The organism is Pararhodonellum marinum (genome assembly GCF_015354735.1).
GTDB lineage: Bacteria > Bacteroidota > Bacteroidia > Cytophagales > Cyclobacteriaceae > Pararhodonellum > Pararhodonellum marinum.
The window spans coordinates 403701-519043 of record NZ_JACEFJ010000002.1 but is presented as its reverse complement, the minus strand read 5'-3'; the positions used below and the strand labels follow the sequence as shown (position 1 = coordinate 519043).

96 protein-coding genes and 1 pseudogene (2 of these 97 cut by a window edge) are annotated in these 115343 nt (G+C 40.4%); 26 read left to right on the top strand and 71 right to left on the bottom strand.

The features are described 5' to 3' along the window. The 4 genes from H1A14_RS06080 to H1A14_RS06065 form a co-directional block, all read left to right on the top strand. Window positions 1–580: the end of a hypothetical protein gene (locus H1A14_RS06080; RefSeq protein WP_194775323.1), read on the top strand. 770 nt of this gene lie to the left of the window's left edge; 580 of the gene's 1350 nt are visible here — the last part of the coding sequence; its start codon lies off the left edge, out of view; its stop codon occupies window positions 578–580. 22 nt (window positions 581–602) lie between these two features. Further along, entirely contained in the window at window positions 603–4046 is a 3444-nt protein-coding gene (locus H1A14_RS06075) for a sensor histidine kinase (protein WP_194775322.1), read from the top strand. 230 nt (window positions 4047–4276) lie between these two features. Next, window positions 4277–5152 carry a hypothetical protein gene (locus H1A14_RS06070; RefSeq protein ID WP_194775321.1) on the top strand — a complete coding sequence of 292 codons (876 nt, stop codon included), beginning with the start codon at window positions 4277–4279 and terminating at the stop codon, window positions 5150–5152. A 112-nt stretch (window positions 5153–5264) separates the two neighbouring features. Beyond that, window positions 5265–6362, top strand: coding sequence for a serine hydrolase domain-containing protein (locus H1A14_RS06065; protein WP_194775320.1), 1098 nt, complete (start codon window positions 5265–5267; stop codon window positions 6360–6362). Window positions 6363–6430: 68 nt separating this feature from the next. Here the strand turns inward: H1A14_RS06065 and H1A14_RS06060 are convergent, their stop codons facing one another. Beyond that, window positions 6431–6955, bottom strand: a complete 525-nt coding sequence (locus H1A14_RS06060; RefSeq protein WP_228527605.1) for a nuclear transport factor 2 family protein — start codon at window positions 6953–6955, stop codon at window positions 6431–6433. Between the two features lie 266 nt (window positions 6956–7221). Here H1A14_RS06060 and H1A14_RS06055 point away from each other — a divergent pair, with 266 nt between their 5' ends. After that, a complete protein-coding gene (locus tag H1A14_RS06055) occupies window positions 7222–9222 on the top strand; it encodes a copper amine oxidase (protein WP_194775319.1) in 2001 nt (666 codons plus the stop codon). A 74-nt stretch (window positions 9223–9296) separates the two neighbouring features. Here H1A14_RS06055 and H1A14_RS06050 read toward each other — a convergent pair whose 3' ends face one another. The 31 genes and pseudogenes from H1A14_RS06050 to H1A14_RS05890 form a co-directional block, all read right to left on the bottom strand. After that, window positions 9297–10745, bottom strand: a complete 1449-nt coding sequence (locus H1A14_RS06050; RefSeq protein ID WP_317174854.1) for an amidase — start codon at window positions 10743–10745, stop codon at window positions 9297–9299. Between the two features lie 750 nt (window positions 10746–11495). Further along, window positions 11496–12218 carry a hypothetical protein gene (locus tag H1A14_RS06045; RefSeq protein ID WP_194775317.1) on the bottom strand — a complete coding sequence of 241 codons (723 nt, stop codon included), beginning with the start codon at window positions 12216–12218 and terminating at the stop codon, window positions 11496–11498. A gap of 93 nt (window positions 12219–12311) precedes the next feature. Continuing rightward, on the bottom strand, window positions 12312–13052 hold the full coding sequence (locus H1A14_RS06040; protein ID WP_194775316.1) for a DUF6090 family protein: 741 nt from the start codon (window positions 13050–13052) through the stop codon (window positions 12312–12314). After that, window positions 13049–13828, bottom strand: coding sequence for a DUF6090 family protein (locus tag H1A14_RS06035; RefSeq protein ID WP_194775315.1), 780 nt, complete (start codon window positions 13826–13828; stop codon window positions 13049–13051). The genes H1A14_RS06040 and H1A14_RS06035 overlap by 4 nt, the downstream gene beginning before the upstream one ends. 13 nt (window positions 13829–13841) lie before the next feature. Continuing rightward, window positions 13842–14525, bottom strand: a complete 684-nt coding sequence (locus H1A14_RS06030; RefSeq protein WP_194775314.1) for a DUF6090 family protein — start codon at window positions 14523–14525, stop codon at window positions 13842–13844. Next, window positions 14522–15286: a hypothetical protein gene (locus H1A14_RS06025; RefSeq protein ID WP_194775313.1), complete on the bottom strand. Its 765-nt coding sequence runs from the start codon at window positions 15284–15286 to the stop codon at window positions 14522–14524. The genes H1A14_RS06030 and H1A14_RS06025 overlap by 4 nt, the downstream gene beginning before the upstream one ends. Window positions 15287–15319: 33 nt before the next feature. Beyond that, window positions 15320–16081: a hypothetical protein gene (locus tag H1A14_RS06020; RefSeq protein ID WP_194775312.1), complete on the bottom strand. Its 762-nt coding sequence runs from the start codon at window positions 16079–16081 to the stop codon at window positions 15320–15322. Between the two features lie 2 nt (window positions 16082–16083). Next, the gene (locus tag H1A14_RS06015; protein WP_194775311.1) at window positions 16084–16863 is read right to left on the bottom strand and encodes a hypothetical protein; all 780 of its coding nucleotides are present in this window, start codon (window positions 16861–16863) and stop codon (window positions 16084–16086) included. 4 nt (window positions 16864–16867) lie between these two features. Then, complete coding sequence (locus H1A14_RS06010) at window positions 16868–17311, bottom strand: YybH family protein (protein WP_194775310.1); 444 nt, start codon at window positions 17309–17311, stop codon at window positions 16868–16870. Between the two features lie 39 nt (window positions 17312–17350). Continuing rightward, complete coding sequence (locus H1A14_RS06005) at window positions 17351–18655, bottom strand: APC family permease (protein WP_194775309.1); 1305 nt, start codon at window positions 18653–18655, stop codon at window positions 17351–17353. Window positions 18656–18870: 215 nt separating this feature from the next. Continuing rightward, window positions 18871–19038, bottom strand: coding sequence for a hypothetical protein (locus H1A14_RS06000; protein ID WP_194775308.1), 168 nt, complete (start codon window positions 19036–19038; stop codon window positions 18871–18873). Between the two features lie 242 nt (window positions 19039–19280). Further along, the gene (locus H1A14_RS05995; protein WP_194775307.1) at window positions 19281–20045 is read right to left on the bottom strand and encodes a DUF6090 family protein; all 765 of its coding nucleotides are present in this window, start codon (window positions 20043–20045) and stop codon (window positions 19281–19283) included. 92 nt (window positions 20046–20137) lie between these two features. Continuing rightward, window positions 20138–20365, bottom strand: coding sequence for a hypothetical protein (locus tag H1A14_RS05990; RefSeq protein ID WP_194775306.1), 228 nt, complete (start codon window positions 20363–20365; stop codon window positions 20138–20140). A gap of 44 nt (window positions 20366–20409) precedes the next feature. Beyond that, on the bottom strand, window positions 20410–20850 hold the full coding sequence (locus tag H1A14_RS05985; RefSeq protein WP_194775305.1) for a nuclear transport factor 2 family protein: 441 nt from the start codon (window positions 20848–20850) through the stop codon (window positions 20410–20412). Window positions 20851–20892: 42 nt separating this feature from the next. Continuing rightward, window positions 20893–21429, bottom strand: coding sequence for a nuclear transport factor 2 family protein (locus H1A14_RS05980; RefSeq protein WP_194775304.1), 537 nt, complete (start codon window positions 21427–21429; stop codon window positions 20893–20895). 45 nt (window positions 21430–21474) lie between these two features. Further along, window positions 21475–22797 carry a Zn-dependent hydrolase gene (locus tag H1A14_RS05975; protein WP_194775303.1) on the bottom strand — a complete coding sequence of 441 codons (1323 nt, stop codon included), beginning with the start codon at window positions 22795–22797 and terminating at the stop codon, window positions 21475–21477. Between the two features lie 50 nt (window positions 22798–22847). Continuing rightward, the gene (locus tag H1A14_RS05970) at window positions 22848–23756 is read right to left on the bottom strand and encodes an amidohydrolase family protein (RefSeq protein WP_194775302.1); all 909 of its coding nucleotides are present in this window, start codon (window positions 23754–23756) and stop codon (window positions 22848–22850) included. Window positions 23757–23825: 69 nt separating this feature from the next. Continuing rightward, window positions 23826–24347, bottom strand: a complete 522-nt coding sequence (locus H1A14_RS05965) for a RidA family protein (RefSeq protein ID WP_194775301.1) — start codon at window positions 24345–24347, stop codon at window positions 23826–23828. Window positions 24348–24753: 406 nt separating this feature from the next. After that, window positions 24754–25509, bottom strand: a complete 756-nt coding sequence (locus H1A14_RS05960) for an SDR family NAD(P)-dependent oxidoreductase (RefSeq protein WP_194775300.1) — start codon at window positions 25507–25509, stop codon at window positions 24754–24756. 282 nt (window positions 25510–25791) lie between these two features. Next, window positions 25792–26718: an alpha/beta fold hydrolase gene (locus H1A14_RS05955; RefSeq protein ID WP_194775299.1), complete on the bottom strand. Its 927-nt coding sequence runs from the start codon at window positions 26716–26718 to the stop codon at window positions 25792–25794. A 29-nt stretch (window positions 26719–26747) separates the two neighbouring features. Then, window positions 26748–28082: a YfcC family protein gene (locus tag H1A14_RS05950; RefSeq protein ID WP_194775298.1), complete on the bottom strand. Its 1335-nt coding sequence runs from the start codon at window positions 28080–28082 to the stop codon at window positions 26748–26750. A 308-nt stretch (window positions 28083–28390) separates the two neighbouring features. Further along, window positions 28391–29128, bottom strand: a complete 738-nt coding sequence (locus H1A14_RS05945) for a hypothetical protein (RefSeq protein WP_194775297.1) — start codon at window positions 29126–29128, stop codon at window positions 28391–28393. Between the two features lie 172 nt (window positions 29129–29300). Next, the gene (locus H1A14_RS05940; RefSeq protein WP_194775296.1) at window positions 29301–30362 is read right to left on the bottom strand and encodes an alpha/beta hydrolase; all 1062 of its coding nucleotides are present in this window, start codon (window positions 30360–30362) and stop codon (window positions 29301–29303) included. A gap of 15 nt (window positions 30363–30377) precedes the next feature. Next, window positions 30378–31967 (bottom strand): annotated as a pseudogene (locus tag H1A14_RS05935) (penicillin acylase family protein). Next, window positions 31964–32473: a penicillin acylase family protein gene (locus H1A14_RS05925; RefSeq protein WP_194775294.1), complete on the bottom strand. Its 510-nt coding sequence runs from the start codon at window positions 32471–32473 to the stop codon at window positions 31964–31966. Before H1A14_RS05925 ends, H1A14_RS05935 begins: the two are co-directional and overlap by 4 nt. Beyond that, the gene (locus tag H1A14_RS05920; RefSeq protein ID WP_194775293.1) at window positions 32470–32955 is read right to left on the bottom strand and encodes an ester cyclase; all 486 of its coding nucleotides are present in this window, start codon (window positions 32953–32955) and stop codon (window positions 32470–32472) included. The genes H1A14_RS05925 and H1A14_RS05920 overlap by 4 nt, the downstream gene beginning before the upstream one ends. A gap of 37 nt (window positions 32956–32992) precedes the next feature. Further along, complete coding sequence (locus H1A14_RS05915) at window positions 32993–34282, bottom strand: C45 family autoproteolytic acyltransferase/hydolase (protein ID WP_194775292.1); 1290 nt, start codon at window positions 34280–34282, stop codon at window positions 32993–32995. Between the two features lie 512 nt (window positions 34283–34794). Next, a complete protein-coding gene (locus H1A14_RS05905; protein ID WP_194775290.1) occupies window positions 34795–36717 on the bottom strand; it encodes a tetratricopeptide repeat-containing sensor histidine kinase in 1923 nt (640 codons plus the stop codon). A 175-nt stretch (window positions 36718–36892) separates the two neighbouring features. After that, entirely contained in the window at window positions 36893–38962 is a 2070-nt protein-coding gene (locus H1A14_RS05900) for a S9 family peptidase (protein WP_194775289.1), read from the bottom strand. A 255-nt stretch (window positions 38963–39217) separates the two neighbouring features. Then, entirely contained in the window at window positions 39218–40216 is a 999-nt protein-coding gene (locus H1A14_RS05895) for a type II toxin-antitoxin system antitoxin SocA domain-containing protein (protein WP_194775288.1), read from the bottom strand. 7 nt (window positions 40217–40223) lie between these two features. Then, on the bottom strand, window positions 40224–40586 hold the full coding sequence (locus H1A14_RS05890) for a hypothetical protein (protein WP_228527604.1): 363 nt from the start codon (window positions 40584–40586) through the stop codon (window positions 40224–40226). 105 nt (window positions 40587–40691) lie between these two features. Here H1A14_RS05890 and H1A14_RS05885 point away from each other — a divergent pair, with 105 nt between their 5' ends. After that, window positions 40692–41609 (top strand): hypothetical protein, encoded by a 918-nt coding sequence (locus H1A14_RS05885; RefSeq protein WP_194775287.1) that lies wholly within the window; start codon window positions 40692–40694, stop codon window positions 41607–41609. A gap of 57 nt (window positions 41610–41666) precedes the next feature. Here H1A14_RS05885 and H1A14_RS05880 read toward each other — a convergent pair whose 3' ends face one another. The 7 genes from H1A14_RS05880 to H1A14_RS05850 all read right to left on the bottom strand — a co-directional run bounded on the left by H1A14_RS05880 (window position 41667) and on the right by H1A14_RS05850 (window position 48488). Further along, the gene (locus H1A14_RS05880; protein ID WP_194775286.1) at window positions 41667–41849 is read right to left on the bottom strand and encodes a hypothetical protein; all 183 of its coding nucleotides are present in this window, start codon (window positions 41847–41849) and stop codon (window positions 41667–41669) included. Window positions 41850–42008: 159 nt separating this feature from the next. Continuing rightward, window positions 42009–43427, bottom strand: coding sequence for an ImmA/IrrE family metallo-endopeptidase (locus H1A14_RS05875; protein ID WP_194775285.1), 1419 nt, complete (start codon window positions 43425–43427; stop codon window positions 42009–42011). Between the two features lie 120 nt (window positions 43428–43547). Further along, complete coding sequence (locus H1A14_RS05870) at window positions 43548–44000, bottom strand: N-6 DNA methylase (RefSeq protein ID WP_228527602.1); 453 nt, start codon at window positions 43998–44000, stop codon at window positions 43548–43550. A 360-nt stretch (window positions 44001–44360) separates the two neighbouring features. After that, the gene (locus tag H1A14_RS05865; protein ID WP_194775284.1) at window positions 44361–45299 is read right to left on the bottom strand and encodes an NAD-dependent epimerase/dehydratase family protein; all 939 of its coding nucleotides are present in this window, start codon (window positions 45297–45299) and stop codon (window positions 44361–44363) included. Window positions 45300–45340: 41 nt separating this feature from the next. Continuing rightward, window positions 45341–46102: an SDR family NAD(P)-dependent oxidoreductase gene (locus tag H1A14_RS05860; RefSeq protein WP_194775283.1), complete on the bottom strand. Its 762-nt coding sequence runs from the start codon at window positions 46100–46102 to the stop codon at window positions 45341–45343. A gap of 15 nt (window positions 46103–46117) precedes the next feature. Beyond that, a complete protein-coding gene (locus H1A14_RS05855) occupies window positions 46118–47440 on the bottom strand; it encodes an agmatine deiminase family protein (RefSeq protein WP_228527600.1) in 1323 nt (440 codons plus the stop codon). A gap of 1 nt (window position 47441) precedes the next feature. After that, the gene (locus H1A14_RS05850) at window positions 47442–48488 is read right to left on the bottom strand and encodes a proline iminopeptidase-family hydrolase (RefSeq protein WP_194775282.1); all 1047 of its coding nucleotides are present in this window, start codon (window positions 48486–48488) and stop codon (window positions 47442–47444) included. Between the two features lie 466 nt (window positions 48489–48954). Between H1A14_RS05850 and H1A14_RS05845 the strand changes: the two genes are divergently transcribed. Beyond that, the gene (locus H1A14_RS05845; RefSeq protein WP_228527598.1) at window positions 48955–50949 is read left to right on the top strand and encodes a sensor histidine kinase; all 1995 of its coding nucleotides are present in this window, start codon (window positions 48955–48957) and stop codon (window positions 50947–50949) included. 328 nt (window positions 50950–51277) lie between these two features. On the opposite strand, the gene H1A14_RS05840 is transcribed toward H1A14_RS05845, so the two are convergent. From H1A14_RS05840 to H1A14_RS05820, 5 genes are all read right to left on the bottom strand, one after another. Next, the gene (locus H1A14_RS05840; RefSeq protein ID WP_194775281.1) at window positions 51278–51787 is read right to left on the bottom strand and encodes a hypothetical protein; all 510 of its coding nucleotides are present in this window, start codon (window positions 51785–51787) and stop codon (window positions 51278–51280) included. Window positions 51788–51979: 192 nt separating this feature from the next. Next, on the bottom strand, window positions 51980–54148 hold the full coding sequence (locus tag H1A14_RS05835; protein ID WP_194775280.1) for a molybdopterin-containing oxidoreductase family protein: 2169 nt from the start codon (window positions 54146–54148) through the stop codon (window positions 51980–51982). A gap of 90 nt (window positions 54149–54238) precedes the next feature. After that, entirely contained in the window at window positions 54239–56512 is a 2274-nt protein-coding gene (locus H1A14_RS05830; protein ID WP_194775279.1) for a TolB family protein, read from the bottom strand. 105 nt (window positions 56513–56617) lie between these two features. Next, window positions 56618–56989 (bottom strand): amidohydrolase family protein, encoded by a 372-nt coding sequence (locus tag H1A14_RS05825; RefSeq protein ID WP_194775278.1) that lies wholly within the window; start codon window positions 56987–56989, stop codon window positions 56618–56620. Continuing rightward, window positions 56979–58079, bottom strand: a complete 1101-nt coding sequence (locus tag H1A14_RS05820) for an amidohydrolase family protein (protein WP_194775277.1) — start codon at window positions 58077–58079, stop codon at window positions 56979–56981. Before H1A14_RS05820 ends, H1A14_RS05825 begins: the two co-directional genes overlap by 11 nt. A gap of 355 nt (window positions 58080–58434) precedes the next feature. Here H1A14_RS05820 and H1A14_RS05815 point away from each other — a divergent pair, with 355 nt between their 5' ends. Together H1A14_RS05815 and H1A14_RS05810 are read left to right on the top strand one after the other, a co-directional pair. Further along, a complete protein-coding gene (locus H1A14_RS05815; protein WP_194775276.1) occupies window positions 58435–58734 on the top strand; it encodes a hypothetical protein in 300 nt (99 codons plus the stop codon). 318 nt (window positions 58735–59052) lie between these two features. Next, the gene (locus tag H1A14_RS05810) at window positions 59053–60564 is read left to right on the top strand and encodes an IS1634 family transposase (RefSeq protein WP_194775275.1); all 1512 of its coding nucleotides are present in this window, start codon (window positions 59053–59055) and stop codon (window positions 60562–60564) included. A gap of 473 nt (window positions 60565–61037) precedes the next feature. Here H1A14_RS05810 and H1A14_RS05805 read toward each other — a convergent pair whose 3' ends face one another. Both H1A14_RS05805 and H1A14_RS05800 read right to left on the bottom strand, forming a co-directional pair. Continuing rightward, on the bottom strand, window positions 61038–62420 hold the full coding sequence (locus tag H1A14_RS05805) for a RagB/SusD family nutrient uptake outer membrane protein (protein ID WP_194775274.1): 1383 nt from the start codon (window positions 62418–62420) through the stop codon (window positions 61038–61040). A gap of 18 nt (window positions 62421–62438) precedes the next feature. Next, complete coding sequence (locus H1A14_RS05800) at window positions 62439–65420, bottom strand: SusC/RagA family TonB-linked outer membrane protein (protein WP_194775273.1); 2982 nt, start codon at window positions 65418–65420, stop codon at window positions 62439–62441. Between the two features lie 659 nt (window positions 65421–66079). Between H1A14_RS05800 and H1A14_RS05795 the strand changes: the two genes are divergently transcribed. Then, complete coding sequence (locus tag H1A14_RS05795) at window positions 66080–67024, top strand: alpha/beta hydrolase (RefSeq protein ID WP_194775272.1); 945 nt, start codon at window positions 66080–66082, stop codon at window positions 67022–67024. Between the two features lie 222 nt (window positions 67025–67246). Beyond that, window positions 67247–67984 (top strand): DUF3891 family protein, encoded by a 738-nt coding sequence (locus H1A14_RS05790; RefSeq protein ID WP_194775271.1) that lies wholly within the window; start codon window positions 67247–67249, stop codon window positions 67982–67984. Between the two features lie 166 nt (window positions 67985–68150). Here the strand turns inward: H1A14_RS05790 and ggt are convergent, their stop codons facing one another. After that, complete coding sequence (ggt, locus tag H1A14_RS05785) at window positions 68151–69848, bottom strand: gamma-glutamyltransferase (protein ID WP_194775270.1); 1698 nt, start codon at window positions 69846–69848, stop codon at window positions 68151–68153. A 146-nt stretch (window positions 69849–69994) separates the two neighbouring features. On the opposite strand from ggt, the gene H1A14_RS05780 reads away from it, so the two are divergent. After that, entirely contained in the window at window positions 69995–70744 is a 750-nt protein-coding gene (locus tag H1A14_RS05780; RefSeq protein WP_194775269.1) for a DUF3575 domain-containing protein, read from the top strand. Between the two features lie 58 nt (window positions 70745–70802). Here the strand turns inward: H1A14_RS05780 and H1A14_RS05775 are convergent, their stop codons facing one another. The 12 genes from H1A14_RS05775 to H1A14_RS05720 all read right to left on the bottom strand — a co-directional run bounded on the left by H1A14_RS05775 (window position 70803) and on the right by H1A14_RS05720 (window position 84480). Continuing rightward, the gene (locus H1A14_RS05775; RefSeq protein ID WP_194775268.1) at window positions 70803–71282 is read right to left on the bottom strand and encodes a helix-turn-helix domain-containing protein; all 480 of its coding nucleotides are present in this window, start codon (window positions 71280–71282) and stop codon (window positions 70803–70805) included. Between the two features lie 1079 nt (window positions 71283–72361). Then, a complete protein-coding gene (locus H1A14_RS05770) occupies window positions 72362–73921 on the bottom strand; it encodes an arylsulfatase (protein ID WP_194775267.1) in 1560 nt (519 codons plus the stop codon). Between the two features lie 28 nt (window positions 73922–73949). Next, window positions 73950–74597 carry a hypothetical protein gene (locus H1A14_RS05765; RefSeq protein ID WP_194775266.1) on the bottom strand — a complete coding sequence of 216 codons (648 nt, stop codon included), beginning with the start codon at window positions 74595–74597 and terminating at the stop codon, window positions 73950–73952. Window positions 74598–75117: 520 nt separating this feature from the next. Then, the gene (locus tag H1A14_RS05760) at window positions 75118–76119 is read right to left on the bottom strand and encodes a cytochrome c (RefSeq protein WP_194775265.1); all 1002 of its coding nucleotides are present in this window, start codon (window positions 76117–76119) and stop codon (window positions 75118–75120) included. Between the two features lie 297 nt (window positions 76120–76416). Continuing rightward, complete coding sequence (ahr, locus tag H1A14_RS05755) at window positions 76417–77421, bottom strand: NADPH-dependent aldehyde reductase Ahr (RefSeq protein ID WP_194775264.1); 1005 nt, start codon at window positions 77419–77421, stop codon at window positions 76417–76419. Window positions 77422–77511: 90 nt separating this feature from the next. After that, window positions 77512–78144, bottom strand: a complete 633-nt coding sequence (locus H1A14_RS05750; RefSeq protein WP_194775263.1) for a DUF2306 domain-containing protein — start codon at window positions 78142–78144, stop codon at window positions 77512–77514. A gap of 76 nt (window positions 78145–78220) precedes the next feature. Beyond that, window positions 78221–78646, bottom strand: coding sequence for a nuclear transport factor 2 family protein (locus tag H1A14_RS05745; RefSeq protein ID WP_194775262.1), 426 nt, complete (start codon window positions 78644–78646; stop codon window positions 78221–78223). 26 nt (window positions 78647–78672) lie between these two features. Continuing rightward, window positions 78673–79068: a RidA family protein gene (locus H1A14_RS05740; protein WP_194775261.1), complete on the bottom strand. Its 396-nt coding sequence runs from the start codon at window positions 79066–79068 to the stop codon at window positions 78673–78675. A gap of 186 nt (window positions 79069–79254) precedes the next feature. Next, window positions 79255–81672 (bottom strand): TonB-dependent receptor family protein, encoded by a 2418-nt coding sequence (locus H1A14_RS05735; protein WP_194775260.1) that lies wholly within the window; start codon window positions 81670–81672, stop codon window positions 79255–79257. Between the two features lie 248 nt (window positions 81673–81920). Continuing rightward, window positions 81921–82187 carry a hypothetical protein gene (locus H1A14_RS05730; protein ID WP_194775259.1) on the bottom strand — a complete coding sequence of 89 codons (267 nt, stop codon included), beginning with the start codon at window positions 82185–82187 and terminating at the stop codon, window positions 81921–81923. 106 nt (window positions 82188–82293) lie between these two features. Then, window positions 82294–83628, bottom strand: coding sequence for a DUF418 domain-containing protein (locus H1A14_RS05725; RefSeq protein ID WP_228527596.1), 1335 nt, complete (start codon window positions 83626–83628; stop codon window positions 82294–82296). Window positions 83629–83775: 147 nt separating this feature from the next. Then, complete coding sequence (locus tag H1A14_RS05720; RefSeq protein ID WP_194775258.1) at window positions 83776–84480, bottom strand: hypothetical protein; 705 nt, start codon at window positions 84478–84480, stop codon at window positions 83776–83778. Window positions 84481–84730: 250 nt separating this feature from the next. Here H1A14_RS05720 and H1A14_RS05715 point away from each other — a divergent pair, with 250 nt between their 5' ends. Together H1A14_RS05715 and H1A14_RS05710 are read left to right on the top strand one after the other, a co-directional pair. Then, window positions 84731–86674 carry a tetratricopeptide repeat-containing sensor histidine kinase gene (locus H1A14_RS05715; RefSeq protein WP_194775257.1) on the top strand — a complete coding sequence of 648 codons (1944 nt, stop codon included), beginning with the start codon at window positions 84731–84733 and terminating at the stop codon, window positions 86672–86674. Next, window positions 86671–87405 (top strand): response regulator, encoded by a 735-nt coding sequence (locus H1A14_RS05710; RefSeq protein ID WP_194775256.1) that lies wholly within the window; start codon window positions 86671–86673, stop codon window positions 87403–87405. Before H1A14_RS05715 ends, H1A14_RS05710 begins: the two co-directional genes overlap by 4 nt. Before the next feature lie 24 nt (window positions 87406–87429). Here H1A14_RS05710 and H1A14_RS05705 read toward each other — a convergent pair whose 3' ends face one another. Next, complete coding sequence (locus H1A14_RS05705) at window positions 87430–87690, bottom strand: hypothetical protein (RefSeq protein ID WP_194775255.1); 261 nt, start codon at window positions 87688–87690, stop codon at window positions 87430–87432. Window positions 87691–88004: 314 nt separating this feature from the next. Between H1A14_RS05705 and H1A14_RS05700 the strand changes: the two genes are divergently transcribed. Next, window positions 88005–89561: a glycoside hydrolase family 10 protein gene (locus H1A14_RS05700; protein ID WP_194775254.1), complete on the top strand. Its 1557-nt coding sequence runs from the start codon at window positions 88005–88007 to the stop codon at window positions 89559–89561. Window positions 89562–89636: 75 nt separating this feature from the next. Here the strand turns inward: H1A14_RS05700 and H1A14_RS05695 are convergent, their stop codons facing one another. The 5 genes from H1A14_RS05695 to H1A14_RS05675 form a co-directional block, all read right to left on the bottom strand. Next, window positions 89637–92042, bottom strand: a complete 2406-nt coding sequence (locus H1A14_RS05695) for a TonB-dependent receptor (RefSeq protein ID WP_194775253.1) — start codon at window positions 92040–92042, stop codon at window positions 89637–89639. A gap of 125 nt (window positions 92043–92167) precedes the next feature. Then, complete coding sequence (locus H1A14_RS05690; RefSeq protein ID WP_194775252.1) at window positions 92168–93244, bottom strand: DUF3810 domain-containing protein; 1077 nt, start codon at window positions 93242–93244, stop codon at window positions 92168–92170. Between the two features lie 87 nt (window positions 93245–93331). Then, window positions 93332–93913 (bottom strand): NifU family protein, encoded by a 582-nt coding sequence (locus tag H1A14_RS05685; protein ID WP_194775251.1) that lies wholly within the window; start codon window positions 93911–93913, stop codon window positions 93332–93334. Window positions 93914–94008: 95 nt separating this feature from the next. Then, window positions 94009–94200 carry a hypothetical protein gene (locus H1A14_RS05680; RefSeq protein ID WP_194775250.1) on the bottom strand — a complete coding sequence of 64 codons (192 nt, stop codon included), beginning with the start codon at window positions 94198–94200 and terminating at the stop codon, window positions 94009–94011. Window positions 94201–94212: 12 nt separating this feature from the next. Next, on the bottom strand, window positions 94213–94800 hold the full coding sequence (locus H1A14_RS05675; protein WP_194775249.1) for a methyltransferase family protein: 588 nt from the start codon (window positions 94798–94800) through the stop codon (window positions 94213–94215). A gap of 101 nt (window positions 94801–94901) precedes the next feature. Here H1A14_RS05675 and H1A14_RS05670 point away from each other — a divergent pair, with 101 nt between their 5' ends. Together H1A14_RS05670 and deoC are read left to right on the top strand one after the other, a co-directional pair. Next, a complete protein-coding gene (locus H1A14_RS05670; RefSeq protein WP_194775248.1) occupies window positions 94902–96125 on the top strand; it encodes an NAD(P)-dependent oxidoreductase in 1224 nt (407 codons plus the stop codon). A 13-nt stretch (window positions 96126–96138) separates the two neighbouring features. After that, window positions 96139–96801 (top strand): deoxyribose-phosphate aldolase, encoded by a 663-nt coding sequence (deoC, locus tag H1A14_RS05665; protein ID WP_262893956.1) that lies wholly within the window; start codon window positions 96139–96141, stop codon window positions 96799–96801. Here the strand turns inward: deoC and H1A14_RS05660 are convergent. Then, a complete protein-coding gene (locus H1A14_RS05660) occupies window positions 96773–97969 on the bottom strand; it encodes a Na/Pi symporter (RefSeq protein WP_194775247.1) in 1197 nt (398 codons plus the stop codon). The genes deoC and H1A14_RS05660 overlap by 29 nt on opposite strands. A 328-nt stretch (window positions 97970–98297) precedes the next feature. Here H1A14_RS05660 and H1A14_RS05655 point away from each other — a divergent pair, with 328 nt between their 5' ends. The 9 genes from H1A14_RS05655 (at window position 98298) to H1A14_RS05615 (ending at window position 108913) form a co-directional block, all read left to right on the top strand. Further along, the gene (locus tag H1A14_RS05655; protein WP_194775246.1) at window positions 98298–99437 is read left to right on the top strand and encodes a hypothetical protein; all 1140 of its coding nucleotides are present in this window, start codon (window positions 98298–98300) and stop codon (window positions 99435–99437) included. 174 nt (window positions 99438–99611) lie between these two features. After that, entirely contained in the window at window positions 99612–100055 is a 444-nt protein-coding gene (locus tag H1A14_RS05650; protein WP_194775245.1) for a nucleoside deaminase, read from the top strand. Between the two features lie 105 nt (window positions 100056–100160). Then, window positions 100161–100766, top strand: a complete 606-nt coding sequence (locus tag H1A14_RS05645; protein ID WP_194775244.1) for a superoxide dismutase — start codon at window positions 100161–100163, stop codon at window positions 100764–100766. A gap of 243 nt (window positions 100767–101009) precedes the next feature. Continuing rightward, window positions 101010–103445 carry a TonB-dependent receptor gene (locus tag H1A14_RS05640; RefSeq protein ID WP_194775243.1) on the top strand — a complete coding sequence of 812 codons (2436 nt, stop codon included), beginning with the start codon at window positions 101010–101012 and terminating at the stop codon, window positions 103443–103445. Window positions 103446–103582: 137 nt separating this feature from the next. Then, window positions 103583–104263: a peptidoglycan DD-metalloendopeptidase family protein gene (locus H1A14_RS05635; protein WP_194775242.1), complete on the top strand. Its 681-nt coding sequence runs from the start codon at window positions 103583–103585 to the stop codon at window positions 104261–104263. Window positions 104264–104426: 163 nt separating this feature from the next. Continuing rightward, complete coding sequence (locus H1A14_RS05630) at window positions 104427–105275, top strand: hypothetical protein (protein ID WP_194775241.1); 849 nt, start codon at window positions 104427–104429, stop codon at window positions 105273–105275. A gap of 325 nt (window positions 105276–105600) precedes the next feature. Further along, window positions 105601–107379, top strand: a complete 1779-nt coding sequence (locus tag H1A14_RS05625) for a chloride channel protein (protein WP_194775240.1) — start codon at window positions 105601–105603, stop codon at window positions 107377–107379. A 434-nt stretch (window positions 107380–107813) separates the two neighbouring features. After that, complete coding sequence (locus H1A14_RS05620) at window positions 107814–108296, top strand: TlpA family protein disulfide reductase (RefSeq protein ID WP_194775239.1); 483 nt, start codon at window positions 107814–107816, stop codon at window positions 108294–108296. After that, the gene (locus H1A14_RS05615) at window positions 108293–108913 is read left to right on the top strand and encodes a thioredoxin family protein (protein ID WP_194775238.1); all 621 of its coding nucleotides are present in this window, start codon (window positions 108293–108295) and stop codon (window positions 108911–108913) included. Before H1A14_RS05620 ends, H1A14_RS05615 begins: the two co-directional genes overlap by 4 nt. On the opposite strand, the gene H1A14_RS05610 is transcribed toward H1A14_RS05615, so the two are convergent. From H1A14_RS05610 to fumC, 5 genes are all read right to left on the bottom strand, one after another. Then, window positions 108897–110435 (bottom strand): GH3 auxin-responsive promoter family protein, encoded by a 1539-nt coding sequence (locus H1A14_RS05610; RefSeq protein WP_194775237.1) that lies wholly within the window; start codon window positions 110433–110435, stop codon window positions 108897–108899. The two genes, H1A14_RS05615 and H1A14_RS05610, sit on opposite strands and share 17 nt — an antisense overlap. 1 nt (window position 110436) lies before the next feature. Next, window positions 110437–111168 carry an LPS export ABC transporter ATP-binding protein gene (gene lptB / locus H1A14_RS05605; protein WP_194775236.1) on the bottom strand — a complete coding sequence of 244 codons (732 nt, stop codon included), beginning with the start codon at window positions 111166–111168 and terminating at the stop codon, window positions 110437–110439. Window positions 111169–111170: 2 nt separating this feature from the next. Then, the gene (gene recJ / locus H1A14_RS05600; RefSeq protein WP_194775235.1) at window positions 111171–112895 is read right to left on the bottom strand and encodes a single-stranded-DNA-specific exonuclease RecJ; all 1725 of its coding nucleotides are present in this window, start codon (window positions 112893–112895) and stop codon (window positions 111171–111173) included. A 103-nt stretch (window positions 112896–112998) separates the two neighbouring features. Further along, window positions 112999–113925: a hypothetical protein gene (locus H1A14_RS05595; RefSeq protein ID WP_194775234.1), complete on the bottom strand. Its 927-nt coding sequence runs from the start codon at window positions 113923–113925 to the stop codon at window positions 112999–113001. A 277-nt stretch (window positions 113926–114202) separates the two neighbouring features. Next, window positions 114203–115343 carry the 3' portion of a class II fumarate hydratase gene (gene fumC / locus H1A14_RS05590; protein WP_194775233.1) on the bottom strand. 263 nt of this gene lie beyond the right edge of the window, so 1141 of the gene's 1404 nt are visible here — the last part of the coding sequence; the start codon falls outside the window, past its right edge — the gene reads right to left on this strand; it ends in the stop codon at window positions 114203–114205.

Here is a 115343-nt window from a genome sequence, read left to right as displayed (position 1 = left end):
AAATCAGGTCAATGAAAACAAGAAGGACCTCAATTTTGGTTATCTCCCCAATTCTTCCAAAATCATTAATGATATCCAGCAAAATGTAATTCTGTTGAATACCCAGCCAGCAAGTTTTTGGATAAGTCAATTAAATGAAGCAAATAAACCAAGAGGAAAAAATAAAGAGGCTATGTTGGCCATTCTTTTGGATATTGAAAATTTATTGCTTCCAATACCGTTTGAGTTTGGAGATAATAAAATAGAGAGTGCATTGGCCATCCTTGCTTTGCCAAATGGTAAAAAAGCCCAAGAATCAGAAAGTGATGACAAAAAATTCTTTAGACAACTACTGGCAGCGGAGATGAACGTAGTTTCTAAGCGTGGTGCTATCGTTATTGTCAACGGAAAAGCTGAGTTGGCGGATGATTTTAACATGGCATTACTGATATACGGAGAGGGGATTGGCTGTGTCATTAAAGGTGCTTGTATTTCAGAATCTGGTAGAATTCAGTCTGATGCATTTTCTGCCAATTCAAGAGATTTGATCAGAAGTACTGATTTATTAACCTTCTTCAATGGTACTGGAGGAGTAAGATAAGGTTATGATAATTCAAATCTAAATGATCAGTCGGAATCATTTATTATCGTTACTCTTATCATTTGTATGGATTACCTCTGGGGCACAAGAGCTCCCATTCGTATACTACACCCCAAACAATGAATTGAATGCTCTTCCTTCTGCTATGGTAACTAATGTTTACCAAGACAAGGAAGGTTTTATATGGCTGAGTGCATTTTCTTCAGGATTGATAAGATTCGATGGTTCCAATATGGAAATCTACGGTCAGCAGGATGGTTTGGTTGACCTTGGAACGTGGCAGCTTCTTGAAGATGGTGCAGGTCACCTTTGGGTTTCATCTAATTCTGGTCTTGTGGTATCTGAAGAACCTATTCAAAACTACCAGCAAGGCAAACGGATCAAATTTACCTCCACTTATCAAGGTATCCCTTTAGTAGGGGATGCACTTACCATGAACCAATTCACGGTAGACAGTAAAGGTAGGGTATGGGTTGGTCCGGATGGTAAAGGGCTATTGATCTATGAAATAGATGAGTCAGATTCCCTTTCTGTTCAAAGTAAATCCAGCGATCTTTACGGGTCAGGTGTTTTGCAAATCAAATCTTTGATCCCCTATCAAGAAGGTGCTGTAATTGCAGGTTTGGAAGGGGGCAGAATCGTTAAATTTTCAGATCATGAACCCATAGAACTGTATAGCGGGGATAAAAATTCTGGGGAGGAAAATTTTTTAGCTTTATTTGAGGACCAGGATAAACAAATCTGGGCTTACAAACAAAATGGAGAAGTCGTTTTATTCAAGAATTTTAAAGAAAGTCCAATTTTCTTAGCTCAGATTCAGCCTTCGAATATCGCAAGTATCACCTCTTTTCAAGACAATTCAATTTGGGTAAGCAACGGGGCTTCCGGCATCATCAAATTCAATCAATCCACTGGTGAAAAGACGGGAGCCTATCAGCGATCAAATGGACTTTTAAGTGTCAACGTCTTTCAAGTCCTCAAGGACAGAGAAGGCAATATGTGGGTGGCACAGTCAGGAGGTATTTCCAAACTACGTTTCAACTACAATGCCTTTGAAAATTTTTCGGCAAGATCTATCTCAGGAGAAAAGCCTGTATTGCCATCCGAAAGGGTAAATAGTGTACTCATAACTGAAAGAGGACTTAGTCCATGTCGGTTTTGGGTAGGCACTGAGGGCGGGGCGACCTGTGTGGATAACAGCGGAGATTCGCAATACATCACCCAAAAAGAAGGATTATTAGGGGATTGGGTCAATGGATTAGCCATGGATCCTCGAGGTAGGATCTGGATCGCCACCACTCAGGGATTAAATGCTATCGCCTTTAATAGCAAAGATATCCTAGAGACCGCTCAAAATATCCGCAACATCACCCTTTTCGGCACCCAGGCCTATTTATTTTCGATTCCAAATAGCCCTCCCTTTCTAGCTGCTGAACATTTAAGCATCAAAACACACGCTACTCAAAATAAAGTAGAATCAGTTTGGTTCCCAGGCTTGAAAAGTTTGTATGGGGTGGTGCAAAGTAAAATCTATCACTTTGGCCCCGAACATGGTCTTCCTAGCTCCATTTACAAGTCGGTTGCCTATGATGAAGCCGGACATTTGTGGGTAGGAACATTGGATAAAGGCCTATACAAAAGTATTCAACCCATCAGTTTAGAATATTTGGAAAATATTACCAAGTCTCCAAGTGACATTACGCTTTTCAAACCTTTTTGGAATATTGATAATGGAGCACCAACTAACCACATCGAAAAGCTTCTTTGGCAAGAGGATAAATTATGGGTAGGCACCCAGGAAGGGCTATTCGCTATCAATAACCTATCTGCAGAAATCATACATAGAATAAATAGTTCAAATGGCCTACCTTCAGATAATGCTATTAGTTTTGCTGAATCCATTTTAACCAGGAATTTTTGGGTCGGAACAAACAATGGATTAGCTGAAGTGGATCCAAGGGAAGCTAAGGTACTCAAAACCATCAGCCGGCAAGATGGTCTTATAGATAATGAGGTTTGGTTGTATGGTTCAGTTCAGGTAGGCTTGGATGGAGAAGTTTATTTTGGCACTGCCAACGGACTATCTATCTACATTCCTTCGCTTGATAGGCCCAATGAAGTGCCTCCAACCATTCAGCTGACATTGGTTGATATCGTTTATCAAAGCAGAGGAAGAAATGAGGTGACTTTCGAATATTCGGCACTTAGTTTTGCCAACATAGCTGGGGTACGCTATCAAACTAGGCTCAAAGGGTATGAAGAGAATTGGACGTCTCCTTCTACCGTCAAAAGGTTGCGCTACACCAACTTGCCGGCATTCTTTTTTCCTAAGAAATACTCTTTGGAAATTATGGCCATCAATGAGAGTGGGGTGTCTTCAGAAACACCATTGCAGTTTGACTTTTTTATAAAACCAGTACCTTGGCTTAGGTGGTATGCTATGTTATTTTATGTGGTCTTGATAGGGTCAATTGTTTTTGCTATTGATAAATACCAGAGATATAGGTTGACAAAAAAAGAAAGAGATGCTGCAAGGATTAGAGAAGCAGAACTACATGCTGAGGCAGCTAATGCAAGATCAATGGCAGCCGAAGCTGAAGCCAAGGCCTTAAAGGCGGATGTGGAAAAGAAAGCCTTAGAGATCGAAAAAATCAAAGAACTTGAAAAAGCTTATCATGAATTGAAGTCCACACAAAACCGCCTGATCCAATCAGAAAAAATGGCCTCTCTGGGCAGGCTCGCCACAGGGATTGCACATGAAATCAAAAACCCCCTCAATTTCATCAATAACTTTTCTGAAGTTTCCGTAGAACTTGTAGAAGAGTTGGATCAAGCCCTTAAGTTGGGAGATTTGGGAGAAGTGGAATATGTAATGGGCCAGCTTAAGGAAAATACTTTAAGAATAGAAAAACATGGAAAAAGAGCAGATTCAATCGTTCATTCCATGATGCAACATGCCCGTGGCACCCAATCCACTGCTGAACTTTTTGACATCAATGATCTGGTGAAAAAATATACCGATCTCGCTTACAATGGGAAAAAAGCGCAAAATCAGGAATTCAGCGGCAATATCGAATATGGTTTTGATCCCAATATTCCCAGAATAAAAATTGTAGGTCAGGAAATAGGTCAAGTATTAATGAACCTTATTGGAAATTCAATGGATGCCACCCGAACCAAAAAGCAATTGCTCAATGAAAGTTATGAACCTAAAATAAAAGTAATCACTGGAGTCAAAGATGGAATGGTTTACATCTCCGTGTCAGATAACGGTCCAGGTATTCCTGAAGCCATTCGAGAAAAGATTTTTGAGCCTTTCTTCACTACCAAACCTACCGGAGAAGGCACTGGATTGGGCCTTAGTCTTTGCTATGACATCATCACTCAAGGCCATGAAGGAAAGCTCCGACTCATACAAAAAGAAGGTGAAGGCGCTGAATTTGTGATCTATTTGCCTTCAAATTAACTAAAGCACACCTTCTTACCATGTTTCGAAATCCCCTCTGGTTGACAAACTTTTGCAAATTAGTTAATCGCTCTTCTAGCCTAGATTTGGACCAAAACCTTTTCCTGTTTTATTTTTAAAGAACAAAATGGTTTGGTTTCAAACTGTTCCTTACGGTAACACTTTTCTTTAGGGTTGATCTATTTAAAATTCCAGTCCTATTTTTCTTTCAGATTAACCTTTTTCAAACCATGAAACCGTTGGTTTTTTTTCTAATTGTGACTTGTCTTTTCATGCTACTCTATTCACAGCCTATATGGGCGCAGGAAGAAAGTAGGGTAGAGCAAGTATTTCGGGTTACCACTTTGGATGGCAATGAATTCATTGGGAAAATCATCCATGAAGATGATGAATCCCTTACCTTGAGGATCGGAGATTTCACCAAAGCCATCATCCAAAAGCACAGCATTGAAAGTATTGTCTTACTTACCTACCGAAGTTTGGTTGACGGTGTTCCATGGTTTGACAACTTCCAGGCCACCCGGTATTTTTTTAGCCCCAATGGCTTTGCTTTAGACAAAGGGGAATCCTACTACCAAAATGCCTGGATCTTGTTGAATCAAGCGACATTTGGGGTTTCAGATAACATTTCGGTATCTACTGGCATTATTCCACTGTTTTTATTGGGTGGCTCATCCACACCCGTTTGGCTCAATGTAAAAGCTTCTATACCTGTAGTCGAGGACAAACACCATATCGGAGTTGGGGCCTTAGTAGGGGCTGTGGTGGATAGAAAATCTACTGGCTTCGGGGTGCTCTATGCGGTGAATACTTTTGGCAACAAAGACCAAAACATCAATGTGGGTTTGGGATGGGCATTTTCTGGCAAATCTTCCATAAGTCATCCCATTATCAGTTTAGGTGGCATGTATAGAACCGGCCCCAAGGGATATTTTATCACTGAAAATTATTTTATTCCTTCGCCTGATATCCATACTGCCATCATATCAGTGGGTGGAAGAAGATTTATCAACAGGGTAGGTTTGGATTATGGCTTCATTATTCCCATAGCCAGTTTAGGCGGATTTCTAGCAATTCCCTGGCTTGGAATGACCATACCATTTTGAGGGAGAAAAGGAGGCCAAATGAAATCTCCCTAGTATGTTGGTTTTTGGGTTTGAATTTAACCTGATTTTTTGGCAGATTTAGAAATTGAAATCAAACCTAGAATACTCAATCATGGAATCCATCAAAGCCAACATTTCGATTTTTCCTTTTTTAATCTTTCTGCTTTTTAGTCCCTTCGTTTCAGCTCAAATCTCAAAGGTTGATAAAGCCTATGCCGAAGCCGAATCCAAAGGTTTCTCGGGCATTTTGCTTTTGGCAATAGATGGAGAAGTAGTGTTTGAAAAAGCCACAGGTTACCGATCTTACGAACAAAAAATCCCGCTTAAAGCTACCGATGTATTTGAAATGGCCTCGGTCTCCAAACAGTTTACAGCCATGATGGTGATGAAATGTGCGGAAAAAGGACTTTTGACTTATGAGGATGAGCTTACCGATTATCTCGATGTTCCTTATCCCGGCATCAGCATCAGGCAATTGCTGACCCATACCAATGGGCTACCGGATTATCAGGAGGTGATGGACAAGCATTGGGACAAAAGCAGAGTAGCTGACAATGGGGATATTCTGGAATATTTGAGGAAATACCAACCTCCCATGTTGGCCCAACCCGGAGAAAAATATGAATACAGCAATACCGCTTATGTTTTTCTGGCCAGTATCGTGGAAAAAGTCACCGGCAGGGATTTTATTGAGCTGTCAAGGGAATGGATTTTCCAACCATTGGGCATGGGAAATACCGATATCCGAACTTTGGAGGAAAAAGCCAAGGTTTCCAACTTTGCCGCAGGTCATCTGAAAAATGAAAATGGGAATTACGTCAATGCAAATAAATTCCATTCCTCGGATTATACGGTTTGGTTGGGGAATCGCAAAGGTCCAGGAAGGGTCAGCAGTACGGCTCAGGATTTATTGATCTGGGATCAGGCCTTGTATTCGGGCAATTTGGTAAACAATGAAACTATGGAATTGGCTTTTACACCTCAGCCATTGAATGATGGGAGCTTGAGTAACTACGGCTTTGGCTGGGATTTGGAAGAAGATGAGCATTTCGGTAAGATTGTCTCCCACACCGGAGACAACCCGGGGTACAAAACGCTGATCATGAGGTTTATTGATCAGAACAAAACCTTGATCTTATTGAATAACAATTACCATGAAGTCCACAACCAATTGATGGAAAGTGCTGTGGAGGCTTTGAGGAATAGGTAACCAAGTAAAGAGCATTTGAAATATTTAATCCCAAATGCTCTGAAAGTTCTGTTGTTTTACAATCCATTTTACTTGGAGGGTGGTTTGATTTCAAATCCCTGTCCTCTTACAACATTCAACATGTCATACCAATAACGCAAAAATTCAATTTTACCATCCACTATCCGCCCAGCTGTGTGATAGGGAACTACTATCGTTTTGCCAGTTTTTTTGTCCTGAATAGTATTGGTACCCCAAGACAAAACCCATTCTCCTTCGTTCCAATTGTTGGTGACTTTGACAGGTAGATAAAGCTCCTGGGAAAGGGTGTGTTTGTATTGATTGGTGCTATTGGTGTAATAATCTTTGTGTTGGGCCACTGTGAGCGAGTCCAATCCTCCTCCCAAGCCATAGATCATCGCATTTGAAGAGAATTGCGCATTCATGGTTGCTACATCTCCAGCCTGAAGTGCTTTGGTATATTTCTGCACCACCTCCAAAGCTTTTTCCGCATTCTGGAATTCCAGGGTCACCACTTGATCCTGTGCGTTTGAAATCATTGTCGTCAACATCATCAAAAATGCAAGGGACAACGTAATTTTTAAAATTTTCATGAAGAAAGAGTTTAAAGTTAAAAGATACATTACACTCTTAACTTCCCGAATATTAATCAGAAGACCAACCAAACTGGGACGAACGAACGGATTTACTGTCCCAAAGTACCTAAAAACTTTCCGAATAAAAATTGAGTTTTAAAATATAAAATTAGTTAAATTAATTTTTTGTAAAATTATATTCTTTATTTTTTAAAATATTAAAATAATGTTACTAAATTGTTTTGCATTGCACAAAACCACATACAACCGATAACTTCATTCAAATGAGAAAGAAAGCATACGCCTATTTTACTTGTTTCCTTTTCCTCTTTATCAGTGGGAATTCATTTTCTCAGTCTACCTTTATGCAATATAAGCATCCCTTAGATCCTCTTGACAGCAATGAGATCAAGATTGTCAAACAGGTTTTATTGAAAGAAAATAAGGTCAGAAATGACAGCAGTAGCCTGTATAGCATTATTAACCTACAAGAGCCACCCAAAAGTGAAGTGTTGGCCTATAAACCGGGAGATGATTTCAGACGTGAAGCATTTGCCTATGTGTATGATTATCCTGCGAATGCCTTGGGAAAAGCCGTCATAGATCTAAAGCAACAAAAATTGCTTTCCTTCGAAAAGATAGAAGGAAAACAACCCACAGGTGCTTTTAAAGCAGATTCCATCGCTTCCGAGATTGTCAAAAACAATTCAGAATGGATTGAGGCACTTGCGAAAAGGGGTATAAATCCCGATTCGGTGAAAGCTAGTTTTGGGAATTTTGCCGCTGATCTTGGACTTGCCCCGATAGGTAATCGGGAACTTATAATTTCTCCTGTTTACATAAATAAGCAGTTCAGTAGGATGCAGATTGGAGGAATTTACGCCTTTGTGGATGTCACAGACAAAAAAGTGCTAAAAGTAGTGGACACCGGAGGGGGTTGGTCAGAACCGGTGAAGGTGGGCTATTTCAATGGAGATTCCATCAAAATTGACATGACCGCTCCCAAACAAGTACTGATTACCCAGCCGGATGGGGTGAATTTCCGTATTGAAGGAAATCAGGTCATTTCTCCACTTTGGAAATTCAGATTCAGTATCCACAGCAGGGAAGGACTGGTGATTCATGACCTGCACTACTTTGATCAGGAACAAAAGAAGTGGCGCTATATCATGTATCGGGGCGGATTGGCGGAAATGATTGTAAATTATGGTTCCCCGGATTTGTTAAACGCTTCCAACAACTATTTTGACGTGGGAGAATTCAGGTTATTTCAGACAAAAGCCCGACCACTGACTTACGGTGCGGATGCCCCGGAGAACGCCACCTATCTGCCCGCTATATTGCACGATGATTTTGCCACACCCATTCTTTCAGATAGTGCCATTGCTGTTTTTGAAGAATTTGGAGGTGTATTGTGGAGGCATCAAAACCATGCCAGGAGGGCAACCGATCTCGCTATCAAATATTACATCACCGCAGGTAATTACGATTACGGGTTTAAATGGATTTTCAAAGAAGACGGTACCGTGGTCATTGTTACCGAACTCAATGGCATCGCGCATATCCGTGTCGTGGAGCGGGTTACAGATGATCCCGGAAGTGCTGACGAAGCCTATCAGGGCAATTATTTTGGAACAATTGTCGAGCCGCACGTGGAAGCCAATAACCACCAGCACTTTTTCATTTTCAGGCTTGATCTCGATATTGACGGACAGCACAATTCTGTGGGGGAAATGAACATGGTTGCTGTACCGAAAGGACCGGACAACCCTTACGGGAATGCCATTATTGGGAAAATGGACATGTTTAAGAATGAGCTTGAGGCCAAGCGCATGGCCAATGCTGCCAGTAGCAGGATGTGGATGGTCATGAACCATCATGTGAAGAATAAATTCAACCATATGTCCTCATACATGCTTATGCCAAGTCCGGGTGTGGTGCCATTGGCGGAGGTTGGGTCTTCTCTTTACAATCGGGCAGGGGCACTTTATCATCATTTTTGGACAACTCCTTATAAGGCTGATGAAATGTATCCTACGGGTGATTTCCCTGTCAGCAACCAAAAAAATGAAGGATTGCCTACATGGACGCAGCAAAACAGGAATATTGATAACACCGATGTGGTCGTATGGTATGTTGCCGGAGTCAATCACATCGTGCGTCCTGAGGAATGGCCCATCATGAATCAGCATACGGTATCGATTACCTTAATGCCCTTTGGCTTTATGTCAAAAAACCCGGTTTTGGGATTGCCCCCGGTTAAATTTCCGACAACAGCTAATTAAACCTGAAATATGCATTGGCAATTTTTTGGCGAGCTTTAATTGTTCCAGTGATTGGTTTTGTCTTGGTCAATGTCTCAATTTGGACTTTTGCGGTGCATGGTTGCCTGTTCATAGGAATAGGTCAGCTTGATCAAAACCGGTTCATCAAACATCCTTCCCAAAAACTGTAAGCCTGCCGGAAGGTTTCCGGAAGTAAATCCCATGGGAACGGTGAAGGCAGGTTGCCCGGTATGGGGAGAAATAATCTGACTGTTATCCCCTTTATATTCCTCTTCAAAAAATGTGATCCGGGCCGGTTTGTTATTCCAGGAGGGGTATACCAAAGCATCCAATTGCAATTCATCCATTTTATTTTCGATGGCCTCCCTAAAGGCCACTCTCCTGAGATCTGTATAGGCATCTCCACAAGGAATGTCAGGGTTTTCCCGACGCAGGGTATTGGATGACAAGCGCTCCATTCTGTCACTGGTATAGGCAGACTTTGAACCTATTCGCATGATATCTTCCAATGATTGGACCGTATCTCTCTTGACATGAGTCTTAAGAAAATCCTCCAAATCCAAACGAAATGTGGGACACCATTGATCCTGACTGAGCTTTTCGAAATCGGCTATTTCCACATTTTCAATGATTTCAGCCCCCTGTTCCTCCATATCAAACAGTGCTTTTTCGAAAAGAGTATAAACTTCATCATCAGGATTATTTTCAACCAGGTTTCTCAATACGCCTATTCTTGCACCCTTTAGTCCTTCCCTGTCCAGATACTGGGTGTAATTAGAAGGGATTTTTCCTTCCCCATAAAGTGTTAATGAATCCTGGGGATCATATCCTGCAATGACTTCCAACACTTTCACTGCATCTTCGACCGTCCTGCACATGGGACCTACCACATCATTTCTAAGATAAAGGGGTACTATTCCTTCTCTGCTGACCAGTCCCAAGGTAGTCCGGAAACCAACCAATGCATTGTGGGAAGATGGTCCACGGATAGAATTGCCGGTATCTGTTCCCAGGCCAATTGTCCCGAAATTTGAAGCCACGGAGGCACCTGTCCCCCCACTTGAACCTGCCGGAACATATTCCAAATTATAGGGATTTCTGGTAATCCCCACCGTGGAGCTTTCAGAATGCATGGGACTGAATGCCCATTCGGCCATATTGGATTTGGCGATGACAATCGCTCCGGCGGCTACCAGTTTTTTGATAATTAAGGCATCTTCCTCCGGATAAAAGTCCTGCAAAGCCAGAGATCCGGCTGTGGTGGGTAATCCTTTGGTATTGATGTTATCTTTTACAATCAGGGGAATGCCATATAGTGGACGAAGCGTTTTTGTTTCTTGAAACTCCTTATCCAAGGCTTTTGCCATTTCCATAGCATTGGAATTGACCATACTGATCGAATTGATGTCCTTGTCCATCTCTTCTATCCTATCCAAATAAGCCTGAACCAATTGTTGGCTGTTGAATTTGCCACTTTGGTATGCCACGTGGATGTCGGATATGGTAAGTTCTTTGAGATCCAAGGATTCCCTATTTGGGGTATCACATCCAAAGAAGGAAAATAGTATAAATATCCAAAGGCTGATTTTTTTGGGAAAATTTAAATGAAAGAGGATCATTGGTTTTTCGTAAGGTCTTGTTGAATCAATTCAATTGTTTCCAAAATACAGTTTATTAGTATTTTCAATTATTGCCGTTTAATTGCGCTTTCAGCGCAAGGATATTATCCTTGCATGTTTCTATTTTGCAAGGAGGTTAATCTTTTAAGAAAATGAAATAGATAAAATTCATCGGATGATTATATCCCGTACCCGCCTGAAGATCGGACAGGCCTAAAGGCACGGGGGGGTTGGTTAATTTGTTGTTCTACCCATATCGAGTCCCTAAAGGGACTAAATTTGATGAAAGCCTAAAATTTAAGGTTTTCTTGAAATGTATGCATCGCTTTTTAAGGTAAAAGAAATAATGCCATCAAATTGAATACAATGGTAACCGTTCTTTACACTTACAGCGTAGTCCCGTAGGGACAAAATATGGGTAGAAACCAGATACCGTAAATGGAATTAACGTGCCGTAGGTACGCCATATGATTTGTATGCGGATAGGTTCCTCATATATTCCGTACCCGCCTGCAGTCGGGCAGGCCTAAAGGCACGGTGGGGTTATCGCTGATCGTTTGTTCTACCTATATCGAGTCCCTAAAGGGACTGGTATTGAATTTCTTGTTAAGCAAAATGTTTTATCCAGGTTCTGTCTAAAGAGAGTGAAATTTTTCATCTATCCAGTCTTTTAATTTCGATGTCCATATCACTAATCAAGGAGGCGATCGATTTTCTTAGGTTTTCGTAAAAGTAGCCGATATAGGATCGTGTACGATTTTGCTGGGTTTTGATGAAATATAGGTACTCCTGATCATTTTTCAGAGATTCAAAATCCAAGGGAACCATGCTTCCATCAAAAGTATCTTTACCAGTAAAATTATATCCTGATTCAAACCTCCCCGGAAGGATATGCCTCATATTGTATTGCACTTCCGCCAACTCTTCTTGCTCTGCTTTTAGGAAAAAATCATATTGGGAATCATAGACAGCGATCAGCTTATTGCGGATATCGGTGTTGGAAATGATATCCAATCCTCTGGATTTAGCGGTTTCGAAGGAGCTGGTCGAGTGGACGAAATGCATGGGTAAAAGCGTGTAATTGAAGTGAAAAGTTAGGGAATCATGGTAGGAACCGTCATTTTCCAAAACTTCGAGTATCAGGTTTAATGCGTTCTGGCTTTTCCTGAGTTCATTCATATTGAAATTGATTTCCTCCAGATCGGTCGTCAATTCAGTCTTACAGCCTTTCAGAATTTCAAGTTCTGCTCTCTTTCGGTTTTTATTTTCCCCATAGTTTGATAGCTCAAAGGCACCCCAGATACCGATGATCAGCACAAGAATCTCAAAAAAGTATTCCGGCCATTTTTCTTTGAGGGTGGATAGGATTCGTTTCATGTGTTTATATTTTGTTTTTTAATTGCCACGTGGAATCTTCGCATGGAATATAATCATCCCTCTGTGTGTCGCTTCGGGTCATGTTTGATTTCATCATTTGAGTGCTTTTTGGATCAAATCTTTGAGTTTCTCGTTTTGGGTCAGGACTGTTTCTATATTGGATGCTGTATTTTTGGTTTTTATGGATACTTCCAAAAGCAATTGTTGGAATTCAGGTGTTTTGGAAATAAAGATTAACTCTGCTTTGTCGACAAAGTCAAAAGGTGTTCCTTCTTTTATTCTACTGTCACGGTTTTCAAACCAGTTAGCTAATTGGTGGACTTTATTGTTGGCTAAAAAAACACGAACTCTTTTTTCCAGCAATTCCGCATATTCTAAATAGGTAATATCAAGATCTTTTAAATACCTGGAGTAAGTGTTTATCTCTTTTCTGATGGACACAATTGATATTTTGTCGGCAACAAAAGGATCATTCTTAATCGCTATAGGATTATAATAGATCAGTCGTCTGATCAGATTGGGATCTTCGATTTCCAAGTCCATCCCTTTGACGCCGATTTCATAGAGTGATTGATGTAGGTTATTAATTTTACTTAAAATATCAAGATTATCATTGAAGGCGAGCGAATCCGCTCTTAAATCCTGGATAAGATTTTTTAAAACTATCTTTTCAGATTGCCTCGCCTTGTGTGCCTCATTTGTATTGTTGATTTGAAGGGCGATCAGGATCCCGATAACGACTAATAGGATTTCGCCAATGGCATAGGTTAGGTATTGGGTGATTCGGTTTTGCTGAAGGAGCTTTTGGCGGATTTTGCGGAAGAACTTGATCATAGGGTATCCGTTTTGTTTAGCTGTGTATCGATTCTTGCCAGGGAGCGCTGTGTGGAAATCACCATTTCTTCCAAGTTGCTGATCAAATCTTTGGCATTGAGAAGGCAAAGAGAAAAACCATTTTTATAAGCTGGATCGTCTAGCAATACTTTAATGACATCCGCATTTCTTGTATTTTTCGTTGCTTGCTCAACTCCACCCAATATGGCCATATAATCTTTGTAGGCTTGCCCCACATCCCCGGTTCGGAAGAATGGACCATAGAGGTATTCTTGGTAGTCGTAACGCATATGCTCCTGATCACCGTCGATTTTGTCATAGCTGAGCTCCATGCGCAGCAGTTCATTTTTCAAACTGTCGTCAGAAATTATGCCGAGGCTCCCCGAACTGATCATTTCCCTAAGGGTGCTGTTATTTCGGATAAATGGATCCCAATACAACACTTCCATAGTGTGGAAATTCAGAGAATCCGTATTGGTAATAGGCGCACCTTCAAAATAGCTGATCATCACTTTGGCAGATCGACTGGCCCTGCTGTACTGGTCGATGCTACGTTGGAGTTCATCGAGGTTGAGTAAGAGATCTGAGCGCAAGCCGTGGAGAAAAGCCGTCTCTCGTGCTTTGGTTTGCAGTGCTTCCCGGTAGTTATTTACCTGCAAGGCAATCAGAATCCCGATCACCACTAGCAGAATTTCGCCCAATGCGTAGACTAAGTAGCGGGTGACCCGGTTTTGGGTTAAAAGTTTTTGGCGGATTTTGCGGAAGAAAGAAATCATGGGCTAAATCTTTTTAAATCATCGAAAGGGTTATTTCGCACTGTTGCAAGGCTTGATCTACCGCAGTATATTGGGTGGCAAGAAAATTCATATAGGTTTGGTTTACATAAAATTTATCTTCCAACAAATCCCTGATTTCATCCGCGGTAGGACTGTTGATGTTCTCTAATTTTTGGCTGGCATAGTTCACTACCGATTGACCTTTTTCCTGTCCGATTTTGAGTTTTAGAATCAAGTCATCATAGGTATTGTAGAGCGTGACGATTTGTCTTCGTAAGGAAGGGTTTGAAACAAGGTTTAGCCCATTGTTTGAGAGTTCGTCCACCGTAGTGGAATTCGGCACAAAATCGATCAAAAGATTATACTGCATTAAAAAATGCGCAGTCAACGAATCCGGGTCTATGACGATGCCTTTCATATGACTTTCAAAAACTCTTTTGTAGCTGACGGCTATCTTTAGTCTTTCTTTTATTTCATTCAAGCGAAGAGAATCAGACCTTAAGTCCTGTTGAAGGTTGGTAAGAAAGGCATGCTCCCGTTTTGCATTTTTATTGGCTTCATTCCAATTATTGATACTTAGGGCGATTAATATCCCTATTACTACAAGGAAGATTTCGCCAATGGCGTATTTAAGGTAGCTGCTTATCTTGTGCTCTTCGAGGAGTTTTTGGCGGATTTTGCGAAAGAATTTGATCATTGATCAAGGTATTTTTGTATTCGGTTTGATAAAGTCAGGTTTGTTTCTTTATAGGTTTTAAGATTATTAAAAACCAATTCACTCTGATGGAGCAGATCTACCAGGAAGTTTAATACTTGAGGTTCTTTGATAAATTCTTTAAAATCCGTGGCATACTGATCACCAACTCCCAAACGGAAATCAGGAATAAATTGATAATTGGCACCGCGCTGAAGTTTATCTAATGGGTAAAATTGAGGGGCATCGTTAAAATCAAAGGCGCTGGCCTTTTGTTGGTAAATTTCCAAAGACCACTCTAAAAATTGTTTGGAATGGTAAGTGATAATTTCTTCTGAAAGTGTTTTATCCTCAATTTCCTGCAACAGACTACTTCCATAAAGTGTCTGGTAGTTGGTGTTAAACTTTGAAAATTTTCGAAATTCAAAAGTGTTAAGAAAATGTAGCCCTAGCTCTTGATTGGTATTGCTTTCCTTCCCTTGGTAATTTAAAAGAATTTGTTGAATGCCATTAGTAATATCACCATAGTATGCCTGCAGAAAATCAATGCGTTCAACTTCCAATTTCAAATCAGCCTGAATACCTTTTAAAAGCTGCTCTATTACTATCTTTTCTTTATTCTCTTCTTTTTGAATATTTAATTGAAGGGCTATAAGGATACCTATCACTACTAATATTATCTCTCCTACGGCATAGGCCAGATACCTAGTCACCCGATTTTGCCGAAGGAGTTTTTGGCGGATTTTGCGGAAGAATTTTAGCATGGATCTTTATTTGTTTTTCTCAACCCGTTTTTTCTATAAGCGATATTTCTCTTTGACCTCTTTGATCAGGTCTTCACTCTGAACTAGCTGCGCTTCATATTCTTGTATTGAGCGTCCCATCATTGTTCGAACCACGGCTATTTTGTTGATGAAAATATCTAGGGTTCGTTTGTCCGAAATTTTAAGATACATTTCCCGGGTGATAGACTTGTTGAACCGTAACTCTCCCGTCACTTCAAAATTCAATATCTCAGCACCTAACGGGACAAGTTCCCACTCCGCTTTCTCAATGAGTTCGTCCCGAAATAGGGTTTTCCTAAGTTGATTGTCATAAGCATTCATTTGATTCACCAAACTCTGTTCAAAGAATCGGAGTGTTCCGGAGGATTTCATTTGGGTATAGGTCCCATCTGTGGGAGAAAAAGGGAAAGTGGCGAAGGTTGCTGTCATTTTCCGGAAGATGGCCAAAGTATCCCACGTATTTTGGGGACTGTTGAAAATTTCCATCAGAGATGAAATTTCGACTTCTTTATCTTTGTTGAATCGTATGGCTGAGTGCAAGGCGGCTTTATCCTGTTCCAGATCTTCCAACATAGATTGTGCGAGGACTTTGGCACTCTTGTTTTCGACGTAGGATTCCCTTTGGTTTTCTACAAAAAATCCAAGGGAAATTGCCAAAAACAGCATAAAGAACTCCTTGAAATAAGATGACCAGTTTCTCTTTTTAGAGACGATTGTCTCCTTGGGATTGCGCTCTTCAATACTCTGATCTTGATTTATGGATTGCTTTTCCATGGTCAGTTGAGTTTATATTCTGAATGAATTAATTCCAATAAGCGCGCTGCGTCAGACTTTAAGGATTCCGCCCGGAGGCTATTGCCTTTGGTCATTTTGGATAGATAGTGGATTTGAAAAGCAATCTCATTGATGACCCCAAAATCAGCTGTGATCAATTGGGGATTGGTGGTCGGCATGACGAATCTCATTTCTGAATCCATCGTAGAGTTCAATTCTGCGGAATGGAAGACCCTTCCTCCCATTTCGCGAAAGGTGGATTTGGTTCTGTTGTCATTCTCGTCCCATTCCTCCAACACCCTCACCTTTTTCTCATATTTGAGCAATTCATTGACTACATTTCTTTTCCGAAGCAGCCGAAGGTTCCCGGTATTTTTGAGCTGCTGTATGGTGCCATCCGAATAGAAAAATGACTGGTCATTAAATACCTGCCTCGCCAAAAAATAAATCTGATTTCCCATTATACTTCGTTTTTCTGATAGCATCATTTCAGCTAAAGAGTCCATCAGTACGCTCTTTTCTTTTCGGAAGGAGATATACCCGCTAAGGTTGGTTGTGTCCGTTTTTAAGTCTTCTATCAAAGAGAGGATATATTCTTTTTCAATCTTTTTTGCACTCAAAGACTCTCTGTAATTCTCCGCAAGGAATCCACAGAAGACCGCCAAAAACAGCATAAAGAACTCTTTAAAATAGGATTTCCAGTTCTTCTTTTTCAAAGAGTTAATTACCTCTTTGTTGGAGAGGTCTTTCCCGCTTTCAGCTATTTCTTGATTTTCTTCCATCCCCTTAATTTTCCAGTGTGACAAACAACTGCGATTGAATCAGCCAAGTCCCTGAGGCTTTGGTCCATTGGGCGGAATATTTACCTCCCACTACAGCCTCATCCGAACCTTCTACATATCCTTTCCAGGTTCCCGTTTCCCATGCCAGCATGGTTTTGGGATTGACCAGCACTTCATCCGGAGTCCGGATCCAATACATTCTCGGGCCAATCGATTCTTGGATATACTTGATCAATTCTTTTTTTCCGGAAATCAAAGTGCCTGCCCCTGTGGTGATCAAGGCGTCTTCTGTGGAAAAGCTCGCATTCAATACCTCATCAAAAGCACGAAGGGCCTGATTGGAAGCTTCTCTTTGGGATAGAATTTTAGAGATCTCCTTATTTTGACCAAAAGAAATCTCCGGAAGTAAAAGGAGCAAAATGATTATAGGAGCAACCAAAATTTTCATTTTCTTCTATTTTTTGATTTGACCATAATATCCAGATTTTCAGCGATTCTTCAATTTTCTATAGACCTTTCCCAAAAAATACACCACCGTCAAAACCACAATCAAGGTCAGCATTCCTTGGATCTCAAATCCCGTCAAATTGGAAAGGAAAAAAAGAATAATACCTGCTGAAATGATAGGAACAGTATAACCAAAAGGGATTTTGAAACCTCCATTATCTAAATCCTTCTTTCTGCGAAGACCGATCACCGAGAGCGAAACGCCAAAATAAAGCAACAATACACTTGAAGCGGCGATTACGGCCAGTTGTCTAAAGCCTCCTATAGTGGCAAGGGTAAAACCCAGCCCACTGTACAGCAAAATCGCCAAATAAGGAGTTTTGAATTTGTGGTGGATAGAAGCCAACCTACTGAAAGGAATCACCCCATCCCGGGAAAGTCTAAAAATCACTCTTGGATTATTCAGGATCTGCCCACTGACCATTCCAAACATGGATATCCCTGTTCCAACAAAAAGAAAGGTATATCCTACGGGTCCAAAAACAACTTTAGCAGCTTCTGCCAGAGGTGCTTCTTTTAGATTTGGAAGGTCATTGCCCAAAATTCCCTGAGAAACCAATTGGATAAGTATGTAGAGCAATAACACACCCGAAATCCCTATAAAAATCGCACGGGGTACCGTCTTTTGTGGGTTTTTGATTTCCCCTCCAATCGACAGGCCCGCATCCCCACCCATAAAAGCAAAAAATAAGATCAGGGAAGCCTCTCCCAATTTTTGGATGGTCGGTTCAGATTCCCAAGATAAATTGACCCATTGCACATCTTTCCAGCCAAAGCTTATAAGGAGCAATAGTGGAATCAATTTTGCGACGGTAGTGATTTTGACCAGTCCAATTCCCTGTTTGACACCAATGACATTGAGGATGGCCAAGCCTGAAAATAAAAGAAAGAGGGAAAATATTCTAAGAGGCGGAGTCTTGAAAATCGGGAAAAGCAATGCCATAATCTCCACTAGGGCATTGGAAACTGCCGCATCTGCAAAAATACTTCCCATCAAAGAGAATATTGAAACCAAAAATCCCGGATAAGCCCCAAAGGCAGTCTCCACATAAGCGTATCCTCCACCGGAATGGGTCACCTTACTCCCCACCTCTGCAAAACAAAGCATGACCAAACCGATCAGCAATCCACAAAACAGGTAAGCCAAGACCCCGGAAGCCCCCATGGTTTCGGCGATGATGGCAGGCAAAACAAAGATGCCCGCTCCCACCATGATATTGACAATATTGGCTGAAAGTCCCCATACCCCAACTTCCCGTTTTAATCCTTCTTGGCTTGTTTTCATAGGGCTAGTAAAAAATTAGGAAACTGGATTTTTTCATAAAAAACAATTCAAGTTGAATAAGGATTGGGCTTTGCTGATATGGATAAAACTTTGATGAATTCAGTTTGGATTAAGATAGAAAAATGGAATCTTCCAAAGCGCTGACTTAGGACGAAGTGCAGGATTTTCTGTCCCAATGAGGGGATTTATTTTCCGAAGGAGGGTTGATTTTAGCCCTAATTTGACTGTTCAACAATTGGTAAAAACAGCCTGTTTTTCTTTTCGTTGGCAGGATAACATAAAAATGGGCTCACATCATCTACCATTTCTTCAATGTTTGTACGTGCATCCAAGTCCCGGATTCGATCGCTTAACTGCCCGGAATTGGATACGCCTAGTTTCATGCGCAAGTAATCATAATTTGGCTTCACAGATTTGGAAAGCAGAATAACGATATCATAAAAATTTGGAAGCATAGGGCCCATCGAAAAGGATCTCCAATATTTTGTACTGCAAATATTCGCACAATACAAATGCTCGGTATATCTGCAAACCTTCGGGATACGCTGAAAGAATTTCAGTAAGTTAGCCAATAATTTTATTCAGCAAATTGAAAATTAATCATTGGGAACTTATATTAAAATCCTTATCCTTTCAAGTTGATGGCATCTTCCAAAATTTTTACCAATGCCGAAGTTTCTTCTTTTATTTGTTTGAGCATAATCATACAATCTTTGTTGATCCAATAATGAAGGGCGGCATTTCGCAGGTAGATTTCTTTATTTGCCCTAAGATCGTCAGCCAGTTTGTCAGTAGATTCTACTGGAAAAAGGAATGAGGTAATAGCAGTATCAAAAATTAAAGCATCTGTATGGATAAATAATGGGGCATCAATGGGCATGGCCCAATCAGCATTTATCTTATAGTCCCATTCCACAGCTTGGTAACTTTGGTAGTGGGTAACAATTTGGTCTCTTAATCCGGTATCCTTAATAATGCCCAGGTTTCCGGTACTGGACAAGTCCTCATAGGTGGAAACGGAAGGATTGAAGCGGGGATAAAGTGAGCCATAAATCATAAATTCACTTGCACTGTGAACCAATAGAGAATCACTGCTATCCGAATCTTTGAATGCATTGCTGAAATTGGCAATTTTCTCATTGTTCTTTTCCAGCCGCTCAATTTCGGCTGCGAAAGTAAGCACATCACTTTTGTTTTCCCGGATCAATCTGTTGAGGTATGACTTTTCCTGCTGGTCAAGTTTTCTGTTCTCATTCCAAGTATTGATCTGAAGCGCAATCAATATCCCGATCACTACAAGTAAGATTTCGCCAATGGCGTATTTGATATAATTTGCAATCTTTCCTTCATGCAAAAGTTTTTGGCGGATTGTTCTAAAGATTTTTAGCATAGGAATCAGTTATTTGATGCTTTATAAAAACATTGTCCCTTTAGGGACAAAATATAGGTAGAAACAAAAAGATGAACAGAAACGGCGTGCCTTTAGGTACGCCATATGATTTGAAATGCTTTAAGGTTCCTCATATTATATCCCGTACCTAAAGGCACGGTGAGGTCATCGTTAATCTTTGGTTCTACCCATATCGAGTCCCTAAAGGGACTATTAATGCAAATCACCACACGCACTTTTTCTCCAATTGAGGATTTGAAATAGATGCTCACCTTATTTCCCGCCTGTCCGGCAGACAGGTTTCGGAATAGTTTGATCATATCTTAATCATTAAATTTCCTATGGTAAAGATCTTTAAAGCTTTTTATTGATTCAACTTTAAATCCTGTGCCGCTACTATCTGCCACTTTTTATCTCTGTATATCCAGGTATCGGTCCAGATATTGGTTGTGCTGGTAGAGTCGGCTATTTTTGTCCAGGTCTCATTACCCTGTGCCACAGCGGCCTCTCCGTAAAATCTTATGGTAACATTGAAAACCTTGGGTTTGTAAGATCGGTTTGCTTTCATTTTAGACTCACGAATCAAGGTTTGTTTGTCATAAAGATCACCCCTTAAACTTACTCCCACGAAGTCATCTGCTACAATCCGATCAATTACTAAGGAATCGCCCTCATTTATCGCATCTGCCCATTCTTGTGCAGATTTTAAAATATAGGCGTTGGCTGATTCATAATCCATTTTCTCAGAGCAAGAGAAAAGCGTTAGAACTGTTAGAATTGTTAGAAAATTTGATTTTATTTTCATGAATTTTTTAGGAGGACGGGTGTATTATTTTCGAAATTATGCTTAATCTTCAAAGGCCCACTGATCTTTCAATGCAGCCATTCCTCCAAGAATCAGCCATTGACCATCCACCTTTTTCCAGGTATGGGTAAACTTATAAGTCCCTTTTTTGACTATATTATTTCTTGTGTCTGTCCAGAAATAATCTGTGTCGTAGAATACCATCACCACATCTTCGATTGCATTTGATGCCTTTTTGTGAAGGATATAGCTGAATTTCAGATCCGAGTCTTTGTGCAAATCAGGGATCCAAGTGGCAATTTTACTTTTGTCAGAAACCCCATCCCCAAAACTCGGATACCCGATAAAGTCCTCATGCCAAAGTGTTTTATAGGCGATAGTATCAATGTTCTGAACATACTCCCAATACAGTTCTTCCATGTGCCAGGCTTCATCCTCCATTTCAGTTTTACTCAAGGTGGGTGCTGATTTTTCATCCTCTGGAATTTTGGAGTTATCACTACAACCTGCTGCTGCCCCTAATGAACATAGTGCTGCCAAAAAAAAAGAAGTAATTTTAAAGTGTTCATATATAGCCATTTTCAGTTTAATATTTAAAGTGAAAATACGGTGGTGCATCAACCCTCATTCCCTGTCAAGAGCCATAATTGTTTGCAAAAGGACATTTGCTCCATTAGCTATATCGGCTGCCTTGGTAAACTCCTTGGGTGAATGACTGATACCTCCTACACTTGGCACGAAAATCATCCCCATCGGAGCGATAGTGGCCATCTGCTGCGAATCATGCCCTGCCCCACTTTGCATATTCTTGTATGTCAAACCCAACTCTTTTGCCGACTGCACTATCTTATCCTGAATAGCTTTATTCGATAATGCAGGTGACATGTTAAGGATTTGATTGAAAGTAATTGTTGTTCCATCTTCCGCTGCGATGGCTGCTGCCCGTTTTTCTATCTCCTGAAAAAGTGTTCTGATTTTATCCTGAGACAGGTCTCTGATCTCCAATCCGAATACAGCTTTTCCCGGGACTACGTTATAGGCTCCCGGCTGTGCGGAAATTTTCCCTACTGTACCAACCTGTTTACCTTTATGACTGCTTATCACTTCATTGCATGCGATAATGAGTTTGGCGGCTGAAAGCATTGCGTCTTTCCGCAGATTCATCGGAGTGGTGCCCGCATGGTTGGCAAAACCTTCCACCGTTACATCCCATTCGTCTATTCCGACTATACCTTCCACCACTCCAACTCGTATATTTTCCTTATCTAAAATCCCCCCTTGCTCTATATGGAGTTCTACAAATGCAAGGAATTCTTCTTTATTTCGAATACAGGATGTTAAATTATGGGTATCTCCGCTTATAGCTTTTATGCCTTCTGCTATCGTTAGGCCACTTTGGCTCATCAGTTTTAGGTTATCAGTAGTCAATTTGCCGACAAGGGCTTTGCTACCAAAAGTCCCTCCTTCTTCATTGGAAAAAATAATTATTTCCAACGGATGATCCGTGACAATTTTATTTTCATTCAACACCTCAATTACCTCCAATGCCACAAGAGAACCCAAAGTGCCATCGTAATCCCCTCCATCAGGTACCATGTCAATATGTGATCCAAAAGCAATGGTTTTCAATGAAGGATTTTTTCCTTTTCGCTTTCCCAGAATATTTCCACCACTGTCGATGGATACCTCAAGACCTGCATTTTCCATCAGCTGCATAAACCATGCTCTTCCCTCTATGTCGCCTTTGCTGTATGCAACCCGGTACCCGCGACCGTTCTCGTCCCTTCCATATTTGGCCAGTTCAAAGATGCGGTTTTCAATTCGGTCTTCGTTTACCCTCAGTTTTTGATTCAATGTGAACCCTTCACTTCTTGAGTCGACTATACCAAATGCTGTGACACTAAGAGCGGTCAGGGAGGAGTTTTTGATGAAAGTTCTTCGTTTCATGTTTTGTCAAAATTGGTTGTTATCAATTTTCATTTTTTAAACTTTTATAGCTATTCTTTCAGCTTTAAAAATCTAGCTGCATTATCATAGAATATACCTTCTTTATCCTCTTCGGTGAGGAATTCGAGACTATTTAAAAAATCAATTGATTTACCTATTGCATATGGCCATGTCATTTGGTCTGAGCCAAACATGACCCTGTCCAGATAACCGGCATGCTTAATGTTTCTGAGGAACTCTGTCACATAGCGCTGTGTATTGGGTTCGACCCATAGCAACACAGCGATATCAGTGTAGAGCTGGGGATAATAGGCCATCAGTCGGATGGCATGCTCAGGCCAGTCTTCACCTCCGGCATGCATCATGTAGATTCTGAGTTTCGGATAGTTGACCAGCACATCTTCAATCAGGTAGGGATCACCTAATTGAAGTCTTGCTTTTGGGGCCCAGCTGTAAGTGCCGCCCGGGTCTCCATCACCAGTATGCACGGCTACAGGAATATCATATTTTTCACAGATTCTCAGATATGGTTGCCATTCGGGATCACTTAGCGTGGTTCCGCTGTAATAGGGTCCTAATTCCCCGAAAATTTCAATTTCTCCGGCTTTGACCATTTGTTCAAACTTGGTAATATCCATCCCATGATCGTCAGGCAAAAAACTCAAAATACCCCGGATTACTCTGTTCTTGTCATCCTTATCCTTCCAATTTTTCACACTTTCAGGATTTCCACTGACCATGGCTTTCACGATATTGAATCGTTCAAATGCCGCAAAAGTCTCCATGCGATGTTGCTCGGCATTAACAGATCCTTTCACACCATAGTGATCTCCTGCGGCTTCACGCTCACCAAAGTCACTGTCTGTGTAAGAATGAATGTGCATGTCGATGATTCTCGTTTGCGCCTGGACGATAAAGATTTCCGGTAGTAAGGTGAGGAAGAGAAGAAGTTTTTTCATAATTTGTTTTTAATTAAGCGCTGGTGGCAGATATAGTAAAGGTTGAATAAATTCAGCAATGAACGTTACCTATTTCTTTTGAGGATTATAGGCCCAGCATTCCATTTCTACCCGGGCACCCAGGGCAAGGCCATTTACTCCCATTGCTGAGCGTGTAGGATATCGGCCTGGTTCGAAATAACCTGCATATATTTTATTGAAGGCCTGCCACTCGGACATGTCAGCCAGCATTACTGTGCATTTGAAGACATCCTCCAGGCCCAGGCTGTGGCTGGCAAGTGTTGCCTTAATGCGCTCGAACATGCGGTGTGTTTCAGGTTCTATGCCTCCCGGCACGGGGCCGGTTCCATCTCCATTATCTCCGATCTCACCTGAAAGAAAAAGGATATCCCCTACCTGTACTGCACTGGAGAAAGGATAGGGAAGTTCGGAAGGGGTAAACACCGGAGATTGATTTATCCCATCAATGGCTATTCCTGTTTCTTGATCGTAATTATACGATTCAGTAAAACCGGCCGTCTCCTTTTGATTATTTGTACAGCCCAAGATGAGCGCAAGAGTAATTAAAACAGGTGTTGATAAATATTTCATAGTTATGGTTTGCTATTTAATAGTAAGATGATGACTGGCTTTTGCTGTCGTTCTTTATCCAATTCTGGGGTTCGTATTTTTGTCTCATATTTCATGATTTATCAAGGGTATTTGTGCAATCCGGCAGGTATTGGATTTACTTTATAATCCCTCTAAAAATCTAATTATTTCCACATAGGCAGTGACTAGTTCTTCCTCTGTAGGACTATGCTTGCCATTGGGTATAAACACCATAAAATCTTTATTTTTTCTCTTATAGCCAGGATTTTTCCACTATGTTGTTCGGGGCATTTTCAGTGTACTTTTCATCGCAATTATCATTTTTTGCTCATAATTCATTAAAAATTGCGATGTTCAGTCCGTTTTAACTTTTGATTTCTTTCATACTCAGATCTCGAAACTGTTTTTATAAATTCGCTTTATGTTGTCCGCCATCCACAGCCAGACAGGTTCCAACAACCCAACTGGCACAAGGTGATACAATGAATGTCGCTACCTTGCCTATTTCGTCCGGAGTTCCCAGTCTTCCGGAGGGAATCGCATTAAGTGCCCATTCGTATAAAGGTGGATTTTGTGTTTTGGTTAATTCCCAAAGTCCATCGGGAAACTCTACTGAACCTGGAGCGAGCGTATTAACTCTGATATTTTTTGGTGCCAATTGAATAGCCATTGTTTTAGAATAGCTAATTAGAGCCGCTTTTGCCGCGGCATAGGCAGGAGGCGAACCCGCTTCAAGTCCCGAACCTGATGAAATGAACAAAATATTTCCACTGCCCGCCTCAAGCATCCAAGGGATCACTTTCCTTGTGCCTCGCACACTTCCTAATAAATCTACATTGATCGATGTTTCCCAGTCGCTGAAATCATCTCCCAAACTTAATGCTGAAACATTATTGACTAAAATATCTATAGTTCCAAACTGGTCTTTTACTTGGTCAAGGAAATCATCTAACTGTTTGGTGTTTCCTACATCGCAGGTTAATGCGATGATCTTTACGCCTTTTTTTAGCAGTTCTTTTTCGGTCTTTTTTAATCCTGCCTCACCACGGGCACAAATGGCCACGTTGACACCTTCATCGGCAAGATTTAATGCAATGCTTCTCCCTATGCCCTTACTGCCACCTGTAACGATGGCGTTTTTTCCTTTGAGTAGTAAATCCATGGTTTTTGTTTTTTAGTTATTCAATTAGTTGAAATCTTGAAATTTGATGTCATTTCTATTGTTCATTTCTGGGGTTCGTATTTTTGTCTGATATTTCATGATTTATCAAGGGTATTTGTGCAATCCGGCAGGTATTGGATTTACTTCATAATCCATCCAAAAACATAAATATCTCAATATATGCCTTATCGAATTCTTCCCGATTTGGACTGTGTTTTCCGTCGGGCACAAACATCCTTAGGTCTTTATCCTTTCTCATCTTGAGCACAGACTACTCAAATGTTATTTTTCCTTTGCTTCTATGCTTTCAATAAACCGTACAATTTCAGTATTAACAGTATCACCATATGAACGGAAAAAAACATAATGGTCTTTTCCTTTTAGTTCAGAAAGAGTTGCATTGGGTATTCTTTTAGCTGCATTCTGAGCGTGTGAAAAGGGCACGTTGTTATCTTTATCTCCATGTAATAGGATTGTTGGGGCAGTAATTTTCTCCAATTCCAGATCTTTTAAATTTGTAAATTCATTATTGTCGTTATCCAACCCATCTTCAATAGAAGTGAAGGGAAAAAAGCCTCGTTCGACAATCCAATTTATCTTCGCTTTTTCATCCTCAGCCATTTGAGTTTTAGCAATTTGAATTCCTAACCAGGTGCCAAATTCAGTTTGAAAAAATGAGCTTAAAAGACCCTCGTTATCTGTTGGTTCAGAAATTTTTTCAGAAACAGCTGCACGTAAAATCAGACCGGCGACTCTGTCAGGATAGTCTATTGCAAATTTAATACTTACAGGGCCACCACCTGATATTCCATTGACATAGACAGCATCTATATTCAGCTTATCCAATAAGCTTTTATAAAGTGCAGCTTCTTCCTTTGGGGTTCCTCCAGAAGATAATGGCGTTTGATAATAGCCAGGTCTGGAGACTCCCAATACACTAAGCCCTTCGTCAACAAATGATTCACCTTCAGAAACGTGAACACTGCCAGGTGTACCATGAATCATAAGCATATATTTGTCCGAATTGCCCAATAATCGAAATTCTATGTCTCCTTTGTCAGTACTTATAACTTGTGAATCCTGAGGTAAATTCTTAGCGAGATCCTTTTTCCAGAAGTAAAAAGTGAAATAGAGTCCAATCAAGATAACTATAATTAGACTTAAGAATGTGATGAAAATTCTTTTAACCCATTTGAGTATATTTTTCATTTTGGTTTAAATTAAGAATAGTAGTAGCATTATTCATATCTAATTTGTACCGCTATTAAAATTGCAATAGCTGCAATTCCCAATATTAATAGGGTGGGTTTTATGATACACTTGATCCAATGATTGTATTTAATTCCTGCGAGGGCTAATACAGCCATTAAAGATCCATTTGTGGGCATAATTACATCCATCATAATAGCTCCATACTGATAGGCAAGCACACACACCTGCCTTGAAAGTCCAATCAAATCAGCCAGGGGTGTTAAAATAGGCATCGTCAGAATAGCCTGTCCCGAGTAACTGGGTATCGGAAAATGAAGAATGGCTTGAGATATCATCATAAGGACCCCAGAAATGGAAGGAGGTACATTTTGTAAAGGGGAAAAAAGTCCGAAAATAATAGTGTCAACAATGAATCCCTCACTCATTATTATTGAAATACTGTTTGCAAGGCCAATGATTATACAAGCAAAAATCATTTCTTTAAAACCGTCAACATAGATCTCAGTAGTCTTATTGAAACCAAAACCTGCAATAAATCCACAAAATAAACCTAACCCAAAAAAGCACGCGGACATTTCAATAAAACCCCAGCTTAGCGCTATCAATCCATAGGTTACGACACTAAAGGTGAATGCAAGTAATGCCAAAATTATTTTGTTTCTGGCAGTTAGACCTTCTATATCCAATTCCAGTTTAGCTTTTTCAACACGGTTTTTGCTGGCATACCGAACGATGTAAAATGTCCAAACCACAGCTGCAATAAGCAGAATTACTAACCTGTACTGCGTGCCTGATAGTAATTCGATCTCTGCTTCTTTCTGGGCAATCACCACTCCAAAAGGATTAAAAGGGCTAAAGGAAGCACCTAAAACAGCTGATCCATAGCTGGAGGTTACAATTGTTGATGGATTGTAGCCTAGGGTCCGTCCAAACAAGAGTAAAACAGGGGTCATTGCTATAATTTCCTCCTGTAAGGCAATGGTAAATCCAGCAGTCATGAACAATAATATGATAATGGTTAGGGCGAATACTTCTTTTCCCTTTAGAATTGTGATGAGCTGGTTTAAACCCTGATTGAGCGCTCCTGTCTTTTCAATTAAATAGAAACATCCCCCGAGCAGTAGAATTAATACCATTAAATCAGCTCGCCCGGCAATACCCTTGGGGATTGCTAGGAGTGCATTGAAAGCTGAGAGATGTGGTGCTTCTTTTCGTTCATATGAATCGGGTACAACAATGGTTCGGTTATTTACAGCGTCAAGTTCTCGCTGATAGTTTCCTTTAGGAATAATAAAAGTTAGGACCCATGCAAAAAGTATTACAGAAAGTATGATGACAAATGCGTTTGGGAATTTATTCATTCAGTTTAAATGCTTGAAAAACATATTCTAATCAACTGATCATTAAATTGGAATCAAACCGATCAAGGACAAAACACCTGATTTACTGTCCGAAGGAAATGGTTTTCTGTCCGAAGCTAAAAAATGCTATGGGCTCAATAACGGATTGGATCCCCGTTATTCAGAAGATTAAAAATATGCGGTCATCGAGGCTTAGACGATCCTCTAGATGAGTTTCAGAAGTTGGCGAGAACCTATCTGCAGGCAGGCAAGCAATTACTTTAGCCATCGTTGTGCCTGCCTGAGGTTGGCATGCTCTCGTTATTTTCTTATTTTGATAAAAGTTCAATAGTCTTATCTATATCTTTTATTATTCCTTCCAACCAAAGCTGATCTACTTCTGTACTTACGAATATGTCTTTAAGTTTTGTATAAGTTTCTTTCTTTTTTAAAAATGAAACAAATTCTTCGTCAGATAAATCATAATCGGGATGTTTTGGTAGAGCATGTTTAATATCTAATTTTTCAAAATTATTAAGATATAAGAAAAGTGTCCTGTTTTCTTGCTTCCAAATTGTATTGATTTTTCTAGCCTCTTTGTAGTTCTCTAATACTGTTTCATACTCGGCTAGTAATTTACTCTCTTCAGAACTCAAAAGTTTTAATAGACCTGCAGATTTGGCAGAATTTCGTCTAGATTCATCAATAGAAAAAGCTTGAATAGGGATCATTTCAACTGCATATTTTCTAATGGTATCCATAGGTAATTGAGCGTTCTTTCCTGCTGATAAATTTAATATAGTTACAATTTTATTACCACATTCCTCTACATAGTCCTTATAGCGTTCAAAGAATTCTTTATTATCCGTTAATTCAGATAGGAGTTCTATTTTCAAATTCTTTCTTTCTTGATTATTAACTTTTTCTTGGTTAAGGTTATTTAACCACAATGCAATTAAAATCCCAATAACAACGAGGATAATTTCTCCAACTGCATATTTCAGATATTTGCCAGTCTTTCCCTCTGAAAGTAAATTTTGACGAATTTTTCTAAAGAATTTTATCATTGGTTATTGGTTTGTCCCGCTATCGGGATGAAGCGCAACGGTCAAGTATAAGAGCAGTATCGCCTGCCTGCTGATAGGCAGGTTTTACCACTCGTTTTACTGAGCTTGTCGAAGTATCACCCGCTGCCCGTTCGGCGGGCGGGTTGCTTTTATACAGCGTTAGGCACTTTTTTTAATTTAACCCAAATCCTTCTTTTATGTATTCAATAGCTTTTAAATGAGCATCAGTTTCAGAATTGACAGAACCCCAATTGACCACATCATGTCCTTTGTCTTTATACATAAAGCTTTTGACTTCCACTCCGTTTTCTCTTAATTTCCTGACATATAGCTCTTGTTCAGCTCTTGATATTTCATCTTGACCAAAAATATTAAAAGTCAGGGGTATCCCAGTAAGATCATCAGACCAAAGAGGTGAGCCATATCTACTTCTAACTTCTTCTTTACTAGTAAAATATAAGTCCTTGCATTCAGACCATGATGACCCACCCCCGTCCAGAGCAGCATAGACAAGAAGTTGGAACTGAAATTCGGGGCTGTGTTCTGAATCAATTGCTCTTAAGACTGTAGCTGCAGCAAAGTAAGCGCCAGCACTTTCACCCGATATGGCAAATTTATTCTTATCAATTCCCAGTTCTTCGGAATGGTTAAATATCCAGTTCGATGCTTCATAGACATCGTTATGAGAAGATGGGTATTTGTTTTCAGGTGCTAATCGGTAATCAATTGCTATTACGACTACATCTGTTTTTTTAGAAAGGTATCTACAAATTTCATCATGACTATTGAGGCTTCCTGCTACCCAGCAAGCTCCATGGACATATATTAAACCAGGTTTTAGGTTATTTACATCCGAATTATAAATTCGAATGCTGATTTGTCTACCTTTTAATTGAATGGTTTTATCATAACTATCAACATCAAATTTTGATGAATCAGGTTTTATTTGTTCTACTTGTTTACGAAATTGGCTGATACTTTCCGGAGTAGATAACCATGCTTCCTGAGCGGATACCGCTAAGATATTTAGGGTGATGATGAGTACTGTTATAATTAACAGTGATAGATACTTCATTTTATATTTTTTAATTGTGCCTAACGGTTTGAGTATATTTCTTTTGGCGGTTTTCGAAGCATTTTCTTGCCTGTCCGTCCGAAGCTCAGCGTAGGCGGGTCGGCTGACATCTAGCTTACTTAAAAGCACAAAACTTGAATTTGCCACTTTCCCTGCCATAAGTTATCTATGCTGTTACATATCGTTTTTATTTTCTTTTAGCTCCATATTCGTCTCCTGGTCGCTTCGTTTAAACCAGATATTTCTTAGTTCATTCCTGCTAAACATTTCCAGTTGGTCTCCATAATGCTTGTTTTCTGGGTTGGATGAATTCCCATAAGTCAACAGTCCTTTAGCCTTGACTTCTTCTGCCATTTCAAGAACAAGAACGAATGTGTCTCCAAAATTGCCGAAGAACTTGCCTTCTTCATCAGGACTTGTACCTAAAGAATATAAAATTCTAAAAACACCTAAATGCTGCGGACCTCCTGTTCCAGGATATTCCAAATCGCCCATCTTCAATTTGTAATAATCGCCATAGGGAATTTCAAGTGCAGGATATTTAGTCAGATGATTTTCTGTAGCTTTTCTTATAATATCAATAATTTCATCATTATTAACGAATCCGTCTGGTGTATTGATAGGGTCATTATATTGCCATGGTTCCTTTAATAAATCACCAAATCCAGAAGGGCTGATTTGCTTTTCCTCAGCCCAAGTATTGGTAAATTCCATAAAGAACATGGCCCCTAGACTATTGGCATCATATGAACCATCCCATTTTGTCATTGGATCAATAGCCGCCAAAACCAAAGAGTCGGAAGTTTGGTCTTTTATAGCAAGAAGGTCATCATGTAATCGTATTGCTAGTTCTGCTTTATTATCATGTTTTAATGCTACTAAACGATCAAAAGAAATACTATCCTCTTCATGCATCAACCTGGCGGCACGTTGTGGTCTAAACCGCATGTTATTTGGTGCAATATGAGATGCGAAATCGTCAGGATCTAAAACTGTAGGCAGTGTATTTGTAAATGGAGGGTCATTTGCATTTTGCAACCAGCCTGAAGGAGGATTGACTACAATAGGCAACTCATCGCTATTATAATAATCGGTCCAAATATCTTCACTCGAATCACCAGATACTATACCTTGCCATTTGTCCCAATCGCCATTTTTTTTAGGGACAAGTCCACCAAATTGATGCATGATGTCTCCGGATTTATCTGCATAGACTGTATTTAAAAAGGGCATTTGTTGTAAGGCGAGAGCATTTTTCATGTCTTCTAAATTCTGAGCCTTCGCCATAAAATCGTATTGTTCAATCAATGGTGTGAGGTCATCCATCTGTGCAAATCGAATCACAAATGCCGTGTTTTCAGTCTCTTTGATGACAATGCCATGCTTTGTACGCTTTCTGGTAAATTCATGCACCTTCATCGTACCATCTTCTTGTAACTCTTTAATGGTTTAGTCCTGTGCTTCAAATGGAAGGTATTGGCTGTCTAGCAAGTAGGAATCACCTTCTTTTTTAATTTCAAACAAGTCTGTATTATCAATGGTATTTACCGTATGTGCCCATGATACATTTTCATTGAAACCCATTGTTATTGAGGGGTTTCCGATAAGGCTCACACCATACATATTGTATTCATTTGTAATAAACTGTTGCTCATGCCATAAAAACAGATCTGACCACCATAAATGCGGATTGGCAACCAACATTGCATTTCCAGTGGAAGTTTTACTTCCTGAAAGTGCCCAAGAATTTGATCCACCTTCTATTTTTTGATTGGATAAATTAAAGTACCTCGAATGAGAAATTCATAATTTATTACACGAAAACCGTGGGCAATGATATCATTTGGTGTAACAGGTAACACCTTCTTGTACTTTTCGTCCAACTCGTTGCCGTTCTTTTCAGCATAGGCATTAATACCTGCAGCAAAAGATTGAAGTATTTCTTGATATTTAGGCGTTAAGTTATCGTAAGCAGGTTGCAATTGTTCGTAAAGACCTAAATGGTGCAATGCCTTATTAACCTCAAAGCCCTCTCCCCATAATTCTGCACTTGTACCTCTAGCTTCTCCGTAAAGTTTTAGAATGAGATTTCCATGATTTTTCATCTGTCCCCAAGCTGACATGTAATACAAGTCATTATCAGAAGTAGCATAGATATGTGGGACACCATAAGTATCCCAAAGGATTTCGTTTTCGGTTATTGAAGTAGGCTTTTGCTTACAAGAAGTCAAACATAACGTCAGGATTAGGAAGATATAAAGGTTTTTCATTGTTTAGTGAGTTGATTATTCAAACTTAATGCGTCAGGAAATCCCCATTGCTCTGCTATTTTACCATCTGCTATTCTATATATGGAAGTTTCATAGATGGTTACATTTATACCTGTAGAATCAAGGCCTTCGAATGTTCCCTGATGGGTGCCTGTGGATTTATACCTTGTTACCACTTTATCTCCTTCACTTACCATATCGACGATTTCTTCTTTCCAGTCCGGAAATGATTTTCTATGACTTGAAATCGAATTTTTCGCCCCTTCAATTCCTTTCCATTCAATTCCATTGATAAAGTGGCAGACAAAATCAGGAGATAATATTTTATCCAGTTCGGTTACTTGTCCATTAGTCCATACTTCATGGTATTTTTTTACAACATCACGATTACCGTTTAGGTCTATTTCTTTTTTATCTGAATTACAGCTGTTTATAAACATACAGGCGGTAAGCATCAGGACTGAGTAGAGTGATTTTTTCATTTTGGTGTTTGTTTATCAACTATTGAATTTTGCTTTTCTAATTAAACCCAACCTTCAAATATTCACTTTCAGAAGGGGGGCCGGCTGTAATCTGAAGATAAGGCTCTCCTGTCAGCGTCATCACCAATGAGGAAAAAGTAAAACTATACCGTTTGGGATCTAATGGACGGCAGACCGGATTATTCGGATCATCCTTTGAGCGCAGTGCTTTTTTTATAAGGTCATCTGTAACGATGTCCGCATTGGCAATTCTTGTGGTCAAAGCCGCCAATCGGGAATAGCTATTGGAGGTAACCGCAATTGTGTCTGCAATTTCTTTGGGATTGAACTCAGCAAACCAAGGTTTCACATCATCGTTGACAATCGGATGGTTGGTATGGTACACGGTTTGGTTTTTATTACCCGGATCAAACCTTACCACCTTGTTGGCCGATGCTTCAAAGTTGAAAACTTCACCCCTTACTCCCAGAATGTAATTCTGTCCCGAAGCATGATTGACCGAGGTGATAAACTCGATCATATCATCCCTTTCCGTCATTGAGAGTACTTTTCTAGTGACAAAGGCTACCGGCAATCCTGAATTGGAAGCGTTGAGCTGCATAATGGTATTCAGGATCATGCCTACCCCGGAGCTATTCATGCCATTCAGGGCAATCAAACCTGGATGGGAAAGCACCAACTGTTCAGGTCTGTCGGAAGTAGCTTCTATTCTGAAAAGTGTTTGGTAACCATCTGTGTATGGTTCGATATCCATGTTTTGGGCAATGTAGGAATTGCTACCATTTACCGAAGGAACACCGATATTGCTGCAGTGGTGGTTTTCTATTGAGTTAAGGTAAACCCAAAATTCATCCAATAGATTTAACACCATGATCTGGTCAAAACGCTGCTCCGAACCTTCGGCTATACCTCTCACTTCTTCATAAAGTTCAGGAGTCCATTTCTTGATGCTCCTTTCAAAATCTGCATAAGCAAGAAATTCTTTCAGCACCTCGTCGGAATTTCTTGCCAGCGCTGCTTCTGTACTTTCCTTCCATTTGAGTACGATTTCGGCGATTTCCTTTTTGAAAAACTGCCCGTGTTGCATTCCCAATTCATACCCCGAACCTGAAAAAGAGGCCTGCTTTAGTTCCCTCTTTTGTACATCTTTCGCCGAAAGGGTTTCAGAGGGTATATTTTTTTTCGAAGGAGAGCTACAGCCCAATAATACGATCAGTGATAAGAAAGGAATTAATTTCTTTCTCAATTGCAAAAGAGTCAGTGGTTCATATTTTTTCATTTTAAAATCTTTCAATCCCATGCCCATAAAATATTGATGATCTTCCATTCCCCGTTGATTTTCCCAAGGTGTATGTAATCAAAAAAAGCAAATTGGAATAAATGATTGAATTGGGTTGACTTTCTCATGAGATGAAGATTAGGGATGAAACATGGGCATACCTGTCTATGGTAATATAGGAAAATCAATGTTGCCAGAACTTCAACTTAGGACGAAATGCATCTTTTTATTCCCCTATGTATGGGTTTTCTTTCCGAAGAGGGATTGTACCTCAGCTGTTTAGGATCTAATTTTCAACGGGTAGGTTATTTCTCAGGAGCTGTCGGTTTGGATGAAAAAGATTATGTCCTACAATTCCTATTTTTTCTCCTGGTCAAGCAAACAGGTTAAATTATCAAAACATGCAATTTCTGCAAGTTTTGATAATTGTTGGTCATTCCTCTTGTCTATGTTTGGTTTAAAGGTTTTGGATTGAATTTGAAATAGGGCAGCAGCTTAACACATTATTTTACCCCATGTGATCAAGCCTGCCTTCAAAAAGAAAGAAATCCGTTACATCATCATGCAGCTTTTTCAGGTTTAAAATCAAAATATATCCGTGTCCCATTCTTCACCTCTTCCTGCATGGTGCCGTTTAATTGCTGGGTAAGCAGGGAGATCAACTGACCGCCAAAGCCGGTGCCTTTGATCTGCCCGCTTTTACCTACGCCATTGTCGCATACCTGTAACTGAAGAACGCCATCCCCATTCTTTTGAAGGGTGATTTCAACTTTGCCCTGCTGTCCTTCAGGGAAGGCATATTTAAGCGTATTGGTCAGCAATTCATTCACAATTAGCCCAAGTGGAACAGCTGTGTCAATATCCACATCAAGGTTATCCATGGCACATTCAAGGGTTATCCGCTTTTCCGCACCAAAAGATCCGATCAGACTTTCACCCAAGTTGATAAAATAATCTTTCATTTCAACGGAACCAAGGTTGGTGCCCTGATAGAGTTTTTGATGTACGATGCCGATGGATTGCACCCGGTTTTGCCCTTCCTGCATCGCATCTTTGGTATTGGGGTCATCTATCTGTGATGATTGTAATGCCAACAAACTGCTGACTATCTCAAGGTTGTTTTTTACACGATGGTGGATTTCTTTTAACAGCAATTCATTTTCCGCATTGCGTTTGTCCAGCAATTCGTTTTTATGGGCTAGTTCTCCGTTGAGTACTTTTAATTTTTGATTGCTCCTTTGTTTCAGCCTGTAATTTCTATACAGAAGTCCTAGCAATACGGTGCCTAGGAGTAGGGCGAAAAGGAAATACGTCTGTTGTTGCTGTTTTTCAGCCAACTCATTTTCCCTTTGGAGTACATTGACCAATAATTCATTTTCTCGAAGGCTTCTTTCATTTCTTTCCATTTCAATACTTTCGTTGGCAGCTGCCCACTCGATATAATAATCAAGGGCAGTCTTATAATCACCATTGAGTGCATACAAACTGGATAATTTTTCGATAAAGCTCGCTGTGTTTGCTTTGGTATTGATCGCTATGGAGGAATTCTTGGCGGTTTCATAATAGCCAATCGCTTCATCATACCTGCCTTGTCTCTCAGCAATATCACCTAATTGCGAATGTGCAAATTGATAAACGTCAATCGTAGTCAGGTTATAATCTTCTAAAAGCTGTATGTTTTTATTTATGTAAGATTGAGCCTCTTCGTATTTTTCTTTTTTGATTAGGTTGCTTCCCATGGCATAAGCATGCCATGCATGATGAAAGGGATTTGTTATTTCAGGCAAGAGCTCCTCTATCTTGTTCAAGTAATAAGTACTTGAATCAGAATTTGATGCTCCATAATGGTAGAATAGAAGTTTGTAGGCAATTACTAAGGCCTCATTTTTTTCAGGATAATTTGAATTCTGATAACCATTCATACTCTCCATTATATATTGAATTCCTATTTCTTCTTCTTCAGGCAATCCATATTGATAGTAGAATCTGCCTTTATTATTCAAAACCTTGAGCTGAACTTCGGGTCGTGGATCATCTTTAAGCAAATTCATGGCTTTTTCAAATAGCTCTAGCCCGGGTTTTGGTTCACCTCTTATAATTTTTATCAAAGCCCAATTGATCAACAAATCATAACCCAAAACTTTATCTTTTTGGTCGTCGGGGATTTTTTCATAATATGACCAGCCGATCGGTGCGAGCGAATCTACAACTATAAAATTATGCGAGCGGTTGGACCTGTCGGTGATATCTCGGAACAACTCGGCCAATTGTTCATATTGAAGAGGCTTATTGTTTTGAAGTAAGTCAACAGCCATGTCAAAATAATAAACAGTACTGTCACGGTCAAAATGCGGCATTTCCCTAAAATACAATGCCTTTTCCTGGTACTTTTTACTTAAAGTAACCAATTCCTCAGTTGAAAGGGTTTGAGCAACTGCTTTGGTTATTAAGAGAAAAAGAATGAAAAATAAAGGGGTTTTCATTTGAATTTATGGTGTAATCATTTGTTCATATCAGGGCAATTTGAGGACAATCCTTTGATGTGTTTTTATCATTTATTCCCTAAAATAGTCAATGAGCCAGTTTTATAAATATGCACATTTTTTTTAATTTTTGGAAATTGTCTTGCAAGACCTATTCATGAAGTGCTTGGAACTTCTAATCTCCATGTATTTTTTTCTGGATATACCTAAACGCCGCTTCATACGCCCCAACCCAATTTTTGTGCAATAAAAAAGAATGCACCTCATCCGGGAAGACCAACTGCTCCACATCCACCCCCTGTTTCCTCAAAACCTCCAACAATTCCACGCTTTCCGAAAACAGCACATTCCGGTCATCATCTCCATGGATCAACAAGACCGGGTCTTTCCAGTTTTTAACATGGTACATGGGGGAGGACCTGAAGGCCAACTCGGCCATTTCGGGGAATTTCTCGGGCTTGTACCAAGGGGCAAATACCGGAATATCATTGTTCCAATTGTGCACCCCATGGATATCCACTCCTGCCAAAAACTTTCCGGGTGCTTGGGAAAGGGCATGGGCAGTCAAAAATCCCCCATAACTTCCGCCCCAAGGAACAATTTTCGAAGCATCCACATCGGATCTTGAGGCCAGATAATCCGCTGCGGCCATCACATCCTGCACCTCACTCGCTCCACCTGCGCCGTAATTCTCCTCTTCCCTAAAATCCAATCCATAGCCAATCCCACTACGGTAATTCAATGTTAGCTCGATATAACCATTAGCAGCAAAAAACTGCTGCATCGCATAGGCATGACTGTAATACAGCCCATAATTAAATCCCAACAGCATTTGCCTCCTGCTCCCTCCATGCAGGAAAATCACCGCAGGATATTTCTTTTTGGCATCGTAATCCTGGGGCAAAAGCAGTTGCCCGTAAGTTTCAAAACCATCGGCCGCTTTAAAAACCAAAGGCTCAGGCATGGTCAGGTTATCTGGGAATTGGTCTGGAAATATGTTTTCAGCCAATAACTTCTCTTGGCCATACTGGACAATCACCGGCCAAGCAGGACGGTTGTGGGTGGAGGAAATATAAGCCAAGCCATTTTCCAACCGGACCGGAGACCATTGGATTTCGTCTTTCTTGCCCAAAAATTCCAGATCAAAACTGTGTAGGTCCAAACGCGATATATTTCTCCTGTCAATATTGCCGATATTGGAAGTGATCAAGAGTTCACCATGAACCCAACTGGTCTCCACCCATTCCACCTGTCCATCTCCCGGGGTAAGGTGATGGACTTCTTTGGTGGAAGGATTGACCGCATATAGATGCATCCAATTGTTTTTCTCCCAAGGAAAAACGATTGATCCTGAGGGAGTCCACCAAAGTCTTGAACTGGTAGCAGGAAGGTCGCGGACCATCACACTGCCTTTGCCTTTATCTGCTTTGAATACTTCTTCACCTGTCATCCTAGCCACATCCAGGACGCGGATGCTCCAGGGATTGGCTTCTTTGAGGGAGGTAAAGGGCAGTTTGTTGTTGATATTCGGAACTCTGAGGTAAGCCAGTTTTTTGCCATCCGGACTCCAGGCAGGATACCCATCATGGTCCATACTGGGTTCGGGATATTGGATGGTTCCTTTTTCCAGATCAAACAAACCCACAAAAGCATGGTCCACTCGGCTACTGGTAAATGCCAAAATTTTTCCATCCGGACTCCAAGCCAATTGACCGATTGATCCTCTGGCTGAGAACAAGGTCTTATCTTCTTTATCCGTTCCCGAAAGGTCTTTCAAATACACTTTGCCTGATTTGATAAATGTCACCTTTTTTCCATCAGGGTGAAAAAGCGGTGCATAGCCTGTTGAGAAGGATTTTACCTCTCCTTTGGTCAAATCAACCCAATGGATTTCCCTGTCCGTGCTTTCCTGCAACTGGGCCGGATTGGCGGGTTCACCCACAGGGTTCTTGGTATTTCCCCTGACAAACACCAAAATCTTCCCATCCAGTGAAAATGTCAGATCCCCGATATCCACTCCAATGTCACCTTTGTAATCCGTGAGTTTTTTGGTCTCATATCCCGGTGCTTTGGCATAAAACACATTCCGCTCCCCTTGGTCATTGAATACCCATGCAATGGCATTGCCATCAGGGGAGGCTGTCAAAGAAGTCGGGAAAGGAACAGAGAGGTAGTCGGAAACGGATTGGGCGAACGCTGGCACAAAAAACCAGATCAGGATATAGGTTAATATTGCCTTTTGCATAGGAAGGAGGTTTTGCTCCCAATATAGGCATTGGATTGGTAGGGAGGAAATAGTAGCACCTTTTCCACTTCAGGAACATTTTTTTGGTCCATTCGGTGAATTAAGATTTTTAACCCCTTTGATATAAATCATAGAAATGAGTGATCAAAGGTGCTGAGGCCAAAAAAATTATAAGGAAGGGGAAGTTGAAGATGGGGGAGAGTTGAGTTTAACCCATTTGGTTTATTTTTTACCTGGAAATAGTTTGATTATTGGTTAAATGGCCTTAAGTACCAATGCATATTCATAAGAAATAAACTGCTTTCCATGAATATTTTCCAACCAACCTTTTTCGAGATGGCTAATTTCAACTATCCCATTTGTTGAAATGTCTTTGAATTGAGATGCGATATTTTCAAGTGTGACCAGTTCTTCTTTTGTAAAAACTTCTGAATTGAAAGGTCTATCTTCTCTACCAATTAATTTCTCTACCCTAATTCCATCTGATTTATCCTCGTAAAATATATCTATTACATCATTTTCAGATAAATTTTCAAAGATAGTTTCAAACATATTAGGGACAGGGCCAAAATTTATTGCTTTGTACTTAACTCCGCTTATAGAATTTCCAAAATATTTGAAGTAAGAAAAATCTGCATAAAATAGCAGCTTGTTCATCTTTGTTTTAAAGCATGGTATTTTATGGGCAAAGAAAACAATCATTTCGACAAATTTTTCGAGGTTTGGCTTACTATAGCCTGTCAAAATATTGGCCTCATCATCACCCATTAAATAATCCTCGAGATTGATTAGTTTTTGTTTGTCCAAAGAAATTAACCGATCAATTCTTTTTAGAAGATCAATTTTTGTGTTGTCAGATTTCGGGTTCCAGTCCTCAACCAGGCTCCTAAGTTTAAATGGGTCACTAGCAAGTTTAATCAAATTGGCATTTGCCAAGGAAGGAAGTTCGCCCTTTTCATAAAGTCCGTATGTATTTTGACCGAAACCCAGAATTTCTCCCATCCTAATTGCGGAGAGACCATATTTTTCTCTTATTTCAATGATCTCTTCTCGTTGAGGAATATGATTTTTTGCCCGGTAGGCATGCTCTACCATCAACAGATTGTATTCATCCAATTCTGTTGTGGTAAATTTCTCTCCGGTATCCTCGCACAAGTAAAATTGGAATCTTGTTTTAATTTCTTCCTTCCGAAAAGTGACAGTTCGTACCTCATGCTTTAAAGGCATTTCTTTTCCAGTGAATGGACTTTTCATAAAATGGTTATTTGAAAGGGTATTTTAATTTTCGCTCGGCAACATGAAAGGATATGCAAAGGACTTTTGAACCTAGTATCCCTTTTGTAATCTTAATATAGATCTCTTGCCCTTTTACAATTTTCCCAAAGACCCACATTTCTTTGGTACCGTGAATTTCCTCCGGTTTAGGACCTTCTGAGTAATCTTCAACAATTAATGCTTCCAAGATTTGCTCTCGATCCATCGGACGGATATCAAGTTGGGTGAGTGTTTCAAAGTTTTTTCCTCTATCATCAAGGAATAACACGCCCCAAACCTTCATTTTTTCCTTAAATTCTTTTAAGAATTGGCCGACTTTTTCTTCAGATGTATTTTGCAAAGGTACCACGATAAAGTGTTAAAAAACAAATTTATTAAAAAAAATTAACCTTTAAAGGTTAATTTTGAATTCATTTTACTTTAATCGAAAACAAAGCTTAGAATTGAATTTGAGATGAAACCTGAAATTTACCTCCCAAAAGCCGTAAAAATCCTTGGCCGATTAGATTTGACTAGAAATTATGAAGAAGTCATTCGGTCAGTTTTTGATCATGTGAAAAATGTAGGGACAATGGTGGTCACCTATAATGCTGGAAAAGGGATATTGAGGGCAAGACCTATGGGAGACGGAGAACCAAGATTTTCCACGGTTTCGGATTTTTCATTCAAGCCACAACATTTGAACCGAGAGTTCCAAAGAGCAAGTACACCAAGAAGGACCATGTTTTACGGATCCACGGTCAGAGAAGGTCTTAAACCCGGGGAAATAGATACTCCTAGATTGATAACATTGGCAGAATCTATGCCTTGGATAAGGGATAAGACTCTCTCAGGAATTAAGAAAATAGCTTATGGGAAATGGATTACTCAAGAGCCATTAGAGTTATTAGCAATTGTTAATAATAAAGGATTCCATGGAGTAAATTCTTTTTCAGAAGAGGTTTACCAAGCTTTTCTTAATAATCTTAATGCGCATAGTCTTGAATACCGTAATGCTATACTTAGTTTTTACGATTATATGGCTCTAGAATTTTCCAAGGAAATAAAGAATTCACTTGACTATCAGGTTTCAGCAATATTTTCTGATATGATGTGTAATCATCCCAATATAGATGGAGTTCTCTATCCTAGTTTTAGGATGGAAGGTCAAGGTCTAAATATTGCAATTAAACCGGAATCAATGAGAAAGTTAGGACTGTATGCGGCCGGGGAGTTTTTGATCTATAAGAATAAGGATCAAATCATGGTGGGAAACTGTGCAAGTATAAAACTCGACGGGAATACAGCTGAATTTGAAATGAACGAGGATGAAAAGCACCTTGACGAAGTTCTAAAAATCATTGGTGTCAAATCACTTGATGAACTGATGTGATTTTTTATATATTTATAATTTCAATTCGATAGCTTATTGGGTCCTTCACTACATTTTCTAGAAATGTTTGGCCATCGATAGTTCATCAACATACCTCATGGAGGTAGAGACCATGGCGGGGGAGACACCCGATTGAAGGTTAAAGTTTTCAAAGACACCAACACTGTTGATCCTTGGAGGCAATCCGAAGGAAGACGGGATGGGGCCATTTCCTTTCTGATGGGGGTTGTTGCAAAGCATTCTATCTAGAAAGGGGAAGCCGATAAAGGTCTACGAATTGACGGATATCCCTTTTCGGTATCAAGAGGGGGAGCTTAGGGAAAGGTAAATGATGAAATCAAAAGTCTGAAATTAGGAAATGGAAAAGGAATCCTGCGGGGCTGAGGCTTTGCTGGTTTTTTACCTTTTGGGCAATAAAAATCCAATACTTTTAAAATCAATTAAATCTAATTCCTCAATTTGAATCGCCATTGCTTCTATAGATACTTTGAATTGGTTGGCAAGAGACTCAAATGATTTACCTGAATAAATGGGGGTAGAGGCGATAAAACGGGAAAGATGCCTTTTTTCTTTGTACTTCTTTTTTAAATCACTGAGACTGATTCCTAAGTGAAATGCCACATCCTCATTTATCTTGAGTTTTTCGGTATGAAACCTAGCTAAAAACTGCGCCTTCATTTCTTTTCGGGGCATAAGGAAAAAAGCAGCGAATTTATCTGCCTGAACTTCTATGGAATCTCTTCGTGGGTTATCAATCCGCGAATCTAATTCTCTATCCCGATGGAGCAACCTTAAACTATTGTGATGAAGAATGGCATGGCCGAGCTCATGAGCCATTGTATATCGTTGAACCGGTGGAGAAAACTTAATTGCTACCCGTACTATTTTTTTGACATTGTCAATTGCTCCTGCAGTCTCTTTTGTACCATCAAAATCATTAAACACCCCAAGGCTTGGGACCTTTTTGATATCATAGCCCAAAAAGTTAAAAGCCAACTCAGCATTAGTAACGGAATCAAGGTCTTTGGATGTCGAGTCATTAAAAAGCTGCAACTGGAATGCCCGAACCGTTTTTTCAATTTCACTAACATTTACCTTGGAAAAGACATTACCAATTTTAAACTGAGAATGTTTCGCCTTTTCTATTTGTCTTTGAAGGACCTTTATTTTGATTTGGGCTTCAGAGTAGGTTTTAAAATAGTCTGATCGAATCTTGTCAATCTCCAACTCAAGGTCATCAAATTCTTCGTGTCCGATAAGCTGCCTAAGGTTTAATTCGGCAATATGCAGGCTACCAATTATTACTGAAAGGGAGTTTTGGATTGCCAATGCTGAGTCTCCTCTCGCACCCTTAAAACCATTCAAAAAAACATAAAGCCCCTCTCTAGCAATTTCATGAGATAGCTTTGCGATCTCAATTACAATTTTTGTAGCTGAAAGATGATCTTGGTCTAACTTGGATTTTACCTTAAGAAACTTGTTAGGAATTCCTTCCTCAATTTCAGATTTCAGATGGTCACGAAGTTTCCGAGTCGTTATTACCTCGTCAAAGACAATATAATCATCATGAAAAAGCTGGTTTAGTTGGGGTATATACACTTTTTCAATTTTCTCCTTTAAAACCTTCATTTGAGGCCATTCATGACCATACTTTTCTTTTTTATTCGGTTTCAATGTGATTTTTATGACTGTTAAGAGCAGTTGCGCATTAACCATCACTTGCAAAGCGGCCGAACTTCCAGAACCTGGAATGTGCTTTCCAGCTCCAATTTTTTCCAACAATTCGTCTACTGATATTTTTGAAAAGTCTATTTCCATCCTTGTAACTAGATAAATCGGTTTAAACTTCCCTAAAAATACAACTAAAAAAAAATTCTAAGTGATTGGGAATCCAAATCTGAAAATATTTTTACATTTTAAGTCTGCCCATCACATATTTCATATCTCCCTCAACCCTAACTCCCTCAAGAATGTATTATGCTTCTCCCTTGCCTCCTTTGCTCTTCGGTCGATATCTGTAAGGCGATTGTGAACTTCTTCCAAATCAATGATCTCTTCGGCTTGTGTGGTGCTCACATACCGGGAGATGTTGAGATTCCAGTCGTTTTTCTCAATCTCTTCCATGGAAACCCGTCGAGAGTACTGTTCTTCTTCTTTTCGAAACTGATAGGTTTCGACAATTTTTCGGATGTCATTAGGTTCTTGTCCTTCACCTTCTCTCAAGACGTTTTGTCGCTTTCCTTTTTCGTAATGCTCGGCAGCATTGATAAACAGCACGTCTTCAAACCGCTTGCAGCGTTTTAGTACCAAAATACAAACCGGAATGCCCGTCGAGAAAAAGAGGTTGGCAGGTAGTCCGATGACGGTATCGATATGCCCGTCTTTGAGCAACTTGGTTCGGATGCGTTCTTCCGCTCCTCCCCGGAATAAGACACCATGGCATTAATATTACTCCCCGCATCCAAGTCATCATGGATAAGAGCGTTCCGACTTGAGGAGCAAATCCATCGCGCGGACCGATGACATTGACACGGTCATCCGAATTCAAGGCAGTTGCATGGATTGCATTTGGAATCATTGACAGGCCAAATGTGCCTGAACTCAGGACCATGGCAGATTTCATGAAATCTCTGCGGGTAGAAGGGTTGTTATTTTTCATTTTCATCTGTTTATAATTTGTTTTTCAAAGGTCAGATGGAATGCCCGAGATAATCACCTCCATGTGTGAGAAGCTATTCTCCTGGGCATTTCTTAGGATGAATAGTTATTCAAAGGTATGCTGACAGGCTTAAATGCTATTCCCAAGTCCTTTGTTGCCAAAGCAGAACTGTAAACGATTTCCGGCTTGCCTATTGGAGGTTGATTGTTGAGCATCAATGTCACATCCGAGACCCTGTAACTTTCCCCTGACAAGAGGTAGTTTTTTCCATGGATGTTTTTGGTTGTCGCCGCTTTGAAAATCGCATCGGCCACATCTTCTACATCTACTAATGCCCATAAAACATCCACGTCATAGATCATTTGTATGAAGGGGTTGGGAGCAATTTTATTTTTAAACAAAAATTGTATACCTGTTGAAGTGGAATCCTGTCTGTTTGACAGAGATTTCCCCATTACACCTGTCGGCGAAACTGATGTAATTTCAAAATTCAAATTGGGGTGGTCGGCTATGAATTTATTGACCGCCTGATTGGCGATAAACTTGGCTTGGGCATAAGGAATGCCTTCTTCGCTCATAAATGGCGCATCTTCTTCAGTGATTTGGTCACCTTCCCTTTTTCCTGCTGGTAGGAATGGAAAGCTTGTGTTGTACGCTGCCACAGATGCAATGAACACCACTTTTTCAATCCCGGGAGTTTTGAGAACTGCTTCCAAGAAGTTTTCGGTACCCTTGATAGTCGGGTCAAACAGTTCTTTCTGAAGGTCTTTCACATCCAATTGAAAAGGAGTCCCTCCATGAATGACTATGTCACAGTCTTTCAAAAAATCCATGAGCTCCTGTTTGTTTTCCACGTCCAATTGAGCGATTTCAAGATTCTCAGCATTCTTGAGGCTGAGCAAATGTTCATACTTTTCTTTTTTGGAAAGGTCTGTGGTAGATACTTTAACCTTGTATCCTTCATTTAAAAATTTTTTGGTGTTATAGCTTCCAATAAAGCCGGAACCTCCGATGATGCCTACTGTTTTCATGATTGTTTTTTAGTTTGAATTGATAATCTAGATTGAAATTATTATAAAGTGAGCGTCAGTCCTCCATCCGCGAGAAGGGTTGATCCTGTGATGTAACTTGAGTCATCAGAACAAAGGAATACAATGGATTTGGCGATTTCCTCAGGTTGGGCAGCTCTTTGCAAGTGAACCGTAGGGAGCAAGCCCTTGTCATACAAATCATCACCCGCAATTCCCCGCAATCGACGGTGCATTGGTGTATCCACTACTCCCGGGCATAATAGATTTACCCGAATTCCCTTTGCTCCCAATTCGGCCGAAACACTGGAAGTCAGTCCAATCAAGCCATGCTTAGAGGTAACATAAGCGGATCCGGTTGGAAAACCCAGGAAAGAATTGACAGAACCAATATTCACTATGGCCCCGCCATTGGCAGCAGCAAGCATGGCTCTGGCTTCATACTTCATGCAGAGGAATACACCTTTGAGGTTGATGCCCATCACCTGATCCCAATCTGCTTCCAAAAGGTCGGTAACACTGCCAAAATTACCTTCTATACCGGCATTGTTCACCGCATAGTCAATCCGCCCAAATACTTTGATGGCATGCGCCACCATGCGCTCCACCTCAATAGCTTTTGAAACATCGGTAACAATTGCACTAGCTTTCCCACCATTTGCTTCAATTTCCTTTACCAATTCATCGAGTTCTGTGGCTCTTCTGGCAGCTACTACTACGTTTGCACCTTTTCTTACAAAAGCAAGTGCTGTTGCTCTGCCTATGCCACTGCTGGCACCTGTTACCAATGCAACTTTATCTTTCATCTGTACATAATAATTTCAATTTGTTATCCTTTTCGGTTGCTGCTGGGTGCTGCAATGAATCCCTCCGCCTTGCCAGTTTTGCATTAGGACATCAAAGAATACAATCTTTCGTCCCGGAAACTGCTGCTCAAAAATATTTCGAATGGTTTCCTGTTTTTCTTTAGAAGAACCCATAGCGGTATAGCTAGGCAAGAGCACCAAGCCATTGGTCACCAAGTAATTGAAATAACTTGCAGCAGGAACCCTAAGTAAGGTATCCCCCACCTGTACTGCTTCGGAAGGGACAAAACTATCAGGATGGAGATCTAAGGTGAATTCATCCTTTTTCAAATCCTCTCTTACTACCACTTTTTGGGTAATTAAATCTGGCAAGGGAACTTTGATCACCTGAAAGGGTTTTCCATCCTGGTCTTTGGCATTTTTGAGGATTTGATAATTCTCGTTCATGCGCTCATAATTCATTTGACTGACGGGGTCAAGTTCTTTTTCTTCCTCATTTACCCAAGCCAACAAAATGGTAGTTGGATTGGCAAAGCGCACAAATTCGTCTGTATGTCCACCTGTGCCTCCACCAACATAGTTGCCGGTGATTCGGCGGTAGAAATAGTGCGGGTCATCTGCGAGGCCCTCTTTCATCCAAATGATATTGGTCACGCCCAAAACCCGTTTAAATTCTGATTCAATCGTTTCTTTAGACAGGTTTGGGTTTCGTTGGAATACTGTTGCTTCACATAAAATCAAGGTTCCTTTTCCATTGACTTCAATAGCCCCTCCTTCGTGAACCACATCTGTTTTGATGATTTGTGCTCCTTCTGCAACTGCCATCAGGCTATCCACGCTACCCGTTTTCATTCTCCTTTCTTTGCCCCTATTCCATGCGGCATTGACACTATCCTTGTTGCCTTCATATTTGAGATCCAAAAATGCCGGTAAACCATATCCGTCCCATCCAAAGTCTGCCACACCCAATTCACCTTTCCCATTAACCAAAAAGGCTGCCCCATGATCCCTGATCCAATACCGCTCCCCCGGCATGACGTACATTTTGATTCCTGTGGTATCCACACCCAGCCCCATCAGCTTGGCAATCGCTGTTTGCATTAAGCTATCATTATCAAAAGCGATTTTGACCGTCACATGAGGCTTTAGGGTGGTGATGATTTTGCTGATGGAAGAATGGAATCCTTGGGTGGAATCCTTTTCCCAGCCTAACCAAACTGCCTCATGGGGCTCCCACTCAGCAGGCATATAAAATGCTTCGGAAGGAAGCTCGGTTTCTTTGCTGCTACAGGAGTAAAAAAAGGCGATAATTGATATGATGAATAGTGTGTGTTTCATTTTAATTGAAATTGCCTTCATTAACATCCTTAATAAATTTTATCAATCCGGAAAAATAGCCTTCCGCATCATCGTATTGTGAAATGTGACTTCCATTTGTGGTGACGCTTCGGCCTTTTTGCACTTGGGTGCTCATCCACTCCATGTATTTAGGATCCATGGTATCATATTTTCCCCCCAACATTAGGGTTGGTACTTTTAATTCTCCGAGTCTTGCTGATACATCCCAACCCTTCAAGCTGGCATTTCCGGTTATTCCAAATTCACTGTATCCCTGCATATGGATGTAGATATTTGGATTGAGATGCTTAAAAGTCCGGTTAATGAATTCAGGCCATTCTTCTAAAGGTTTTCTCAGGACGTGCCGAGTGTAGAAGTGTTGTTGAACCAATTCAGCATACCGTGGATTACCGAAATCTCCATTGGCCTCAAATGCTTTTATTTCCTTGTAAACGTCGCCAGGCAATTGGGGGCCCAATACCTCGGAAGCATATTTTTCATATTCAGGTAGGCTTGCTACCATGTTCGAAACAATCAAGCCTTTTAAATTATCCTGGTATTTCAGCGCATATTCCATGGCCAGAATGCCGCCCCAAGATTGCCCTAGCAGATAAAAGTTATCTTTTGTAAGATTCAAGGCTTTGCGCACTTGTTCCACTTCCTCCACAAAGTGTTCGATGTTCCAAAGCGAAGAATCGTTGGGTTGATCGCTATAGTAACTTTCGAGTTGATCGTAATAAATGTATTCTATTTGTTCATGAGGAAGGTAACCATCGAAGTTTTCAAAAATCTCATGTGTAGCTCCCGGGCCACCGTGAAGCAACAATAGACGCATTTTGGGACTGTTCCCCATGCGTTTGGTCCAGACATGGAAAGTGCCTTGAGGTGTTTCAATAGGAATCATGTTGATACCTCCGGTAATTTGGTCATCACTGTTGGAATAATCAAAATAGCTGTTCGATTGGGCACTCGTGGTTTTCTTTTCCTGATTATTGGTACAACTCGAAAGGAGTAAAATGATCAGTATGGGAGTGGATAAAAGTTTCATGATTTTCTCTTTAACTTAATTTATTATTCAAACAAATACATACCCACATAAGCTAATGAATTTTAAGAAATCTTTGCCCCTGATTAGGACGAAATGGATTAAAAACTTTCCCAACAAAATGAATTACTTTTCGAATGAAAATTTTGGGAGTAAAATGGGACTAAATGGTTTGTCTTTTAATGTTTAGGAAAGTTTTTCATAACATACCTGCTTGCCGTGAGCATCCATGCCTGGCTAAGGCTAAACTTTACCGGTTTGCTTATCTGAGTTCATCAGTAAAATCACCTTCATCAGTTTTCCTTTAAAGGACTGTCAAAAAAATCCAAAACTTTACTGGTTTTTAGAAAGGGCTTTGAGCTCATGAGACAGCCACACCAAGGGGAAACCCAGATGAATAACCCAGTTTATTTATCACCAGAAGGACATTTTTACCTGTAATTCCAAAAATTAAATATATGTTTGGTGCATGCTGGATAGTCGCCCAATTCATCCGAAATTTAGAAGATTAAAATATCCATACTTATTTGCATTTACCTCCATTATCTTCTATTTCAGTGCTTTAGATTCATATGCCCAAAAACCCCATGTAGACAGTAGCCTATTTAAAGAAGGATTGCTTGAATTAAAATTCAAGGACAACTGGCGGTTTCAACCCGGAGATAATCCAGAATGGTCAAATCATGACTTTGATGACGCTGAGTGGTACAAAATAGACCCTATTGGTTTAAAGGCTTACCAGATGCCGGATAGTTTGTGGAATGGGTTTGGATGGTGGAGAATTGCATTTACTGCCGACCCCGAAACCATTGAAGAGATCGAAAGGCTATATTTTCATTCATGGGGGGCAGCCGAAATTTTTTTGGATGGAGATCTTGTGGCTAGCTACGGTAGTTTTTCTAAGGACAGCCAACTGGAAGTAACCTATTCCCCCAACTATGCGGGAGACAGGCCACTTCAAATTACCCCACAAGATGTTCATACCTTAGCTGTGAGGTTTTCAAACCATCAGGCCAAAAAAAATTTTAAAATATTCAGATACTTTGCTGAAAACCTAGGCTTTGATATTGGCTTTTCCACTTCAGTGCGGGCAAAATATTCAGACTTTCGATATCCCAATAGCTTGGCCACCCTGTCGGTAATAGTGGTAGTGCTCTCCATCTTGTTGTTGCTGCATGTTCTCCTTTATTTTAAATTCAGGAAAGAGGAGCCTTATCTGGTCATAACGCTTATCACCTTTTTCTTTTTATGTGCCGCAATTTGTGCTCATATACTGCTTTTTGTGGATCTTGACGGTTTTTCAAATCCAATTTTCAGCAGCATTTTAAATTCCACAGCTTTTGCTTTAGGTTATGGTCTTTTACCCTATTCTCTTAGCTTACTATTTAGAATACAAAAATATAACTGGACCAAACACCTGGTTTGGTTGGCGCTTTTAAGAACAGTAAATTATTTTATTCCAATTTTCAATTTCATTCTTTTTGATGCAACCATCATTCTTGCCGTCATCATATTGATGGTGGTCATCATGCAGATTGCCATCAAAGAAGATAACAAAGGGGCGCTTTATGTAACATTTGGAGCCATAGGTACTTCCCTATTCTTATTGGTCAATAGGATGGTCAATGCTGACCTCATTACGCTGAGTACATTCTTTTATTATGTAGACCTGATTTTGCTGTATATCAGTTATCCTTTGGGCATTTACATTTATATCACCAATCAATATGGGAGACTTTTCCTTGCGATGGAGCAGGAAGTGGAAAAACGGACCCAACAATTGAATGCAACAATCAGAGACCTGACCAAAACCCAAAATGAGCTTTCATTAAAAAACAATCAAAATGTCCTATTGCTTAAGGAAATTCATCACCGGGTAAAAAACAACTTGCAAGTAGTGTCTGGATTACTTGCACTGCAGTCTGCAAAAATGGATGACCCAACCATGCAGGAAGTCATGTTGGCAAGCCAAAACAGGGTGCATTCAATGGGTATATTGCACCAAAAGCTTTACCAAAGTGAGCATTTGGCATTTATTGAAATGAAGAATTACTTCGAAAACCTATGCATCAACATTTTGGACTCCTACAATGAAAAGGAAAGGATTAAAGTCAATATTGAAATGAAGGAACTTGAAATGGATGTGGATACGGCCGTGCCATTAGGATTGATTGTCAATGAACTCCTTACAAATTCATTGAAATATGCTTTCCCCAAAGGGGAAAAAGGGCACATTGAATTGAGTCTGAAAAATGTGAGTGAGGATAATTTCCAACTTAAGATCAGTGATAACGGTGTGGGTAAAGCCGTAGACGCGAAAGCAAGAGGCACAGGCTTTGGCACTCAGTTGGTCGATATGCTTACCCTGCAGATTGATGGGAATTTGATGCAGGATTTCAGCAATGGAACCATGATTTTGATCAATTTTAAAAGGCAGGTAGCAACTGTAGGGGGTCAGGTTTAAGCTTTGATTGGGAATATTTTTATACCAATGACAGATTTTCGGAGCTGCCGTCACCCTGACGAAAGGAAGGGTCTCTCGAGGATCTGGAAATGTATAATTAACATAAATAGGACCGCGGGAGATCCTTCGTGCTTCAGGATGACGGCTGCCTAGCGTGTAACTTTATGTCATTACCTTTTCTGAACATTTCTAAAATGTTGGGGACTATCATTGACAAAGTTCAATCAGAGAGCAAGACAATCTATAATGGAAAAGATTTTACATAAATTTGGTTTTACTGGAAAATATTTTCCTTACCCGTGGATATTCTCAATTTTAGTGGAAAATTTTATTGATGATCTAAAAACTCCTCCACCAATAAGTTATCGGTGGACTCCATTTGAACGGTCCAACTATCGATATACCATCTGCCATTTTCATAATGGAGTTGAATGCTGTTTAAACCCCGAATATTGGTTGGCACTTCCGGATCTTCCCTTATCTCAAAAGCGCTCCATACCTGTGCGATATTTCCAAATTGACGGACTTCTCTTTTGAGTTCAATTTCATATAGATCTTCTCTTGGATGAAGCCCCATGGGAATATACTCTGCCTCCAGGGAATGAAATGTAGCATCCCCCTCATCATCAAGTCTGATAATCACTGCATTCGCAGAGTGTAGGAACTTATCCCTTTCAAATTGCCAAGGATCTTCACTTGAACCTGAAATCACATCATAATAGGCATCAATGATGGCCCCTATTGATTCTACATCTTTTTGATATTTATCGTCCAATGTTTGGCCAATAACTGCTGAACAGGGGAATAGCCCGATCAAACAAACTATTAAAATTTTCATTTTTTTTATTTATGGAAACCGTGATCCTTTTTTACTTTTTTATACTTCCCAGAGACACCTGCCCAGGGAAACCATTAAAGACTTTTTTCTTTTTAGGCTAAATGTTTATAGGTTTTTAAAAAATGGATTAAATACCATCTTTATCAAACCGTTTTGCTTTTAGAAAACCAATCGGAAGCCCTGTTGATCCTTTTATACTTTCTCCAATTCTACTCTTGCTTCCTGAATAGCACCGCCCCTGCCCATATCTGTCAGCAAGTGGTTTGTCAAAGCATTGGCGGAGGATCCTCCTTTTGATAGGGAAGGCCAGAATCCTTGTGGCATGCAGACTACTCCTTGCTGTACTTTATTGCTAATGCGTGCTGTTATGAACACCCTACCTCTTTGGTTAAATACTTTGAGCTCATCACCATCGGCAATTTGCCGCATGGCAGCATCCTTCGGATGGACTTCCAAATAAAATTTTCCCTCCTTTTCTAGGATATGATTAACGTTGGCATGGCTACTGTTCAGGAAATTTTTGGGGGTTTTGATGGTCAACAAATGCAAAGGGTATTGCTTTATTTCTTCATCACTGTATTGGAATGGAATATACTCCGGAAGCGCTTGTTCCAGGTTAGGATCATAAAAATGGCACTTTCCAGAACTGGTTTTGAAATTCCCTTCTACATGGGGCATCCACTTCGCAGGAAGGTTTAGCTTTTGCCCACCTTTTTGCCTTAGTGACTTAAAGGAAATGCCTTTCAAATATTCATGATTGCCATCCAGGGTCTTTTTTACCATATCGATATCGGATTCGTAGAAGTAGGCCTCTTTGAATCCCATTTCCCGGGCCAGTAATCTGAACAGTTCCGAATTGGGCTTTGATTCTCCTAATGGTTCAATTGCGGGTTCATTGATATTCAGATAGGGGGTTCCCCAAGAATCGAGGATGTCCCAATTTTCAAGAACAGTAGTTGCCGGAAATACATAATCAGCATACCGGGCCGTATCTGTCAGGAAATGCTCCGATACGACAGTGAGCAGGTCATTTCTTTCCAGACCTTTACGTACTAAATTTTGATTGGGTGTAGTGACTGCGGGATTCGAATTATAAACAAACAGGGCATCGATACTGGGATGTAATTCCTTGTTTTTCAAGGCCTTTCCCAATTCAACCATATTGATCGAGCGGGTTTTTTGATCGGCTAGTGCCGCAGGAAGGTTGATGCTTTCCCAGTTAAGAGCCTCGCCAAAAAGTTCATAGGTCATATGCATCAATCCGCCTCCGAAATGACGCCACGCCCCAGTCAATGCCGGTAACATGGCCACTGCTCTAAAGGCACTTGCCCCGTTAACCTGATGCTCCATCCCAATCAGCACACGGATCAGTGAAGGCGAAGCTGTGGCATATGCTTTGGCTAGCGCAATGATGGTTTCCTTTTCCAGACCGGTGATTTGAGCAACCGTTTCCGGATCAAATTTTTGCACATGCGCTTTCAACTGCACTATGCCCAAAGTGTAGTTATCGATGTATTCCTGATCCTGAAGGTTTTCCGCTAAAATAACATGCATCAAACCCAAAGCAAGGGCAGTATCTGTTCCCGGGCGCGGCTGAATATGCCAATCAGATCCCTCTGAAGTTTTCGACTGAAATGGATCTACCGTAACGATTGTCGCCCCATTATTGTTTGCCTTTTGGATAAAAGGCCATAAATGTTGATTGGAGAGCACAGGATTGGTACCCCACAATATGATGTATCTGCTGTGAACAATATCTTCTGGCAGCACGCCGGTTGTTTGACCGTTTGTGGCCAAAACACCTTCCACGGCAGCATCTCCACATATTGTTCTCTCCAATTGACTGGCGCCTATATGAGCGAAAAATCTGCTGGAAATGGCTCCTCCTTGAACCATTCCCTGATTTCCACCAAAACTATAGGGAAGAATGGCTTCTCCCCCTTTTTGCTCAATAATATCTTTAAGTTTAGCGGCAACTTCACTGATGGCCTGTTCCCAACTGATTTTTACAAATTCACCGCTTCCTTTTGGCCCGCTTCTTTTGAGTGGTGATAAAATCCGATCAGGATGGAAAGTGACATCGTGGGGAAAGCTGACCATCTTGTTGCAAAGCTTACCCGACGTATAGGGATCGTTTTTGTTCGCCTGAAAATCCGTTACTTTATTATTAACTGAAGTTACTGTCCAACTGCAACGGTCCGGACAATCATGATAGCAGGCTCCAAAAACTATTTTGGCTGTTTCGCTATCCGCACAACCGGATAGTACAGAAAGCGATGCCAGGCTGATTCCAGCGGCACCTTTTGCACTTATCCCAATAAATTCCCGGCGATCAATACCTTTGTTTTTTTTCGATTCCATTTTCGGATTATAATTTTCAATCAATGGTCAATTCTATAGGCATACTTTGATCGGTTTTTGGATTTACCGTTTGATATTTTGAATCATGCATTAATCTTTTCCTATTCCTTTGGCCCAAAGTGGCGCTCCATCTTCCCATTTATTATGAGTCAGTCTGATTTTTTTATCCGAATCGATGTGAATGGCAAAAATTTCACCGTAAATCTGAGGCCCAAAAATCACAGATTGAACCAATGGTTCTTCATCATTAATGCCACCTTCTTCGGAGGCATAAATGATCCAATCACCATCAGGAGAAAAGTGAGGATGGGCATCTTGACCAACATCATCGGTCATTCTCTTTGGTTTGCTCCATGTTCCATCTTCATGGAGAAAAGAAAGGAATAAATCCATCGTTTTCACTTTGCCTTCTATGTCAGTACCTAAGCGATCCGAGCAGAAAGCAATCTTATCCCCTTGAGGAGAAATGATCGGAAAATTGTCTCTGTGCTCATCTGAGGTGAAGTTTTGAATAGTTCCACCTTCCTGTAAGTAAATATCGAAAAAGCCTGATCTACCACTTCTAAAAACAATCTTTGATTGATCAGTTGTGACATCTCCAAACCCATCATTGAAATCTGATAAGGTTAGTTTTGTTGTTTCCAATGAGCTTAGATTAAGAGAGAAGACATCTCCTTGATTTGATGGTCCACCTCTGAAATTACCCACAGAATAAAGTAGGTCGCTTCCGGACGGATTAAATTTGGTATCAATAACCATCCCATTTAAAGGATTGTAATTAGATGGCTTGGTAAAAGGATAAATTGAGGTTACTTCATTTGTGTTATAATCAACCTCATAAAAACGAATGGGAATCTGGATCAACAAAGGAAGAACAATGATTATAAAAAGTGTGCTCGCAAGATTAAAGACAAATATATTTCTCAATTGTTCGAACAAAATCCGTGTTCTGTTTTTATGAGTAAATCCAATACATAAGACTAAAAATAACGCTACTACCCCAAGATAAACCCGGATAGTATTGATTGGAGCAAGTTGATCAATGAAAAAATAGTAAAGGACGAAAGCCAACAAAGCAAGAATTGAAACAGCCATGACATTGAAAAAAAGGATTGCACTAAGCTTTCCTTTGGCAGTGTGAAGGTTTCGATTGCCTGTTCCAACGAATATAACATAGATAAGTATTATGGCCAGGAGGCTATAGGCCCAATTAGTCATCGCATCTGACAAGCCTCTCACGTCGGTGTGATCAAAAATAAGCGTATGATCAGTGGGATTTGGAGGAGCAGCAAAGGCCCTGCGAACTGCGTACAGATCAACTGTATTTGTGTTCAGATCTATGGTATACGGAGAACCTTTAACCAACAAATCACCTTCAAATCCTCCTAAATTGTAAGCCATTTCCGAAGGGGCCTGACCTCCATAAAAGGTAATTAATCCATTTTTATTGGCTTTTGCCCCTAAAAAATTTGAGGTGGAATTGAACATGGAATCTACTTGATTGGTCTTTAGGTTCAAACTCATTAGTCGAAACGCTCTATTTTGGACTGTTGTAAAGACTAGGGTCGAATCGTTCAATATGGAAGGCGAAATGGCATTTATTCCTTCAGGAGAAATGGCTGCCTGATTTCCACCCTCTGTATCCATTGAATAAATTCTATAGGAATCTCTGGGGCCACTGTAGAAAAATATCTTCTCTCCATCATTTGAATAACAGGGACTTCCGTCCCAATGATCATTTGTTGTTAATCTTTTTAAATTCTCCCCATCAATTGTCATGCTGTAGATATCCGCCGTTCGCCTCATAGCAAAGACAAAAATCGGGTGAGCTTTAATCGGGTGATTCCGGTCACTGGAAAATATGATCTGCGATCCATCAGGTGAAAATGAAGGCCTGAAATCTCCTCCTTGGTGATGCGTAAGGTTGATGGCATCGTCAACATTTAATGTCTCAAAGGGTTGAAAAGGTAGTCTGTAAATATCTGATTGACCTTCATGGGTAGAAGTGAATACAATCCAATTTCTGTCAGGAGAAATTACTGCCTGATCTTGCATGGAAGACTCATGATCTATCAATAGGCGGGTTTCGTTCTTTTCCTCCAGAGATTTGATGAATATTTTTGGATTTCCCAATCGCTCAGAGGTGAAGACAATCCACTTTCCATCTGGGGAAATTACCGGGTTATATTCTAGAGCATCATGGTTAGTAAGCTGATCAATTTTCTCTGTTTGGTTGTCAGCTATCCAAATATCCCAACCCTGCGGTCTTAAAGAAGAATAGAATATACGCTCATTTCCTGATTGGCTAAAAGCAAATGGAGAAGTAAGTAGAATTAAGAGTAAATAAATATATAATCTCTTCATAAGGGGTATTGGAGATAAGGGTGAACATCATTTTGCTGTTAGCCTCTCTTCATAAATTTAATATTTCTTTGATCGCTACTGGAATTTTAATACACATTCTCCTACTTACTTCTTAAACTTCCCATACACTCCTTGCCCTGGGAAAACATTGGTAACAGTCTCCCCATTTTTCAAAACAAAGGTTCCGTTAACCAATACATATTCAATTCCTTCTGAAAACTCCAATCCCCCTTCAAAAGTCGCTTTGTCAATGATCGTGTTGGGATCAAAAACAGTGATGTCGGCATCGGCACCTACCTGTATTCTTCCTTTGAACCGCATCATGGGAGCTATTCCTTCCAAACGCTTTGCCGGTAGCAGTGTCATCTTTTCGATGGCGGTATTTAAGTCCAGCACCTGATCTTCTCTGACATATTTCCCCAAAACCCTGGAAAAAGTCCCTGCTGTACGGGGATGGGCGAGTTTACTATAAGGCATACCGTCCGATCCAATGATTACCCCGGGTGCGGCAATGCCCCTTGCAATCCATTCGGGTTGCATCATGTGCATGATCACATATTGATTGGTCCTTCTGTGTCTCGTAAAGGTTTCTTGGGTAAGGCGTCAACTGCAAATCCCCATAATCAATGCCCAATTTTTCCTGCCAACCTTCATTGAACATGGCCGTCATCAAGCCTGTAGAAGCAGCGGTATAAGGATACAGTTCGGTAGTGATGTCAAAGCCTTTCTGGGTGGCTGCGCTGACCATGTTCAAAGCAAAGTCAATCTGTCCAAGTGACATGCTGTTGATGTGGACAATATGCAAAGGCGCTCCGGTCAGAACGGCATTGGCTATTACTTCCTGAGTGGCCAAAATATTGGGTTGGCGGTTGTGTGTAAATATTAGGGCATTTAATTGACCGCCCAATTCAAATACGCTATACATCTCAGCCGGCTTTGTGCCAGGCAAGTACCCAATAGGTACCCCTATTCCTATAGCTCCTTCCTCCAAGGAAGATTTGATATTGGTGAGGGTTTGGCTCATTTCTTCCGGTGTAAGATCTTCCGTAAAGGAAGGGGCAGCAATTTGAATAAAAGACGCAATTTCTCTTTCATTAGCACGAACCATATTCAAAAGCTCATCCACACCTTCCTGATACCTTCCCGTGGCCCTCAAGCGCTCATAAGGCCAGTTGACACTTGCCCCATAATGGATCAATGCCTTGTCCTGCCGTGATGCATACCAAGCACCCGTATGTTCTATTCCCCATTCAAGCTCCAATGCTGTGGTGACCCCATCATGGAGTTGGTATTCCTGTTCTACATGGCTCATGCCATGCACATGCAGGTCAATAAAACCGGGGGCAACCACCATGCCATTGACATTGACAGTTTCCTTTCCTTCCAAAGGATCGGAACTGATCATCTTTATGCGGCCATTTTGGATGCCCACATTTCTGACCGCATCCAATTTTGTTTCCGGATCAATAACACGGCCTCCTTCCAGGACAATGTCGTATTGGATTGTAGATTGCCCAAAAGCATTTAAAGAAAGGATAAGAAAGAGGATTAAAAATTTGTTTCTCATGGTTTTACCTAGTAAGAATTGTTGTGTTGGGAATGTCAACAAGTCTTTTATTTGGGATTTGATTGTGTGAAGTAATAGTTCGGCTAATACTTAATCATAAATTAAAAAAATCAATGGATCAATTCCCGTTTCTTAGGACGAAATAGATAAAAAACTTCCCCAATTAACTAAAATACTTTTCGAATGAACGTATAAGGGTAAATTGGCAATTCCCCTTTTTTCAACCCTAAACAATTGGGTTACTATCATATAACCTGATAATATTATAACTTTATAAAGATTTCATGTAATACATTGACTATTTGGGTAATGTAAATTTAATAATTGTTAATGATCACTATAAACCCAAGAAAACATGAGCCAGCAAAAAAACGAAAACCGCAAGACGCAACACGATGAAAGATCCAATCAGAAAGCCAACCAAGATAAAGGAAGAAATGACCTGAATCAGACTGAACGAAACAAAAGAGACCAAAGCCGAGAAAATGATCGTGATGAGGATCAAAAGAAAAGACAAGATGCCACTTCCAAAGACAAGGATTCTTCAAAAAAAGGAAAAGAAGAAGATTCGAAAAGGGAAAAAAATATTCCCCGTGGTGAGGATCCAAACGTAAATGCTGAAAAAGAAAGCCAAAAGGAAAGATTCAGAAATTAAGAGATGAACCACTGACGTATTGAATTTCCGAATGTATATGGAATTCGATTTTACAAAACCCTTCTACTTAAGTAGGAGGGTTGTTTTTTTCTATAGATCCTAGGCTGAGCTACAGCTTTTTTCAATTTAAAATGTGGTAGTTTATTCCATAGCTAATTTGTTTCCACATGGACCATTTGATAAACATTCAAACCTGCCTTTTTCCTGACTTCGACAGTCGTCAGTCCCATTTTAGTATAAAGTGTTGATTTTTAATATTTTATATAATTATGATTTTTGATTTGGGTGTCCCAGAGGTTATTTTGAGTATTTTTAGACATGTTTGTCCGCAAAAAGCCCAATAAAAGTGGCAAGATCAGTGTTCAGGTAATAGATAAGGTAAAGGGAAGTTATAAAGTCGCCAAAACCATAGGTAGCAGCTCCAACCCTGCAGAAGTTCAAAATCTTGTTTCTTTGGGAGAAGAATGGATCAGGAACTATAAAGGTATTCTTGATATACCATTCAACAGTGAAGAACAGGTTGCCGAATCTGTCCTGGAAAGTGTTGAAAATATTACTGTTTCAGGTACAGAACTCCTCCTGAATAAGATATTCAATGAAATTGGGTTCAACGTAATCAAAGATGATATTTTTAAGTGGCTTGTCTATTCCAGAATATGTTTTCCTGCCAGCAAACTCAAGACCTGTGACTATCTGCTGACCTATCACGGCCTTAATTTTCATGTTCAAGACCTTTACAGGTACATGGACAAGCTTTACAACAATTATAAAGAGATTGTACAGCAGATCAGTTTTGGTCACACCAAGAAAATACTGGGAGGCAGTATCAATATTGTCTTTTACGATTGTACCACACTTTATTTTGAAGTAGATCAAGAAGATGAACTAAGGAAGACCGGTTTTTCTAAAGAAGGCAGGCATCAGAATCCCCAGATAGTTTTGGGTTTGCTGGTGGGTCTTGAGGGATACCCACTGGCATATGAGATTTTTGAGGGCAACAAGTTTGAGGGCCATACCATGATTCCAGTAATAGAGACTTTTAGAAAAAAGTATAGCCTGCCCGCTCCGATAGTAGTGGCGGATTCGGGTTTGCTTTCCAAAAGCAATATCAGAGAGTTGCTCGATAACGGATATGAGTTTATTCTTGGGGCACGGCTTAAGTCTTCGGGCAACAACCAAAAAGAAAAAGTATTGGCAATCCAGATGGAAAATGGAGAGAGTGTTGCGATGGATTGGGAAGAGAGTCTTAGAATGGTTGTGAGCTACTCGGAAAGGCGGGCCAAAAAAGATAGAATCAATAGGGAAAAAGGCCTTAAAAAGCTCGAAAAACAGCTAAAGACAGGAAAACTCAACAAAACCCATATCAACAACAGAGGCTATAACAAATACCTTAAAATGGAAGGTGAGATAAAGATAGCTCTTGATATGGAAAAGTTTGAGCAAGATGGACAATGGGACGGTCTTAAAGGCTATATCACCAATACAAAGCTTGATAAAGAACAGGTGATTGAGAATTATAACAACTTGTGGAAGATAGAAAAGGCCTTCAGAATAACCAAAAATGAAATTAAGGTCAGACCTGTATACCATTATAAACAAAGAAGAATAGAGGCCCATATCAGCATAGCATTCGTCGCTTACAAGGTTTACAAAGAACTTGAAAGGCAACTGAATGAAAAAGAAGCAAACATTTCACCACAAAAAGCAATAGAAATAGCAAAAGGTATTTACACCTTAGAAATCCAACTCAAATCAACAGGGAAAAAGCTGAGGAAGACCCTGTTTTTGAACGAGAGTCAGCAAAAACTGGCAAAAATGTTCGATTTTTGATTTTGGGTGTCCCAGTGTCGAAGTCAGGAGGAAAGATTCAGAAATTAAGAGATGAACCACTGACGTATTGAATTTCCGAATGTATATGGAATTCGATTTTACAAAACCCTTCTACTTAAGTAGGAGGGTTGTTTTTTTCTATAGATCCTAGGCTGAGCTACAGCTTTTTTCAATTTAAAATATGGTAGTTTATTCCATAGCTAATTTGTTTCCACATGGACCATTTGATAAACATTCAAACCTGCCTTTTTAAGGTCCCCAGCTCAAATTTCTCTACCGGTTGCGTAGTGGCAGTACGAGAACAAAAGGAATTTTCTCAAATTTGCACCTATTCCAGATGTGCCTTGGTAGGGCCTTCATTTGGCCTATAAATCGCATAATCCCTTTTCCCACCTTTAAGTAAAAAAAAAGCTACCGAATAAATCCGGTAGCCTTAATTGTTATTATAGGGACTAATGAGACAGGCCCTTATTTTAATTACCTATGTAGCTATCCCAGTTCAACTCAGCCTGCGGATGAGGAAATTGGGGGAAAATGGCTCCTCCATCAAAGGAAGTAGGGATTTCATTCAACTTATCATACCTTCTGGCATCTATCCAACGGTGTCCCCAAGGTTCTGCCCACAGAGAATACCTTCTTTGGTAAAGAATTTCATCAATCAAGGCATCCTGAGAAGTTGCTCCGGTGTAATTTCCGATTCCGGCAGCATTTCTAATGATATTGATGGCAGCAACAGCATCAGTTGTCTGACCTAAGTTGGCATGTGCTTCTGCTTTCAGCAAAATCAATTCTTCATTTCGGATAAATGGAATGGAAGCAGTATTTGAAGCCCACCTGTTATCCTGATGTGTCCCAACCAAAGTTCCTGCGTCAGTAGAAACAGTGACAGGAGGAGCAGTTCTTTCATAAAACTTGTTTGCTACCCTTTGATCGTTGGGGGTAGCATCCTCCAACATGGAGGGATGTACCACGATCATGGTCGTGACCACTGCATCTCTCACATAAAACAAGGGATTGAAGATATCAGGTGCCGCACCATAAGGATGAGCAGGACCAGCGTTTAAGTTTCCACTTAAATCCATAAAGGAAGCATCCAAAGCGGTAAGCACTCCTTGCCAATCTTTTCTATAGGCATTTAAACGGGCGGTAATGGCCCTGTTTACTTGCTTAAGCGCAGCATTTGTATTGAATCCATCAAATCCTCTGGTCAGTCTGAAAGGGAAATCACCTGCACCAGCCGCAGTTAGGTCCTGATCACCATCATCCAAAACAGTCTTGATAAAATCAAGTGCATCTTCATAGGATACAAATCCTCCAGGATTTAATGGATCAGCAACGTCTACTCTGATTCCGTTTTGATATACCCAATTGGCAGGTATCATAAATTGAAATCCCTTGATTGTCTTGCCAAATCCCGCCACAGCTCTTCTGTCCGCGTCCGACAAGGTACTTGCACTAAGAGATGCTTCAATCAAGACATCTGCCTGCTTTATGGCCTGATAGGGAAATGCCCAAGAACCTCCCCCTGTAACCCCAAAGCCAAAATAAGCATTATCAGGAGTTCTTCCATTTTGACCCAACCAGTCTGTTTGGAACCGGGGATCAGAGCCATTCAGGTACCATATTTCTCTTCCAAAGGTATTCCAGGCTTGGGATATGTTGGTTACATAGCCTCTATGTCTGGATTCAAGTCCTGTCAATAAGAATTGGATTTGCTCCCTCGAGGCATTGTTGCTTACACTTGCCACGGATGGATTATTAGGATCATCTATTTCATCCAACTGAAGCGGATTACAGGCAAACAAACTTATCGCCGCCAATACCGCAATACTCAAATATTTTTTTATTTTTTTCATGATTTTCGGCTTTGGTGATTAAAAGTCAATAGTAACATGGAAGAATACCCTACGTGGTGTTGGATATGGCGTAATGTCCACATTGTTTGCCACTGCCTGGGCACCAAAAGTGGACGTCTCAGGATCATATCCTTCATACTTTGTAAATAAGAAGGCATTGTTCATGGAAGCCCCTAACCTGATGTTTTCCACACTATTTCCAAATGCCTGATTCAACGTATTCCTAGGAATGGTATAGTACAAACCAATTTCTCTGATTTTTAAGAAAGTAGCATCCTGAACCCATCTACCGGCATTGTTGTAAGGCTCCGGAGGTCTTTGCCTTCCATTGGGGATACCATCTCCATTATCATCATCAAACCATCCATTGGTGGTACCTCCTGAATCTGTCAGAAAAGCAGAAAGGTTGACATTGTCTCCCCTATGTCTGTATTCCATCAAGAAAGAAAACTCAAAGTGCTTGGCGAAAGTGAAATTATTCACCCAAGACATATTGTATCTAGGCTGTGCATTGCCCCAAATGGTAAAGCCTCCTGGATTGGATGGATCCGCTGGTGTTCCTACAATGGTAGTAGGGGAAAATCCTTCGGCATAGAGAAAAGTACCCAATGCGGATCCGAAACCACCAGAAATATATGTAGGGATTCCCAATCTTTTCATGTTCAACCTATTGTGCCAATACATGAGCCTGGTATTCCATCGGAAATTGGGTTTTTCTACAATCGACCCAAACAAAGCCAGTTCAACACCTTTGTTTTCCAGTTCTGCCTCATTACTTGGTGTAGAGTTTACACCGGTAGATGGAGCAAGCGTAAGGTTTTGGATATTGTTCTGGGTGTTTTTGATGTAATAGGTAGCCTCAAGTCCAATCCTATTATTCAAGAAACCAGCATCTATACCAAACTCCAATTCACTTGCCGTTTCGGGTAGAATCTGAGTATTTCCAATTTGCGTGGAAACAACAGATCCCAAAAGTCCTCCAATGTTGGTTCCTCCAAGTGGCGTAAATGTTGCACCAAATGCTACGGGACCTGCAGTCTCTCCATAAGCAATTCTTGGCTTCAATGCTGAGAAAGTAGATTTAGAACCCCAGAAGTCAAAGTTTGCCAAGTTAAAGGCCACAGAAGCCCTTGGAAAAGCAAAGAATTTGTTAGGATCACCATTCAGCGTGGATTTGTCCCATCTGATCCCCACAGTACCTATGATTTTATCTTCAAAGTTGGCCTCTTGCTGCAGAAATACCCCTGCTTCCTGAACCTCAGAGAAGAACTGTTGATTTATTTCCTGGACAGTAGCTTGTTGAAGATTGATTTGACCAGGTGCTAAACCTCGACCTCGGTTGAACAAGTCGTTGTTATTAAAATCCAGTCTCACCAACCCTGCTTGAGAATTCATATTCACCCTACCTAGGTTCCAGTTGTAAAGTAAAACAGCTTGAATATTGGTATTGAAACTCTCCTGCTTACCCCATAATACATCTCCCGGATTAGCCTGACCTCTTTGGAACTGCAAAGATTCAGGAAGATGTACCAAGGTTGTATTTTGCAAGAAATCCAGACCCCCGCCAAGTTGTAACTTTAATATACTGTTTGAAGATTTATACAAATCAGCATCTAAAGTGAAGGCCTGTACAAATCTGTTAACCAAAGAGTTGTTGGTACCCAAATCAGTTACAGCAACTGGATTTTCAGAAAAATAGGGGTTAATCGGATAAGTCCCATCTGCATTTCTCCTCAAGTCATAATAATTCGGAACATAAGCAATATTGTACCCGATACTGGCTCCGCTATTATTCTGATTACCGGTAAAACCCCTGTCTGTATCAGTTCTGATATAATTGGATGATACACCCAATCGGATGGATTCTGTGATTTTATGATCAATATTTGCTCTGATGGAGGTCCTCTGAAATCCTGTATTTCTTACTGTTCCATCTTCATCCGCAAAATTGCCACTGACAAAGAAATTTGTTTTGTCATTGCCGCCGCTGATAGTCAACCTGGTATTGGACAATATGGCCCTATTGTTGTAAAAATAATCTTCATAATCAATGAATGTATTGGATGCCTGCGCAGCTCTGAATCTCTCCAATTCAAGAGGCCTTCTTGCTTCAGGAAAGAAGAAGTTAATCTTTTCTTCACTCCAATCATCCACACCCAATAACCTCAACGGCTCAGCAAAGCCAATATCCTGGGATAAAGAAACCCTTGTTTTACCGGAAGCTCCTCTCTTGGTCGTAATGATGATTACACCTGCATTGGCTCGGGTACCATAAATTGCCGCGGCAGATGGACCCTTCAATACTTCAATGGATTCTATATCATTTGGATTCAGATCGGCCAACCGGTTAGCGCCGTCATCCTGGTTAGAAGCACCAGCTCCCGACACGGTGGCCCTACCAGTTCTTTGGAAAGAGTTGTTGATATACACACCGTCCAAGATAATCAAAGGCTGGGAAGCACCGGTTAAGGTCGAAATACCCCTTAGCTGAATGGAGACCCCTCCTCCCGGGGCACCGGAATTCATCTTAATGTTGGCACCTGCTATCTTGCCATACAAGGCCCCGTCTGTAGTTTGGATATTGGTGGTTCCCACAAGTTCATCCGCCGAAACAGTAGATACCGCATTCGCCAGGTTACTCCTTTTTATGTTGGAAGCAAGACCTGTGATGACCACCTCCTCCAAATTCGTCGCATCCTGCGCTAAAGTAACTTGAATTGCATCGGAACCTGGAGAGACATTCACGTTTTTACTGACGTACCCCAAAGAAGAAATCACCAAGACGGCTTGTTGATTACCATCAATACCGATTGAAAATCCACCATCAAGGTCTGTAATCGCACCTCTTGTGGAATTCCTGACAAGGACCGTGGCCCCAATAAGGGGTTCTCCTGTCCGCTCATCTGTCACAGTACCCGTTACGGTATACTGTGCCCAACTCCATCCTACTGTTACCAGAAGGAGAAAAAGGGTTGCACTGATTCTGTAAAATTTTCTCATAGATATTTATTTGTTTTGCAAAAGATAATACTATTAAATATAGTAAATCAGTGCTGATTTCAAATAAAAAATGATCCAAGAATGGTTAAAAAATTTTACCGCTAGATTTAGTAATTGACTATAGGTATAAGGGATATTTTAAAAAAACGACATATGCTAAAAAACAGGGTATGAATTGCTATTCCTTCCGACATTCCCGCTTTTTGTGAGTGGAAAGAAAATTTGAAATGTGGTTTGAAAAAAACTTTTCATCTGGGGGTTAACTAATTTTAAAATCTGACTGTTTGGCATATTCCGCGTACCAATTATTTGGCCTCGGCAAGCTCTGCTACCGGGTTTAAAAAGTATTTGGGGTAGTCTTAAGTACTTAAATTCTCAAAAATTTTAATACATCCTGAATAGAAGGCTTCAGCTTTCTCCCTTATCCGCTTTGTTGATAATTAAAAAAAAATTAACACTTTGTGAGATAGGCTTAAACAATACACACATTGAATCCTACCATTCTTGTAACCCCAAAGCAGATCAGAAAACAAGAAGTGTAAATTTGACATTTTTTTGTAACTTTCTTACTTGTTCACAAACCCAATTGTCATGTCTCAACAGCTTGGCATATTGTATGCTAAAATTAATTAAACAAACTCACCAATAAACCTATCCCTATGCTTTATCCACAAAAAACCTTCATCGTTCAAGCCTTTTTGGCCTTCTTGCTTGTATTTGCTTCTACCGTTATGGCGCAGGACGGGACCATCTACCCACTCGATGCCCCAGAAGAACCTGAGGCAATTCCTCTCGGAACAGGAGGGGTTGATGACCAACCAGCACCTGAGACCTGGTTTCGTCAGTGGGGTGACCCTATGGCCCGAAACATTTCTAAAGCGACCCTAACCCCCTTCCTCCCTGAGCCCGGAAAGGCCAACGGTACTGCTGTAATTGTCGCGCCAGGCGGTGGTTTCAGCTGGCTTTCGATGGGCAATGAAGGATGGGAAGTGGCAGAGGCATTGGCGGCACAGGGAATTGCTGCCTTCGTTCTCAAATACCGCCTTAACCCAACTCCTGAAAAGTTGGAAGATTTTTCGGCATGGATGAACCGTCCCCGAACCCCTGCCCCGCCATCATCTTCCGAGGCTACACCAAATACCACAACTCCCCGACCTCCACAGCGTGACCTATCCAACCAACTCGAAGACGCCGAAGCGGCTTACGCCATGATCGTCTCACGGGCTAAGGAATGGGGAGTAGATACGGAGCGAATTGGCATGATCGGTTTCTCGGCAGGTGCTGGGCTGACCATGCACGCCACCCTTCATTCCACGACCATGAAGCTGGCCTTCATCGGTCCCATTTATGGTGGAATGGGTCCAGTAGATGTTCCTAAGCATGCGCCACCCATGTTCAATGTGATAGCGACTGATGATTTTCTTTTCTTGGGCCAGACGGGTGTGATAGAATCCTGGTACAAAGCAGGCATCCCAGTTGAATTCCATCTATACCAGAACGGCGGACACGGTTTCGGCCTCGGCAATCCCGACCGGACCAGCAACCGATGGTTTGATGCTTTCATGTATTGGCTTGAGGTAAACAAGTTTTTGGCTGCTAAATAAGGGAATGATTGATGACGAAAAAGCAAAACATAAATTGTCAGCAACAGTTTAATTGTTAAAAAGAATAGCAAAGTGATTGGCTTGGTCTGAGGTTTCTAATCTAAAATGTGCCTTATCCGCATATTTTTACATCAGGAGCAAAAACCAATACTGTTAAGTTTTTGAAATTACAGCTATTGGAATAGGAGTGCCTTATCCTGACGAAACATTCGAACAAAACATATGATTGTTAGAAAAACAGATCAAGGGTTACATGTCATTTTTCAGGCAAGCCACGGCTTATTGGCAGGAAAAATTGCAGACCAGCTAATGATTAAATACAGACCCCTTTTATGGCTGGAAACCTTGATAGCTGTAGTTGAACACGACGACCAACAACTGGATTATAAAGAAAAAAACTACTTGTCAGAACTTGGAATTCCATTGGATTTTACGGAAGATTCTGAAAGTGCCATAAAATCAATCAAAAGAGCAAAAAGGGTTTTTGACCAAGCAAAAAGTAAATCTTTATGGACAGCATTGCTAGTTTCTTTTCACTTGGACTTCTTATATGAATCTCTCAGGGAAAAAAACGTAAAAGCAAAGCAATTTCTTGATGCACAAAAAGCCTTTCGTAAAGAAACTGTTTCTTATTTTGGGATTGATGAGGACAAAGCTGCATCGCAATATGCGCTCGTTAAGTTTTGTGACCGCTGCTCCTTGATTTTGTGTAAAAATGAAGTTCCTGATGCAGAACGAAAACTTGAAATCAACACTTCAATCGATGGTAAAACATACTTTATTTTCCGTCAAAAAAACCAAAATCTCAGCATCACACCTTGGTGTTTTGAAGCAGATGCCTTTGAACTTTCCATAGAGGAAACCGTCTTAGAGCAAACGAAATTTAAAAACAAGAAAGAGTTGAAGGATGTTTTGGAAGCTACACCCAGAAGAAATGTGACATGGAAATTTGCAAAATGATTTTTTGGAAGGGTCTAAATTCAGCAAATCCATCAAAATTAATCCTAGGCTAATCTGGTAAAACATCCTTATTTCATTGCCTATCCCTGATTCTCAATATCAACTTGATTAGAATTGGATATCATAACAATGAAGCATTTGTTGGTAGACCCGTTCATTCATAATTTCAATACCCCACTGCTCCTCCATCCTTGCTGGCCGAATCGGAAGCACCAATATACACCCCAAGTTTGGGATCGTAACTGATTCCCATCAATACGCCCAGGTTATTAACCGGCCTCAGCTTATGACCCATCAGTTCAAGCGCATCCCGGGTATCAGGAGACAGGAGGTGCCTTTCATACCTGATTTCATCGGGAAACCATTGATGGTGTATTTTCATGGCTTCGATGGCTTTGTCGATTCTCATGTCGTATTCCAATACGTTCAGAACAGTCTGAAAAACCGTATTGATAATTGTCCTGCCTCCCGGGCTTCCGATGATAAGGAAAGGCCTGCCATCCTTGGCCACGATGGTCGGGGTCATGCTGGAAAGCATTCTTTTTTCCGGTGCGATGAGATTGGGATTGGAACCGATTTGACCACGGCTATTGGTCACTCCGGCTACAGGGTTGAAATCTCCCATTTCATTGTTGAAGATGAAACCTAGTTTGGATGAGCCCATTTTTACCCCATAGGAATGCTCAAGGGTATAGGTCAGGGAAACAGCGTTGCCATCCTTGTCCACTACCGAAAAATGAGTGGTACTGCTGCCATCATACAACTGTCCATACCTGGAAGTGTCACTGAGGGAAGCTTTGGACATATCGATATGGTCAAAACGCATTTTGGCAAATTCTTTGGTGGTCAGCATATCCAATGGCAATTCGGGATTGAAATCAGGATCTCCCAAATGTTCCGCCCGATCTGCAAAAGCCCTCCGCATGGCTTCTGCCACCAAGTGCACGTAAGTAGTGGAATTGAATTCGATTTTTTTGAGGTCAGCCAGTTCCATCAGGTTCATCATCTCAATCAATGCCACTCCGCCGGAACTTGGGGGAGCCATGGAATAAATTTCGAAGTCCTTGTACGAACCTTTCAGAGGTTTGCGTTCAATGGCAGAATATTTTGCCAGGTCTTCTTTGGTAATGATGCCGCCCTTGGCTTTCATGTAGGCTTCGATCTCTTCAGCAACTTCCCCTTTGTAAAATCCATCATGCCCTTTGTCCCGGATCAAGGAAAGGGTTTTGGCCAAGGCAGGCTGCTTCCAGGTTTCTCCCGGTTGCACGACCGATCCTTCAGTGTTTCGAAAATAGTTTTTCATGATGTCATATGCATCATCCAATTCGGACATTCGAAGGGCCACCTGATACAATCCCCAGGTCATGGGAAATCCATTTTCCGCAAGGTCTACGGCCGGTTGGACCAAATCGGGCCAGGGTAAACTCCCGTACTTCTGATGTGCCAGATACAGGCCCGCCACAGTTCCCGGAACACCCACTGCCTTGATGGTTTCATGATTGGAACCCTCAATCAGGTTTCCATCGGCGTCCTGAAACAGGTCAGGAGTAGCTTTCAAGGGCGCTTTTTCCCTAAAATCAAAAGTAGTAACATTCCCGTCCGATTTCATCAACACAATAAATCCTCCCCCTCCGATATTCCCTGCTTCGGGATGGGTTACCGCCAATGCAAAAGCAGTGGCAATACTCGCATCAATGGCATTTCCCCCTTTTTTCAAAACATCAATCCCGACCTTAGACGCAAGGACATTGTCTGAGACGACCATGCCGTTTTTGCCGTAGGTTTGGGCATTTACGTTGGAATAAAAAAGAATAAAAATGGGTAGGCAGAGAAAATGAAAAAGGACGACATTAAGTTTTTTCATTGTGTGCTGGAGTTAATACCAAGAATTTAAATTTTTGATTGATTTCTACGAATTTGTGCATAGAAAATAGGGGCCTCAATTCTAATGGAACATAATTACTATATTTTTATTATGGAAAATTGACTTTCGATAATTTGAAGTAATATATGTTAAAAAAACTGATATTTATGGCCTTGGTGATGATACCAACTTTTGTTTTTTCCCAAATAGAAAGTATTGAACAGAAGCCATTTCAAAACACCATTCGATATAATTTATCTAAACCTACCATCCTAGGATTTGGAAATACCATTTTTGGATATGAACGGATTATAAGTGAAACTAGGAGTTTTAGCCTGGATTTTGGTTTTAATCGAATGCCAGCATTTGACAATGAAGGAAATGAAAATGATATGCTTAGTCTTTTGCCAGGCGGTAAAAATAATGGAATTCACTTTTCATCAGATTACAGGTTTTACTTAAAGTCAGAAAATAAATTTAAGGCCCCACGGGGAGTTTACATAGGTCCATACTATTCCTTTAATACCTTCAATAAAAGCAAGAATTGGAATCTATCGACAACAAATTTTGATGGAATAGTGGGGACTGATTTGGGGATACGTTACCACACTATCGGAGCTGAGCTTGGCTATCAATTTCAACTTTCAAAGAGGCTCGTTTTGGATTTTGTGCTTTTTGGACCAGGAATTGGGTTTTATAAACTTGATGTGGATTTCAATTCTACGCTCGATCCGGATGATTCTGCTCTGGTTTTAGAACATATAAACGAGTTATTGTCGAATAAACTGCCAGGATTCAACACATTGATTGATGGAAGCGGATTTGAAAAAACGGGGTCTGTCAAGGCTGGCGCTTTTGGCTACAGGCTTTCAATACATATTGGATATAGGTTTTAACTATTGTAATTGGAGACAAATTGTTGTGTGGGCTGTGAGTAAATGGTCAATCAAATCCTCAAATTTCGTCAATTGGTCCAATCTCATTTCCCAATTTTGTGGATTTCAAATATTGAGAAGGAGGCATATTTTTAAACTTTTTAAAAGCGGCAATGAAGGTGTTTCGATTGGAAAACCCACATTCCTTGGCAATGGCTTCCAGGGTGATATTTTTAAATTCCCCTGATTCCATCATGCTGCAACATTCGTCTATTCTCCGGGAATTTACTAAATCCAGAAAAGTGGTTCCCAAAACTTTATTGATATGTTGCGATAACAAATAAAACGGAATTCCTGAATCCTTGGACATTTCATGAATCGAGTAATTCTTTTGGAGGTATTTTTTTGAATTGTCCAATATTTCTTTTAGCTGACTTTCGATGAATAGCTTTTTCTCCTCAGAAATTTTATCAATTTCCAAGCTTCTGGAATCTGCTTTTTCAATGGACAATTCATAAAACTTTTCATTTGGTCCATAAAGAACATTTGGGAAAAACATAATCGTTATTCCACTGATTAGGATAAGTATTCCTCCAGTTAGATGAATTAGATCAAAAATAATTTTTACGTCTGTTGACCAAAAAAACAAGAGATAAGGGATGATGATTATTGAAAAAGAGGATAAATATATTTTCATCCACATAAGCCATTCTTTTCCAAAAGGATTCTTTTTCTTTGAAAACAAACTCCTGTGCTTACGGATCATATGAATTGACAAGATCCAATATACAGCTATCAGCAATGTTCTTCCTTGGGTGTAAAAGAATGGAGAAAAAATTCTGCTTTGGTTAAAATTTACAAACGTTAATGGGTCATCTATTTCCGATTGAATCAATCGAACTTTTTCTTCCAAGCCTGTCAAAAATAAAACCGGGAAAAAATCGATAAAATAAATGGCAACAGGTAAGAAATGTAAAAGATCCACCCATTTGAACTTTAATTCGGAACATACTTTTTGAATATATAGATAGGCAAGTGGAGCAAATAATAATCCGGCTATATTTCCTGTTCTATACAGATGGGGAATAAATATGTGATAGCCGGTATAAATCAAAAACACTAAAAACAAGGCATAGGATAAAAATAGATAAGACAATCCTATGAGAACATTAGCTTTTGTTTTTTTTATTCCAAAAGATATCAGAATAATGCTAACAATAAAGCCAATGAAAACTGATATGATGTAAATGATTCCTTTCCAGTCTAATGAAAGTTCCATTTTTTTGAGTTTTAAAATAAATTAGGAAGCTAGTGAAAAAACAGATAAGATAGAATTTGAAGATCCGATTTTATGTAAATTTGATAGGTTTTAGGAAAAAAAATGTCAGATTAGAAATAGATTTTTCGTTTTAAAAATTTTTATTGATGGGCTTTATCACCCAAAATTTGACTTTAATGGTAAAAACCCATGCCTCACTCAAATTTCTGTTGCCATTTGATCAAGAATGTTGGCCCTGTGGTATTTTAAAGAAAAATAATTACCCGCTTTGATAAAAGTAGGCATAAAGCCTTTCCTTTATCAGCGGATAATCATTTAAGGGTTAGTGAAATTTATAAAAGCAAAAATTAAAACAGGTGTTATCTAGCTCCTATAGTTGACTTTAGTTTCTCTTCAATCTTGCTCAAATTAAAGGAACCGGGACTCTGTGATGGCGGGTAGTCCACCATTGTTTGCAAGAACCTTGCAGCCAAACCTTGTATAGGCACTACGACAAAAGGACGATCCAAAAACCAGTCATCATAGGTATTGGAATTGTGCTGGGCTTTTTCGAAAGGGTCTCTCCTTAAGTTAAAAAGCAAGGGCACTCTTAATTCTGTAAATGGTTCGCGCCATACTCCAAATCCCTCGCCGCGGTTTTCTAGGAATACTACCTTCCAATCATTATATCGGGCAGCAACTATTTCTCCATCATCATTTACGTACCAAAATTCGTTTCGAGGAGATTGGTCTACTTTACCTATCAGATAATCCAGTTGATTGTATCCGTCTATGTAGTTTTTGTAAGTTCTACCGATGGCTTTATATCCATTCTTGATTTTTTCAGCAACATTTTCATCTCCGCCTGCTGCGGCAAAGGTTGGTAACCAATCCTCATGAGATACAATGCCATTGTAAGTAACATCTGCAGGTATTTTGCCGGGCCATCTTATAAAGGTTGGAACACGATATGCTCCTTCCCAATTCGAATTCTTTTCAGACCTGTACGGTGTAGTTCCTGCATCAGGCCAGGTATTATAGTGCGGTCCGTTATCAGTGGAATACATCACAATGGTATTGTCAGCTATTCCTAGTTCGTCGAGTAGGTTGATAAGCTCACCAACATGCAAATCATGTTCCACCATGCCATCACCGTAATCATCCTGGCCGCTAATTCCACGATGTTCTTCCTTAACATGCGTTCTGAAATGCATACGTGTGCCATTCCACCAAGTAAAGAAAGGTTTACCCTCAGCAACTTGTTTTTTTATAAATTCTTTTGCAGCCGCAACAGTCTCATCATCTATGGTTTCCATTCGTTTTTTAGTCAATGGACCTGTGTCTGTGATTCTTTGACCACCCTTACCATCAGCCCATGAGTGAATCACACCCCGTGGGCCAAATTGCTCCAGAAACGTCTTACCGTTTTTTAATACCATGTCTCTTGGGTAATCTCGGTTTTCCGGCTCCTCTTCGGCGTTTAGGTGGTATAAATTGCCAAGAAACTCATCCCAGCCATGATTTGTAGGAAGGTGTTCATCTAAATCACCTTGATGATTTTTACCAAACTGTCCGGTGCTGTAGCCCAAACTTTTCATCACAGCCGCTATTGTTATGTCTGTGGTTTGCCATCCTTCTTTAGCACCAGGTAATCCTACCTTTGTCATTCCCGTCCTAACAGGTACATTTCCTCCAAGGAAGGCGGCCCTTCCAGCTGTGCAACTTTGTTGGGCATAATAGTCGGTAAATGATGCACCTTCTTTAGCTATCCTGTCAATATTGGGGGTCCTATAGCCCATCATTCCCCTATTGTTGTGACTGATGTTCCAAGTGCCAATGTCATCACCCCAAATCACTAGTATATTTGGTTTTTTATTTTGGGGAAAACCGATGCTCGAAAACATCAGCATGAATAAAATTAAAAGGACATTTTTTTTCATAGGTTCATAATTAGATTTTCGATTATTGTTATTTATTAACTTCTATTACCTCTTCTTTAATCATCTGCTTTACAACTACCTCAGCAAAATCATACGCATCTTTTTGCATTTGTGTAGGATTAGTGGTTTTGGACTGTGCAGACCATATCAAATTCTGATCTTTTGAATCATATAAATTTATTTCAGCATAAAAATTCTTCTCCGTATCATAGTAGCCAGGAGAATACATCATAGGGCCATACATAGAATAATAGCCACCAAACCTAACATATCCACCTCCATACATCATGGGATTGTAATAACTTGTCCCAGGCACATATCGTGTTTCATTTGTCTGATCAATTATTGCAATTGTCATTATTGCATCATGACCGCTTTGGTAAATCTTTTCTGCCAAGAAACTCTTTCTTTCTTCAATGCTTAGTTCAGCAGGAACCTTAACATTTAATGAACTGCTCGCATAAATACCTTTCTCTTCCAAGATTTTGTCAACGTCTTCCTCTATGGTCTGCTTCAAAATGAAATCATCACCAATCAGGGCATACACAAAAATATTTTTGTATTTGTCACTATTAGGATCATGGCTTTTCCATGAACCGATAATTTTAGAAGAAGAAGTACAGCCGAAATGAAATAAAATAATACTTGCTAATAGTATTGTAAATTGTTTTTTCATGAGATGAATTGAATGAAGACGTAATCATGATTTGAGGGGACAAACCTACTCATTACTTTACTTTCAAAGACTTCATCAATAAGGAATTATGTTAAAATTGAACCAAATTTGGCTCATTGCTTTATCAAACTTCCCCTAATTTTATTTGTGTTTTTAATATCTAAGATGCTTTCCCTGCGAGACAATCCCTCCCTTCAGGAATAGAAAACATAATTTGATTCCATTCTTGGTTTTTGAAAATTCTTGGCGTAACCGTTTACTATTTCATCATCATAACTCAATTTAAAATTGATTATGATCACCTGTCTGCTGAATGTTCCAAAAATCAATCGAAGGGTTATTGGAATTTTTCAAAAAGGCCTAAGGGATACATTTTGAGAGGGTTTTCAAGGCAATAGCATGCCCGCCTGTCAGGCAGGTATCCAAAAATATCAAATATCCATTTATATCTTTATTTGTAAAAAAAATGGGATCAAACATTCTCAATCCCATGAAGGCTGAAAGCCATATTTATTCACCTTTATTTCTTGAACATCAATTCCCCAGGATCATAATCAACGGGCTCTAGGCTTGTCAGATATAGATATAGTGCCTCCAGGTCCTCATCAGTCATTCTTGAAAATGGTCCCCAGTGCATGGGGGATATATCAATCAACCTCCCCTTCCGAAATCTTTCCTTCCATTCTTCGACCGTTTTGAATTGGGCCAATGAACTGTTGGGGTGTGGGGTAATATTTGGGGTGCGCATCCATATATCCGGATCCTGACCTACCATCAGATGAAATTCCGGAAAGGGTTCAAATTCCATCCCACCGCCATACTCAGGCCCGATTGCTTCAAAAGTCATCAAATCCCTGTTGGTATGGCATCCCACACAGTTGGCCACATATCGGGAAAGGTATTCCCCCCTTTCTATGCTTGCTTCCATGGGAGGGGCAACCGGATAAGGTTTAGGGTTTTCAATCGGTTTGAATGAAGAAGCTATTACCCGGACTGCTTTTCCCATAAAGGTCCATTCGTTCTTTTGGACTTCATTCTTGACTGGATCCAAACTTTTCAAATAGGAGACTACGGCAATCAGGTCCTCATCAGCCATATCCCAAAAAGGCATCAATACAGATAGAGTAGCTTTTCCGTCGGGCTTCACCGCATGACGCATCATCCTAAAGATTTCTCCATCAGAATATCTGCCAATTCCAGTGGTGGGGTCAGGGGTCAAATTCTTGGTATACAAAGTCCCGATAGGACCCAAAGGAAATTGAACACCACCTTTAAGGGGAATATTTTCTCCGGCATCCGCGGCCAACATTTCTGCTATGGTAGCCACATGGCAATTGGAACAATGGGCAGGACCGTGAACCAGATATTTTCCCCTCTCTATCACCTCCGGATCGGTGCTTACCTGAAGATCCGGATTGGGAATATCATAGGTTTTATTCCAATTCAGTTGGACATAAACTACAAAACCTCCTATGACTACCAATAGAAGGATAAGAATTCCGAAAATGATTTTCTTTAACATGGTGCTGAGTAGGTTGGTGGTTTGACATGGGGTTTTTAAAACAAATTATTTAGAAGTAATTTATACATTAATTTGTAAAATCAAAATTTAATATGCTTTTTATTTATTATTTAAGAATAATATTCCTATATAAACTCATTATACTTTACATTATTTTAAATTTTCTTAATCCAATAAAATTCATATTTATCCTTTTTTTTCATACTTTTTACTCTATCAATCTCACGGTAACGGTAACCTCACCTGAAGCAAGGTTGGCCAAGTCACAGATGGTAGTATTTCAAGTATTTGAAACCTCTAGTTTTTCAATACGATTCGAAAACGGGCTTTACCAGATTCCAAATGATCTAGGGCTTCATTGACTTGGGACATGGGAAATTCTTCCGTAATCGGATAAATGTCATGTCTTACACAGAATTCAAGCATGGTTCGGGTCAAGGCCGGACTTCCCAAAGGACTGCCTGCGACAGACTTTTCTCCCATAATTAGAGAAAATGCAGGTATAGCCAAAGGTTCTAAAACCGCACCCACATTGTGAAACTTTCCTTTAGGAGCTAAAACTGACAAATACGAATTCCAATCTAAAGTCACATTGGTCGTATTCAGGATGAAACTCAAACTTCCGGCGATTTTGGATAGCTCTTCCGGATTTGTGGAATCCACAACTTTAGTCGCTCCCATTTCCAGAATGGACTTCTTTTTATCAGGGTTGGAGCTAAAAGCGATGACTTCACAGCCCCATTTGTTTAGGAATTTGAGTGCCATATGGCCAAGGCCTCCGATACCAATGACGCCCACTTTGTCGGTCGCTTTGACTCCGGCGAGAATAATAGGATTGAAAACAGTAATACCCCCACAGAGCAAAGGACCGGCTTTGTCAAGATCGATACCCTCAGGCAGCGGAATTGCCCATGACCAATGGCTACGGACAAAGTCTGCAAATCCACCATGTCTCCCTCCAATAGTGAATTCAGCATTAGTGCATAGATGGTGGGCTCCATCCATACACTCATGGCAGGACATGCAGGATCCCGAGAACCAACCCAAACCGACCTTATCCCCAATTTTTACATTTTTGACGGCATTGCCTGCTGCGATAACCTCCCCAATGATCTCATGGCCAGGCACTATGGGATAAGCCGTCATTCCCCAATCATTGTGCATCATACTAAGGTCTGAATGGCAGATTCCACAGTTGATCACCCGGATATCTACTTGTTCAGGACCTAATTCTCCCATTTCATAAGAAAAGGACTTTAATTTTTCATGCGGTCCATTGGCTGCAAAAGCTGATACTTTCATATTTTATTTCGAGTTAAATTGTGGTTAAATGTTTTATCTATTGGAAATCAAACTTTAAGTAATGGATAAAAACCTATCTCGTACTTTTCTTTATTTCTGATTCCATTGAAGAATTATCTCAGTAACAAAAAGGGGAATGACCCAGGAAACCCAAATCATGGTCGGACCTCTTTCTATAAAGTTTCCCATTTCCACAAAAAGTGGAGTGCTGTTCAGCCATCGGAAAAGCACGAAGGCAAAAGTGACTACGTAGCTTCTGACCATCCATTCCTTGTGTAATTGTATTCGCCTCAACAGGATAAATCTGAATGCCATGCCTGTGGTGGATATCCATGCCAATGCCAATACAATTAATGACAGCGTCCAGGTCCAATGAATGGCTAAGCCGGTAGTCAACGCTAGGTTTATTGAACTGACGGTCCCAATAAAGATTGCAGTCAGGTAAGTCAAGCCCATCGCTCTATGGACTTTGATATATTTGTTTCTAAAAGCAGCCCAAAACTGAAAAGGACCAATCGTTAAAGCAATCAGGCCACCTGAAATATGACCGATCAGAGGCCATTTCATGATCCAAAACCTGCCATATACTTCCTCATCAAACCCGAAATAAGGCAGTGCATCATTGATGACGAACTTGCCGGCAAAGATGATTAGAAAAGCCCAAGTCAGGAGCAGGAGCCAAGTTTTGGGTTTGTTGAGGACAAAGGGGAGGGTTTTGGCCATAGCACTTTAAAGGAGGTTTAGAGGTTGTTTCCTGATGGTTAAGCATGCTCTCCAGCTAGGGGTCAGATAAGCTTAACTAATTCATGGCCTCACTTAATTTTTTGGTATCCACATACTGTTGAAAAGCAACCACTTTCCCTTCTTTCAGTGTCCACAAGTGTGCGACTTGGGCATCATAACGCTTTCCATTCTTGAATTTGGCATCATAGCGCAAGGTGGCCAACACTTTATCGTTGAACATCTCATGTAGCTCGATATCCTTCAAATTAAAGTATTCATGCTCTTCACCTATTCGGGCAAAAACGCCATTCAATACAGCCTCCGGTCCTTTGTAGGGATTGCCATCTGCATAAGGATTCCCTTCCGCTTCATTCCAAACGATATTTGAATCCATCATTCCGAGAACCGCCGGAATATCACCTTTACTAAAAGCTTGGTATAGTCCTTCTAATACCGCGCTGTTAACACTTGCTTTTTGAAGCTCATCATCTAGGGTTTTCATAATTAATTATTTTAGGGTGTATTGATCTATTGTTTATGTACTTCCAATTCAATCTCAATCAAAAATTCGGGCAAGGCCAAACCCTTGACCTCCAGCCAGGAACCAGTCGGAAACTGCTTCGTATAGATGGAATTTCGATATTCGGCATGTTCCAAAAAAGCCGGCATATCTGTGGTAAAGACATTCTCCACCACCACATCTTCAAAAGTGCAGCCATAATGTTTTAGCACCTTTTCCAGATCAGAATAACAATTTTTCATCTGTTGGAGGAAATCGCCCACTGCCGTCGGACCACCTTCATCGTCCATGCTTACGGCACCGGATACTTTGATGCTGCTACCAATCCTGACAGCATGGGAATATCCGTAGGCTTTTTCGACCTCGGGTCTCAAGCAGAAATACTCTGGCTTTTTTGATTTCATAAGAATCTTTTATTTGAATAGTTTATTTATAATTTTTAAAAAAATTACTGGATGTAATGATCTGAATTTCAGCTAGAAATCAAGATAAAAGTTACCTTTTCAATTGTTGAATTCAAACCCATCAAGGACGAAGCAGCACATATTGTGTCCCAATGCATGGAAATATTTTCCTAAATAAAAAAATGATCAATTCGTAACCCTTCTCTGCTCCTCTTGGGAGCCTACTTTTCTGACCCTCGTCCCTTTAATTTTGTTATTTCCAAACTTATAGGTGTAGGTAGCCATGAAAACTCTTTTTTCAAATTTATACCTTCCGGAAAATTCTATATCAGTCCCCTCAAATGATTGCCACCTCAATTGACTGGTTTCGAACATGTCGTTGCAGGATACCCTTAATACCCCGGCTCTTTCAAAGTCTTTTTGGATTCCAAGATTCACGAAGCCTCTTGAAAGCCATTTGAAATAGCCATTTATGGTAGGCGAATTATAATTTCCCATCAATTCGACGGTATATTTTTTAGGAAGAGTGAAAGTATTGGTAAGTACCACTTGAATACCTTTCTGATCTACTTCATAAACCTCCCCTCCAAGTTCGGATTTGACTTTTTGATAATTTGCCGTGAAATTATTTTGGAATTCCCACCAAGAGTTTATCGCCAAAGGGAAGGCAACCATCATGGAAACCGTCTCTCTTTGGTCGATATTTTCCGTCCTAAGAAATACTGTGTTGGTCTCCTCATCTAAGATAGGTTGGAATTGTGCAATTACATTTTTGTCTTTGCTGTGCTGCACTGAGAATACCATACTTTTATAGGAATAATCTGCTTTGATGGTATTTGTGTAGGTAGGCAGGATGTTCTCATTTCCGGCAAAGAAGGTAAAAGGATCAGCAAAAAGCACAAAAGGCGCCATCTCATTGAAAGTAGGACGGGTAATCCTGCGACCATAGGATAATTGGATCAGGTTATCGGGATTGATTTTTCTGGAAATAAATACCGTTGGAAAGAAATCCCCGTAATGCCTATCAACGATTTTTTCACCTGATGTAGAAATCAATTTGGTTTTGGTGTTCTCGTACCTTATACCTGCATTCAATGTGGTTTTGTCATCAAACTCAATTTTGGCTGAGGAAAAAGCTGCTAAGATATTTTCACGAAGAACCCCGTCACTGCTGAAGTTGGGATTAAAGATCCAATCTGAATCAAGATTTTCTTCGAAAATTACTGTATTATTGAATTTTGAAAAAGTAGCACGAAGTCCTGATTCAACACCTACTGATTTCCCTATTTTCATAGAATGATTGAGATCTGTCACCCAAAGGTCAATGGGTGTATCCTTGCTAATCCTGAATTCCTTTGAACCGATCAAATCATGGGATTCATTATAATTCATGATGCTATACCAGGTTGGATTGGAATTTTTATAAGTTAGGTAATCTACATTGGTACTGATGACCTGCCCGTTTTGGAAAGTATGCTGTAGATTGATATTGCCCATGATATGACTCCATATATTAATTTCTTCAGAAGACATCAAGGAAAGGGTATCTGGAGAGATGGAATTTACAGATTTGGTTACATTTGGCAAAGTTCTATTTATACGGTTATTATACCCACTGACCAAACCACTGAGGATGGTATTGTTGTTTAATTTGTAGTCAAACCCTGCCTGGTAATTGAAGGACTTTCTGGTATTAAATCCATTGGTGAAGGCGTCAATCCCAATATCTTCAAATCCGTTGTTATTGCTTCTTAAGGATTCCCAAATTGTTTCCCGTTCTAAATAATTTGCAGAAAAAATTCCAAACCAACTAAGTTTTGGGCCTTGATGATTGATGTTGAAGCTCATATTGCCGTTATAGCCTGATGCGTAGCCTTGTCCGACAGTCAGGGTACCGTTGGTGCCTACCATAGCATTGTCCTTTTTCATCACGACATTGATAAATCCGGCATCACCGTCAGCATCATAATTAGAAGGTGGCACTGTAATGATCTCAATCTTTTCAACTTCACTGGAATTCAGTCCATCCAGCATTTGATAGGCAGCTTCGATAGGCATTCTGAACCTGTGTCCATTCATCAATACTACAATACCGTTTTTTCCTAAAATCGATATGGAATTACTCTGCCTGTTGACCATAACACCGGGAGACCTATCCAGTACATCGATGACCGACAATCCGGCAGCTGAAATACTGTTGGCCACATTGACTACCATTTTTCCCTGTTCCAACTCAAAAAATGGTCTGGTAGCAACCACCGTCACTTCTTCCAAATTTTGTTCTGCTTCTATCAATGTGATAGGAGCTAAATTATTTTTTTCTGTCCCCAAAAAACCGAACACAGGTGAATAAGTTTTGGCATATCCCAACATGAATACTTCAACATAGTATTTCCCTTTTGGTATTTCTGTGAAAACAAAGTATCCTGATTCATCGGAAATAACACCTTTCACCATTGAGGAATCAGGTATATTCCAAAGCAATACATTTGCAAAAGATACCTCTTCAGATTGGGAATCATAGATTTTTCCCTGAATTACTCCCTGTGAAAAAGCTGGAATACCACATATAGATAGAAGAATTAACCCTATCAAAGCCTTCATATATGTTTGTTTTTAAATTAAAAAAAAGGGGATGTGAATATTTGATATTCAGGAATTGTTCTGAATCCGCCAGAAATCCGTTAGTTCAATTCACTTTATTAGATGAAATTCACATAATTTAATTAATAATTGATTCAATATCAAGCCTTTACAAATTGACAGGTCAAAGAAATTTAATCTGGCAATTTTTTGATGGTACAGGTTTCAATTAACTTACATCCCCTTTGATTCCAAAGACTTTATGCTTTTTACAATTTTACTTCCATAGACATGGTTATGGGCTCCATTACCGTATGGGTATCTTTGATATGCTGGATATCCGGATCATTGATAATTGCCCCTAATTTGTCGATATCATCGGTATCGACTACCAACAAAATGGATTTGGGATCATCAGCATCCTGAAAGGTTCTGAATCCACTGGAAGCTGGGGCGAATAACCTTACCCGATCTTCGTGGCCTTTTAGCCAAGCACCGATATCACCTACTTTGTGACGAAATACATAAGTTGCCATTGTTTTTTGGTTTTAAATTTTGCCTACTCTAGGTGGTTTTCGGCTTCCCCATTCTGAATTGGTTTAATCTCTATTCCATGCGATGAATGGTATTTTTAGAATACAATCAATTGTTGGAGTGGACGACCAATGCAGGATCTTTCTTTCTAAAAGGAGCGGATTTCAGGTAACTCAATCTTCTCCAAAGCCATTCCACAGGTCCAAAATGGAAGTAATAGAGCCAGATTGGACTCACAACCAACTGAAAAACCCAGATTGATATGACCACATATAAAAGCTCAAACCGCTGCAGCTTCCCAAAAAGGCCAAATCCGACTCCCGTGAAAACGAACATACAAATTACAGAATGCATCAGGTAATTGGTCAGGGCCATTTTACCAACTGCTGCAAGAGCATTTTTCAACCAACCAAGTATTGGGGTCTTGCCAAACAACATGATCAAGCCAACATGCCCCATCGCTACAAAAAATCTCCCCCAATAGTAGGACACTTTAGTCTGACTGAAAGAGAGCGTCGAGAAGTGAGCCTCCAAAATCAGCTGCATTTCATAATAGTTGATTGCAATCCCAATAGGATAACCAATACCCACCATAAGCCAATAAAGGGATGCCGGTTTTTCTCCTGAAAGCAATCCCCATTTAAAAAGGGCTATTCCGATCAACATCATACTCAAAATATCCCAAAGGTCTCCCCTGTAGGGATCGGTGACATTAAAATCATACATGATGGGTCCAAGGTGTTTCACCACTGAAAAATACCCTTTCTGCATTTCTTCTATAAACTTTCCTGTAGCTTCGGGGGAGTTCCCCGCCTCTCTTTTTTCCCAGGATTCTTTTGCTTCCTTCAATTCCTTGGATGGATCTTGGCCAGCTGCAATGGCTACCTCCGCCAGCTGCACTTTGCCAAACCATTCTTTATCTTTTTGATAATCATAGTAATTCCAACCGGTTCCAATGCAGAAAAGCAAAAGTCCTGTGAGGACCAAATTCTTTGGGACCATTCGCCGGAAAGAATAGACCAAAAATCCCATCAGGGCATAATTGTAAAGAATCTCTCCAACCCACAACAGTAAATATCCATGAATCAATCCGAAAATCAACAGCCAGGTAATCCTGCGGAAATAGATGTCTGCAGCATTGATACCAGCGCCTTTTTTCACCAATCTGTCCAAAAAAATAAACATGCCCACTCCGAAAAGCAGGGAAAAAAGTGCGCGCATCGTCCCTTCAAATAGCAGGTTGGTCATCATCCAGGTGTAAAGGTTCAATCCTGTATCGCCCCCTAAAATGGTGGGGTCATTGTAGCCAAAAGCCAGTCCAAACCCATTGATATTCATCAATAAAATGCCACACAATACAATACCTCTCATGACATCCAAGGAGGTAATTCGGTCTGCGGCAGTTATAGGAGTGAGGCTGGAAAGCTGTGCTTGATTGTTCATGGTGTAAGGTCTGTAATGTAAAAAAGCTGGGCTTCTGCAATGGAATAGATTCCAATCACTTCCACCCAACCTATCGTCAACTAAACTATTTTTAATTATTGATGGCTATTTTTCAGGGTTCCAATAGACATAGATAAAAGTATGGTATCACTTAGTCGGTCTGCTGAGGTCTTTGTCCAATTTGTAAATATAGATCCATGAGTTTTCGAGGGATGAGCGGAAAGCAGCCTGAAGTTCATCCCTTTTTTCTTTTCCAGCGTTTTTTTCGACTGTATCCCATACCCCTTCTTGTTGGATGTCCATTGCAGCATAATCGGTATAAGGCATCACATGGTGATAGTTGGGGCTTTCTGGATCAGAAGTCAGCCATTGATACCAATAGCCAAGGGGTTCGATATTGGCACTTTTTCTTATGGCCAATACCTCCTTGACGGTTTCCATCATTTTATGCCCGTTTTGGGGATTTAATTTATAAAAAGCTACCCTGATAATATCACCTGAAAGTGGGGCTGTAATACTAGATTCAGGTTGAAACCGGCTGATGTGATTGGAGCCGCTTTCGATATGGGGATTGATCAAGGTTCTGACAAGGTCTTGGCAATTTTTTCCTGCTTCATCAGCTTTGTCCATTTCTGCCCAATTTACCATATTTGAAGCCAGTGTAAATACATTGCCCGGTCCCTGCTGTCTTTGCCATAACCTCCAGGTCCAATCTCCGTTGTTTTCAAGGTAACAGGCTTTCCAAGCTTTTACACCTTCTCTAAATTGCATTTCATGTCCCGGTTTGACGGTAAATTCTGACACCGACAACAATGGCCCCAGCTGTTCTGTTTGCGCTGTCAAGGATGACATAACGGTCCAGTTTATGGCTAGACCCATCATTGCGATCACTAAATATTTAAATCGTGCTTTCATAAGAATTTTTTCTTTAAAGTAGTCTATGTATTGTTTGAGGAAATTTCAAGAACCTAGGAGGAAAAAGCTAAGGAGGTAGGACGAACAGATGAAAATATTGTCCCAAAGGAGCTTTTTACTTTTCGAGCGTTATTTTTTAAAATGCAAATAATTGATTTTCAACGGCTTTTTATTCTATATTTATTCTATGAAAACGCCTTTTCTGCTCATTCTTTTTTTCCTTCATTTCGGAGTTCATGCCCAGTTCCAGCAACGGAATGGGCAGTTTGAGTATTTGAGGATTTTTGAGGAAACAGATGATTTCGGGAAAGAATATCTAGACGATCTTGAACAAACGCTCAACAAAATAAATGATGACACCCTACGGTTCAGGATAATCAATGATTTGGGTTACCATTACCATACTAGAAATTTACAGCGTGCTTTGGAAATCATTGAAAAGGGTCTGGAGGAGACAAGGGCTGCGGAAAATAAATTATGGGAAGGCAGGATGCAGGTCTCCCAGGGGGCCATTTTGCTGAGAATGGAAGATCTGGATTATGCCGAACTTGTACTTAGAAGCGCCTTGGAAAAAATTCCTGAAGCCGAAACCTGGCTCCTTTTGACAAATTTAGGCTATGTGTATGAACGTAGAGGCGATTTAGGAGAAGCTTTTGAATTTGCAACTAGAACGCTCAGGCTGGGAGAAAAATATCAGGATAAAAAAGCCATGGCCATGGCCTATTCTGATATGAGCAACCTTTTTTGGAAACAAGGGAAGTTCGAAAAAGGAGTGGAATACGGATTAAAATCTATTGCCCTATTTGAAGAAAGGGGATTGTATGATCTGGATTTCGATTTTACTTTGCATGTGTTGGGCAATAATCTGGTGGAGGTCCACAAATATGACGAGGCCCTTACCTATTTTCAGAGATCTGCTAAAATCGGAGAAAGATATGGGTTTTATAACAATCTCAGTGACACCTATATTGCTCTTGCTGAATTACATACCCAGATTGGTGATTTTGAAGAAGCTGAAATTTCAGGACAAAAAGCCCTCAATTATGCAGAATTATTGGAAAATGATTTTATGGTCGTCCGTTCTTTGCTTTCACTGGGGAAATTAAAAAACCAAGCAGAGGATTATGACTCGGGGATAGCTTACTTGGAGAAAAGCATCCAAATTGCCACTGCGGACTTTGGAGACATGTATTATTTGGGACTGATCTATCTTGAATTGAGCAAGGCTTTTGAAGGAAAAAACCAAATCAACGAGTCTTTAGCCGCTTACAAAAAATATCATGAACTGAACCAACTCGTTTTCAACGCAGACGCCGACCAAAGAATTGCCCAATTGCAGACCGAAATGGAAGTGAGTCAAAAAGAAAGCACCATTTTCTTACAAGAAGCAAGATTGAAAGCCCAGGAAATATTGCAGGTATCTACGCTTATTTTAACGGGTTTCATGCTCATTTTCTTAGCTATTTTATACCGGTTTTTTATCCGTAAAAAGAAATATAGTTTGATACTTGAAAAACAGAACAAAGAAAAAGAGTTTTTACTAAAGGAAATTCACCATAGGGTAAAAAACAACCTGCAGACCATCTCCAGTCTACTTTCATTGCAGACGGATCAAATTGAAGACCCTGAGCTTCGTAGCATCATGCTGGAAAGTCAAAACCGGGTACAGAGCATGGGTATCATACACCAAAACTTGTATCAAGGAGAAAATTTATCAGCCATAGAGATGAAGCAGTACTTTCAGAATCTCGGCAGATACATCATTGATTCATTTGATGCCGCCGAAAGGATTACATTGGATTGTGATATGGGACATTTGGAACTTGATGTCGACAGGGCTATCCCGATTGGATTGATAGTCAATGAACTGATTACAAATTCTCTGAAATATGCTTTTCCTGAACATCGAAAAGGCATCATTAGGATTAACCTGACCGAGACCAATTCACATTTGCTTTTAAAAATAGCCGATAACGGAATCGGTATTGCAAAGGATGCCGATATAAAAGGGACAGGATTTGGTACTCAGTTGATCAAATTATTGACCTGTCAATTGGATGGTAAGATGACATTGGTGACCCATAAGGGTACAGAAGTGTCTTTTGAATTTCACCTTAACAAAGCAGCATGAGTGATAAAATTAGCATCTTGATCGTCGAAGATGATATGATCATCGCCGCCAATATTTCCTTGCAACTTTCCAATCTCGGATATGATGTGACCGGGATTGAGTCGCGGGGTGAGGATGCCATCAACCATGCCAAAGAAAATCACCCGGATATTATTCTGATGGACATCAATCTTAAAGGGAAAATTGACGGAATTGAGACTGCAAAATCCATTCAAAAATTTTTCGATATTCCTTTGATTTACCTTACAGCAAACACAGATGAAGCTTCCTTTCAAAAAGCAAAAGAAACCCATCCCTATGCTTTTATTTCAAAACCTTTCAATAAACTGAACTTGGAAAGAACAATCGCTCTTGTCGTGGATAAAATAAAGGAAGAGAACAAAAACCCAAAAAACAGTATTTCAGTGGTGGAAACCTTAGAAGACAGAATTTTTATCCGCAACCAAAATAAGCTCATCAAAGTGATGCTGGATGAAATATTATATATTGAGGCTGAAAGAAATTACTGTAATATCATTACTACAAACCAAAATTTTATGATCGTCAGTCCATTAACTTCTTTTTGTGAGAAAATGGTGAGTAAAGATTTTTTAAGGGTGCACAGGTCTTTCGTAGTAAATATCAAAAAACTGGATGCAGTGGGTGATGCTCATTTGGAAATAAAAAGAAAGGTCATTCCCGTCAGTAAGCTTTACAGGGAAAATTTGATGATGGCTTTAAGGAAAGTGTAATGCGTTAAGGTTACCATGCCAAAGTTACTGCTGCTTCCGTTTTTTGAGCTCGGATTTAATCTGACCAACCCGTAACGCATTGATAAATAAAATTGCTCCTAACATCAAAATAGATATTACTCCCCCGAGGTGGGTATTGGTCCATTCCCTTTTGCTGATTACATACAGTAAATAAACCAAATAAATCAATATCAGAATACCAATGATCCACATGATGGCACTCAATGTTTTTCTTTGGGCATTTAATTCCTCTTCGCTGTTTTCATGAAGCTGTTTCTTTTTCATATTAAGGATTAAAATCAATCGGTGTATTTGGCTAAGAGGATACCCTATCCGAGTACATTCCTTTACCTTAAAATGGAAAAAAGTGAAGGGAAATCAGAAGACTCCCAACACTTTTCTAATTTAACAAAAACCCAAATGATCAATCTATAAAACCAATATTATGTTAAAACTATGCATTCAATTTCAAGAAAATGCAGGAATTGGCTGTCCTTTACCTTCCTGTATGAGTGGAGCGATTGAGAAAATTTTTCGATAATTAAGAAAAAACTGATTTAATGACTCTTTTTAAAAGATAGAACTGTTTAATTTGAGTCATGCATAGATATTTTTACCTCTTTCTTTTCCTAATACTGATCTCTTCCTGTACCGGAAGCAAAAAGGTCCTGGACACCAGCATACATCCCCCCAAAAAAGAGTTCCGAGGGGTATGGATTGCCACAGTGGTTAACATAGATTGGCCATTGTCTGGTGAAGATCCATTTGAGAAACAGCAAAATGACTTTTTACATCTACTGGACCATTATCAATCCCTCCATTTTAATGCGGTTTTTGTTCAAGTGAGAACAACGGGAGATGCATTTTATCCTTCACGCTATGCCCCTTGGTCCAAATACCTTACGGGCAAACAGGGAAAGGCTCCTGACAGCACGGTTAATCCCCTCACTTGGATGATAGAAGAAGCCCATAAAAGGGGTTTGGAATTTCATGCCTGGCTGAATCCCTACCGAGCAACCTTTGACTTAAAAACAGAAAAGCTCAGTCCCATGCATGATTTCTACCTGCATCCGGATTGGATGATCAAGTACGGACCCAAATATTACTACAACCCCGGCCTACCAGAAGTAAAGGCCCATTTGTTGAACATCATTGCAGAACTGATCGAAGAATATGACTTGGATGGCATTCACTTCGATGATTATTTCTATCCTTACAAGATCCAAGGGGAAAATTTCAAGGATTTCGAAACATATGCACTGTATGCTGCTGATGGCCAAAGCATCGATGATTGGAGGAGACAAAACGTCAATGCGCTCATCAGCGATATCCATCGGCTGATAAAAACAAACAAGCCTCATGTACAATTCGGAATAAGTCCTTTTGGGGTTTGGAGAAATGCCTCAGTGGATCCAAGGGGATCTGATACCCGGGCGGGACAGACAAACTATGATGACCTGTATGCGGATCCCATTGCCTGGATGCAGAATGGTTGGATTGATTACCTGATTCCACAGCTTTATTGGAGTCTGGACCATCCGCTGGCCTCGTATAGGAAGTTGGTAAAGTGGTGGTCTGAAAATGCCTACAATACACCTATTTTTATTGGAAATGGACCCTACAAGGTCCGCTCTGATGCCGATACGGCATGGCACAATGTGGAAGAAATTCCAAAGCAAATCGACCTTGCCAGAAATACAGACCATATCAATGGAAATGTTTTTTTCAGTGCCAAGTCTTTATTGGGAACAAACCAAGACCTTGCAAACCTGATCAAAGAAAAGTCCTATGCCTACCCTGCCTTATGGCCGGAATATCCAGGGTCAGCAACCAACCTTGCACCCTTACCCGAGATTCGAACCATGTACAAACTTGAAGATAAAATTGAAATACATTTTATGTCACCCTTTCCAGAATCCTATAAGTCATTGGTCGTGTATATGTACCCTCAGAAAAGAGGCCTTAACATCATGGATCCAAGCCAAATCCAGCAAATTCTTCTATTGCCAAATAGCGCTAACATTCAAAAAATACAGATTCCGTACACAGGAAATGTTTACCTGACCATCACCGCCCAAAACCAGAAGGGCAAGGAATTCAAATTGAGGGATTTCCGTATCAAAGGCCGACAACCCAAATTGATTTATATGAAGTGATCCCTTAGGTTTCTAGCCCCAGCATGAAGAACCGAACGCCAATGTTTAAGTCCTTTTGATGGAAATACCTTTCAATCAAAACTCTACAATAATCCCTACAGTAGGGAGTATGGTACCAGCCGGATTATCCACCAACCTGAGCAAAATCCTGGATGGGTCGTCAGGATTTACCTGAAGATTTCCTGCCTCATCCCTGGTGGCTACCAATAGCGGAGGCTGCTCAGCCTTGAAGTTGTAGGCATTCTGAATGTCAACATACCAGTTGAGATTCCACTTGTTGAAAAAATACTTTTTGTCCAACCTAAGATCCAATTGGTGAAAACTACTCAACCGGAGTGCATTGATCTGGTTGAAATCCAATATGCCCTGGCCTCTCACTTCCCAGTTGGATATGAGACTTGAAGCCTCCACATCAAATGGAGTATAAGGTGTGCCTCCCAAAAACCTCCATCTGGCACCCAACTCCCAATTTTTGCCAAATCTTTTGCCAGCAGTCAAGCTGACGATAAATCGGTTGTCCCAAGATGAAGGCACAAATCCCTCTGTGTTGGGATTGGTGAATTCACTCCTGACCCAAGTCAGTGCCACGATGCCATAATAATTTTTGAAAAGTCTCTGCTGAGCCAAAAACTCCAAACCATAAGCTTTTCCTTGGGCGTCAGAATTGACAGGCTCATTGCCAATAACGCCAAAATCTGCTCCTAAATTAGCCAAAGCTATTCCGTTTCTGATAGAGGAGGGGTAATAGTCATAGGTTTTATAGAAACCCTCCAAGGTAAACCTTCTGTTTTGGGCAGGCACCTGCCATTCCAATCCGGTGATGAGGTGATTGGACTGAATAAATCGAACGTCATTTTCCTGATTGACCAAATCTCCCTCATTGTTTCGAAAGCCAAGAACCGTATAGGGGGGCTTTTGGTAATATATGCCCGCGTTGGCCGTCCAAAACAGATTGGGCTTCAATTGATAAGAGGCCGAGAACCTTGGACTGATCTGATTGAGTGGATTGCTTGCAGTATTGCCAAAGTCACTTCCATCCACCCTGACCCCACCTGTCAAAAGCAGGCGATCATTGAAGAATTCCTTGCTTCCAGATACGAAGGCCCCATAGGTATTGAAAAAGGCTTTGGAAGTAAAATTAATGACTTGCTCAGTCTCAGAAAGGCTTGCCCTGTCAAAATTATTGATGAAGTACCTGGAAAATTCATAATTAACGCCAAACTTGAGGGTATACCCCTTGCCGAAAATGCTGTTTTCAGCTCTGAACTTATTTTCACTTTCTTGGGACAAATAATCGAATAGGAGGTTTTCAGGATTACTGTCATCATTGCCAGCATATTTGAAAGAACGGTTGTTGAGCATGTTTCTACTCAACACGAATGTCCAAAACCCGTTTTGTCTAAATCTTTTCAGCTTGATTCCAGTGGCATAATTCCACTGGGTGGAAATAGGCAGGTTATCCAACAAAAACAGGCGGTTTTCCCTTTCTTCCTCCGTCTCGTTTCTGGGTACATCAAAATTCAACACAAAATCATCTATCGCTCCCACCCCCAAAATGGTCAATTCGGTTTTGTCATTGATTTTGGTCTTGGTCTTGAATTGGAAATCATTGAATGTTGGCAAAAAGGGTAACCCGATCAACCTGAACAGGCCTTGAAGATAGGATCTTCTTGCAGAAAGGATATAGGTGGTGTTTTCACCTAAAGGTCCTTCATTTGAAAGGGTGAACTCGCTTGCTCCCACGGTCATTTGTGTGAACATTCCGTCCTTTCGTCCATCCCTAAGTTCAAACTCAAAGAAAGAACTCAGGGCATTCATGCGGTTAGCTGGAAAACCTCCACTGATCACATCGACATTTTGGATCAAATTGACGTTCAAAATTCCCACAGGACCTCCTGAAGAACCCTGTGTAGCAAAATGGTTGATGACCGGAACCTCTATTTCATCTATGAAAAACTTATTCTCATTGGGAGCCCCTCCCCGGATGATGATGTCATTTCGGAAACTTGCGGTACTGGCTACACCGGGAAGAGATTGAATCACCCGGCTGATGTCCCTGTTTCCTCCGGGATATCTCTCGATTTCGTTGGCATTCAACTTCCGAACAGATATGGGAGTCTCCTCTGACCTTGAGAATTCAGAACTTACCACCACTTCACCAAGATCAGTGGCATCTTCCTGTAATTCAAAATTAAGTTGCAAAGGTCTGGCAAGAGAAAGCTGTACTTCAAATATGGTTCTGGACTTAAAACCTACGAATGAGGCCCGGACATTGTACAAGCCCGGAGGCACATCCTCCAAAACATAACGACCGCTTTCATCCGTGACGGTGCCATAGTCAGTATTCAATACCACGACATTGGCAAAAGGTATCGGCTCGTTGTTTACAGGATTGAAAACCCTACCAGTAATTTTGCCCCCCTGGCCGAAAGCAAAAATGTAAATGAATGAAAAAATTAGCGTAATAAAGATTCGTTTCATGGGTGATAAATGTTCGTAGTTCTTATAATTAAAAAATGAAGGAAAAGTTCTCAAATAATAGGTGTTTTTTTAGCTCATTATCTTATTCCAAGATATGTGAATGATTTTCAACGGAAAAATTTTACTTACGAAGCCTCTTTCAAGCGGCTTCTCCATGCGAATGCCAACATGGGAAGTTGCTGATAGCTCATCACGCCTGCTTTTACTCCTTGGGTTTTTAGAAAAAGGTCATTGGATTTCCTGCTGAGTTCCTGAGAAATGGGTTTGATGGATTCCGCATTGCGCGCAATGGATGCCAAGTCGTTCCTAATGCCTTGGTCGATTGTGGGCAAAAATGACTTGTAGGTCTCTTTATTTATTCTGTACAAATCGTTGAGTTGGTATCGAAACAACCGAAGTTGTCCAGAATATTGAAGCAGAACATCATCACTGTTGGAGCAAATGACCCAACCGATAAAATTGGCCTCACCTTCATCTGTGACTCCATAACTGTGGGCCATTTCATGTGCAACCGTAAACGGCTTCTCCAAAGCATGCAAGGTCGGATCGATGTAGCTTTCCCCCGTAAATGGAAAATAAATACCTAAAATTCCCATTTTCCTCATAAACCCTGAAGGATAAAACAGTTTGGTTCTTGGATTTCCGGTAAAATTCAGTCCGAGCAGGTACAGATTTTCCCGAATATTGCTTCGTACCAACTTCTCCAACTCAGGATATGGTAGGGTTTCTTCTATCGCTGTGGTATCTTCCTGAAGGTTTGGCCTTAACTGTCTGAGGATGTTACGGGTCAATTCCACCTCCTTGATCAGTTCCTGTTCATTCAAGGCCTTGGGTGTCAAGCCCACTTGTTGAAAGATGGGTACCCTCTGGTAATTGAATCCCCAAAGCACAAGAAAAAAAAACACAATGGCCCCTGTAAGATTGAAAAAAGACCGAATAGTAAATACAGTTTTGGATTTCCAGCCCTGCTTTTTCAGTAGGAAATAAAAATACCGACCTATAAAGAAGAGAACCGAAGCCAAAAAAAGATATACTGTGGGAAAGGGGAGTTTGGCTAGGGTAAGGTCCACAAGATTCCTGATTCCTGGAAAAAAGGATCTGGAATATAACTCTTCAGTTTTCTCCGGGTTTTGACTGGCCATGTACCTGACGAACAAAGCCATTAAGCCCAATATGGTCCATGCCCAATTTTTTTTAAACATACTCTCCCTTCGAATTCACAGGCCCAATCAAAAAGTATACCCAACAAATAATTATTGAAAGATATATGTAATACAACCTGACTTTGATCAAATACCCTCTGCCTCAACGGATTTGACTTCGGGGAGCATCCTCGTCAAAAGGTTTTCTATCCCCGCCTTCAAAGTCACAGTGCTCGATGGACAACCTGAACAAGCACCCTGAAGGAGCACTTTTACTACCCCATCCTGAAAACTATGGAAAGTAATGGCCCCACCATCCTGCTCCACGGCAGGCCTGATGTATTCATCCAAAATCCCTTTGATTTTTTTGACACTTTCACTGTCATTCTCATCAAAAAGTGGATCTTTTTCAAAAGTTAGATTTACAGCACTTTTTCCTGCTTCAAAATATTTTTTTATATGGTCTCTGATGTGGTCTTGGATTTCAATCCAATCTACGGATTGACTTTTAGTGATGGTTACAAAATTGGAAGCAATAAATACCCTTTCCACCGCAGCAAAATTAAACAGTTCTTTGGCCAGAGGTGAATTCTCGGTGCTTTCTGCATCAGGATAATCAAAACTCACCCCATCATCAACCAACATGAAATTGGCTACAAATTTTAAAGAATTTGGATTTGGATTGGCCTCCAAATACAGATGAACGGGTCTTTTTTGTGCTTGTAACATGATCAGATGAAATTTATGGTTTGCTAATGGACAAACAGATTCGATGGCTATTAGTTCCGAAGAAGGCTAATTTGAATGGGAAAAATCGCGAAAAATTATGGTCTTATCGATTTCTTGTATTGAAACCAGTAGAAAGCAGGAAATACCAAAGCCTTTAGCTTCCAACTGTTTTTCTCCTTTGATTCCAAATATTCGTTTTTATGAACTGCCAGATACATCATGGAAGCCATCATGGCATGGGCAAAAAGAGCAATAAATAGGACGGCATATATGAGGAGCTCGGTCATAAGAACTGATTTTTAAACAGGCCAAAATGGAATTATCGAAGGCACAGCCTTTCTGTATGCTTCATAATATTTCCCAAAAATGACCATTAATTTTTGTTCCTCATAATAAATGCCAAAAGGAAGGTATATGATGAGTGAAAGAAAATGAAGCAAAGATACCCAAGTAGGAGAATAAAGGAAAAACCCCAAGAAAATCAAAACCAATCCCAGGTAAAGAGGATGTCGAACCGTTTTGTAAATACCACTTACTACCAACGTTTCCTTCTGTTTCAAGTCATCGTAAGGAGGCAAACCCATAAACCGAAAAGTGTCAAAATACCGAAGTGACTTGACTATCACAATCGTACCTATGCCAGCAACCAAAAATCCTATGTAAGTAAGTTGCTGATTTTGCCTTAAAAGAAATTCGCTGGGCAGACTGGCTCCATATGCTATTATCCCAAAAAATAAAATGGTTGAAACGAAAGAATAACCTAACCGGTACCATTTATAGTGTTTACCCATCCAGCCTTGAAATTTTCTTTTTATATTCAAGCGTGCAAAAAAGGTGTGCTTAAAGTAAAAAACAAACCAAGCAATGAGTAAAAACAAATAAGGCATGGTTAAAATTGGTTCTGCAACTACGAATGTAGCAAAGGACCAAGATAATACCTTAGTTTCCACCATAATTGTACTGTAAAACATTCAAATAAACTGGTAACATGAAAATAGGTGTGATCAAGGAAGGAAAAGTTCCCGTAGATAGGAGGGTGGCTTTTTCACCGGATAGGCTTGCCGCTCTTCAGTTGCAATACGCTGAAAGAATTTCCTTCAAAGTAGCGCCAAGCTCCATCAGATGCTTTTCTGACCAAGAGTATAGGGATCAAGGCATTGAAGTGGATGCTGATCTTTCTGATTGCGATGTGCTTTTTGGCATCAAGGAAGTACCTGTAGACCAACTTATCCCGGGCAAAACGTATTTCTTTTTTTCCCATACCATCAAAAAGCAAGCTTATAACCAAACACTCATTCAAGCTGTTCTTGCGAAAAACATCAGGCTCATCGATTATGAGGTGTTGAAAAACGAGGAAGGTGAGCGCATCGTTGCTTTTGGCCGATGGGCTGGAATAGTGGGTGCTTACAATGGCCTATGGACTTACGGACAGAAATCCGGTCTTTATGATCTCAAAAGAGCCAAAGATTGCTTTGACCGGAATGAATTGGATCGGGAACTGGGGAAAGTTCAGTTGCCACCTATCAAAATTGTGGTTACCGGAGATGGCCGGGTGGCCGGTGGGGTATTGGAGGTTATGAATACTGTCGGTATCCTCCAAGTAACGCCGGTGGATTTTCTACACAAATATTTTGATGAACCAGTTTTCACCCAAATAGGTGCAGAGATTTACAACAGAAGAAAAACAGATGGCGGTTTTGAAAAGGAAGAGTTCTACAAGCATCCGGAAAAGTACGAAAGCCATTTTCTCAAATTTGCCGAGGTCAGTGACATGCTTATTGCCGCAGCCTATTGGGATCCGAAAGCGCCCAAATTGTTTTCATCCGATCAACTGGCTGACGAAGATTTCAATTTATCAGTCATCGCAGACATCACCTGTGACATCAATGGCTCCATTCCCACTACCATCCGACCAAGCACCATCAATGACCCTGTATATGATATAGACCGGGAAACCAAGGAGGAATTGCCTGCTTTTGGGAAACAAATCAGCATTTCCGTCATGGCCATAGATAACCTTCCCACGGAATTACCTAGAGATGCCTCAGAAGATTTTGGAAACCAACTGAGCCAATACATTATTCCGGCTTTATTGGAAGCAGATTCTCCCATGTTGGAAAAGGCTACCATTACCCTTAAAGGAGCATTAACCCCAAATTTTGAATACCTGAGCGAATATGCTTATGGACCGTCCCCTGATAGGACTACTTAAATTCGACCACGAAATGAAAAACCTAAACCGGTTCTTGGAACAAACCATTTTAAATCCACTAACTACAGATCAGGACATTGACCGAATGGTATCCGAGGCAAAAAAATACCAGTTTAGGGGAGTTTGTGTTTCCCCATTTTGGGTGAAAAAAACCAAGAGGGAACTAATGGATACTGATATACAAGTGGTCACGGTGGTAGGTTTTCCCCTAGGGTTTCAAATGACCGAAACCAAAGTCTTTGAAACAGAACAGGCCATCAAAAACGGGGCAGATGAAATAGATGTTGTTTGGTCTCTCACGTCCTTTAAATCTGGAATGAACTGGCCCAAAATTGAACTGGCCAAGCTTTCCCAAGTTTGCCATGACCAGGAAAAGTTGTTAAAAGTAATCATCGAGACGGCTTACTTGGAAGAAAAAGAAATTATCCAAGCTTGTGAAATCTGTAGTGATGCAGGAGTGGATTTTGTCAAAACATCCACAGGGCTTGGTCCTGAAGGTGCAAGAATTGATCATGTCCGTTTGATGCGGAAAACTCTTCCAAGTCAGGTAGGTATCAAAGCCAGCGGGGGCATTAAAACACTCGCTCAAACTTTGGATTTAATCAAAGCAGGAGCCGACATCATAGGTACCAGTTCAGGGGTAGCCATTATGGAAGAAAATGCGCTTCATCCCTGATCACAAGTTCGGATTTGTTTTTTTCTCCACCCACTTTGATATCCAAATGGCTCACATCTTCATTTTTGTTAAAATAGATCAGCAGAAAAGGAATGATAAAAAAGGTAAGCAAAATGTAAGCAAATCCTACAAATCGAGTTTTGACAGACTGCTTTCCGAAAAAAGCAGCTATTTTCACGGGTATGTTCCGTATGGCAGGAAAAGGCAGAAATATCAAAGCCCCGATAAAATTGAATAAAAAATGGACGATGGCTATGCTGATGGCTGCTTCCGACTTGTAAATGGCCGCAATAGCCGCTGTGACACAAGTACCGATATTGGCTCCGATGATAAATGGAAATACACGTACCAAGCTCACTTTCCTTGTAGCCACTAATGGCACAATCAGGGACGTGGTGACAGTGCTCGATTGAACAGCAGCTGTAAAAAATATCCCATAAGCAAAAGCCCGGAAAGGCATTTTGAAAATGTGTTTGCTGATTTTACTGAAGTTAATGGAAATAAAGGATTTGTAAACCACTGAAGACAGTACTTTGATGGCACCAAAAAGTAGGGCTATGGCCAAGATCAGGCTGATTACAGGTAAGCCCACGGTATTCAAGACATACTGGGTGAGCGGCCTCAGAAAAATGACATTATAGGTATATTGTCCCTCATAAGCTGCATCAGACGAAAAAAAAGTGGCCAAATAAGCTGCTGATTGACTTAAGAAACCAAAATAAAACTCCAGCGGCAACAAAAGCATAACCGTAAAAATATTGAAGAGGTCATGTAAAACCCCCGCCGACAAAGCCTTTTTGTATTCGCTCTTTTTCATGATAAAGGAAAAAGAAACCAATGTACTGGTGATTGTCGTCCCTATATTGGCCCCCATGATCAGCGGTACCGCTTGGACCAGCGTGAGGCTGCCAGAAGCCACAATAGCCACTATGATGGCAGTAACAGTAGAGCTGCTCTGAACAAGTGCGGTCATCAAAAGCCCAATAAAAAGTCCCACAAATGGGTTGTTGGCCGCAGTGAAGATTTCGCTGGCAACCTGATTGTTGATGTTGGTAAGAGAGACCGTCATCAAGTCAATGGCAAAGATAAACAACAGCAATGCCAACAGCATGCTAATTACAATCACAACCTTATTTTGGGTCTCTGTGACCTCTTGGATCTCTGCCATATAAATAAAAACCCCTTTCAGGAGGGGCCGCTACGCATAACGTGTACAAAGAAAATGTACAAAATTTATATTACAATTTAATTTATATGAAGCTTTTGTTAACAAAAATAATGGTTTAATCTAAAATTTCTAAATAAAGTCAGAATTAAATTCTTATTTTGACGATTAAATTTGAAAAATATTCTGTTTTATTTACCTTTATTCTTTCTTGATTCCTTTAAGGAATTATTAATTTATCTTATCATTCACTTAACAATTTGATAACACTGTACCCAAATAATCTTCTTTAACTTTGCGTTTCACTTGAATATGCCTGATATCACCATTTATGGCTAAGTTAAAAGACCAAAATATCAATCAGGATGCCCTTTCAAAGGCAGCCTATTCACTTTTTGACTTCACCAAAAAAGAAAAATCATTTTTACTGATTATCTGTATCATCGTTTCTATTGCCGGTGCGATCACGCCATATACCTATTTGGCCATGTGGTTTGGGTTTGGACTTGCGGCCTATTCAGCCATTGCCAATGACAGCATACAAACCATAGGAACTTTTATTGCATCCAACCAAAACCGCAAATGGTATTGGTTGTGGTTGTTTATGGGCGGAATCTTTGTGGCTACGGTGACTTACAGCTGGTTTACGTTCAATGGAGATGTAAGTTATCAAAGGCTTCAGGTTCCCGGTTTGGATAAGGCCCCTGAAAGTTTTGTATTTCTTCAATTGGCTGCCCCCATTGTGCTTTTGGTCATGACCCGGCTTAGGATGCCGGTATCTACCACCTTTTTGTTGCTCAATGTTTTCACCTATAAAGCAGGCACCATAGTGGATGTGATGACAAAAAGCTTCATTGGCTATCTACTTGCTTTCGTGATTGCCATTATAGTATGGTTTGTTTTGGAGAAGTTTGTAAAAACTTATTTAAAAGGGGAAGCAAGGAATTTTTGGTACCCGCTTCAATGGCTTACTTCTGGAACCCTTTGGGCGGTTTGGATCATGCAGGATGCCGCCAATATTGCAGTGTTTTTACCTAGGCAATTAAATGTTTGGGAATTTTTGGGGTATGCTGGTTTTGTGTTTGGGGGATTAGGATTTCTTTTCTACCTGAAAGGAGACAAAATACAGGGAATCGTCAATGAAAAAACCAGGGTTACTGATGTGCGTGCAGCCACCATTGTGGATTTTGTTTATGCCATCATCCTTTTCTATTTCAAGATGCTGAGCAATGTACCCATGAGTACCACTTGGGTATTTATTGGACTGTTGGGTGGTAGAGAGCTTGCCATTGCACTCGCCAAATCCAGGAAATTAAAGAAAAGAAAGGCCCGACTCTATAGGGCATACATGTTGGCTAGAAAGGATATGTTGAAAGCCCTTATTGGCTTGATTGTCTCCCTGATTCTTGCTTTAATCATCAATAAGGGAATCCGTGAAGAACTTTATGAAATGATCACTGGGATCTTTTGACAAAAAAGACTTCAACCCAAAGGGTTATTCCAACTGAGGTAAAAATTAGGTTGCATATATAATTTTAAAACTGGATCAATTGATTTCAAGGTTAAGATTTATGCAAGGAATTTGGCTATCTATAAAAGGCGTATATTTCTTATTGTTTTTTAGCAATCAGAATAAATTACCCAAATGGAACTCTACACTGACGAATACTTTATGAATGAGGCCTTAAAAATGGCCAAAATTGCATTCGAAGAAGGTGAAATCCCCGTGGGTGCAGTTATGGTATGTCGCAACCGCATCATCGCAAGGAGTTACAACCAAACTGAAAAATTGACGGATGTGACTGCGCATGCCGAGATTCTTGCCATCACTGCTGCATCAAATGGCCTGGGGTCTAAGTACCTGAATGAATGTAAATTATTCGTTACCCTTGAACCCTGCGTGATGTGTGCCGGGGCGGCTTTTTGGGCTCAGTTGGGAGAATTACACTATGCGGCTTCAGACCCCAAAAGGGGCTTTACACGCCTCGGAGAACCATTGCTTCATCCCAAAACCATTGTAAAAAGTGGAAGTATGGCCCAAGAAGCCAAGGACTTGATCGATGCCTTTTTTAAAAATTTGAGAAATTGAAATTCTAATCCTCGAAAGAGAACCATTTATTCCGGATTTTGGTTGGTTAGTTGTATTGATTTAAATCAAAATTATTTCATGTTTCACCATAAATTTTAACCAAAAATGGCTTTTGAACTACCAAAACTACCTTATGACTTTAATGCACTCGAACCGCACATAGATGCGAAAACTATGGAAATTCACCATGGAAAACACCACAATGGGTACGTGACTAATTTGAACAATGCCATTGCCGGAACTGAGCTTGATGGTAAAAGTATTGAAGATTTAATGAAAGTGGCAGGCTCCAACAATGCCGTGAGAAACAATGGTGGAGGACATTACAATCACTCCCTTTTCTGGAAGGTCCTCTCACCTGATGGAGGTGGCAAGCCAAGTGGTGAATTAGCCACAGATATTGATAAAAAATTCGGTTCATTTGACGCCTTTAAAGAGGAGTTTGCCAAAGCTGCCGCTACCAGATTCGGATCCGGCTGGGCTTGGCTTTGCGTTGATGAGAAGAAAGAACTTTGCGTATGTTCATCACCCAATCAAGATAATCCATTGATGGATGTGTCAGATTGTCCAGGGACTCCGATTTTGGGTTTGGACGTTTGGGAACATGCCTATTACCTAAACTATCAAAACAGAAGGCCTGACTATGTCAGTGCTTTTTGGAATGTGGTCAATTGGGATGAGGTCAGTAAAAGGTACAGTGCTGCCAAATAAAATTCCCTCGATTATGAATATGTAAATCCCTTGGAGTAATTCCAAGGGATTTTTTGCTTTCCTACCATAAATTGTACGGTTGCCGAACGGTACAACTGTTCACTTTTGTGACAGTAACATTTTTTCATATTTTTATAATATACTGATAATCAAATATTAAGCAGATACTTTTTCATTTGGCACTGGTTTTTCATAATGGATTCTGCAATCAAAATTAAAATCCAGCAGAAATCCCTTATTAAAATGAAACTATCGAATCAAATTTTTACCGCACTGTTTTTTTTCCTTTTGGGTTTGAGCCATTTGGCTGCCAAAGAAGAAGGATTCATTTCTGGACAGGTGAAAGATCAGACGGGAAAAGTTTTGCCATATGCGAATGTTGCTTTGGTAGAAATTTCAAGTGGCGCTTTGCTTACTGGAGCAGTTTCTGATGAAGAAGGCAGATTTTCAATAAGCAGTACCAAAGAAAGCAAAGTAAAAATTGTCGTTTCATCCATTGGTTTCGAGACTTTTGAATCGGAGCCATTTGACCTTAAACCTGGGATGAAAAAAGACTTTGGCACCTTGACCATACAGGAGGAACTGGCTGCCTTGGGAGAAGTAACCATACAAGCAGCAAGACCTGAAATCACCATCGAGGCAGACAAAACCACCATCAATGTGGAAGGTACCGTAATGGCGGAAGGAAATACCGCATTAGATGTAGTGGGCCGCTCTCCAGGTGTCTATGTAGATCCCGATGGAAATATCAACCTCAATGGAAGGAGTGGTGTCACACTCATGATCAATGACCGCCAAATGTACATGAGTGCAGAGGATTTGGCCAATTTTCTAAGAGCCATGCCTGCCGAAAACATCAAAAGCATAGAGGTGATCAATAATCCTACCTCCAGATTTGATGCCGAAGGAGCAGCTGGGGTCATCAATATCAAACTTAAGAAAAACAACCTAGACGGTATTTTCGGAAATGTCCAATCCGGCAATCAATACAACGGATTACATGCCCCCTTTGCTGGTGTAACGCTTAATGTGAAGAAAAACAAATGGACCAGCAACGCCAGCTTAAACTACAATGAGTATGCCTTCTTAAATGAATTGGAGATCAATAGGAACTTTGTATTGGAGGAAGGCGTATCAAATTTTGATCAGGACAGTGATATCAAGACACGTAGGAAAAACCTCTTTTTTAACGGGGGAACAGACTATGAAATCAATTCCATGCACAGTGTGGGTATGAACTTGCAAGCCTCTGCATCGCAAGGGGTTGATTTGGGTGATTCGTTTACGGAGGTAACCAACCCTGGCACCTCTGACAGAAATTTCATCAGCTCCTTTAATGACAGCCAAAATGATCAAAAAAGGATTTTCACCAACTTCCATTATGTGGGTAATCTGGATACCTTGGGTACCAAATTGACTTCTGATGTCGATTTTACGCGCATGATCACGGGTAGCGAGGGGATTCTAAGCAACAGATATTGGTTGAATGAAAACACTTCACAAGCTGCTACTGACCAAATTCAGACGCTTAATTCCATGGATTACTCCATATTTACCGCCAAGGTAGACTTCACCAAGCCTTTAGGCAAAGGCAGGGTATTGGAAGCTGGACTTAAGGGCAGTTGGGTAAAATCTGACAATGACCTGGACCTGAGCAGAAGCATTGGGGAGGAACCCTTCCAGCCTGATCCAAACAGCAACCAATTTATTTACCATGAAAATGTCTTGGCTGCTTATACATCATACAAAAGCAAGTTTTCTGAAAAAGTAAGCTTTCAAGCAGGGTTGAGGGCTGAATACTCTGATATTCTGGGAAATTCAGTCACTTTAGGAGAAAAAAATGCACAAAAATACCTGGATTGGTTTCCAACAGTTTCTGTCCAGCAAAAAGTCAGTAAAGATTATCAGATCATTTACAATGCCAACAGGAGGATCACTAGACCAAATTACCGCCTATTGAATCCGTTCATCTTTTACATTGATCCATTGACTACAGAGCAGGGCAATCCCAACTTGCGGCCACAATATGCCCATAACTTGGAAATGAACCATGTCATCAAAGGCAGCTATCAGTTTACTCTGGGTTATTCCCAAACCAATGATGTATTTCAACAAATCTTCACCCAAAATGAAGAAGACAGAACGACGACTACCTTTACCACTAACCTCGATAAGTCTGAAAACCTGAATTTCAGGGCCATGGTACCTGTGGAAATACAATCTTGGTGGAATGTCAGCAACATGCTACAAGTCAATTATGCCAAGTGGAAGTCGATGATTGGTGATGCTTTATTGGATGTTTCCATGGCCTCTTATATGATCCGTTCTCAGCACAATATTGTGCTACCCGCAGGATTCAAAGTGGAAGTGATGGGCATTTACTTAGGCCCACAGCTCTATGGTCAGGCCAAACTGGGGGGTTTCGGATGGGTGGATGCAGGGGTAAGCAAGTCGATCATGAACGAAAAGCTCAGCATCACCTTAAACGGTACCGATTTATTCAGAACCAACGTGATCAATGCCAATGTACAATTTGACCAGATTGATACAAGATTTAGGCAATACAGAAGCAACCAAGGTGTACGCCTCACATTGAGGTATAAATTTGCTCAGGGAGAAAGTTTCCGGGTCTCTAACCGAAGCGGAAGCACTGAAGAGAGAAATAGGTTAGAGCAATAATCTTGAGAAGCATTTTTAAAAATCAGAGATTACTAAACCAACAACTTCAATCAATTACCTAAAATCCGGGAGAAATTCCCGGATTTTTGCTTTTTCTATGAGGATAAAATATAGATTTGAAGGTGTATTGATGGTCTATGAAAAAATTAATTGAATTGCTTTCTTCCCATAATTTTTACCCGATCATGGGCGAACCTTTGTCGAATCAAAACACTACCAAGCTAGATTTTAGCCCTGCAAATGCTGCGCTTTCAAAAATTGACCTATCAAAAACCATTGAATTTAATGCTTATGTATTTGGTCAACTGATCTCCAAAAACAAGAAATTTGGCATTGGCGGTTATCTGGAACAAAGAGCCATTTATGGTCGGAGTCCTGTATTTGCATTGGATCAACTAAATTTCAGAAACATTCACCTCGGTATCGATATCTGGGTGGAAGCAGGTCAGCCTATCTTTGTCCCACTCCCAGGTAAGGTACACAGTTTCATGGACAATGCCGGATTTGGGAATTATGGACCGACCATCATCCTGGAACATGAATTGGATGGGGTGACTTTTTTTACTTTGTATGGACACCTTATGGTCAATGACATAAAACTGATCAAGGTAGGCACATATTTTCAAGCCGGTGATCATTTTTGTCATGTTGGCCCTTTTCCAGAAAATGGGGATTGGCCACCCCACTTACATTTTCAATTGATGACTGACATGGATGGAAACTGGGGTGATTTCCCGGGGGTGTGCAGTTTGGGGGAATTGCCAAAATTCAGGGAAATCTGTTTGGACCCAGATTTAATTTTATCCGCTGATTTGTAAAATACTTTTATTTTTGAAATTTAATCACCTGATTATCTTTGGTTTAATATTGTCTTCAAAAAAATCAAACTAAGATACTTGTTTTTGAACTACCTGCTTATTAAATACGCATAAAAATCATCCAGTAATCTTTTTATTCAATCACTTTTTATCCATTGACAACATGAAACATTTCTTCCTTTTTTTATGCCTGATGTATCTCGGACAAGGTTTAATGGCCCAAGACATGATCATCACCCATCAGCAGGACACCATTATAGCCAAAATCACAAAGGCCGATGAACGATACATCTATTACACCTACCTCAAAGATGGTAAGCCTATCAACTCAATGATCACCATGGATCTGGTGAAAGATTTTCAAAAACAGGATTTGGGTGATCTTGAAAATAGTGAAAAAAAGGGATTGAAACGAAAGCAATACAATGCATATAAAGACACCAGAGTAGCCATTGATCTTGGCTTTAGCAACCGTATTGGAAAAATTGATCCGTCTCTTTCCATGTCAGAAAGAGACCACATAAGAGGGCTTTTGAGAGGATTTCATTATGGCCTGGATGCACAGTATTTTTTCTCAGAAAGTTATGGTATAGGCCTGGACATCAACCGATTCCAAAGCCAAAACACCAGTAATTTAGGTTTTGGCCAAATCACTGAAAAAAATGCCATTACCTTTATCGGGCCGGGTTTTTACAGTAGAAGTGTATCCGGAAATGGGAACAATGCTTTTTTGATGGGATTCAATATCGGCTATTTGGGTGCAAATAGCAGCACCATGATCAATTCCTCCCCGGCTACCATTACCGGTGGAACATTTGGGACAAACATAAAGGTCGGCTATGACATTGGTATGCCTGACGGATATGCATTCGGCTTTAGTTTGAGGCTGATCGGTGGTGTTTTGAACCAAATTACTACCCGATACAATGGACAGAGCAACAAGATAAAACTGCCTGAAGAAGACCGGGAAAACCTATCAAGAATCGATCTATCTGTAGGTATAAGATTTTAATTTTTAGACTGATCTTATCAGATTAAGAAACATAAGGATATTGAATATGTATGAATTCCTGACTCCTTAAATTAGGTAAGATCTAATTCCATAATAAACATTGGATCCGGAAATAATTGTCTAAATTCCGTAATTCTCCCATTATCGACCAGATATTTTGACCTCCGAAACTATCAGAGATAAACAAAAAAATCTTTGCGCCTATGCGTCTCTGGGAGAAAAATATCAGAAACATTAATTCCAATCCTAATTCTCCAAATTGTCCATTAACTGATTTATTTTTAATTACTTTGCAAATGGTAATCAGCCATCTAACCCATCCATTTTGGCAAAGACAGATATCATTACCCGGTTTTTGATTTGGAGGCTCAGAAACCTGAGCACCAAAAATTTCACCTTGATCCTAAGTGGCTTCATTGGAATTTTTGCGGGATTGGCAGCGGTGATATTGAAAGAAATGGTGCATGCCATTCAAGTTTTTCTTACCAGTGGATTCAATGTGGAGTACGCCAATTTTTTCTATATACTCTACCCCGTCATCGGGGTTGCATTGGCTTATCTTATCAGTGTGTATGTCTTCAAAGACCTGGGGGGACACGGTATTCCAGACATTCTATATACTATTTCCAGAAAAAGCTCACTAATTCCCAGGGTAAAAATGTACAGCAGGGTGGTGACTTCGGCCATTACTGTAGGTTTTGGAGGATCTGTCGGATTGGAAGCACCTATCGTAGTCACTGGATCGGCCATTGGTTCAAACATCGGCCAACTCATGCATTTAAATGCCAAAAAAAGGACCTTATTGATAGGTTGTGGAGCAGCAGGGGCCATATCGGCCATCTTTGGAGCACCAATTGGAGGAGTAATATTTGCCATTGAAGTCATTTTGCTGGAACTCAGTGTGGGTTCCTTCATTCCCCTTTTGATTGCCTCAGTGACCGGTTCTCTTACTTCCATGCTATTGATAGGGGATGATGTGTTGTTTTCATTTAATCTCACAGACCAATTTTTGGCTGCTCATGCGCCCCATTATGTCGTATTGGGCATATTGACAGGTTTGATGTCGCTTTATTTTACGCGTGCTGTATTGAAAGTTGAAAACCTACTCAATCAATTGGGAGAGCCAGCCATGAAAATCCTCTATGGAGGTGCATTTTTGGGATTGATCGTGTTTTTTTTCCCACCTATATATGGTGAGGGCTATGAAACCCTCAATGCGCTCATAGAGGGTGATCCTCAAAGGTTACTCAATACAAGTCCCTTTTTTCCGGAAATTGAAAATCCTTATTTTATCATTGTATTTCTTGCATTAGTTCTTTTTGTAAAACCCATTGCGGCTGCTTTGACTATCGGTAGTGGTGGAAGTGGAGGCATATTTGCACCATCACTCTATGTGGGTGGCATCATCGGCTTTTTATTCGCTTATTCCAATAACCTTTTTGGGTACTATATTCCTTTGCCTGTCGCTCATTTTACTTTAGTAGCCATGTGCGGAGTAATGAGCGGTGTGCAGCATGCCCCGCTTTCCGCCATATTCCTAATCGCAGAAATCACAGGCGGGTATGAGTTATTTGTTCCACTGATGTTGGTTTCTGCCATTTCATTTGTGACCACTACCTATTTCGATAAAGATTCATATTATAAAAAACAATTGATAGAGCAGGGTAAGTACCTGCCTGAAACGAAGGATGAACAGGTATTGGGACTTATAGACATCAGAAGGATTATGGAAATCGACCTACTGCCTATCCGACCTGAGGCCCGGCTTCAAGATCTATGTGACTTGGTCAAACTATCAAAAAGAAACATCTTCCCTGTAGTCAATGAGGAAGGGCAGTTAAGTGGAATCATCACCTTAGACGATATCCGGGATATCATGTTTGATGGGGAAAAGCAAGAAAGTGTCATGGTGAGCCAATTGATGCATAGCCCTCCGGATTTTATCCATCCAAGTGAAACCATGCAGACTGTCATGGATAAGTTTGAAAAGTCAGGGGCGTGGAACCTGCCCGTGGTCGAAAATGGAAAATATTTGGGCTTTGTTTCAAAATCCAGAATTTTCAATGCTTATCGAAAAAGGCTGATTCGTCAGCAACAGGAATAAACTTATTTTGCATTTTTTTTATTTTTTCTTTAACCAGTATTTACGCTGAGTTTTTATCCGTAAAAAATTCATTCTCAATCACTTATCCACAAAACTAGGTTTAGAATATTATTGTAAATATCTGATTATAAGATACTTAACTCAAATATTCAACCTGATGTGGATAAGTGTTGATAATTGTGGATAAAAAAAGAGGAATTTTTTTGTTAATTTAAGTTTATGATTTTAAATGCATTTTTTTTAGGATAATAAACAATTTTCTTGCAATAACGTTCTTGAACATCTGGTATGAACATGAAAAGAAAATATTGGCAAATTCTTTGAAAAATATCAAAATATTTAATCCTTGCTCTTGGCTTTTGAATAGGATGTAATAAAAAAATGTATCTAATTCCTCTACCTAACCGTTAGGAAATGTAAAGTACACACAAGATATGAAAAGTAATGTATTACTGATTTTTGTATGCTTCTTTGTAACCAATAGCTATACCAAAGATGAACTGCGTATTGTAGATTTTGATGAATTGGAGGGAGAATTTAAAACTCCTTCTGATAAGATACGGATTTATAATTTTTGGGCAACTTGGTGTGCCCCATGTATCAAAGAAATGCCCCACTTCGAAAAAGTTAATGCAGAAGATCCAGAATTAGATTTATATTTCATTTCCATGGATGATGGACGGAAACCTGAAAGGGTTACGGGCTTTATAGAGAAAAGAAGTATCAAATCCCCAGTAATTCTTTTGGATGATGTAGACTTTGACCGCTGGATTGATAAGGTAGATCCCAGTTGGTCTGGGGCTATCCCTGCCACTCTATTCATATTACCTGATGGCAGCAAAAGTTTTCACGAAGGTGAAATGGATGAATCAGAACTCTTAGAAAAGATTAATCAACTCAAAACAAAATTACGATGAAAAATTCAAAAGGCTTTTATTTTAGTATTGTCTTATCTGGTCTTTTCGCTTTGAGCGCTATGGCCCAGGAAAGTACTGGTTATAAGGTTGGAGACAAAGCCGCTGATTTCAGTCTTAAGGATGTAAGGGGGGAAATGGTTTCTCTCTCAAATTATGAAGATGCCAAAGGCTTTTTAGTTATTTTTTCCTGCAACACCTGTCCTTATGTGGTGGCTTATGAGGACAGAATGATTGAATTGCATGAAAAATATGCCGAAAAGGGTTATCCTGTCATAGCCATCAATTCCAACGATGACAAAGTATCTCCTGGGGATAGCTTTGAAAAAATGCAGGAAAGAGCAAAGGCCAAGAATTTCCCTTTTCCATATGTCTACGACAAAAGCCAGGAAGTGATCAAAACTTATGGGGCAACACGTACCCCTCATGTATACATTCTCAACAAATCAGGCGAGGATTATGTGGTGGAATACATTGGTGCGATAGACAATAACTATCAAGTTCCCTCTGCTGTAACTGAACCCTATGTAGAAAAAGCACTGGCTGAGTTGATGGATGGGAAAAAGGTTAGCCGGAATTCCACCAAAGCAATCGGGTGTACCATCAAATGGACCCGCTAGTACTTTCCATCAAATTTAAAATGTCATCGAGGTACTCCCTATTATTGGAAAGTCGGGGTACCTTGTTTTGACCTCCCAGTTTACCTCTGGATTTCATCCATTCTGAAAACAAGCCTTCCTTAGCAAAATGTACCTTTGGCAAAGTTAAGGCCATGTCCCGATATCTTTTGGCATCATAATCTGAATTGAGTTCTCTCAAGGCTTGATCCAGTTTCTCCACAAAAACTTCCTTATCCTTTGGTGAGGTCTGGAATTCTATTACCCATTCATGAGCACCCTTCCCGTTTTCACCTTCAAAATACACCGGTGCCGCGGTGAAATTGGCAATCGTGGAATTGGTGACTTCAGAGGCCATCTCAATGGCTTTCTCCGCATTTTCTACGATCACTTCCTCACCAAAAGCATTGATGAAATGCTTGGTACGTCCCGAGATACGGATCCGGTAAGGGCTGATAGAGGTGAATTTTACAGTATCCCCGATTTTATACCGCCAAAGCCCTGCATTGGTGCTGATCAATATAGCATAATTTTTACCTATTTCCACTCCTTCCAAAGGAACCACTTTTGGATTTGCCTTTTCCCATTCCTCCATAGGGATAAATTCGTAAAATATCCCGTAATCCAGCATCAGCAGAAGTTCATCGGAATCCTTTTGATCCTGTATCCCAAAAAACCCCTCGGAGGCGTTGTACGTTTCGACGTAACGCATCTTAGGAGAAGGAATTAATTCCTCGAAAAGCTTTCTATAAGGGCCAAATGCTACCGCTCCATGAAAGAAAACCTCAAGATTTGGCCAAACCTCCAGAATATTTTTAGCTCCGCTTACATCCAGTATTTTTTTGATCAAAACAATGGTCCAGGTAGGAACACCGGATATGCTGGTCACATTTTCGAACCGAGTTTCTTCCGCCATCCGTTCTATTTTGGCCTCCCATTCACTCATCAAAGCAACTTCCAAGCTTGGCGTTCGGGCAAACTGTGCCCAAATGGGTAAATTTTGCATAATGACAGCAGATATGTCTCCATATTTGCTTTCTTGATTACCATCCAAATCATTAATTTGTAAACTTCCTCCAATGGTGAGCCCTTTACCTGTAAAAAGCCTGCTGTCAGGATAATTGTTGACATACAAGGAAAGCATGTCTTTCCCTCCTTTAAAGTGACAGTCTTCCAACGATTCTTCAGAGACAGGAATAAACTTGCTTCTACTGCCTGTGGTACCTGAGGATTTGGAAAACCAATGGATATCCGAGGGCCAGATTACATTCTGCCGGCCTTTCATGGTCTGCTCGATGTATGGTTTCATCTGTTCGTAATCATGGATAGGAACCCTCTCCGCAAAATCTCTGTAAGTACTGATATCCAGAAAACCAAACTTTCTGCCAAAATCAGTCCGTTTGGCAGCCCCAATCAATTCAAAAAAAATCTCTCTTTGGACCTGAATGGGATTCTCTTTAAAATTGTTGATCTGACCAATCCTATTCTTGAAGATCCAGGTCATAAAGGTATTGATCATCTCCATGTCAAATTTTCCGCTTCAGTTCAAAATTTCTTCCCAAATATACACGTCTGACCTGCTCGTCTGCGGCCAGTTCTTCTGCAGTGCCTGCTTTCAACAATTTCCCCTCAAACATCAAATAAGCCCTGTCTGTGATAGAAAGTGTCTCATTGACATTGTGGTCAGTGATCAGGATACCGATGTTTTTGTTTTTCAATTGCGCCACAATGGTCTGTATTTCTTCCACCGCAATTGGATCTACCCCTGCAAATGGCTCATCCAGAAGGACAAATTTGGGATCAACTGCCAATGCTCGTGCGATTTCAGTCCTCCTTCTTTCTCCACCAGATAGCACCATACCCAGATTTTTCCGGACATGAGTAAGGCTAAACTCTTCCAATAGACTCTCCACCTTTTCTTTTTGGGCAGACTTAGGCATTTTGGTCATTTCGAGAACGGCCAGGATGTTTTCCTCCACGGAAAGTTTTCTGAAAACCGAAGCTTCTTGGGCCAGATATCCTATGCCCCTTTTGGCCCTTCTGTACATGGGCAGAGCAGTGATTTCTTCTTCATTCAGGAAAACCCTTCCAGAGTAAGGTTTAATTAATCCCACAATCATGTAAAAGGAAGTTGTTTTACCCGCCCCATTGGGTCCCAATAGTCCCACTATTTCCCCCTGCTCCACCTCAACGGATATGTCATTGACTACTCGTTTCCCTTTGTATATTTTAACCAGGTTTTCACCTCTAAGCTTCATATTCAATCAAATTTAATGTCTTTAACATACAACTGTAGGGTACTTTTGTCCCTAAATGTATTTTCTCTGATTTCGAAGGCCAGATTGAATCTTTTTTTGCTTTTCAAAAACCGGTAAATGATCTGATCTGGATCTTTCAACTGATCCACCATGCCAAACGCTATGCAAATGGGATGGGTACCCTGTCCATCCTGCACCAAATCAAAACGCAGGTGCTTGTCTTTCAAAATACGGATATTTTCGGCATAAACCTGGTTTGCACAGAACACAGGCTCAGGATTGCCAGGTCCGAAAGGTGCCATTTGTTTCAAAATATTGTAAAATTTATAATTGACCTGGTCCAGCAACAATTCATCATCAATCTCCAATACAGGTTTTAGATGGATTTCCGAAATCCTAGCGCTGACAACAGATTCAAACTTTTGCTGAAATGCTGGTACATTTTCAACGGCTAAAGTCAGCCCGGCGGCATATTTATGCCCGCCAAATTGCTCCAACAAATCACTGCATTCGGAAATGGCTTCATATATATCAAAATCAAATACTGACCTGGCACTGCCGGTAGCTTTGTTGTTGGACTCGGTAAGGATGATGGTCGGTCGGTAATATTGTTCTATACAACGGGAGGCCACAATTCCTATTACCCCTTTATGCCAGTCTTCTTTGAATAACACAGTGCTTTTTACAGTGCCATTGCCTTCGGCAACTTTGATCATTTCCAAAGCTTCTTTGGTAATGTTTTCGTCAAAGTTTTTCCTTGCAGCATTTACGTCCTCTACCAAATCTGCTTTCCTGATGGCCTCCTCCAAATTCTTGGAAATCAATAATTCGACAGAGGCCTTTGCATGCTCCAGTCTGCCAGAAGCGTTTATTCTAGGCCCTATTTTAAAAACCACATCGGTAATGTCTATTTCTTTTTCCAGCTTACTTTTCAAAACAAGTGCCTTCAATCCAGGCCTGGGATTATTATTCAAACGTTCCAGACCATAGGCTGCCAAAATCCGGTTTTCTCCTGTTATCGGAACGATGTCAGCCGCTATACTTACGGCCAATAAGTCCAGAAGAGAGAATATTTTTTCCTCAGGGATACCTGTTCGCTTACTATAGGCCTGTATCAGTTTAAAGCCCACCCCACAGCCGCTCAATTCTTTGTACGGGTAGATGCAGTCCGACCTCTTAGGGTCTAGGACAGCTACTGCAGGAGGCAATATAGGGCCAGGCGTATGGTGGTCGCAAATGATGAAATCCACCCCAAATTCCTTCGCCAAACTCACCTTATCTATGGCTTTGATCCCGCAGTCCAGGGAAATGATCAGCTTGAAGCCGTTTTCTGCTGCATAACGCACCCCTTTTTCAGAAACACCATAACCCTCTTGGTATCGGTCAGGTATATAAAAATCGACTTGATCATAAAATTCCTTTATGAATTCAAAAAACAAAGCTACTGCAGTGGTACCATCTACATCATAATCACCATAAACTAGTATTTTTTCATGATGCTGAACAGCCCTCTCCAAGCGGTCAACTGCCTTGTCCATGTCCTTCATCAACATCGGATCATGGAGTTTATCCAAATCCGGCCTAAAAAATTCCTTGGCTTTTTGAAAATTAAATATACCCCTATTGATAAGCAAATTGGCCAAAGTTGGATTAACGTTGATTTCCTTGCTCAGTGCGGTTATTTTGTCTGGGTCAGCAGGGTCTGCTATCTTCCACCTATAATCCATAATGGCTAAATTACTAAACTTGGCCACATCTTAGGTAAAATTCTGTTTTATTATTTAAGGACTAGTTGTGTATAAACAAGTATCTCTCGGAAAAAAACTTGAATCATTCCAAGACTTTGTTTAACACATCTTTGAGAGGCACTCTGTTGCCGTCTTTATATGAAACAATCCAGGCATCACTGACTCCTACTTTCCTCAGGTGCTTTTTAAGTAGGTTGGCTTCATCATAGTCCCGAAAATTACCGGCTGTGTATTGTTTAAGGCCATCCACCTCCTCAACGTTAAGGTCGGGTGCGCTGCCTACTACACTGGAAAAATCATAATCTTTATACGCCCCGATCTGAACCCTGAAGAGGATACCGTCTTTCCAAGAATCATCAGATTCAACGGTAATTCCTTCAGGTCGACGCTCAGCAACAGAACTTTCGAGCCTTGAAAGGTCAGCCCTTAGTTTGGCAATTTCTTCATCTTTAGCCACCAAATCCTTGCGCAAAGTTGTAATCATGGCTTCCATGGCTGCTGTTTTCTCTTGGATATCCGTACTTTGCTCCTTAATGTCTTCGTATTGCTCTGCTGTAAGCACCTCACCTGTTTCCTGAACGATATCAGAACCGTCAAGTTGAGCCCTCAATTTGCCAAGTTCAAACTTCAAGTCCACTACTTGGTTTGTTTTTTCATTCAATTCCTTTTTCATTATGGAATTCATCGAGGAAATTGAATCGGATTGCTGTCGTTGCAATTGATTTTCCTTTCTGATCATAACAAAATTATCGGCAAACTCTTCGGGGTCACCGGTATATATCAACTCTTCCTGATCTTTGATTTTTCTCTCAAGCTGACTAACTTTTGTCCGTAATTCCTCCAACTCAGTATCTCTTTCAGCCATATTTTCGGAAAGATCTTCGGCTGCCGTCGACAATGAATCAGCCTTGCTTGAATAGCGGGCATGTTCTTGCTTAAGTTGCTGGTACTCCTCTACTGACAATCTGAATAATTCCCATTTGAGTGCTTTTTTTTCTTGTTTGGTCATTTGTGCCTGAGCCTGAAAAGAAACTACCATTGTGGCTATCAAAAATAACACTACTAAAAACTTACAGTGGGTCATAAGTGATTTGTCGAATTTATAAGTTTTCCCATTTATACCGTCTAAAATACAAAAATCTAAATCAGATTTACGAATTAAACAAAAATTATTTAGAATATACAGAAATGTTTTTTAAAAGAAAATCAGGTCGCTCCAATTCCTTGATTTAGAGCGACCTGATTTCCTGTAACTTAGCTTAAATTTTTTGAAATTTTGTTCAATATTAAGTTTTGAGACCCCCAATCATGTCCTCAGGTTTTACCCATTCATCAAATTGATCATTGGTTAGCAATCCCAAATCCAATGCTGCCTCCCTCAAACTAGTTCCTTCTTTGTGCGCTTTTTTTGCGATAGCCGCTGCATTTTCATAACCAATGTGTGGGTTTAGCGCAGTAACCAGCATCAATGAATTTTCTAGGTGCCTTTTTATAAATGCGACATTGGGTTCAATCCCCACAGCGCAATTGTCATTGAAAGAAACACAAGCATCACCCAACAAACGCGCCGATTGCAGGAGGTTGTTCACCATCATGGGTTTAAAAACGTTCAATTCAAAATGACCATTAGATCCTCCTATAGAAACTGCCACATCATTGCCCATCACCTGTGCGCAGACCATGGTCATGGCCTCTACCTGGGTAGGGTTGACTTTTCCCGGCATGATAGAAGAGCCTGGTTCATTTTCAGGAATCAGAATCTCACCTATTCCGGACCTAGGGCCTGAGGACAACATTCTGATGTCATTGGCGATTTTCATCAAACTCACCGCCAACTGTTTGAGGGCACCGTGGGTTTCGACGATGGCATCATGCGCGGCAAGGGCTTCAAATTTATTGGGCGCTGTCACCAAAGGCTGTCCAGAGAATTCAGCTATTTTCTTGGCCACCATTTCCGCATATCCTTTGGGTGTATTGAGACCAGTACCTACTGCGGTTCCACCTAGAGCCAGTTCCGACAGATGATCCAATGTATTTTTTAATGCCTTTAGGCCATGGTCCAACTGAGCTACATAACCAGAAAATTCCTGGCCTAAAGTAAGCGGTGTGGCATCCATGAAATGCGTTCGTCCGATTTTTACCACCTCCATAAATTCCACAGATTTTGACTTTAAGGTATCCCTTAATTTGGTCACTCCCGGAATCGTAGTTTCCATGACCATCTTATATGCCGCAATGTGCATGGCCGTGGGAAAAGTATCATTGGAGGATTGGGATTTATTTACATCATCATTGGGATGAATTTTTTTCTTGGCATCTTCCAGACTTCCTCCTAAAAGTACATGTGCCCTATAAGCTATTACCTCATTGGAATTCATGTTGGATTGCGTGCCAGAACCAGTCTGCCATATGACAAGAGGAAATTGA

Bases quoted from the DNA above. Each gene is read 5' to 3' on its own strand.
- H1A14_RS06075 (WP_194775322.1), top strand. From the start codon at position 603: ATGATCAGTCGGAATCATTTATTATCGTTACTCTTATCATTTGTATGG.
- H1A14_RS06070 (WP_194775321.1), top strand. From the start codon at position 4,277: ATGAAACCGTTGGTTTTTTTTCTAATTGTGACTTGTCTTTTCATGCTA.
- H1A14_RS06065 (WP_194775320.1), top strand. From the start codon at position 5,265: ATGGAATCCATCAAAGCCAACATTTCGATTTTTCCTTTTTTAATCTTT.
- H1A14_RS06060 (WP_228527605.1), bottom strand. From the start codon at position 6,955: ATGAAAATTTTAAAAATTACGTTGTCCCTTGCATTTTTGATGATGTTG.
- H1A14_RS06055 (WP_194775319.1), top strand. From the start codon at position 7,222: ATGAGAAAGAAAGCATACGCCTATTTTACTTGTTTCCTTTTCCTCTTT.
- H1A14_RS06045 (WP_194775317.1), bottom strand. From the start codon at position 12,218: ATGAAACGAATCCTATCCACCCTCAAAGAAAAATGGCCGGAATACTTT.
- H1A14_RS06040 (WP_194775316.1), bottom strand. From the start codon at position 13,052: ATGATCAAGTTCTTCCGCAAAATCCGCCAAAAGCTCCTTCAGCAAAAC.
- H1A14_RS06035 (WP_194775315.1), bottom strand. From the start codon at position 13,828: ATGATTTCTTTCTTCCGCAAAATCCGCCAAAAACTTTTAACCCAAAAC.
- H1A14_RS06030 (WP_194775314.1), bottom strand. From the start codon at position 14,525: ATGATCAAATTCTTTCGCAAAATCCGCCAAAAACTCCTCGAAGAGCAC.
- H1A14_RS06025 (WP_194775313.1), bottom strand. From the start codon at position 15,286: ATGCTAAAATTCTTCCGCAAAATCCGCCAAAAACTCCTTCGGCAAAAT.
- H1A14_RS06020 (WP_194775312.1), bottom strand. From the start codon at position 16,081: ATGGAAAAGCAATCCATAAATCAAGATCAGAGTATTGAAGAGCGCAAT.
- H1A14_RS06015 (WP_194775311.1), bottom strand. From the start codon at position 16,863: ATGGAAGAAAATCAAGAAATAGCTGAAAGCGGGAAAGACCTCTCCAAC.
- H1A14_RS06010 (WP_194775310.1), bottom strand. From the start codon at position 17,311: ATGAAAATTTTGGTTGCTCCTATAATCATTTTGCTCCTTTTACTTCCG.
- H1A14_RS06005 (WP_194775309.1), bottom strand. From the start codon at position 18,655: ATGAAAACAAGCCAAGAAGGATTAAAACGGGAAGTTGGGGTATGGGGA.
- H1A14_RS06000 (WP_194775308.1), bottom strand. From the start codon at position 19,038: ATGAAACTAGGCGTATCCAATTCCGGGCAGTTAAGCGATCGAATCCGG.
- H1A14_RS05995 (WP_194775307.1), bottom strand. From the start codon at position 20,045: ATGCTAAAAATCTTTAGAACAATCCGCCAAAAACTTTTGCATGAAGGA.
- H1A14_RS05990 (WP_194775306.1), bottom strand. From the start codon at position 20,365: ATGATCAAACTATTCCGAAACCTGTCTGCCGGACAGGCGGGAAATAAG.
- H1A14_RS05985 (WP_194775305.1), bottom strand. From the start codon at position 20,850: ATGAAAATAAAATCAAATTTTCTAACAATTCTAACAGTTCTAACGCTT.
- H1A14_RS05980 (WP_194775304.1), bottom strand. From the start codon at position 21,429: ATGGCTATATATGAACACTTTAAAATTACTTCTTTTTTTTTGGCAGCA.
- H1A14_RS05975 (WP_194775303.1), bottom strand. From the start codon at position 22,797: ATGAAACGAAGAACTTTCATCAAAAACTCCTCCCTGACCGCTCTTAGT.
- H1A14_RS05970 (WP_194775302.1), bottom strand. From the start codon at position 23,756: ATGAAAAAACTTCTTCTCTTCCTCACCTTACTACCGGAAATCTTTATC.
- H1A14_RS05965 (WP_194775301.1), bottom strand. From the start codon at position 24,347: ATGAAATATTTATCAACACCTGTTTTAATTACTCTTGCGCTCATCTTG.
- H1A14_RS05960 (WP_194775300.1), bottom strand. From the start codon at position 25,509: ATGGATTTACTACTCAAAGGAAAAAACGCCATCGTTACAGGTGGCAGT.
- H1A14_RS05955 (WP_194775299.1), bottom strand. From the start codon at position 26,718: ATGAAAAATATACTCAAATGGGTTAAAAGAATTTTCATCACATTCTTA.
- H1A14_RS05950 (WP_194775298.1), bottom strand. From the start codon at position 28,082: ATGAATAAATTCCCAAACGCATTTGTCATCATACTTTCTGTAATACTT.
- H1A14_RS05945 (WP_194775297.1), bottom strand. From the start codon at position 29,128: ATGATAAAATTCTTTAGAAAAATTCGTCAAAATTTACTTTCAGAGGGA.
- H1A14_RS05940 (WP_194775296.1), bottom strand. From the start codon at position 30,362: ATGGCAGGGAAAGTGGCAAATTCAAGTTTTGTGCTTTTAAGTAAGCTA.
- H1A14_RS05925 (WP_194775294.1), bottom strand. From the start codon at position 32,473: ATGAAAAACCTTTATATCTTCCTAATCCTGACGTTATGTTTGACTTCT.
- H1A14_RS05920 (WP_194775293.1), bottom strand. From the start codon at position 32,955: ATGAAAAAATCACTCTACTCAGTCCTGATGCTTACCGCCTGTATGTTT.
- H1A14_RS05915 (WP_194775292.1), bottom strand. From the start codon at position 34,282: ATGGAAGATCATCAATATTTTATGGGCATGGGATTGAAAGATTTTAAA.
- H1A14_RS05905 (WP_194775290.1), bottom strand. From the start codon at position 36,717: ATGAAAACCCCTTTATTTTTCATTCTTTTTCTCTTAATAACCAAAGCA.
- H1A14_RS05900 (WP_194775289.1), bottom strand. From the start codon at position 38,962: ATGCAAAAGGCAATATTAACCTATATCCTGATCTGGTTTTTTGTGCCA.
- H1A14_RS05895 (WP_194775288.1), bottom strand. From the start codon at position 40,216: ATGAAAAGTCCATTCACTGGAAAAGAAATGCCTTTAAAGCATGAGGTA.
- H1A14_RS05885 (WP_194775287.1), top strand. From the start codon at position 40,692: ATGAAACCTGAAATTTACCTCCCAAAAGCCGTAAAAATCCTTGGCCGA.
- H1A14_RS05880 (WP_194775286.1), bottom strand. From the start codon at position 41,849: ATGCTTTGCAACAACCCCCATCAGAAAGGAAATGGCCCCATCCCGTCT.
- H1A14_RS05875 (WP_194775285.1), bottom strand. From the start codon at position 43,427: ATGGAAATAGACTTTTCAAAAATATCAGTAGACGAATTGTTGGAAAAA.
- H1A14_RS05865 (WP_194775284.1), bottom strand. From the start codon at position 45,299: ATGAAAACAGTAGGCATCATCGGAGGTTCCGGCTTTATTGGAAGCTAT.
- H1A14_RS05860 (WP_194775283.1), bottom strand. From the start codon at position 46,102: ATGAAAGATAAAGTTGCATTGGTAACAGGTGCCAGCAGTGGCATAGGC.
- H1A14_RS05855 (WP_228527600.1), bottom strand. From the start codon at position 47,440: ATGAAACACACACTATTCATCATATCAATTATCGCCTTTTTTTACTCC.
- H1A14_RS05850 (WP_194775282.1), bottom strand. From the start codon at position 48,488: ATGAAACTTTTATCCACTCCCATACTGATCATTTTACTCCTTTCGAGT.
- H1A14_RS05845 (WP_228527598.1), top strand. From the start codon at position 48,955: ATGCTGGATAGTCGCCCAATTCATCCGAAATTTAGAAGATTAAAATAT.
- H1A14_RS05840 (WP_194775281.1), bottom strand. From the start codon at position 51,787: ATGAAAATTTTAATAGTTTGTTTGATCGGGCTATTCCCCTGTTCAGCA.
- H1A14_RS05835 (WP_194775280.1), bottom strand. From the start codon at position 54,148: ATGGAATCGAAAAAAAACAAAGGTATTGATCGCCGGGAATTTATTGGG.
- H1A14_RS05830 (WP_194775279.1), bottom strand. From the start codon at position 56,512: ATGAAGAGATTATATATTTATTTACTCTTAATTCTACTTACTTCTCCA.
- H1A14_RS05825 (WP_194775278.1), bottom strand. From the start codon at position 56,989: ATGCCTTATAGTAAACTCGCCCATCCCCGTACAGCAGGGACTTTTTCC.
- H1A14_RS05820 (WP_194775277.1), bottom strand. From the start codon at position 58,079: ATGAGAAACAAATTTTTAATCCTCTTTCTTATCCTTTCTTTAAATGCT.
- H1A14_RS05815 (WP_194775276.1), top strand. From the start codon at position 58,435: ATGAGCCAGCAAAAAAACGAAAACCGCAAGACGCAACACGATGAAAGA.
- H1A14_RS05810 (WP_194775275.1), top strand. From the start codon at position 59,053: ATGTTTGTCCGCAAAAAGCCCAATAAAAGTGGCAAGATCAGTGTTCAG.
- H1A14_RS05805 (WP_194775274.1), bottom strand. From the start codon at position 62,420: ATGAAAAAAATAAAAAAATATTTGAGTATTGCGGTATTGGCGGCGATA.
- H1A14_RS05800 (WP_194775273.1), bottom strand. From the start codon at position 65,420: ATGAGAAAATTTTACAGAATCAGTGCAACCCTTTTTCTCCTTCTGGTA.
- H1A14_RS05795 (WP_194775272.1), top strand. From the start codon at position 66,080: ATGCTTTATCCACAAAAAACCTTCATCGTTCAAGCCTTTTTGGCCTTC.
- H1A14_RS05790 (WP_194775271.1), top strand. From the start codon at position 67,247: ATGATTGTTAGAAAAACAGATCAAGGGTTACATGTCATTTTTCAGGCA.
- ggt (WP_194775270.1), bottom strand. From the start codon at position 69,848: ATGAAAAAACTTAATGTCGTCCTTTTTCATTTTCTCTGCCTACCCATT.
- H1A14_RS05780 (WP_194775269.1), top strand. From the start codon at position 69,995: ATGTTAAAAAAACTGATATTTATGGCCTTGGTGATGATACCAACTTTT.
- H1A14_RS05775 (WP_194775268.1), bottom strand. From the start codon at position 71,282: ATGTTTTTCCCAAATGTTCTTTATGGACCAAATGAAAAGTTTTATGAA.
- H1A14_RS05770 (WP_194775267.1), bottom strand. From the start codon at position 73,921: ATGAAAAAAAATGTCCTTTTAATTTTATTCATGCTGATGTTTTCGAGC.
- H1A14_RS05765 (WP_194775266.1), bottom strand. From the start codon at position 74,597: ATGAAAAAACAATTTACAATACTATTAGCAAGTATTATTTTATTTCAT.
- H1A14_RS05760 (WP_194775265.1), bottom strand. From the start codon at position 76,119: ATGTTAAAGAAAATCATTTTCGGAATTCTTATCCTTCTATTGGTAGTC.
- ahr (WP_194775264.1), bottom strand. From the start codon at position 77,421: ATGAAAGTATCAGCTTTTGCAGCCAATGGACCGCATGAAAAATTAAAG.
- H1A14_RS05750 (WP_194775263.1), bottom strand. From the start codon at position 78,144: ATGGCCAAAACCCTCCCCTTTGTCCTCAACAAACCCAAAACTTGGCTC.
- H1A14_RS05745 (WP_194775262.1), bottom strand. From the start codon at position 78,646: ATGAAAACCCTAGATGATGAGCTTCAAAAAGCAAGTGTTAACAGCGCG.
- H1A14_RS05740 (WP_194775261.1), bottom strand. From the start codon at position 79,068: ATGAAATCAAAAAAGCCAGAGTATTTCTGCTTGAGACCCGAGGTCGAA.
- H1A14_RS05735 (WP_194775260.1), bottom strand. From the start codon at position 81,672: ATGAAGGCTTTGATAGGGTTAATTCTTCTATCTATATGTGGTATTCCA.
- H1A14_RS05730 (WP_194775259.1), bottom strand. From the start codon at position 82,187: ATGGCAACTTATGTATTTCGTCACAAAGTAGGTGATATCGGTGCTTGG.
- H1A14_RS05725 (WP_228527596.1), bottom strand. From the start codon at position 83,628: ATGAACAATCAAGCACAGCTTTCCAGCCTCACTCCTATAACTGCCGCA.
- H1A14_RS05720 (WP_194775258.1), bottom strand. From the start codon at position 84,480: ATGTCATCCTTGACAGCGCAAACAGAACAGCTGGGGCCATTGTTGTCG.
- H1A14_RS05715 (WP_194775257.1), top strand. From the start codon at position 84,731: ATGAAAACGCCTTTTCTGCTCATTCTTTTTTTCCTTCATTTCGGAGTT.
- H1A14_RS05710 (WP_194775256.1), top strand. From the start codon at position 86,671: ATGAGTGATAAAATTAGCATCTTGATCGTCGAAGATGATATGATCATC.
- H1A14_RS05705 (WP_194775255.1), bottom strand. From the start codon at position 87,690: ATGAAAAAGAAACAGCTTCATGAAAACAGCGAAGAGGAATTAAATGCC.
- H1A14_RS05700 (WP_194775254.1), top strand. From the start codon at position 88,005: ATGCATAGATATTTTTACCTCTTTCTTTTCCTAATACTGATCTCTTCC.
- H1A14_RS05695 (WP_194775253.1), bottom strand. From the start codon at position 92,042: ATGAAACGAATCTTTATTACGCTAATTTTTTCATTCATTTACATTTTT.
- H1A14_RS05690 (WP_194775252.1), bottom strand. From the start codon at position 93,244: ATGTTTAAAAAAAATTGGGCATGGACCATATTGGGCTTAATGGCTTTG.
- H1A14_RS05685 (WP_194775251.1), bottom strand. From the start codon at position 93,913: ATGTTACAAGCACAAAAAAGACCCGTTCATCTGTATTTGGAGGCCAAT.
- H1A14_RS05680 (WP_194775250.1), bottom strand. From the start codon at position 94,200: ATGACCGAGCTCCTCATATATGCCGTCCTATTTATTGCTCTTTTTGCC.
- H1A14_RS05675 (WP_194775249.1), bottom strand. From the start codon at position 94,800: ATGCCTTATTTGTTTTTACTCATTGCTTGGTTTGTTTTTTACTTTAAG.
- H1A14_RS05670 (WP_194775248.1), top strand. From the start codon at position 94,902: ATGAAAATAGGTGTGATCAAGGAAGGAAAAGTTCCCGTAGATAGGAGG.
- deoC (WP_262893956.1), top strand. From the start codon at position 96,139: ATGAAAAACCTAAACCGGTTCTTGGAACAAACCATTTTAAATCCACTA.
- H1A14_RS05660 (WP_194775247.1), bottom strand. From the start codon at position 97,969: ATGGCAGAGATCCAAGAGGTCACAGAGACCCAAAATAAGGTTGTGATT.
- H1A14_RS05655 (WP_194775246.1), top strand. From the start codon at position 98,298: ATGGCTAAGTTAAAAGACCAAAATATCAATCAGGATGCCCTTTCAAAG.
- H1A14_RS05650 (WP_194775245.1), top strand. From the start codon at position 99,612: ATGGAACTCTACACTGACGAATACTTTATGAATGAGGCCTTAAAAATG.
- H1A14_RS05645 (WP_194775244.1), top strand. From the start codon at position 100,161: ATGGCTTTTGAACTACCAAAACTACCTTATGACTTTAATGCACTCGAA.
- H1A14_RS05640 (WP_194775243.1), top strand. From the start codon at position 101,010: ATGAAACTATCGAATCAAATTTTTACCGCACTGTTTTTTTTCCTTTTG.
- H1A14_RS05635 (WP_194775242.1), top strand. From the start codon at position 103,583: ATGAAAAAATTAATTGAATTGCTTTCTTCCCATAATTTTTACCCGATC.
- H1A14_RS05630 (WP_194775241.1), top strand. From the start codon at position 104,427: ATGAAACATTTCTTCCTTTTTTTATGCCTGATGTATCTCGGACAAGGT.
- H1A14_RS05620 (WP_194775239.1), top strand. From the start codon at position 107,814: ATGAAAAGTAATGTATTACTGATTTTTGTATGCTTCTTTGTAACCAAT.
- H1A14_RS05615 (WP_194775238.1), top strand. From the start codon at position 108,293: ATGAAAAATTCAAAAGGCTTTTATTTTAGTATTGTCTTATCTGGTCTT.
- H1A14_RS05610 (WP_194775237.1), bottom strand. From the start codon at position 110,435: ATGGAGATGATCAATACCTTTATGACCTGGATCTTCAAGAATAGGATT.
- lptB (WP_194775236.1), bottom strand. From the start codon at position 111,168: ATGAAGCTTAGAGGTGAAAACCTGGTTAAAATATACAAAGGGAAACGA.
- recJ (WP_194775235.1), bottom strand. From the start codon at position 112,895: ATGGATTATAGGTGGAAGATAGCAGACCCTGCTGACCCAGACAAAATA.
- H1A14_RS05595 (WP_194775234.1), bottom strand. From the start codon at position 113,925: ATGACCAAACAAGAAAAAAAAGCACTCAAATGGGAATTATTCAGATTG.